This window comes from Microbacterium sp. 22303 (assembly GCF_052045265.1).
Lineage (GTDB): Bacteria > Actinomycetota > Actinomycetes > Actinomycetales > Microbacteriaceae > Microbacterium.
Map to the genome: position 1 here is coordinate 742,550 of NZ_JBQEOQ010000002.1, position 114,020 is coordinate 856,569.

General features: G+C 70.4%; 98 protein-coding genes (1 of these 98 cut by a window edge). 61 read left to right on the forward strand and 37 right to left on the reverse strand.

Features of this window, described 5'->3' with window-relative positions:
- Positions 1 to 65: 65 nt before the first annotated feature.
- On the reverse strand, positions 66 to 2,558 hold the full coding sequence (locus ACTJI8_RS09080; RefSeq protein ID WP_440733095.1) for a glycogen/starch/alpha-glucan phosphorylase: 2,493 nt from the start codon (positions 2,556 to 2,558) through the stop codon (positions 66 to 68).
- Positions 2,559 to 2,663: 105 nt separating this feature from the next.
- On the opposite strand from ACTJI8_RS09080, the gene ACTJI8_RS09085 reads away from it, so the two are divergent.
- Both ACTJI8_RS09085 and ACTJI8_RS09090 read left to right on the forward strand, forming a co-directional pair.
- Positions 2,664 to 3,518 (forward strand): MerR family transcriptional regulator, encoded by an 855-nt coding sequence (locus ACTJI8_RS09085; protein WP_440733096.1) that lies wholly within the window; start codon positions 2,664 to 2,666, stop codon positions 3,516 to 3,518.
- A gap of 240 nt (positions 3,519 to 3,758) precedes the next feature.
- Complete coding sequence (locus ACTJI8_RS09090) at positions 3,759 to 5,150, forward strand: FAD-dependent oxidoreductase (protein ID WP_440733097.1); 1,392 nt, start codon at positions 3,759 to 3,761, stop codon at positions 5,148 to 5,150.
- 2 nt (positions 5,151 to 5,152) lie between these two features.
- Here the strand turns inward: ACTJI8_RS09090 and ACTJI8_RS09095 are convergent, their stop codons facing one another.
- Positions 5,153 to 5,827, reverse strand: a complete 675-nt coding sequence (locus ACTJI8_RS09095; protein ID WP_440733213.1) for a Pr6Pr family membrane protein — start codon at positions 5,825 to 5,827, stop codon at positions 5,153 to 5,155.
- Between the two features lie 158 nt (positions 5,828 to 5,985).
- Between ACTJI8_RS09095 and ACTJI8_RS09100 the strand changes: the two genes are divergently transcribed.
- Both ACTJI8_RS09100 and ACTJI8_RS09105 read left to right on the forward strand, forming a co-directional pair.
- Complete coding sequence (locus tag ACTJI8_RS09100; RefSeq protein WP_440733098.1) at positions 5,986 to 6,417, forward strand: fluoride efflux transporter FluC; 432 nt, start codon at positions 5,986 to 5,988, stop codon at positions 6,415 to 6,417.
- Entirely contained in the window at positions 6,414 to 6,779 is a 366-nt protein-coding gene (locus tag ACTJI8_RS09105) for a fluoride efflux transporter FluC (protein ID WP_440733099.1), read from the forward strand. The genes ACTJI8_RS09100 and ACTJI8_RS09105 overlap by 4 nt, the downstream gene beginning before the upstream one ends.
- 177 nt (positions 6,780 to 6,956) lie before the next feature.
- On the opposite strand, the gene ddaH is transcribed toward ACTJI8_RS09105, so the two are convergent.
- Positions 6,957 to 7,718 (reverse strand): dimethylargininase, encoded by a 762-nt coding sequence (ddaH, locus tag ACTJI8_RS09110; RefSeq protein WP_440733100.1) that lies wholly within the window; start codon positions 7,716 to 7,718, stop codon positions 6,957 to 6,959.
- A gap of 43 nt (positions 7,719 to 7,761) precedes the next feature.
- Positions 7,762 to 9,330: a helix-turn-helix transcriptional regulator gene (locus ACTJI8_RS09115; protein ID WP_440733101.1), complete on the reverse strand. Its 1,569-nt coding sequence runs from the start codon at positions 9,328 to 9,330 to the stop codon at positions 7,762 to 7,764.
- Positions 9,331 to 9,592: 262 nt separating this feature from the next.
- On the opposite strand from ACTJI8_RS09115, the gene ACTJI8_RS09120 reads away from it, so the two are divergent.
- Positions 9,593 to 10,000 carry a hypothetical protein gene (locus ACTJI8_RS09120; protein WP_440733102.1) on the forward strand — a complete coding sequence of 136 codons (408 nt, stop codon included), beginning with the start codon at positions 9,593 to 9,595 and terminating at the stop codon, positions 9,998 to 10,000.
- A 118-nt stretch (positions 10,001 to 10,118) separates the two neighbouring features.
- A complete protein-coding gene (locus ACTJI8_RS09125) occupies positions 10,119 to 13,496 on the forward strand; it encodes an efflux RND transporter permease subunit (protein ID WP_440733103.1) in 3,378 nt (1,125 codons plus the stop codon).
- A gap of 22 nt (positions 13,497 to 13,518) precedes the next feature.
- Here ACTJI8_RS09125 and ACTJI8_RS09130 read toward each other — a convergent pair whose 3' ends face one another.
- The 5 genes from ACTJI8_RS09130 to ACTJI8_RS09150 form a co-directional block, all read right to left on the reverse strand.
- Positions 13,519 to 14,058 (reverse strand): YaeQ family protein, encoded by a 540-nt coding sequence (locus tag ACTJI8_RS09130; RefSeq protein ID WP_378804854.1) that lies wholly within the window; start codon positions 14,056 to 14,058, stop codon positions 13,519 to 13,521.
- 26 nt (positions 14,059 to 14,084) lie between these two features.
- Positions 14,085 to 15,185: a serine hydrolase domain-containing protein gene (locus ACTJI8_RS09135; RefSeq protein WP_440733104.1), complete on the reverse strand. Its 1,101-nt coding sequence runs from the start codon at positions 15,183 to 15,185 to the stop codon at positions 14,085 to 14,087.
- Between the two features lie 389 nt (positions 15,186 to 15,574).
- Positions 15,575 to 16,069 carry a MogA/MoaB family molybdenum cofactor biosynthesis protein gene (locus ACTJI8_RS09140; RefSeq protein WP_440733105.1) on the reverse strand — a complete coding sequence of 165 codons (495 nt, stop codon included), beginning with the start codon at positions 16,067 to 16,069 and terminating at the stop codon, positions 15,575 to 15,577.
- A complete protein-coding gene (moaC, locus tag ACTJI8_RS09145; protein ID WP_440733106.1) occupies positions 16,066 to 16,536 on the reverse strand; it encodes a cyclic pyranopterin monophosphate synthase MoaC in 471 nt (156 codons plus the stop codon). Before moaC ends, ACTJI8_RS09140 begins: the two co-directional genes overlap by 4 nt.
- Before the next feature lie 183 nt (positions 16,537 to 16,719).
- Positions 16,720 to 16,977, reverse strand: a complete 258-nt coding sequence (locus ACTJI8_RS09150; protein WP_440733107.1) for a MoaD/ThiS family protein — start codon at positions 16,975 to 16,977, stop codon at positions 16,720 to 16,722.
- Positions 16,978 to 17,068: 91 nt separating this feature from the next.
- On the opposite strand from ACTJI8_RS09150, the gene ACTJI8_RS09155 reads away from it, so the two are divergent.
- Positions 17,069 to 18,205, forward strand: a complete 1,137-nt coding sequence (locus ACTJI8_RS09155; RefSeq protein ID WP_440733108.1) for a ThiF family adenylyltransferase — start codon at positions 17,069 to 17,071, stop codon at positions 18,203 to 18,205.
- Complete coding sequence (locus tag ACTJI8_RS09160) at positions 18,202 to 18,612, forward strand: molybdenum cofactor biosynthesis protein MoaE (RefSeq protein WP_440733109.1); 411 nt, start codon at positions 18,202 to 18,204, stop codon at positions 18,610 to 18,612. Before ACTJI8_RS09155 ends, ACTJI8_RS09160 begins: the two co-directional genes overlap by 4 nt.
- 59 nt (positions 18,613 to 18,671) lie before the next feature.
- Here ACTJI8_RS09160 and moaA read toward each other — a convergent pair whose 3' ends face one another.
- From moaA to ACTJI8_RS09185, 5 genes are all read right to left on the reverse strand, one after another.
- Positions 18,672 to 19,772, reverse strand: coding sequence for a GTP 3',8-cyclase MoaA (gene moaA, locus ACTJI8_RS09165; protein ID WP_440733110.1), 1,101 nt, complete (start codon positions 19,770 to 19,772; stop codon positions 18,672 to 18,674).
- A gap of 168 nt (positions 19,773 to 19,940) precedes the next feature.
- On the reverse strand, positions 19,941 to 20,990 hold the full coding sequence (locus tag ACTJI8_RS09170) for a sulfate/molybdate ABC transporter ATP-binding protein (protein ID WP_440733111.1): 1,050 nt from the start codon (positions 20,988 to 20,990) through the stop codon (positions 19,941 to 19,943).
- A 35-nt stretch (positions 20,991 to 21,025) separates the two neighbouring features.
- Positions 21,026 to 21,892, reverse strand: a complete 867-nt coding sequence (locus ACTJI8_RS09175; RefSeq protein ID WP_440733112.1) for an ABC transporter permease — start codon at positions 21,890 to 21,892, stop codon at positions 21,026 to 21,028.
- A 41-nt stretch (positions 21,893 to 21,933) separates the two neighbouring features.
- Entirely contained in the window at positions 21,934 to 22,746 is an 813-nt protein-coding gene (gene modA / locus ACTJI8_RS09180; protein ID WP_440733113.1) for a molybdate ABC transporter substrate-binding protein, read from the reverse strand.
- Between the two features lie 6 nt (positions 22,747 to 22,752).
- Positions 22,753 to 23,151, reverse strand: coding sequence for a TOBE domain-containing protein (locus tag ACTJI8_RS09185; protein WP_440733114.1), 399 nt, complete (start codon positions 23,149 to 23,151; stop codon positions 22,753 to 22,755).
- Between the two features lie 243 nt (positions 23,152 to 23,394).
- Between ACTJI8_RS09185 and ACTJI8_RS09190 the strand changes: the two genes are divergently transcribed.
- Together ACTJI8_RS09190 and ACTJI8_RS09195 are read left to right on the forward strand one after the other, a co-directional pair.
- The gene (locus tag ACTJI8_RS09190) at positions 23,395 to 23,925 is read left to right on the forward strand and encodes a nucleoside deaminase (protein WP_440733115.1); all 531 of its coding nucleotides are present in this window, start codon (positions 23,395 to 23,397) and stop codon (positions 23,923 to 23,925) included.
- Positions 23,926 to 23,953: 28 nt separating this feature from the next.
- Positions 23,954 to 25,492: an NCS2 family permease gene (locus ACTJI8_RS09195; protein ID WP_440733116.1), complete on the forward strand. Its 1,539-nt coding sequence runs from the start codon at positions 23,954 to 23,956 to the stop codon at positions 25,490 to 25,492.
- Positions 25,493 to 25,584: 92 nt separating this feature from the next.
- Here ACTJI8_RS09195 and ACTJI8_RS09200 read toward each other — a convergent pair whose 3' ends face one another.
- The 5 genes from ACTJI8_RS09200 to ACTJI8_RS09220 form a co-directional block, all read right to left on the reverse strand.
- Positions 25,585 to 26,202, reverse strand: a complete 618-nt coding sequence (locus tag ACTJI8_RS09200; protein WP_440733117.1) for a nucleotidyltransferase family protein — start codon at positions 26,200 to 26,202, stop codon at positions 25,585 to 25,587.
- The gene (locus ACTJI8_RS09205; RefSeq protein ID WP_440733118.1) at positions 26,199 to 29,282 is read right to left on the reverse strand and encodes a molybdopterin-dependent oxidoreductase; all 3,084 of its coding nucleotides are present in this window, start codon (positions 29,280 to 29,282) and stop codon (positions 26,199 to 26,201) included. The genes ACTJI8_RS09200 and ACTJI8_RS09205 overlap by 4 nt, the downstream gene beginning before the upstream one ends.
- Entirely contained in the window at positions 29,279 to 30,265 is a 987-nt protein-coding gene (locus tag ACTJI8_RS09210; protein ID WP_440733119.1) for an FAD binding domain-containing protein, read from the reverse strand. Before ACTJI8_RS09210 ends, ACTJI8_RS09205 begins: the two co-directional genes overlap by 4 nt.
- Positions 30,256 to 31,569 (reverse strand): XdhC family protein, encoded by a 1,314-nt coding sequence (locus ACTJI8_RS09215; protein ID WP_440733120.1) that lies wholly within the window; start codon positions 31,567 to 31,569, stop codon positions 30,256 to 30,258. The genes ACTJI8_RS09210 and ACTJI8_RS09215 overlap by 10 nt, the downstream gene beginning before the upstream one ends.
- A gap of 339 nt (positions 31,570 to 31,908) precedes the next feature.
- Positions 31,909 to 32,673 carry a class I SAM-dependent methyltransferase gene (locus tag ACTJI8_RS09220; protein WP_440733121.1) on the reverse strand — a complete coding sequence of 255 codons (765 nt, stop codon included), beginning with the start codon at positions 32,671 to 32,673 and terminating at the stop codon, positions 31,909 to 31,911.
- Positions 32,674 to 32,834: 161 nt separating this feature from the next.
- On the opposite strand from ACTJI8_RS09220, the gene ACTJI8_RS09225 reads away from it, so the two are divergent.
- From ACTJI8_RS09225 to ACTJI8_RS09240, 4 genes are all read left to right on the forward strand, one after another.
- Complete coding sequence (locus tag ACTJI8_RS09225; protein WP_440733122.1) at positions 32,835 to 33,548, forward strand: response regulator transcription factor; 714 nt, start codon at positions 32,835 to 32,837, stop codon at positions 33,546 to 33,548.
- Positions 33,545 to 33,835 (forward strand): hypothetical protein, encoded by a 291-nt coding sequence (locus tag ACTJI8_RS09230; RefSeq protein ID WP_440733123.1) that lies wholly within the window; start codon positions 33,545 to 33,547, stop codon positions 33,833 to 33,835. Before ACTJI8_RS09225 ends, ACTJI8_RS09230 begins: the two co-directional genes overlap by 4 nt.
- 7 nt (positions 33,836 to 33,842) lie before the next feature.
- On the forward strand, positions 33,843 to 34,169 hold the full coding sequence (locus ACTJI8_RS09235) for a DUF7882 family protein (protein WP_440733124.1): 327 nt from the start codon (positions 33,843 to 33,845) through the stop codon (positions 34,167 to 34,169).
- Between the two features lie 113 nt (positions 34,170 to 34,282).
- The gene (locus ACTJI8_RS09240) at positions 34,283 to 34,786 is read left to right on the forward strand and encodes a tetratricopeptide repeat protein (protein ID WP_440733125.1); all 504 of its coding nucleotides are present in this window, start codon (positions 34,283 to 34,285) and stop codon (positions 34,784 to 34,786) included.
- Positions 34,787 to 34,818: 32 nt separating this feature from the next.
- On the opposite strand, the gene xdhC is transcribed toward ACTJI8_RS09240, so the two are convergent.
- From xdhC to ACTJI8_RS09265, 5 genes are all read right to left on the reverse strand, one after another.
- Positions 34,819 to 35,646, reverse strand: coding sequence for a xanthine dehydrogenase accessory protein XdhC (xdhC, locus tag ACTJI8_RS09245; protein WP_440733126.1), 828 nt, complete (start codon positions 35,644 to 35,646; stop codon positions 34,819 to 34,821).
- Positions 35,647 to 35,723: 77 nt separating this feature from the next.
- Complete coding sequence (gene xdhB, locus ACTJI8_RS09250) at positions 35,724 to 38,126, reverse strand: xanthine dehydrogenase molybdopterin binding subunit (protein ID WP_440733127.1); 2,403 nt, start codon at positions 38,124 to 38,126, stop codon at positions 35,724 to 35,726.
- Positions 38,123 to 39,631 (reverse strand): xanthine dehydrogenase small subunit, encoded by a 1,509-nt coding sequence (locus tag ACTJI8_RS09255; protein WP_440733128.1) that lies wholly within the window; start codon positions 39,629 to 39,631, stop codon positions 38,123 to 38,125. The genes xdhB and ACTJI8_RS09255 overlap by 4 nt, the downstream gene beginning before the upstream one ends.
- 280 nt (positions 39,632 to 39,911) lie before the next feature.
- Entirely contained in the window at positions 39,912 to 40,667 is a 756-nt protein-coding gene (locus ACTJI8_RS09260; RefSeq protein ID WP_440733129.1) for an IclR family transcriptional regulator, read from the reverse strand.
- 84 nt (positions 40,668 to 40,751) lie between these two features.
- Positions 40,752 to 41,654 (reverse strand): aldose 1-epimerase family protein, encoded by a 903-nt coding sequence (locus ACTJI8_RS09265; RefSeq protein ID WP_440733130.1) that lies wholly within the window; start codon positions 41,652 to 41,654, stop codon positions 40,752 to 40,754.
- A gap of 281 nt (positions 41,655 to 41,935) precedes the next feature.
- Between ACTJI8_RS09265 and ACTJI8_RS09270 the strand changes: the two genes are divergently transcribed.
- Entirely contained in the window at positions 41,936 to 44,167 is a 2,232-nt protein-coding gene (locus ACTJI8_RS09270) for a DEAD/DEAH box helicase (RefSeq protein ID WP_440733131.1), read from the forward strand.
- Positions 44,168 to 44,286: 119 nt separating this feature from the next.
- On the opposite strand, the gene ACTJI8_RS09275 is transcribed toward ACTJI8_RS09270, so the two are convergent.
- Positions 44,287 to 44,763 carry a GNAT family N-acetyltransferase gene (locus ACTJI8_RS09275; protein ID WP_440733132.1) on the reverse strand — a complete coding sequence of 159 codons (477 nt, stop codon included), beginning with the start codon at positions 44,761 to 44,763 and terminating at the stop codon, positions 44,287 to 44,289.
- Positions 44,764 to 45,004: 241 nt separating this feature from the next.
- Here ACTJI8_RS09275 and ACTJI8_RS09280 point away from each other — a divergent pair, with 241 nt between their 5' ends.
- Entirely contained in the window at positions 45,005 to 45,838 is an 834-nt protein-coding gene (locus ACTJI8_RS09280) for a phospholipase (RefSeq protein WP_440733133.1), read from the forward strand.
- A gap of 115 nt (positions 45,839 to 45,953) precedes the next feature.
- On the opposite strand, the gene ACTJI8_RS09285 is transcribed toward ACTJI8_RS09280, so the two are convergent.
- Positions 45,954 to 48,023, reverse strand: coding sequence for an intein-containing Rv2578c family radical SAM protein (locus ACTJI8_RS09285; protein WP_440733134.1), 2,070 nt, complete (start codon positions 48,021 to 48,023; stop codon positions 45,954 to 45,956).
- 97 nt (positions 48,024 to 48,120) lie between these two features.
- On the opposite strand from ACTJI8_RS09285, the gene ACTJI8_RS09290 reads away from it, so the two are divergent.
- The 7 genes from ACTJI8_RS09290 (at position 48,121) to ACTJI8_RS09320 (ending at position 53,556) form a co-directional block, all read left to right on the forward strand.
- Positions 48,121 to 49,080, forward strand: coding sequence for a M15 family metallopeptidase (locus tag ACTJI8_RS09290; protein ID WP_440733135.1), 960 nt, complete (start codon positions 48,121 to 48,123; stop codon positions 49,078 to 49,080).
- Positions 49,081 to 49,289: 209 nt separating this feature from the next.
- On the forward strand, positions 49,290 to 50,453 hold the full coding sequence (locus ACTJI8_RS09295; RefSeq protein WP_440733136.1) for an acyl-CoA dehydrogenase family protein: 1,164 nt from the start codon (positions 49,290 to 49,292) through the stop codon (positions 50,451 to 50,453).
- Positions 50,454 to 50,605: 152 nt separating this feature from the next.
- Entirely contained in the window at positions 50,606 to 51,055 is a 450-nt protein-coding gene (locus tag ACTJI8_RS09300; RefSeq protein WP_440733137.1) for a hypothetical protein, read from the forward strand.
- 195 nt (positions 51,056 to 51,250) lie between these two features.
- A complete protein-coding gene (locus tag ACTJI8_RS09305; protein WP_440733138.1) occupies positions 51,251 to 51,607 on the forward strand; it encodes a PadR family transcriptional regulator in 357 nt (118 codons plus the stop codon).
- Position 51,608: 1 nt separating this feature from the next.
- The gene (locus ACTJI8_RS09310) at positions 51,609 to 51,974 is read left to right on the forward strand and encodes a DUF1048 domain-containing protein (RefSeq protein ID WP_440733139.1); all 366 of its coding nucleotides are present in this window, start codon (positions 51,609 to 51,611) and stop codon (positions 51,972 to 51,974) included.
- A 2-nt stretch (positions 51,975 to 51,976) separates the two neighbouring features.
- Complete coding sequence (locus ACTJI8_RS09315) at positions 51,977 to 52,795, forward strand: ABC transporter ATP-binding protein (RefSeq protein ID WP_440733140.1); 819 nt, start codon at positions 51,977 to 51,979, stop codon at positions 52,793 to 52,795.
- Complete coding sequence (locus tag ACTJI8_RS09320) at positions 52,792 to 53,556, forward strand: ABC transporter permease (RefSeq protein WP_440733141.1); 765 nt, start codon at positions 52,792 to 52,794, stop codon at positions 53,554 to 53,556. Before ACTJI8_RS09315 ends, ACTJI8_RS09320 begins: the two co-directional genes overlap by 4 nt.
- Before the next feature lie 100 nt (positions 53,557 to 53,656).
- On the opposite strand, the gene ACTJI8_RS09325 is transcribed toward ACTJI8_RS09320, so the two are convergent.
- The 5 genes from ACTJI8_RS09325 to ACTJI8_RS09345 form a co-directional block, all read right to left on the reverse strand.
- Entirely contained in the window at positions 53,657 to 54,532 is an 876-nt protein-coding gene (locus ACTJI8_RS09325; protein WP_440733142.1) for a siderophore-interacting protein, read from the reverse strand.
- A gap of 85 nt (positions 54,533 to 54,617) precedes the next feature.
- The gene (locus ACTJI8_RS09330) at positions 54,618 to 57,260 is read right to left on the reverse strand and encodes an ATP-binding cassette domain-containing protein (RefSeq protein ID WP_440733143.1); all 2,643 of its coding nucleotides are present in this window, start codon (positions 57,258 to 57,260) and stop codon (positions 54,618 to 54,620) included.
- A gap of 132 nt (positions 57,261 to 57,392) precedes the next feature.
- Positions 57,393 to 57,935 (reverse strand): ECF transporter S component, encoded by a 543-nt coding sequence (locus tag ACTJI8_RS09335; protein WP_440733144.1) that lies wholly within the window; start codon positions 57,933 to 57,935, stop codon positions 57,393 to 57,395.
- Between the two features lie 51 nt (positions 57,936 to 57,986).
- Positions 57,987 to 58,928 (reverse strand): pirin family protein, encoded by a 942-nt coding sequence (locus ACTJI8_RS09340; RefSeq protein ID WP_440733145.1) that lies wholly within the window; start codon positions 58,926 to 58,928, stop codon positions 57,987 to 57,989.
- The gene (locus ACTJI8_RS09345; protein WP_440733146.1) at positions 58,925 to 59,233 is read right to left on the reverse strand and encodes a GNAT family N-acetyltransferase; all 309 of its coding nucleotides are present in this window, start codon (positions 59,231 to 59,233) and stop codon (positions 58,925 to 58,927) included. The genes ACTJI8_RS09340 and ACTJI8_RS09345 overlap by 4 nt, the downstream gene beginning before the upstream one ends.
- 274 nt (positions 59,234 to 59,507) lie before the next feature.
- Between ACTJI8_RS09345 and recQ the strand changes: the two genes are divergently transcribed.
- Together recQ and ACTJI8_RS09355 are read left to right on the forward strand one after the other, a co-directional pair.
- Positions 59,508 to 61,535: a DNA helicase RecQ gene (recQ, locus tag ACTJI8_RS09350; protein WP_440733147.1), complete on the forward strand. Its 2,028-nt coding sequence runs from the start codon at positions 59,508 to 59,510 to the stop codon at positions 61,533 to 61,535.
- 275 nt (positions 61,536 to 61,810) lie between these two features.
- Positions 61,811 to 64,498, forward strand: coding sequence for an aminotransferase class I/II-fold pyridoxal phosphate-dependent enzyme (locus tag ACTJI8_RS09355; protein ID WP_440733148.1), 2,688 nt, complete (start codon positions 61,811 to 61,813; stop codon positions 64,496 to 64,498).
- A 16-nt stretch (positions 64,499 to 64,514) separates the two neighbouring features.
- Here ACTJI8_RS09355 and ACTJI8_RS09360 read toward each other — a convergent pair whose 3' ends face one another.
- Entirely contained in the window at positions 64,515 to 65,957 is a 1,443-nt protein-coding gene (locus ACTJI8_RS09360; protein WP_440733149.1) for an MFS transporter, read from the reverse strand.
- 59 nt (positions 65,958 to 66,016) lie between these two features.
- Here ACTJI8_RS09360 and ACTJI8_RS09365 point away from each other — a divergent pair, with 59 nt between their 5' ends.
- Positions 66,017 to 66,526: a MarR family winged helix-turn-helix transcriptional regulator gene (locus tag ACTJI8_RS09365; RefSeq protein WP_440733150.1), complete on the forward strand. Its 510-nt coding sequence runs from the start codon at positions 66,017 to 66,019 to the stop codon at positions 66,524 to 66,526.
- Between the two features lie 149 nt (positions 66,527 to 66,675).
- Entirely contained in the window at positions 66,676 to 68,748 is a 2,073-nt protein-coding gene (locus ACTJI8_RS09370) for an acyl-CoA dehydrogenase family protein (protein WP_440733151.1), read from the forward strand.
- A gap of 68 nt (positions 68,749 to 68,816) precedes the next feature.
- Here the strand turns inward: ACTJI8_RS09370 and ACTJI8_RS09375 are convergent, their stop codons facing one another.
- Both ACTJI8_RS09375 and ACTJI8_RS09380 read right to left on the reverse strand, forming a co-directional pair.
- Positions 68,817 to 69,776: a nucleoside hydrolase gene (locus ACTJI8_RS09375; RefSeq protein ID WP_440733152.1), complete on the reverse strand. Its 960-nt coding sequence runs from the start codon at positions 69,774 to 69,776 to the stop codon at positions 68,817 to 68,819.
- Positions 69,777 to 69,818: 42 nt separating this feature from the next.
- The gene (locus tag ACTJI8_RS09380; protein ID WP_440733153.1) at positions 69,819 to 71,207 is read right to left on the reverse strand and encodes an MFS transporter; all 1,389 of its coding nucleotides are present in this window, start codon (positions 71,205 to 71,207) and stop codon (positions 69,819 to 69,821) included.
- Positions 71,208 to 71,362: 155 nt separating this feature from the next.
- On the opposite strand from ACTJI8_RS09380, the gene ACTJI8_RS09385 reads away from it, so the two are divergent.
- The 3 genes from ACTJI8_RS09385 to ACTJI8_RS09395 are packed head-to-tail and all read left to right on the forward strand — an operon-like array spanning position 71,363 to position 73,636.
- Positions 71,363 to 72,142, forward strand: coding sequence for a GntR family transcriptional regulator (locus ACTJI8_RS09385; RefSeq protein ID WP_440733154.1), 780 nt, complete (start codon positions 71,363 to 71,365; stop codon positions 72,140 to 72,142).
- Positions 72,143 to 72,191: 49 nt separating this feature from the next.
- Entirely contained in the window at positions 72,192 to 73,034 is an 843-nt protein-coding gene (locus ACTJI8_RS09390; RefSeq protein ID WP_440733155.1) for a PfkB family carbohydrate kinase, read from the forward strand.
- A gap of 35 nt (positions 73,035 to 73,069) precedes the next feature.
- Entirely contained in the window at positions 73,070 to 73,636 is a 567-nt protein-coding gene (locus tag ACTJI8_RS09395) for a DNA-3-methyladenine glycosylase I (RefSeq protein ID WP_440733156.1), read from the forward strand.
- 21 nt (positions 73,637 to 73,657) lie between these two features.
- On the opposite strand, the gene ACTJI8_RS09400 is transcribed toward ACTJI8_RS09395, so the two are convergent.
- Positions 73,658 to 74,191, reverse strand: a complete 534-nt coding sequence (locus ACTJI8_RS09400; protein ID WP_440733157.1) for a hypothetical protein — start codon at positions 74,189 to 74,191, stop codon at positions 73,658 to 73,660.
- A 184-nt stretch (positions 74,192 to 74,375) separates the two neighbouring features.
- Between ACTJI8_RS09400 and ACTJI8_RS09405 the strand changes: the two genes are divergently transcribed.
- The 29 genes from ACTJI8_RS09405 to ACTJI8_RS09545 all read left to right on the forward strand — a co-directional run bounded on the left by ACTJI8_RS09405 (position 74,376) and on the right by ACTJI8_RS09545 (position 110,757).
- Positions 74,376 to 80,459 carry an Ig-like domain-containing protein gene (locus ACTJI8_RS09405; protein WP_440733158.1) on the forward strand — a complete coding sequence of 2,028 codons (6,084 nt, stop codon included), beginning with the start codon at positions 74,376 to 74,378 and terminating at the stop codon, positions 80,457 to 80,459.
- Positions 80,460 to 80,520: 61 nt separating this feature from the next.
- Positions 80,521 to 81,492, forward strand: a complete 972-nt coding sequence (locus tag ACTJI8_RS09410) for an AAA family ATPase (RefSeq protein WP_440733159.1) — start codon at positions 80,521 to 80,523, stop codon at positions 81,490 to 81,492.
- 94 nt (positions 81,493 to 81,586) lie between these two features.
- Positions 81,587 to 82,855 carry a DUF58 domain-containing protein gene (locus tag ACTJI8_RS09415; protein ID WP_440733160.1) on the forward strand — a complete coding sequence of 423 codons (1,269 nt, stop codon included), beginning with the start codon at positions 81,587 to 81,589 and terminating at the stop codon, positions 82,853 to 82,855.
- The gene (locus ACTJI8_RS09420; protein WP_440733161.1) at positions 82,852 to 85,380 is read left to right on the forward strand and encodes a transglutaminase-like domain-containing protein; all 2,529 of its coding nucleotides are present in this window, start codon (positions 82,852 to 82,854) and stop codon (positions 85,378 to 85,380) included. The genes ACTJI8_RS09415 and ACTJI8_RS09420 overlap by 4 nt, the downstream gene beginning before the upstream one ends.
- A complete protein-coding gene (locus ACTJI8_RS09425) occupies positions 85,377 to 86,759 on the forward strand; it encodes an RDD family protein (protein WP_440733162.1) in 1,383 nt (460 codons plus the stop codon). The genes ACTJI8_RS09420 and ACTJI8_RS09425 overlap by 4 nt, the downstream gene beginning before the upstream one ends.
- Positions 86,756 to 87,595, forward strand: coding sequence for a PP2C family protein-serine/threonine phosphatase (locus ACTJI8_RS09430; RefSeq protein WP_440733163.1), 840 nt, complete (start codon positions 86,756 to 86,758; stop codon positions 87,593 to 87,595). The genes ACTJI8_RS09425 and ACTJI8_RS09430 overlap by 4 nt, the downstream gene beginning before the upstream one ends.
- Complete coding sequence (locus ACTJI8_RS09435) at positions 87,595 to 89,172, forward strand: FHA domain-containing protein (RefSeq protein WP_440733164.1); 1,578 nt, start codon at positions 87,595 to 87,597, stop codon at positions 89,170 to 89,172. The genes ACTJI8_RS09430 and ACTJI8_RS09435 overlap by 1 nt, the downstream gene beginning before the upstream one ends.
- Positions 89,169 to 90,896 (forward strand): serine/threonine-protein kinase, encoded by a 1,728-nt coding sequence (locus tag ACTJI8_RS09440; RefSeq protein ID WP_440733165.1) that lies wholly within the window; start codon positions 89,169 to 89,171, stop codon positions 90,894 to 90,896. Before ACTJI8_RS09435 ends, ACTJI8_RS09440 begins: the two co-directional genes overlap by 4 nt.
- Complete coding sequence (locus ACTJI8_RS09445; protein WP_440733166.1) at positions 90,896 to 91,642, forward strand: hypothetical protein; 747 nt, start codon at positions 90,896 to 90,898, stop codon at positions 91,640 to 91,642. Before ACTJI8_RS09440 ends, ACTJI8_RS09445 begins: the two co-directional genes overlap by 1 nt.
- 123 nt (positions 91,643 to 91,765) lie before the next feature.
- Complete coding sequence (locus ACTJI8_RS09450; protein WP_378804792.1) at positions 91,766 to 92,056, forward strand: WXG100 family type VII secretion target; 291 nt, start codon at positions 91,766 to 91,768, stop codon at positions 92,054 to 92,056.
- 122 nt (positions 92,057 to 92,178) lie between these two features.
- The gene (locus tag ACTJI8_RS09455; protein WP_440733167.1) at positions 92,179 to 92,523 is read left to right on the forward strand and encodes a hypothetical protein; all 345 of its coding nucleotides are present in this window, start codon (positions 92,179 to 92,181) and stop codon (positions 92,521 to 92,523) included.
- An 11-nt stretch (positions 92,524 to 92,534) separates the two neighbouring features.
- A complete protein-coding gene (locus ACTJI8_RS09460; RefSeq protein ID WP_440733168.1) occupies positions 92,535 to 93,836 on the forward strand; it encodes a putative T7SS-secreted protein in 1,302 nt (433 codons plus the stop codon).
- Positions 93,833 to 94,441, forward strand: a complete 609-nt coding sequence (locus tag ACTJI8_RS09465; RefSeq protein ID WP_440733169.1) for a hypothetical protein — start codon at positions 93,833 to 93,835, stop codon at positions 94,439 to 94,441. The genes ACTJI8_RS09460 and ACTJI8_RS09465 overlap by 4 nt, the downstream gene beginning before the upstream one ends.
- Positions 94,438 to 95,304 carry a hypothetical protein gene (locus ACTJI8_RS09470; RefSeq protein ID WP_440733170.1) on the forward strand — a complete coding sequence of 289 codons (867 nt, stop codon included), beginning with the start codon at positions 94,438 to 94,440 and terminating at the stop codon, positions 95,302 to 95,304. Before ACTJI8_RS09465 ends, ACTJI8_RS09470 begins: the two co-directional genes overlap by 4 nt.
- Positions 95,305 to 95,388: 84 nt before the next feature.
- A complete protein-coding gene (locus tag ACTJI8_RS09475; protein ID WP_440733171.1) occupies positions 95,389 to 96,063 on the forward strand; it encodes a hypothetical protein in 675 nt (224 codons plus the stop codon).
- Between the two features lie 119 nt (positions 96,064 to 96,182).
- Positions 96,183 to 96,473: a WXG100 family type VII secretion target gene (locus tag ACTJI8_RS09480; RefSeq protein WP_378804792.1), complete on the forward strand. Its 291-nt coding sequence runs from the start codon at positions 96,183 to 96,185 to the stop codon at positions 96,471 to 96,473.
- 89 nt (positions 96,474 to 96,562) lie between these two features.
- Entirely contained in the window at positions 96,563 to 98,059 is a 1,497-nt protein-coding gene (locus ACTJI8_RS09485; RefSeq protein WP_440733172.1) for an RDD family protein, read from the forward strand.
- A 64-nt stretch (positions 98,060 to 98,123) separates the two neighbouring features.
- The gene (locus ACTJI8_RS09490) at positions 98,124 to 102,635 is read left to right on the forward strand and encodes an FtsK/SpoIIIE domain-containing protein (protein ID WP_440733173.1); all 4,512 of its coding nucleotides are present in this window, start codon (positions 98,124 to 98,126) and stop codon (positions 102,633 to 102,635) included.
- Positions 102,632 to 103,720 (forward strand): hypothetical protein, encoded by a 1,089-nt coding sequence (locus ACTJI8_RS09495; protein WP_440733174.1) that lies wholly within the window; start codon positions 102,632 to 102,634, stop codon positions 103,718 to 103,720. Before ACTJI8_RS09490 ends, ACTJI8_RS09495 begins: the two co-directional genes overlap by 4 nt.
- A gap of 104 nt (positions 103,721 to 103,824) precedes the next feature.
- Positions 103,825 to 104,130 (forward strand): hypothetical protein, encoded by a 306-nt coding sequence (locus ACTJI8_RS09500; protein ID WP_440733175.1) that lies wholly within the window; start codon positions 103,825 to 103,827, stop codon positions 104,128 to 104,130.
- Positions 104,130 to 105,332, forward strand: coding sequence for a hypothetical protein (locus tag ACTJI8_RS09505; protein WP_440733176.1), 1,203 nt, complete (start codon positions 104,130 to 104,132; stop codon positions 105,330 to 105,332). Before ACTJI8_RS09500 ends, ACTJI8_RS09505 begins: the two co-directional genes overlap by 1 nt.
- Before the next feature lie 60 nt (positions 105,333 to 105,392).
- The gene (locus tag ACTJI8_RS09510; protein ID WP_440733177.1) at positions 105,393 to 106,010 is read left to right on the forward strand and encodes a hypothetical protein; all 618 of its coding nucleotides are present in this window, start codon (positions 105,393 to 105,395) and stop codon (positions 106,008 to 106,010) included.
- The gene (locus ACTJI8_RS09515; protein ID WP_440733178.1) at positions 106,010 to 106,651 is read left to right on the forward strand and encodes a hypothetical protein; all 642 of its coding nucleotides are present in this window, start codon (positions 106,010 to 106,012) and stop codon (positions 106,649 to 106,651) included. Before ACTJI8_RS09510 ends, ACTJI8_RS09515 begins: the two co-directional genes overlap by 1 nt.
- 102 nt (positions 106,652 to 106,753) lie before the next feature.
- Complete coding sequence (locus ACTJI8_RS09520) at positions 106,754 to 107,365, forward strand: hypothetical protein (protein ID WP_440733179.1); 612 nt, start codon at positions 106,754 to 106,756, stop codon at positions 107,363 to 107,365.
- Positions 107,366 to 107,577: 212 nt separating this feature from the next.
- Positions 107,578 to 107,766 carry a hypothetical protein gene (locus ACTJI8_RS09525; RefSeq protein WP_440733180.1) on the forward strand — a complete coding sequence of 63 codons (189 nt, stop codon included), beginning with the start codon at positions 107,578 to 107,580 and terminating at the stop codon, positions 107,764 to 107,766.
- The gene (locus ACTJI8_RS09530) at positions 107,763 to 108,044 is read left to right on the forward strand and encodes a hypothetical protein (RefSeq protein ID WP_440733181.1); all 282 of its coding nucleotides are present in this window, start codon (positions 107,763 to 107,765) and stop codon (positions 108,042 to 108,044) included. The genes ACTJI8_RS09525 and ACTJI8_RS09530 overlap by 4 nt, the downstream gene beginning before the upstream one ends.
- A 3-nt stretch (positions 108,045 to 108,047) precedes the next feature.
- A complete protein-coding gene (locus ACTJI8_RS09535; RefSeq protein ID WP_440733182.1) occupies positions 108,048 to 109,607 on the forward strand; it encodes an EI24 domain-containing protein in 1,560 nt (519 codons plus the stop codon).
- 62 nt (positions 109,608 to 109,669) lie between these two features.
- Complete coding sequence (locus ACTJI8_RS09540; RefSeq protein ID WP_440733183.1) at positions 109,670 to 110,104, forward strand: hypothetical protein; 435 nt, start codon at positions 109,670 to 109,672, stop codon at positions 110,102 to 110,104.
- Positions 110,101 to 110,757 carry a hypothetical protein gene (locus tag ACTJI8_RS09545; protein WP_440733184.1) on the forward strand — a complete coding sequence of 219 codons (657 nt, stop codon included), beginning with the start codon at positions 110,101 to 110,103 and terminating at the stop codon, positions 110,755 to 110,757. Before ACTJI8_RS09540 ends, ACTJI8_RS09545 begins: the two co-directional genes overlap by 4 nt.
- 12 nt (positions 110,758 to 110,769) lie before the next feature.
- Here the strand turns inward: ACTJI8_RS09545 and ACTJI8_RS09550 are convergent, their stop codons facing one another.
- Positions 110,770 to 111,255, reverse strand: a complete 486-nt coding sequence (locus ACTJI8_RS09550) for a recombinase family protein (protein ID WP_440733185.1) — start codon at positions 111,253 to 111,255, stop codon at positions 110,770 to 110,772.
- A gap of 133 nt (positions 111,256 to 111,388) precedes the next feature.
- Here ACTJI8_RS09550 and ACTJI8_RS09555 point away from each other — a divergent pair, with 133 nt between their 5' ends.
- The gene (locus ACTJI8_RS09555) at positions 111,389 to 112,429 is read left to right on the forward strand and encodes an NAD(P)-dependent alcohol dehydrogenase (protein ID WP_440733186.1); all 1,041 of its coding nucleotides are present in this window, start codon (positions 111,389 to 111,391) and stop codon (positions 112,427 to 112,429) included.
- Between the two features lie 26 nt (positions 112,430 to 112,455).
- Here the strand turns inward: ACTJI8_RS09555 and ACTJI8_RS09560 are convergent, their stop codons facing one another.
- Complete coding sequence (locus ACTJI8_RS09560) at positions 112,456 to 113,448, reverse strand: malate dehydrogenase (protein ID WP_440733187.1); 993 nt, start codon at positions 113,446 to 113,448, stop codon at positions 112,456 to 112,458.
- An 85-nt stretch (positions 113,449 to 113,533) separates the two neighbouring features.
- Here ACTJI8_RS09560 and ypfJ point away from each other — a divergent pair, with 85 nt between their 5' ends.
- Positions 113,534 to 114,020, forward strand: partial view of a KPN_02809 family neutral zinc metallopeptidase gene (gene ypfJ, locus ACTJI8_RS09565; RefSeq protein WP_440733188.1) — the 5' portion only. The gene runs 401 nt beyond the window's last position; the window shows 487 of its 888 coding nt (coding positions 1–487); it begins with the start codon at positions 113,534 to 113,536; its stop codon lies off the right edge, out of view.

Below are 114,020 nucleotides of genomic sequence, written 5' to 3' on the forward strand. Positions count from 1 at the left end.
CAAAAGTGTTTACATGCGGGAGGGGGGTGCCCCCTTTTCCCCGCTCCGAAACGAAGAAGCCGGCCTCAGCTCGTCGGCGGCGTGTGCCAGATGCGGTCGATGTAGTCGCGGATCGAGCGGTCGGAGGAGAAGAAGCCGCACCGGGCGACGTTGAGGATCGCGGAGCGGGTCCATGCGTCCTGGTCGGCATAGGCGGCGTCCACGCGCTCCTGCGCCGACATGTAGGCGGCGAAGTCGGCGAGCACCATGAACCGGTCCTCGTACAGCAGGTTCGACACGATCGGCTCGAAGACCGAGCGGTCACCACCGGAGAAGGCGCCGGACGCGATGAGATCGATGGCGCGGCGCAGGTCGGCGTCGGACTGGTAGAACTCGCTCGGCCGGTAGCCGCGCGCCGAGAGCGCCTCGACGTCGGGCTCGGTCATGCCGAACAGGAAGAAGTTCTCGTCGCCGACGAGCTCGCGGATCTCGACGTTCGCGCCGTCGTCGGTGCCGATCGTGAGCGCGCCGTTGAGCGCGAACTTCATATTGCCGGTGCCCGAGGCCTCCTTGCCCGCCAGCGAGATCTGCTCGCTGAGGTCGGCGGCGGGGATCACGCTCTCCGCGAGCGTGACGTTGTAGTTCGGCGGGAACAGCACCTGCAGGCGGCCTTCGAGCCTCGGATCCGTGTTGACGACGGATCCGACCGCGTTGATGAGGTGGATGATCCGCTTGGCCATCGCGTAGCCGGGGGCGGCCTTCGCGCCGAACAGCGCGGTGCGCGGAGTGAGTTCGGCGAGCGGGATCCGCCCTGAGATGACCCCCTCGTACGAGCTCACGATGTGCAGCACCTTCAGCAGCTGCCGCTTGTACTCGTGCAGGCGCTTGACCATCACGTCCACGAGGTGCCCCTCGCCGACCGTCATCCCGTCGCGGGCCAGCAGCACATCGTTCAGGCGCCGCTTGTTGGCTGCCTTCACGGCGGCGAACGCGGTGCGGAACCCGGGATCGTCGGCGAGGGGCTCGAGCTCGCGCAGCCGCTCCAGATCCGTGACCCAGCCGTCGCCGATCGCCTCGGTGATGAGCGAGGAGAGTCCGGGGTTCGCGAGCCGCAGGAAGCGGCGCGGCGTGACCCCGTTCGTGACGTTCGTGAACTTGTCCGGGAAGAACTCGGCGAAGGCGGGCAGCACCTTGTCGCGCAGCAGCTGCGAGTGCAGCTCGGCGACCCCGTTCACGCGCGCGCCGGCCGCGGTGGCCAGGTAGGCCATGCGCACGGAGCGCTCCGGGAACTCCGCGATGATCGACATGTTGCGGATCCGCATCTCGTCGTCGCCGAATCGGGCACGCACCGCGGCGAGGAACTCGTCGTTGACCCGGTAGATGATCTCGAGGTGCCGCGGCAGCAACCGGCCCAGCAGCTCTACGGACCAGACCTCGAGGGCCTCCGGCAGCAGGGTGTGACAGGTGTAGGCGAAGCACTTCTGAGCGATGGCCCAGGCGTCGTCCCAGGGCATGCCGCGTTCGTCGACCAGCACGCGCAGCAGTTCGGGGACCGCGATCACCGGGTGCGTGTCGTTCAACTGGAAGATCACGCGATCGGGCAGGTGTGCGAGGTCGAAGTCCACCGGCAGGCGATCCAGGAAGTCGGCGATGGATGCGGCGACGAAGAAGTACTGCTGCTGCAGGCGCAGCTCCTTGCCCTGCGGAGTGGAGTCCTCGGGATAGAGCACCTTCGAGATGTTCTCCGCGTAGGTCTGCGCCCGCACGGCCTGCTCGTAGTCGCCGGAGTTGAAGATGCGCAGATCGAACGCGTCGGTGGCGACCGCACTCCACAGCCGCAGGGTGTTCACGCGGCCGTTGCGGAAGCCCGGAACCATGTAGTTGTAGGGCACGGCGCGCACGGTCCAGGCCGGGATCCAGCGCGAACGGGGAGTGCCGTCGTCGTCGTGCGTCTCGGTGTGCCCGCCGAAGGCGATCGTCTGCGCCTGCTCGGGGTGCGGGAACTCCCATGGCGAGCCGAGCGCAAGCCAGGCGTCGGGCTGCTCGACCTGCTGGCCGTCCTCGAAGGTCTGCCGGAAGATCCCGTACTCGTAGCGGATCCCGTATCCGGTGCTCGGTACGCCGAGGGTGGCGAGCGAGTCGACGAAGCAGGCGGCGAGGCGCCCGAGTCCGCCGTTGCCGAGCCCTGGCTCGATCTCGTGCGCGCGCAGTTCGTCGATGTCGATCCCGCACGCGGCGAGGGCCGCGGTCGCGACCTCGGACAGGCCGGTCGCGATCAGGTCGTTGTCGAGCTGGCGGCCGAGCAGGTATTCGGCGGAGAGGTAGCACACGCTCTTCGCCTGGCTCTCCCGCTGCCGGCGCTGATCCTCGAGCCAGCGCGCCATCAGGTAGTCGCGCACCGTGCAGGCGAGGGCGAGATATCGGTCGTTCACGCTGGATGCGGAGAGCGTCACGCCGCCGTCGAAGTTCAGGTTGTGCAGGAACTCCTCGACGAACCCGTCGACGGTGAGCGGCGGGGCGATCACCGGGGCGAGTGCGAGCGGGTGCGTGGCGTTGAGCGGGTGCGCGTCGGGGGTCACGGGATGAACGTACCCTGACCGACCCCGGTGCCGAGAAGGATCCCGCTTGACATTGACGCGACGTCAACTTCTACGGTGGTCATATCGACGACGGAAGAAGGATCCATGGCGCATCGGGACTGGTCGATCCAGGAGATCGCGCGGCTGACCGGCACCACGAGCCGCACCCTGCGGCACTACGACGACATCGGCCTGCTGCCGCCGACGCGGGTCGCCTCGAACGGCTACCGGCACTACGACCAGGGGGCGCTCCTGCGTCTGCAGCGCATCCTGCTCCTGCGTGAGCTGGGGCTGGGGCTGCCGGCGATCGCTGAGGTCGTCGGGGAGGGCGCGTCGGTATCAGTCGGGGCCGGATCCGGCCGGTCGCCGAACGCCGCGATCGAGGTGGACGCCCTCGAGAAGCACCTCGCGCTGCTGCGCACGGAGCAGACCAGGCTGGCGCGGCAGATCGCGTCGGTCGAGAACACCATCACCACCCTCAGAGAAGGAGGAGCACTCATGCCTGACGACATGTTCGACGGCTTCGATCACACCCAGTACAAGGACGAGGTCGAGACCCGCTGGGGTAAGAAGGCCTACGCCGACAGCGACCGCTGGTGGCGCGGGCTGAGCGATGACGAGAAGGACGCGTGGAAGCAGCGCGTCGCCGACCTCGGCGCCGACTGGATCGCGCTCGCCGAAGCGGGAGCGGATCCGGCATCGCCCGAGGCGCAGGACGTGGCGCGCCGCCACGTCGACTGGCTCACCGGCATCCCCGGCACGCCCGCCTACGGGGCCGCCGGCGACCGCAAGGCGTACGTCATCGGCCTCGGTGAGATGTACGTGGCGGATCCGCGCTTCGGCGCGAACTACGCCACCGGTGCGGACCGGTCCGCCGCCGCCGCGCAGGGAGCCACCGGCACCGCCGGCGCGGAGTTCGTCCGCGACGCCCTGCGCGTCTACGCGGAGGCGAACCTGTAACCGGAACAGGATCCGGATCCGGAACCGACTCCGCGGTCGCGTCAAAGAAGGAAAACGCTGCTCGGAACCATGTCCGAGCAGCGTCTTCCTTCTCTGAGGAGGATGAGGCCTCGCCTGGAGATGGATTTCGGCGCTCCAGGGTCGTCCGGAGCGACGTCATCCATCTTTCGGCGTCAGCGCCTGGCCCTGGTCAGGGTCCCACGGCGGCCTCTCCGGCACCCGGGATAGGCTGGCACCACGATGGGCATCTCGCGGCGAACCCTGCTCGTCGGCGCCGGAGCCGGTGCCGTCGCGGTGGTGCTCGCGGCCTGCACGCCCGAGCCGCAGCCCACCAAGACCCCGACGACCGCCCCGCCCTCGCCGATGCCGAGCGTGCCGCCCGGCGCCGCACCGGAGCCGACGGCGTGGATGCGCAGCACCTGGTCGACGGACGCGTATTCCCGCGGCGCGATGAGTTACCTGCCGGCCGGGGCGACGCCGCAGCTGCGCAAGGATCTCGCCGAGCCGATCGGTGACCGCGTCTTCCTCGCCGGTGAGACGACGGATCCGGATCATCCCGGAACCGTCCCGGGCGCGATCGACTCGGGGCAGCGGGCCGCGGCGCTGCTCGTCGACGCGTCCACGAGCGGCGAGCGCGTCGCCGTCGTCGGTGCGGGCGCCGCCGGAGCCGCCGCTGCCCGTGCGCTCACCGATGCAGGGCGCACCGTGACCGTGCTCGAGGCGCGCGAGCGCACCGGGGGACGGATCCATTCGATCGCGGACAAGAAGTGGCCGATCCCGGTGCAGCTGGGGGCGTGGCTGTCGGCGGGCGAAGAGGCGGGCACCCTGGGCGGTGAGCTGGCCGCCCAGGGCATCCACCGGCTGACGTTCGGCACGCCCACGGGCTGGTCGAAGGACGGCGCAGCGCCCGCCCTCGACGGCGGACCGCTGCGGCACGCGATCGAGCAGGCGGCGAACGCGCCGGCGGACGCGTCGATCGACGCGGCGCTCCGGGCCGCCGGCGCCGACCCGGCGGATCCGGCGCTCGCCGCGGCTCTCGCCTGGCTGCAGGCGACCACAGGTGCCGACGCGGAGAAGGCGTCGAGCTGGTTCCCGCCGACGTTCGTCCCCGACGGGCTCGTGGGCGCTGATGGAGATGTCGCCGCGCTCGTGAACACGCCGCTCGACGGCATCAAGGTCACGCTCGCCTCACCGGTGACGCGCATCGCCTACGACGACTCGGGGGTGAGCCTGCGCCTGGCCACCGGCGAGTCGCTGTCCTTCGATCGCGTGGTCGTCACGGTCCCGCTCGGGGTGCTGCAGCACGGGGCGATCGAGTTCGCCCCGCCGCTGCCGTTCACGCATCGTGGTGCGATCGCGGCGCTCGCCTCGGGATACGTGGAGACGGTGTGGGTGCAGTTCGACGAGGCGTTCTGGAAGGTCGATGCGGACCTCTGGCACGTCGTCGGGGGCGACGGCCCGATCCGCACCTGGCTGAACCTCCAGCCGGTCACCGGCCGGCCCGTGCTCGTGGGTCTCGTCGGCGGGCCAGAGGCCGAGGCCTTCGCGAAGCTCGGAGACGGCGACGCGGAGTCCGCCGTGCGCGAGTCGCTGCGATTCTTCGTCTCGGCGACGCCGACGCCGACGCCCTGATCTCAGGCCGGATCCGGGTCGTCCCCGTCCGCTTTCGGAGTGCCGCGCAGATCCGTCCGCGCCGTGGTGCGCAGCCGGCTCAGGGCGACCAGGGCGCTCGCGACCAGGGCGAAGATCGCCAGAGCGATGACGCAGGTGACGATCATCTCGGGCAGCCCCGACACCTGACGCGGATCCAGGAAGTAGTACGGATACCAGCCGACCAGGCCGCCGCGCCAGATCGTGAACACGCCCCAGGCGACGGGGTAGAGGAGCACGTACGGCACGATCCGCCAGGAGGCCGCGCGCCTGCCGGGGCCGAAGACCCAGGCGACGACGGTCCACGCCGGAAGCACGAAATGCAGCACCACGTCGGACCACGGCACCCAGATCGGGATGCCGTGCAGGCCCGCCTGCCACACGATCAGGGCGAACGCGAGACCGGCCGTGATGGTCCAGCTGAGCACGACCGCACGTGCGGTGGTGAGCCAGGCAGGATCCTCCGGCGTGCGCAGCGCGATGATCCCTGCGATCAGGGCGAGGACGGCGAACGCGATGTTCGACTCGATCGTGAGGTACGCGAGGAAGTTCTGGCCGGCGATGGTCTGCGAGCCCAGGCCCCAGAACAGGCGGTCCACGAGGGCGACTACGCACACGGCCGCGGTGAGCAGACGCGACCAGCCGAAGGCGATCCTCATGGTCACGCGCGCATCGTCCTCCTCGGCCGGCTCGGCGGGGGCGGTCCCTCGGGCAGGGCCGCCGCCACCCGGCCGAGTCTACGGAACCGGCCTGGAAGCGGGGCGATCCGCGTGCCGTCGGACGAGCCCGCCGAGACGCCGGGTCTAGGCTGACGGGCGTGAACTCGCCCGTCCCCCTCCGCCTCGCGCTCGTCGTCGCGGGGGGCGTGGTCGGCACCGCCGCGCGCCTGGGACTCGGACTCGCCCTCCCCGTGCCGAGCGGTGACGGGCTGGCCGCCGTGCCGTGGGCCACGCTCATCGCGAACCTCGTCGGCGCCTTCCTCATCGGTGTGCTCGCCGCGCGGCTGCCCGGCTCGCATGCGGTGCGGGTGCTGCTGGGCACCGGTGTGCTCGGCGGGTTCACCACCTACAGCGCGTTCGCCGTCGGCACGGTGACGCTGTGGCATGCCCAGCCGTGGCTCGCTTCGGCGTACGCGATCGGCAGCGTCGCACTCGGCATCGGGGCCGCGGCCCTCGGTCTCGATCTCGGCCGGCCGGGCCGCTGGCGCGGGAGGCGCCCCCGCGCCTCGCACACGCAGGCGCGCGGATGACCCCGCTGGTCTTCCTGTACGCCGCGCTCGCCGGGGGTGTCGGAGCGGGTCTGCGCTACCTCGTCGATCTCGGCGTGGCTCGGCTCGTCGGCACGCGCTTCCCGTGGGGCGTGCTGGTGATCAACGTGACCGGATCCTTCGTGCTCGGTGTCGTCACCGGCGGGTTCCCCGGCGCAGCCTTCATCGTCGGCGCGGGCCTGCTCGGCGGCTACACCACGTTCAGCACGGCGATGCTCGACACGGTCGCGCTGTGGCGGGACGGATCCTCGCGCGCCGGCGCCTTCAACGCCGTCGGGATGCTGCTGCTCGGGATCCTCGCCGCCGTCGGCGGGCTCGCTCTCGGCGCGGCTCTCGCCGCCTGAGCTCCGGCCACCCGGATACGCGCTGCCACGATCAGCACACGATGCGACGATCAGCACACGGATCCACGTCACCACGCGTGCGAATCGTCACATGCTGTGCTGATCGTCGCACCGTGGCGGACGTAGTCGCAGTCGTGGATTCAGTCGCTGCCGCCGCCGCAGCCCGCAGCCGCGGTTTCAGTCGCGCACGCGCACCGACAGGCAGGTGACGCAGCCCTCGAGCTTCTCGAACTCGGAGACGGGGGTCTCGATCACCGTGAGGCCGCGGTCGCGGAACAGCTGCGCGCTCTGCGGGGCGTCGGCCGACATGAGCACCGTGTTCTCGTCGAGCACGACGACGGCGGTGCCATGCTCCTCCGGGACGGCCAGGAACTCGGGGTAGATCGACGGGTCGTCGACGAGCGGGGGATAGCCGATCACGGTGCCGTCGGGCAGAGCCGTGACGCCGCTCTTCAGGTGCAGCACCTTGGTGACCTCGACCGGCACGACGGTCCAGCCGCGCGGGGCGAGCAGCGTATCCATCTGCCGGATGCCCTCGGCGTTCGTGCGCAGGGTCTGCCCGACGTAGACCGTGCGGCCGACCTTGAGCACGTCTCCGCCGTCGAGGGTGCCGGGCGCCTCGACCTCGGCGTAGTCGATGCCCGCCTTCTCGAGGGCCGCGCGAGTCGTGTCGATCTCGCCGCGCCGCGAGTCCGCGCCGGGCCGGGTGAGCAGCGCGATGTCGCCGAACATGACCACGGTGTCCTCGACGAACACGCCGTCGGCGTGCGCGTCGTCCGGATCGATGTCGATCACGTCCCAACCGCGGGATCGGTACACCTCGACGTATGCCTCCCACTGGCGCTGTGCGAGCTCGGGATCCACGGGGACCCGCTCGATGTGCGTGAGCTCGCCTTCGGCGAGGCGGGGCGAGGGGCGGCGGACGAGAAGACGGGACATCGTCCCAGACTAGACGCGGCGGTTCACCCGGCGGGGCCCGGTTTCACGGCCGGAGCGGTGACGGCTGCGGCAGATGCCAGAGGTATCCGGACTCGGTGGCAAGGGCGACCGCTTCCGCGGCCGATGATGCCCCGAGTTTGCGGTACAGCGAACGCTGGTGGGTCTTGACCGTGTTGATCGAGCGGAAGAGGTCCCGTGCGATGTCCGGTCTGGTCATCCCGCGCGCCAGCCGCGTCAGCACTTCGAGCTCCGGCCGCGTGAGCGTCGGTTTCTCGAGCACGCCCGCCCGGTCGAAGGAGAAGCCCTCCGGCAGCAGCTCGGGGACGAGATCGGCGACCACCCCGAGGACACCCGGCGCCAGGGTGTCGAGCACCGAGATCTCGTAGGGGCTGCATCGACGCGCGCTGACCGGGAGCAGAGCGATCGTGGCGGACGCCCTTCCTGAGTCGCCGCTCAGATAGTGCGCGAGCGCCGAGACCAGGTATCGCTGCCGGTCGGCCTGCAGAAGCCCGGCCGTCGCGTCGGCCGCGGCCTCGAGGCTGTCCAGCGCGCGGCGAGGCGCGCCGGATCCGATGTCGATCAGCGCGCGCACCACGGTGGCTATCCAGTGATCCTCCTGGACGTCGCGGATCTCGGCCTGCGCCCGGGGGAGGTCGCCGTTCAGGAGCGAGTCCAGCGCGAGCATGAGGGGCAGCGTCGAGCCGATGAGCCCTGTGCCATCTCGTCCGAACCCGGCGTTCGCCATCGCCTCCATGCGAGAGCGCGCCGCATCGCGACGGCCCGTGATGGAGCCCCATGCGTGCAGGGCGATCACCGCGAACGGCCACAGCTCACCCAGATCCGAATACGTCAGGGTCAGCAGAGCGGAGAAGGCCTCGTCGAGATCCTCCGACGCGACCATGATCTCGACCAGCCGCTGATCGCCATCCAGCCGGCTCTCCACCCAGCTCGTGGTGCGCGGCACCTCTGCGGACTGCTGCAGATGGGATCGGGCGACACAGGTATTGCCGTAGTGCTGGTGGATGAGCGCTGCCCGCAGGTGCGCTCTGCGGGCGAAGAACTCCATATCGCCCGTCCGCGGTGCTGCGGCCAGCTCCTCGAACAGGGCCAGCGCGTCCCGCAGACGTCCGGCGAGGAGCGCCGACTCCGCGGTCTGCATCAGAACGAACGCCAGAGCGGGGTCGGTGGGGCCGATGCCGGTGCGGGAAGCTCCGGCGACGTTCTCGCGAAGGCTCGAGAGCAGCTCGAACGCACCGACAGGATCCCCGGCGACCCGTCGCCGTGCTGCCTCGAAGATCGACGCGCGGCGGTGATGATTCGCCGGCACCGGTCCGCGCCGACGCGGCATCCGGAAGGTCGCGTCGTCCGGCGCCAGGGCGCGCGAGAGAAGAGAGACCGTGGGGCTCAGGTGATGCGCCTCAGGAGAGAGCCGGTCCAGGAGCGTCCGGAGCTGGTAGGGCGGCAGCGAGTACCAGAGCTCGATCGGCCAGATCTCCACGAGCGCGGCGGCGTCCGCATCTCGGCTCGACAACACGGCATCGATGAACCGCTCCCCGATATCCACGCTCGTCCCCACGAATCCCCCGCGCCGGCACCCGGCCGGCAGGTGCATGCGCCTGCATGCTTCAACCATCTGCCACGCTACGGGTTCACATGCTCCGGCGCTCACCCGGGTGGGTGAGTGAGGGGGTGATTCTGCGCCGGATGACGCGACTGGCGCTCTCGCGGGGGTGAACGTGGTGAGTGCGGACGGCGCACCCGAGCGCCGTCCGCTCGCGCCTGGGGCTGCGCGTCCGCATGCCCGCGCGCAATCGCATCCATGCCCGCGCCGCACCTCCGTGCGCCCGCGGGCCACGTCATCAGGGGAGAGAACCATGTCCGAGCAGAACACCGAGGCCCGCAGTACGTTGAGCCGCCGCACCGTCATCAAGGGAGCAGCCTGGAGCATCCCCGTGATCGCGGCGGTCACGGCGGTGCCCCTCGCGGCCGCGTCGACGAACGGTGCCGCCGACGACGTGGTGACCTGCGGGAGCGCTGCGGCCGGCGACAACGGCAGCTACACGGTCGACGGCGAGCGCGTCATCGTCAGCTACGACAGCGCCCCTGACATCTACGAGCTCAACGCCCATTTCGTCGACGGCACCTCGGCCTCGTATGGCACCAACTACGCCACCGCTCCCGCGCAGGGCTCACGCCGGTGGAGTGTGGAGACCGGCAAGCGGGTGTCCTGGGTGCAGGTGCACTCCTTCAACACGCACTATCAGAACGGCGTCTGCCAGTAGCCCGCGGCCGGGATCCCGGCGCTGCAGGGTGCCGGGATCCTGTGACGGGAGCGAGACATCGGCGCTCTAGACTCTGGCCTGTACGCCGGATCCCGCCCCGGAGTACGAAGGGGGACCCGTGTCGAAGCTCGCCGTCCTGAGCCTGCGCAACCGCGCCCTGATCGCGCTCATCACGATCGTGGTCGCCGTGTTCGGCGGCCTCGCGCTCACGAACCTGAAGCAGGAGCTGATCCCGTCGATCGAGTTCCCGCAGCTCGCGATCGTCGCCAGCTACCCCGGCGCCTCGCCCGAGGTCGTCGAGCACGACGTGTCGACCCCGATCGAGACGGCGATCCAGGGCGTCCCTGGCCTCGATACCTCGACCGCCACGAGCACGACGAACTCCTCCGTGATCCAGGCGTCCTTCGCCTACGGGACCAACCTCGCGACGGCCGAGCAGAAGATCAACCAGGCGATCGGTCGGATCAAGTCCCAGCTGCCCGATGGCGTGGATCCGCAGGTCATCACGGCGTCGATCGACGACTTCCCCGTGATCCAGGTCGCGGTCACCGGCTTCTCCGACGCCGAGGCGGCGCAGCAGCGCCTCACGAACACGATCATCCCGAAGATCGAGCGGCTCAAGGGCGTGAACGCGGCGTCGCTCGTCGGCGGGCAGGGCAAGCGGCTCACGATCACCCCCGACACCACCGCCCTGCTCGGGGCGGGGCTGACCTCGAGCGCGATCAAGGACGCGCTGCAGCAGAACGGCACTCTGTTCCCGGGCGGGTCCATCACGGAGGACGAGAACACGCTCACCGTGCAGACCGGTGAGAAGCTCACCAGCGTCGAGCAGGTGCAGGCGATCCCCTTGGTCGGCGCGGCGACGCCCGGCGTCACCGTCGGATCCGTCGCGAAGGTCTCGATCGACGGGAATCCGGTCACCTCGCTCTCCCGGGTCGACGGCAAGACCGCCCTCACGATCGCGGTCACGAAGCTGCCCTCGGCCAACACGGTGGACGTGTCGAAGGCCGTCACCGCCCTCATCCCCGAGCTCAAGAAGGACCTGCCCGGGGCGACCTTCACGACCGTGTTCGATCAGGCGCCGTTCATCCAGCAGTCGATCGAGTCGCTCGCCCAGGAGGGTCTGCTCGGGCTCGTCTTCGCCGTGCTGGTGATCCTGATCTTCCTGCTCTCCGTGCGCTCGACGCTCGTCACAGCGATCTCGATCCCGACCAGCGTGCTCATCACGTTCATCGGCATACAGGCGTTCGGCTACTCGCTCAACATCCTCACACTCGGCGCGCTCACGATCGCGATCGGCCGCGTCGTCGACGACTCGATCGTCGTGATCGAGAACATCAAGCGGCACTATGTGCAGGGCGCCGACAAGAAGACCGCGATCCTGAGCGCGGTGCGCGAGGTGGCGACGGCGGTCACCGCCTCGACCATCACCACGGTCGCCGTGTTCCTTCCGATCGCGTTCGTCGGCGACATGACCGGCGAGCTGTTCCGGCCGTTCGCGCTCACCGTGACGATCGCGATGGCGGCGTCGCTGCTCGTCGCTCTCACCATCGTGCCGGTGCTGGCCTACTGGTTCCTGCGCCCGGGCAAGCCGCTGCTCGGCGCAGACGGCCATGCGATCGACCCCGAGCATGAGGACGCCCCGCCGACTCGCCTGCAGAAGACGTACCTGCCGATCCTGCGCTGGACGCTGAAGCACTCCTGGATCACCGTGCTGCTCGCCGTCGTCGTGCTCGTCGGCACCCTCGCCGCGGCTCCCCTCATGAAGGTCAACTTCCTCGGATCCAGCGGGCAGAACACCTTTCGCATGACGCAGTCGCTGGGCCAGGCGCCCAGCCTCGACGCCGAGGACAAGGCGGCGCAGAAGGTCGAGGAGGCGATCAAGGACATCCACGGCATCAAGACCGTGCAGGTCTCGATCGGTTCGAGCGGATCCGCCCTGCGGGATGCCTTCTCCGGCGGCGGATCCGGCATCACCTCCTCGATCACGACCGATCCGTCGGCGGACCAGGACACTGTGCAGGCCGATGTCCGCGCGGCTGTGAAGAAGCTCGACGGCGTCGGCGACATCACGATCGCCGCGTCGGAGGGTTTCGGATCCAGTGACATCCAGGTGAAGATCACCGCGCCGGACGAGAAGACTCTGACGAGTGCGGCCGACGCGCTCGTGAAGGAGCTCAAGGGCTCGGCGGGCGTGAACCAGGTCTCCAGCAACCTCTCCGCATCGCTGCCGTACATCTCCGTGCAGGTCGACCGCGCGGATGCCGCGAAGGCGGGACTCAGCGAGGTCGCGGTCGGCGGCATCGTCTCGCAGGCGATGCGTCCGCAGCAGATCGGATCCGTGGAGATCGACGGATCCTCGCTCACCGTCTACCTGCAGAGTGCGAACCCGCCGACCACGGTCGACGCGCTCAAGGCGCTGACCATCCCGAGCCGGACAGGGCTCCTCCGCCTGGACCAGATCGCGACGGTGCAGCAGAGCGAGAGCCCGGCGTCGGTCACGACTCAGCGCGGGCAGCGCACCGCGACCGTCTCGGTCACCCCGAAGGGCAACGACCTCGCGAGCGCCTCGGCATCCGTGTCGAAGGCGATCACCAACGCCAAGCTGCCCTCCGGAGCGGACGCGTCCCTCGGCGGCGTGGTCACGCAGCAGCAGAATGCGTTCGGTCAGCTCGGGCTCGCGATGCTCGCAGCGATCCTCATCGTCTACATCGTGATGGTCGCGACGTTCAAGTCGCTGCGTCAGCCGATCCTGCTGCTGAGCTCGGTGCCGTTCGCGGCGACCGGTGCGATCCTGCTGCAGATCGCCACCGGCGTGCCGCTCGGCGTCGCCTCCCTCATCGGCGTGCTCATGCTCATCGGCATCGTGGTGACCAACGCGATCGTGCTCGTGGACCTCGTGAACCAGTATCGCGAGAAGGGCATGAACGCGCACGACGCGACCATCGCGGGCGGATCCCGGCGTCTGCGCCCGATCCTGATGACCGCGCTCGCCACGATCTTCGCGCTCACCCCGATGGCGCTCGGGATCACTGGCCACGGCGGATTCATCTCGCAGCCGCTCGCGATCGTCGTGATCGGCGGCCTGGTGTCGTCGACCGTGCTGACCCTGCTGGTGCTGCCCACGCTGTACAACCTCGTCGAGGGGGCCAGGGAGCGCCGGGCGGCCAAGCGTGCGGCGAAGGCCGGCGGGTCGCAGGGTGGCACGGACACGTCGGATCCGGGCGCCCCCACGGTGCCGGAAGCGCCGTCGGGCGGCACGTCTGCGGCGGCAGCGGAGCGGGTGAGCGATCCGGCCACCGTCACGGACGAATCGTCAGGCAAGGGTTCCGCCGCGGCGTCTCACGTGGCAGGGTCCGCGGCTGCTCCGTCGGAGCCTCCGACCTCGACCTCGCAGCTGTCCGCCATCGCGGCGGCCTATGTGGAAGGCGCGGAGTCCCCCGCGCATCACCCCACCCGGCGCGAGCTGCGCGAGCACGGCCTGTCCGACGTCTGAGCCCGCGGCGCGGGGCAGGACCTCAGCCGAGCTCGTGCTCGTGGATCGCCGTCGTCAGGCTCGTGCCGTTGAGGTCGAGGTAGAGCGTGCGCTCGGTGACGGTCATGGTGACGCTGTTGCGGCGCTCCAGCAGCGGCACCGCTGACTCGATGAAGCCCGGATCGAAGCTGTAGACGCGGATGTGCTCGGCGCGGTGGATCCGCTTGCCCTCCCACGGCGCCATGACCTTGGCCGGATCCCGATGCGTGTACACGACGGTGCGCTCGGCCAGCCGGGATCCGTAATGCAGGCGCTCGGCATCGGGGGCGCCGACCTCGATCCAGCCGGTGGTGCGCCCGGTGAGGTCGCGCACGACCACGGCGGGCTCCTCCGTGCTGGAGAGCCCCTCGCTGAAGGCGATGCCCTCGGCGAACTCCAGCCCGTAGGCGAGCAACCGGGTCAGCATGTAGGCGTCGGTTTCGGACGGGTGCCGCGCGACGCGCAGCGAGTAGTCCTCGTAGACGCCGCGGTCGGTGTCCGCCAGCTGCACGTCGAACGTGTGGATCGTCGCCCCGATAGCCATAGACGTCCCACCTTACGCGGCCGGGCTCAGGGGGCTCCCTCGACGGCGCGTCCGAGGGCTGCGGCCACGGCGTAGAAGATCGAGTCCGCGGGGGTGATCCCGGCGGCCCCCACGGGATGATCGCCGTTGACCTCGACGACCACCGTCGTGTCCGTGCGGGTGTCGTAGTACAGCGCCGTGTTGTATCCGGGCACCTGTCCGTTGTGACCGAGCCAGCCCTGCACGCAGTTCAGCCCGATGCCGTATCCCGCCGGGGTGGGGAAGGAGGAAAGACGCGCGATCTGCGCATCCCGGGGGAGCAGGTCCTGTCCGGTGCCGAGGGCGCGGCCGTACACGAGCAGGTCGTCGACGGTGCTGACGATCTCGCCGGAGGCGCCCGCCTGGGACACGTTCCATGCGGTGGAGTCCCGTGTCGGCGCGTTTCCGCTGATGGCGTCGTCGACGATTCCGAGGCTGGTGTATCCGTGCGCGTGCGGCTCGGGCAGGACGGCGGAGGCCAGCGGGTACGAGGTGTGGGTCAGCCGGAGCGGATCGAGGATCCTCCGCAGAAGCTCCTCGGCGAGAGGGTGCCCGGTGATCTTCTCGATGACCTCCCCGAGCAGCACGGTGTTGGTGTTGGAGTAGTGGAACTCGGCGCCGGGTGCCGAGGTGCGCGGCATCGCGAACGCCGTCGCCAGCCGCTGATCGACTGTCCAGATGATGCTGTAGTCGGTCAGGTACAGCTTCATGAACTCGAGATCGTCGGTGTAGTTGGCGATGCCGCTGGTCATGTTCGCCAGCTCGAGGATCGTGATCTCGGATCCGTGCGGCACATTCGGCACGTAGTCGCTGATCGGATCGCTCAAAGACAGCTTCTTCTGCGAGACCAGCTGCATGATCACCGTGGTCGTGAACGTCTTCGTCACCGATCCGATGCGGTGGTAGACGTCGGGGGTCAGGGGTTCCTTCGTCGTCAGGTCCGAGACGCCGTAGGCGCTGACCCAGGTGCCCTGCGGGGAGCGCACCGCGACGACCGCGCCGGGCGCAGCCGTCGCGGCGAACGCCGCAGCGGCCGCGGCGTCGAGCGACGTGGACTGCGCCGACGGCAGCTTCCCGGTGGCCGCGGCGACTTGCGTACGGTCGATCACTGATCCGGGATCCGGGACGCACGCCGAGGGATCGACCGCAGGTGAAGACGGTGGACGGGTGGAGGGCGATGGCGTCGTCCCGTTCGCGGTGCACCCGGTCACGGTGAGCAGGGCGCCCACCAGCACCGCCAGGAGAGCTGCGCGCCCGTGATGGTGGAGTCGTGGTGGCCTGGCGTGCAGGTGCTGCGCGTCGATCATGGGAGAGACCGCCCCTCATCGCTGAGAGCGGTGCCCCGGCGCTGCCCTCTGAGCACACTGTAGGGGGTGCGCGCGGGCTGCGTCGATGGCGGAATGCCATGGTTCCCGGCGGATCGATCCACCGTGTCGTGCTCGGACCGGACGGGCCTCGCACGACTTCGGTGGCGCGGGGCGGGTCGTCCCGGCCCGTATCAGCGGTGGTCGCCGCGGCCGCTCAGCTGGGCCAGCAGGTGGTCCAGGATCGGATCCAGCACCGCGAGGCCGTCGCGCACGCCACCGCGCGAGCCGGGGAGGTTCATCACGACGGTGCGCCCCGCGACTCCGGCGACTCCGCGGGTGAGCAGGGCCATCGGGGTCGCAGCGAGGCCGCGGCGACGCAGCTCCTCCATGAGGCCGGGGATCTCCCGGTCGAGCAGCGCGGCGGTCGCCTCGGGCGTGCGGTCGTCGGGGGAGAGCCCGGTGCCGCCCGTCGTGAGCAGCAGATCGGGGGTATCGGCGAGCGCGGCCGCGAGTGCGTCCGCCACGGAGGCGTCGGCGACGACGACCGGATCGCCGACCGCGAACCCGCGTTCGGCCAGCCACGAGCGGATGATCGGCCCGGTCTCGTCGGCGTACACGCCCGCGGAGGCTCGCGTCGACACCACGAGCACGGTCGCGGATCGGGCGGAGGACGGTGTCGCGGTCACTCCGCGGTCCAGTCGCCGCTCTTGCCGCCGGACTTCGCGAGCACGCGGATGTCGCCGATCACGGCGTGCTTGTCGACGGCCTTGATCATGTCGTAGAGGGTGAGCGCTGCCACGCTCGCGGCCGTGAGCGCCTCCATCTCGACCCCGGTGACACCCTTCGTGACGGCCGTGGCGATGATGCGCACCCGGTCGCCCTCCGGCACGAGGTCGATCTCGACCCGGCTCAGCGGCAGCGGGTGGCAGAGCGGGATGAGCGTGGAGGTCTGCTTGGCGCCCATGATCCCGGCGATGCGCGCGGTGCCGAGCGCCTCGCCCTTGGGCAGAGTGCCGTCGGCGATCTTCGCGACCACGTCGGCGCGGGTCTGCAGCACGGCCTGTGCCCGCGCCTCACGGCGCGTGACCGCCTTGTCGGTCACGTCCACCATGTGCGCGGATCCGTCGGCCCGCAGGTGGGTCAGATCGCTCATGCTCGTCTCCTCCGGCTCTTGTCTTCCTGCCACGGCCCCAGATCACCGAGCTTGTCACGTTTCGCCGACGGATCCGCCGGAAATCTCGGCCAGACGGGGCATCGTCGGCGATTCGGGACCCGATCCGCGGGTCCAGAGGGGCAGGCGTCCCGGGGCGCGGGCGGTGGAACGGATTCGCCGGACTCAGCCGCCGGCGAACGGCGGCAGGATGTCGACGGTCTCGCCGAGAGGACGGGAATCGTCGCGGCTGACCTTGCCATCGACGAGGAACGAACCGGAGCGCAGCACCTTCGCCATCGGGTCGCCGTAGCGTCCGAGCAGCTCCGCACGCAGCGTGCCCACCGTCGACAGGGCGTCCGGACCGTCGACGATCAGCTGCTCCTGATCGCGCCCGGCGGCCTCGGCGGCCGCGGCGAAGTACCGCACGGTGATGGTGGCCATGTGCTCAATCTAACCCGTATCGCGGAAAACAGCATCCGCATCATGGAAAACAGAACGTCTCGCGAGGAGTTCCCCGCGTACACTCGATCCTATGATCGCGCTCGTCGAGCCGGGGCCGGAACTGCCGCCCGAACACATCGTCCGGTACAGCCGTCAGCTCATGCTGCCCGGCTTCGGCGAGACCGCGCAGCGGCGTCTGCGCGCGGCTCGGGTGCTCGTGATCGGCGCGGGCGGTCTCGGCAGCGCCCTCGTCCCCGCGCTCGCCGGCAGCGGGGTCGGCACGATCGGCGTCATCGACGACGACGTCGTGGAGCTGTCCAATCTGCATCGCCAGCTCAGCCACGGCATGGACGACATCGGCCGGTCCAAGGTCGGCTCGCTCGCCGACACCGTGCGCGACATCGACCCCGGCATCCTGGTGCGTCCGTATCGTGAACGCGCGACCGCCGAGACGCTGCCCGGGATCCTCGCCGAGTACGACCTCCTCATCGATGGCAGTGACAACTTCCCGACCCGCTACCTCGCGGACGACGCCGCGCGCCTCGCCGGCAAGCCGCTGGTGTGGGGATCCATCCTGCGATTCCAGGGACAGGTCGGCGTCTCTGTGCCCGAGGTCGGCTTCCGCGACCTGTTCCCCGTGCCGCCGGCCGCGGACGAGGTGCTGTCGTGCGAGCTCGGCGGAGTGCTCGCGAGCCTGTGCACCGCGATCGGATCGTTCATGGCGACCGAGGTCGTGAAGCTCATCACGGGCATCGGCGAGCCCCTGGTCGGCCGCGTGCTGTTCTACGACGCGCTCACCGCGCGCACCCGCGAGATCGGATTCGAGCGCGCCGAGGATGCTCCGGCCGTCACCGGGCTCATCGACTACGAGCTGTTCTGCGGCACCGGCCCGGCCGAGGACGCCTCGGCGCTGTCCGCCGCCGAGGTGCTGCGGCTGCAGCGTGAGGACGGAGTGCGGTTGCTCGACGTGCGGGAGCCGCACGAGACTCTGCTGCGGGGGATCCCCGGCGCCGGCGCACTGCCGCTCGGCGCGCTCGAGGACGGTGCCGCGATCCCCGCGAACCTCGAATCGGGCGACGGGCCGCTCGTCGTGTTCTGCGAGAAGGATCCGCGCTCACGTCGAGCAGTGCGGGTACTGCGCGAGCGCGGCGTCGAGGCGCGCTATCTCGTGGGCGGGATCGGGGCATTCGCCGCCGTGGGCGGAGCGACGGAAGGAGCGGACGCATGAGCGAGCGCGCGATCATCAGCGACGAGCCGCTGGACGAGGCGAGCATCAGGGCGGCAGTCGGCGATGCGGCGCACGGAGCCACGGTGATGTTCTGCGGCGTCGTGCGCGACCACGACGGCGGGCAGGCGGTGCGCTCCCTGGACTACCGCGCGCACCCCGACGCCGAGCGGTTCCTCGAGGAGATCGTGGAGCGCGTGACCGCGGAGACCGGACTGCTCGTCGCGGCCGCTCACCGGGTCGGCGACCTGAGGATCGGCGATGTCGCCCTTTTCGCCGCGGCGTCGGCGGGGCACCGCAAGGAGGCGTTCGAGGCGTGCGAGCACCTGGTCGAGGAGATCAAGCGCGGGGTGCCGATCTGGAAGCGCCAGCACTACGCCGACGGCGTCTCGGAGTGGGTCGGGCTCTGACGCAACGCGGTCGTTGAGCGAGCGAAGCGAGACGAAACGCGCAGATTCAGATCTCGAGCTCAGCCCCCGATGTAGCTCATCTCGATGCGATGGCGGTCGGCGCGCAGCTCGGGGGTGAGGCTCGATCGGATCTCGGAGTAGCGGTCGTCGCGCACGCCCCAGATCTGCGCGAGCGTCGCCGTGAGCTCGGCGTCGTCCGCGCCGCCGCGCAGCAGTGCGCGCAGGTCGTGGCCCTCCGTCGCGAACAGGCACGTGAACAGGCGCCCCTCGGTGGAGAGTCTGGCGCGGTTGCAGGTGCCGCAGAAGGCGTTGGTGACCGAGGAGATCACGCCGATCTCGCCGGATCCGTCGACGTAGCGCCAGCGCTTCGCGGTCTCACCGGTGGCGACCGGAGCGATGGGTTCGAGCGGGAATTGCGCATCGATCGTCGCCACGATCTCGGCCGAGGGGATGACCTCGTCCAGGCTCCAGCCGTTGGTGGCGCCGACGTCCATGTATTCGATGAAGCGCAGCACGTGACCTGTGCCGCGGAAGTGCTCGGCAAGGCTCAGGATCTCGCTGTCGTTGAGACCTCGCTTGACGACCGTGTTGAGCTTCACGGGCATGCCTGCGGCCTGCGCGGCGTCGATGCCCTGCAGCACGCGTGCGACCGGGAACTCCACATCGTTCATCCGCCGGAACAGCTGATCGTCGAGGGAATCGATCGATACGGTGACGCGGTCGACGCCCGCCGCCTTGAGGGCTTCCGCCTTGACGGCCAGGGCGGATCCGTTCGTCGTGAGCGCGATCTCGGGCTTGGCGCCGTCGAGGGTGCGCAGGGCCGCGAGCCGTGCGATCAGGTCTTCGATCCCGCGCCGCAGCAGCGGCTCCCCGCCGGTGAGGCGCAATTTGCGGACGCCGTTCGCAAGCGCGGCGCGGGCGATCCGCTCGATCTCCTCGAAACTGAGCAGTTCATGCCGTTCCAGGAATGCATAGTCGCGGCCGAACACCTCGCGCGGCATGCAATAGACGCAGCGGAAGTTGCACCGGTCTGTGACCGAGATCCGCAGGTCGCGCAAGGGACGATCGCGGAGGTCGAGGACGCCGGACGACGGCAGCCGCCGAGCACCGCTGCGCGCCGGAGCGGCATCGGTCTCGCGTGTTCGCGGCGCGGTCGGCATCGGTCTGTCCCCTTTCGATGGGCAACCGTAGCACCGCCGTGGCTGTGCAGGATCCGGAAAGCGATGACTGCTCGCTGGTCGCGAATTGCGGTTCTGGCGCGGGCGGAGTCGCAATCTGCGACCAGTGAGGTGGAACGTCGTCGCTCAACGCCCGCTGCGGCGCTGCGCTCAGGAACCCGCGCGGACCGAGACGTCGGACTCGTCGATGTGGAATGCGAGGCGCTGTCCGGGGTGCAGCCCGAGCGTCACAGCGTGCGTGGAGGGGCAGTCGACGGCGACATCGGGGTGCTCGGCGGTGTGCAGGCGGATCCCGCCGGGGATGGGGTCGAGCTGCGTGACCCGCCCGGTCCAGCGGTTCGGATCGGTGGCGGATCCGGCGTCGCCGAGCGCCTCGAGCGAATCCATGCGCACCGAGCCCGGCGCGAACACGACGCTGCCGGCCTCGCCGACGCCCAGGGCATCGCCGTGCCCGCGCAGCACCAGGCCGCCCGCGTGCACGAGGCCATCGTCCGCGCCGAGCGCCTCGAGGCGGTTCACACCGGCGAGCGCGGCCACGAACTCCGAACGCGGGTGTCCCAGCACCTCGGCGGTGCTGCCGCCCTGCACCACGGACCCGTCGTGCATCACGAGCGTGCGTGCGGCGAGGATCAGCGCGTCCATCGGATCATGCGTGACCAGCACGATGGGAAGCGCGGGGTTCTCGCCCTGCTGCGCGGCGACCAGCCGCCGCGCCTGCGCGGCCGACGGCGCGTCGAGGGCGGCGAACGGCTCGTCCAGCAGCAGGGCATCGGGCTCGGAGGCGAGCGCGCGCGCGATCGCGGCGCGCTGCTGCTGCCCGCCGGAGAGCTCTGCGGGGCGGCGCGCGGCGAGGCCGCCCAGTCCCACCTCCTCCAGTCGCTGCTCGGCGCGACGTCGGGCCTCGGCCCGCGGCACTCCCTGTGCGCGAGGCCCGAATGCGACGTTCTCGCGCACGGACAGATGCGGGAACAGCAGCGGGCGCTGTCCGAGCAGCGCGATGCGGCGCCGCGAGGGCGGCACGTGGATCCCGCGCGCCGCGCCGGGACCGGCGGGTGCATCGAGCACGCGGTCGCCGACGACGACGGATCCGGCGGCCGGGAGGAGGCCGGCGATTGCGTTCAGCAGCGTCGACTTGCCGGATCCGTTCGGGCCGATCACCGCGAGGATCTCGCCCGGCTGCGCCTCGAAGGCTGCGGACATCGCGAATCCGCCACGGCGAGTGCACAGATCGACCCTCATCGCACGGCCCCCGCCCGCCAGCCGCGCACCAGCACGAGCACCGCGAGGGCGACGAGGATCAGCAGCAGCGACAACGCGATCGCGGTGTCCTCCTCGACCCCGGCCCCGTTGAACGCCGTGTAGATCGCGAGCGGCATCGTGCGGGTGACCCCGGCGGCGTTGCCGGCGAACAGCGCGGTCGCGCCGAACTCGCCGAGCGCCCGCGCGAAGCACAAAACCGTGCCGGCGACGAGCCCGGGGGCCGCGAGCGGCAGGGTCACCCGGCGGAAGACCGTGAACCGGCTCGCCCCCAGCCCCGCCGCGACCCGCTCGTGCTCGGTGCCGATCGCACGCAGCGCGCCCTCGATCGAGATCACCAGGAAGGGCAGCGCCACGAACGTCTGCGCGATCACCACGGCCACGGTGGTGAACGGGATCCGGATTCCCGCGACGGCCAGCACGCCGCCGAGCAGGCCGTTGCGCCCGAGCAGGGCGAGCAGCGCGATGCCTCCGACGAGCGGGGGCAGCACGAGCGGCAGCGTGGTCAGCGTGCGCAGCACCGAGGCCAGCCATCCGGGGCTGCGGGCCATTGCGACCGCGAGCGGTACCCCGAGGATCGCGCAGATCACGGTCGCGATCGCGGCCGTGGCCAGGGAGAGCCCGAGCGCCTGCAGCGCGGCGGGTGAGGCGATCGCCGCCGGGACCGTCGCCCAGTCCAGGCGCACCAACAGCGCGATGAACGGCAGCATCAGCAGCAGCACCGCGATGATCGCCGGGATCAGCAGCCAGGTGGGCAGGTGCTCTCCGCGCCGGCGCGGGGCAGGCGCGGGGGGCACAGGCGCGGCATCCGGGGTCGGGGCGTCGCCGCGCGCGGCCGCCGTCATCGACGACAGGGCCGCGCGCGGTTCCCTCCGGCCCCCCGTTCTCATGCGCCGCCGAACCCCAGATCCTTGAGGATCTTCTGCCCCTTGTCCGACAGCACGAAGGCCTGGAACGCTGCCGCGGCATCCGCGTTCTTCGAGCCCTTCAGCACCGTGATCGGGTAGGTGTTGGTCGCCTTGTCGGCGCCGGCGATCGCGATGCCGGTCACTGCGGAGCCCGCGGCCCTGACATCGGTCGTGTAGACCAGGCCGGCGTCGGCCTCGCCGGCCTTGACCTTGGCCAGCACCGCGGTCACGTTCTGCTCCTCGCTGGCGGGCGTCACGGTCACGCCCGCCGTGTCGAGGAGCGTCTTCGCGGCGTTGCCGCAGGGCACCGCGGGCGCGCACAGCACGAGCTTGAGACCGGGGTCCGCGAGCGAGGCGAGATCCTTCACCTTCAGGGGGTTGCCGGGGGCGACGGCGATCTGCAGCACGTTCGTGGTGAACGCCGGTGCGTCACCGGCGAGACCGGCCTGGGTGACCTTGTCCATGTTCTTCTGATCGGCCGAGGCGAACACGTCGACCGGCGCGCCCTCGATGATCTGCGTCGCGAGCGTCGAGGATCCGTCGTAGGTGATCGGGTTGACGTGCACCTTCGGGTTGTCGGCTTCGAAGGCGGTGGTGATCTGGTCGAACGCCTTGCTGAGCGAGGCCGCGGCGAACACGGTCAGCTCGCCGCTCGCGGTGGAGGCGGCCGCGGTGCTGGTCGGCGTCGGCGTCGCGGCGGGCGAGGAGCCCGAGCATGCGGTCAGGGCGAGCGCCGTGGCGACGGCCGTGGCGACGACCGCGGACAGGCGGAACGGCAAGGAGCGGGTCATTCGGGATCAGGCCCTTTCGGCTTCGATGATCATCATGGTGGCCTTGGTGACGGCGACGGCCTTGCTGCCGACCTCGAGCCCGAGCTCGGTCGCGGCCTCGGCGCTCATGAGCGACACGATGCGGTGCGGACCGCTCTGCAGTTCGATCTGCGCCATGAGCCCCTCCACGCGCACGGCGGTGACGAGGCCCACGAAGCGGTTGCGCGCGCTGCGCAGCACGTTGTCGCCGGGATCCGGCTCGCCGGCCAGCGCCTGTGCTCGTTCGGCGAGCTCCGCACCCGGCACGATCTGGTGTCCGGAATCGTCCTTGGAGACGGTGAGGATCCCCTCGGCCGCCCAGCGGCGGATGGTGTCGTCGCTGACGTCGAGAAGGCGCGCTGCCTCACTGATCCGAAAATGCGTCATGGAAGGGATGATAGTGCCGCGAATGCGGAAGCGAAACCATGTTTACCGCGATACGGAATGTGAGTTCCAAAAAACCATGGACGCGGCGGAGGATCGCTGTTATCGTCATTCCAGCCCGAGGCCGCAACAGCCGTCTCGGGCGGGATGACAACCTAGCGGTTCGACGTACTTATCTCGAGGAAGGGCCCGACGACGGGCTCGACCGGAAGCCGTATCACTGCGACGACAGCAAGGAAGCTCTCCATGAACAGCACCCCTGTGCCTTCTCACGGCACTGTGCCTCCGTCCGCTGCGCCGGCGACGCCCGCCGAGTATCTCGCTCAGGCCGTCGCCCTTGCCACGGACAACGTCCGCAACGCCGGAGGTCCGTTCGGCGCCCTCATCGTCTCTGCCGACGGCAGGGTGTTCGAGGGCGTCAACCGGGTCACCGCGAACCTCGATCCTTCGGCGCACGCCGAAGTGACCGCGATCCGCAACGCGTGTCAGCAGCTCGGCACGTTCGACCTCGCAGGCTGCACCCTCTACACGAGCTGCGAGCCGTGCCCGATGTGCCTGGCCACGTCGCTCTGGGCGCGCGTGGACCGCGTGTACTTCGCGGCGAACCGCGACGACGCCGCCGATGCCGGCTTCGACGACGCGGTGTTCTACCGCTATTTCGAGGGCGGGCCCGAGGACAAGGCCCTCATGCCCGTCTCCGACATCGCTCTGCCGGCTGAGGAGCGCGTCGCGCCCTTCACCGAGTGGAGCCGCACCACCACCCGTATCGAGTACTGACCCGACCCGAAGGAATCAGGAGCAGACAATGACGTCATCCACTCCCACCCCCGAGACCGAGGGCATGCCCACCGTCTCCGGCGGTGACGTGTTCTCCCGCACGACACAGGACCTGCCGCCGCTGAAGACCGGCGCCAGCACCACGGTGGACGCCGAACCGAAGAACGCGTTCGACAGGTTCTTCGAGATCACCCGCCGCGGTTCGACCATCGGCCGTGAGATCCGCGGCGGCATCGTGACCTTCGTCACGATGGCCTACATCGTGATCCTGAACCCGCTGATCCTCGGCGGCACCAAGGATGTCGCGGACCACGCGCTCAACGCCGCGCAGATCGGCGCCGCGACCGGCCTCACCGCCGGCGTGATGACGATCCTGTTCGGCGTGATCGCCCGCCTGCCGTTCGCGCTCGCCGCGGGCCTGGGCATCAACTCCTTCCTCGCCGTGTCGGTCGTCGGCCAGGTCACCTGGCAGGAGGCCATGGGCCTGGTCGTGATCAACGGCGTGCTGATCGTGCTGTTCGGAGCCACCGGCATCCGGACGGCGATCTTCAAGGCCGTGCCCCAGGCGCTCAAGGCCGCGATCACGGTCGGCATCGGCCTGTTCATCGCCTTCATCGGCTTCGTCGACTCGGGCTTCGTGAACCGCACGCCCGCCGGCCCGCCGGTGCAGCTGGGCGTGGGCGGATCCATCACCTCCGTCCCGACACTCATCTTCCTGCTCGGCGTGGTCGTCATCGCGATCCTCGTGGCGCGCAAGGTACCCGGCGGCATCCTGATCGGCATCGTCGCGACCACGATCGTCGCGCTCATCGCACAGGCGGTGCTGCAGCTCGGCCCCTCGTTCAAGGATCCGAACGGCTGGCACATGACGATCCCGCAGCTGCCGAGCTCGTGGGTGACCGTCCCGGACTTCGGCCTCGTCGGCCAGTTCGACATGTTCGGCGCCTTCGGCCGGATCGGAGCGCTGTCCGCGACGATGCTGGTGTTCACCCTCGTGTTCTCGAACTTCTTCGATGCCATGGGCACCATGACCGGTCTCGCGAAGAATGCCGGCCTGGCGTACAAGGACGGCACGTTCCCGCGGCTGCGCTCGGCGTTCATCGTGGAGGGCTTCGGCGCCGTGGCGGGCGGTGCGACCTCGACGTCGTCGAACACGGTCTACGTCGACAGCGCCTCCGGCATCGGCGAGGGCGCCCGCACGGGCCTGGCATCACTGGTGGTCGGCGTGCTGTTCCTGCTGTCCATGTTCCTCACGCCGCTCACGCTGGTGGTGCCGATCGAGGTCGGATCCGCAGCGCTGGTCGTCGTCGGCGCGATGATGATGGCCCAGATCCGCGAGATCTCGTTCAAGAAGTTCGCCGTCGCGCTGCCGGCATTCCTCACGATCGTCACGATGCCGCTGACCTACTCGATCGCGAACGGCATCGGCGTCGGCTTCATCTCCTGGGCACTCGTGAACGCGCTGTCCGGACGGGCGCGCAAGGTGCACTGGCTGATGTGGGTGGTCGCCGCCGGCTTCGCGCTCTACTTCGTGCGCGGCCCGGTGGAGCAGCTGCTCGGACACTGAGCCCGACGATCCGAAGCCCCCGATCCGCGCTGCGGGTCGGGGGCTTCGGCGTTCACGCGTGCGTATTCCGGGGGCGTTGAGTGAGCCCGGAGTCAGCGAGGGGCGCGCAGCTCGGGCCAGCCGGCGAGGTCGGCGGGCTCGTCGATGTCGTCGCCGCGGCCGAGGTCGCTGCACTCGACGTCGTCGACGAGGTGCCGATTGTGTGCGATCCACGTGCGGGCCGCGGCATCGCCCTCCGCGAGGGCCGCGGCCGCGCAGAGGTCGCCGGTGTCGAACACCACGGGGTTCGCGGGGACGCCGTGCCACAGCGCGCGGGTCGCCCGCCCCGGCACGTGCGAGTCGAACAGCCGGCGGATCACGGGCGCGTCGACGCCGGGCTGATCCACGAGCAGCACGATCACGGCCTGCGGTGCGGGATCGGCCACGACGAGCGGCAGTACGGCGGCGCGCAGAGAGGCGGACATGCCCAGATGCGCGTCGTGCACCCTGACCACGTGCGCCGCGGGGCAGCGGCCGCGCAGCCAGCTGCGTGCCTCGCGGCCGGCCGGACCGACCGCGACCGTGACGCTGCAGCCGGCCTCGGCTGCGGCGCGCGCGGCGCGAGTGACCAGCACCTCGCCGTTCCACGGCAGCAGCGCCTTGGGGCCGCGTCCGAGGCGGGTGCCGTAGCCCGCGGCGAGCACGATGGCGTGCCTGAGCGGGGTCGTCATCGGTTCGTTCCCGAGATCTCGGTCGTTGAGCGAGCGAAGCGAGACGAGACGTCGCGCCCTCTCCGGGACCGCGTGTCGTCTCGGTCGCCTTCGGCCGGTTCCTGAGCTTGTCGAAGGGCGCTCAACGACCCCGGGAAGGGGAGCGACGCGTCGCGCTCCAGGATCGCGGCGTGGATCCGGTCGCGCGTGAAGGGCGTCACGGTCATCCGGATTCCGGTCGCGTCACGGATCGCCGCGGCCAGCGCCGGCGCGATGGGGTTGAACGGCGACTCGCTCATCGACTTGGCCCCGAGCGGGCCGAGCACGTCCGAAGTCTGCGCGAAGTGCACCTCTGAGCGCGGGATGTCCGCGAACGTCGGCACGTGGTACTGGCGCAGGATGTCCGACACGACGGTGCCACCGTCGTCCACGCGCACGATCTCATGCAGCGCGGCGCCGATGCCCTGTGCGATGCCGCCTTCGACCTGGCCCCGGCACTGCTCCGGGTTCACGACCACGCCGGCATCGGCGGCGTGGATCGATCGCAGGATCCGCAGCTCTCCGGTCGCCTCGTCGATCGCGACGCGGAACCCCTGCACGTTGAACGCGACCGAGCGCGGCGTACCGCCCCAGTACCCATTCTCCTCGAGCGCCCCGCCGTGAAGCTCCGCGTCGGCGGCGATGTCGGCGAGGGCGACCGACTGCTCGCCGCGGATCACGCGTCCTCCGGTCAGCACGCACTCGTCGACGGGGGCGTCGAGCAGCGACGCTGCCCGGGCGAGGATGCGCCCGGCCAGCGCGGTGGCGGCGGCGTGCGTGGCCCGGCCCGCGACGACGGTCCCGGTGGATCCGAAGGCGCCGGTGTCGTGCGGCACCAGATCCGAGTCGGACTGGCGCAGCCGCACGGCGCGCGTCGTCGTCTGCAGCACGGTCGCGGCGATCTGCTGGTGCACCGTGGAGGTGCCGTTGCCGAACTCCGCCGTGCCGACGTCCAGCCCGAACGCCCCGTCGGCCTCGAGCCGGATCACGGTGTGCGAATGGTGCCCGCGCGGGGGGACCGTGGCGATCATCGCGACGGCGGATCCCTCCCCGAGACGCCATCCCGGCACGAGTCCGGCGCGGTCCGTCTCCCGATCCCGCGCCAGGCCGTCGCGCACGATCTGCACGCATTCGTCCAGGCCGTAACTGCCGATGATGAGATCGGGCTCCTCGTGCGCGGCGATCATCGCGTCGTCCTGCCCGATCAGGTTCGCGGTGCGGAACGCGAGCGGATCCATACCCAGCCGCCGCGCGATCTCGTCGACGGTCGACTCGATCGCGAAGATCATCTGGCTCAGGCCGTAGCCGCGGAAGGCGCCGGAGGGGACGGTGTTCGTGTAGACGACATCGGCGTCGATCTTCTTCGCGGCCGCACGGTACACGGCGATGGACTCGCCCACTCCGTGGAACATCACGCCGGGGCCGTGGTTGCCGTAGGCGCCGGTGTTGGAGCGCACGTCCACGCCGATGCCGGTGATCCGGCCGTCCGCGGTCGCCCCCATGCGCACCCGGATGCGGAACGGATGCCGCACGCTCGTCGCCGTGAGCACCTCCTTGCGGGAGAACTCGACGCGCACCGGGCGTCCGGTCGCCATCGTCGCCAGCAGGGCCAGATCCTCGGTGAAGATCTCCTGCTTGCCGCCGAAGCCGCCGCCGACGCGGGCGGAGTAGACGCGCAGCTGCTCCTTGTCGATGCCGAAGATGCGGGCGAGCGTGCGCCGGGCGAGGAACGGCACCTGGGTGCTGCTGCGCACCACGAAACGGCCGTCCGGATCCTGCCAGGCGATGGATCCGTGCGTCTCGAGCGCCGTGTGCGAGACGCGGTGGGTGTGGAAGGTGCGGTCCTCGACGACGTGGCTCGCGGCGAGCTCTGCCGTGAGGTCGCCGGTCTCGGTGTGCAGCTCCATGACGACGTTGTCGTCGGGGCGGGCGACGCCCTCGGGGCCGTCGATCTCGTGACCGGCAGCCCGGTCGCGCCGGCCTCCCGGCGAGGCCGGGCCGTGCAGCGCCACGGTGCCTGGACGGTCGGCGCGCTCGGGATCCGTGTTCGCGGGCAGGACCTCGTACTCGACGTCAACCAGGCGCGCGGCGCGATCGGCGGCGCGCTGCGACTCGGCCACGACCAGGGCCACGCGCTGCCCGACGAAGCGCACGTACTCGTCGAAAACGCGGGTGTCGTAGGGGTCGTCGGCCTCGATCTCGTGCTGCGCCGTGGAGAACACCGTCGTCGGAGCGTCGTCGCGGCTGAGCACGCGCACCACACCGTCGGCGGCGAGGGCCCGCGTCGCATCGACCCGGACCACGCGCGCATGCGGATGCGGGCTGCGCACGACAGCGGCGTAGAGCAGCGGGCCGGGGAGCTCGGCGGGGTCGATGTCCATCGTGTAGCGGACGGTCCCCGTCACGACCCCTGTCGCGGCGGGCGCTCCGGTCGCACGGCCGACGCCGCCGGCGCTGTCGTCGATGTTCACGGCGCCGTGCACGGCGTCCTCGATCGCGCGGTATCCGGTGCAGCGGCAGATGTTGCCCTTGAGCGTACGGCCGAGGTCCTCCTCGGCGCCGGCCGGCATCGAGGCGACCGTGCACACCATCCCGGCCGTGCAGAACCCGCACTGGAATCCGGCGGCACGGCGGAACCGCTCCTGCACCGGGTGCGGATCCTCGGGTGTGCCGAGGCCCTGGACCGTGACGATGTCGCGGCCGACGGCACGATGCGCGGGGTACACGCAGCTGTGCACCGCCTCGCCGTCGACGATCACCGTGCACGCGCCGCAGTCGCCGCCGTCGCAGCCCTTCTTCACGCCGTACGAGCCCTGGTCGCGCAGCCAGGTGCGCAGGCACTGTCCCGGTTCGGGATCGACGGCGACGGCACGGCCGTCGAGGGTCGCGGTCGCGGTCGCGGCCATGGTCGCGCGGCCGGATCCCGGAGCGCCGGATCCGCAGATCGCCCCTCGTGAGACCCCACTTTCTGCATGAGACTCCCCGTCCGGCGTGAAGTCTCGTGCAGAATCCGCAGTCTCGCGCAGCGGGGGCCGGACGGTCCCGATGTTCTCGGCGGTCATCGTGCACTCCTCTCGATGCGCAGGTCGCCCGTGACCCGCCCGATCGCGTCGTCGACGCCGGTCGCGAGGCCCGGCAGCAGTTCCGCGAGGATCTCGTCGCCGAGGCGGTGCGTCATCCGCCGTCGCCAGGCGGGCTCGCCGTGGATGTCGTCGTACCAGCCGCGGGTGCGGTCGACCGCGGCGTCGATCGCGGTGCGCCAGGCCGCGCCGTCCGCACGTACCGCGAATCCGTCGCCCGCGGCCACGGCATCCGGATCCGCCGTCACGTCGAGCACGATGGGGTGGAACGTCGACGCGGTCACCGTGAGCCGCAGCGTCGAGGTCGAGGTGCGGCGTCCGATCAGCAGGGCGGCGGAGCGCCCGCGCTCGGTGAGCGAGATGCGGCGGAACGCGGACTCCTGCGCGAGCGCACGAACGGGCACGCGGAAGCTGCGGATCAGCTCGCCGTCGGCCAGGCGGGTGCGGGCGGGACCGACGACGAGGTCGGCCACGGGCGTGCGCCGCTCGGATCCGTCCGGGCACAGGATCACGGCGGTCGCGTCCCAGCTGCTCAGCAGTGAGATCATCGGCCCGGCCGGCAGCGCGGTGGCCACGTTGCCGCCGACCGTGGAGACATTCCAGATCTTCCACGACGCGACGAAGGAATCGCAGGCCGGCGGGATCAGATCCAGCCCGGGCAGGCTCCGGCGCGGCATTCCGCCGGGGAAGGGGTCGTCGGCGAGGGCGCGCAGATCCGCGATGCGGCACGTCGCCGCGATCTCCAGGATCCCGTGCTCCAGTGAACCCAGGCGGTCGCCGGTGTCGTGCCAGGTCAGCGGCGCCCAGCCGGCTCCCGTGATGTCGAGCAGCCGCGTGGGCGCGCCGCGGGTGATGTCGGTGCCGTACGAGAAGATCACGGTGCCGCCCGCAAGCCAGGAGTCGCCCGGGCGCCACTGTCCGGGGTCGGCGCACATCAGCACCTCGTCGACGCTCGTCACATCCATGTCAGGGCCTCCTTCGGCGTCGCGGTGCGTCGCGGGGTGACCGCGCAGCTGCGGCCGATGGGCGCTGCCGCGCGGCCGACTTCTGCGGCGACGACCCTCGCGAGCGGCTCCGCTCCTCGCCGTGCGCCGTCGTGCACGTCGCCGGTGGTGTCGCGGAGTCGGGCGGGCAGCGCTCGGCTCCCGACCTCGGCACGGGCGCTCGCCGGCGCGGATCCGGCTCGCGCGGCCGATTCCACGAGGATCAGCTCGGCGAGGATCGACACCGCGACCTCTGCCGGGGTGCGCGCGCCCAGGTCCAGGCCGATCGGCGAGTGCAGCCGGTCGAGGTGCGCGGCGGTGAGCCCGCCCGCACGCAGCTCCTGCACGCGCTTGTCGTGCGTGACGCGGGATCCCATCGCACCGACGTAGGCGACGCTGTGGCGCAGTGCGGCATCGAGCACGGGAAGGTCGAAGCGAGGGTCGTGGGTGAGGACGACGATCGCGGTGCGCGCGTCGATGCGGCCCGCGGAGAGTTCCGCCGTGAAGTGCTCGGCCGGGTGCATCAGCACGACCTCGTGCGCGCCGGGGTGGCGGTCGCGGGTGGCGAACACCGGCCGGGCGTCGCACACGGTGACGTGCCTGCCCAGTGCGGCGGCGGCCTGCGCGAGCGCTGCGGAGAAGTCGTTCGCGCCGTAGATGAGGAGCCGCGCGGGCGTCACGGTCGACTCCACGAGCAGGCGCCGCGCGACCGAGCACTCCGGCACCGCGCGGTCGGTGACGTCCACCACGTGCGTGCCACCGGTCCGCAGCGCCGCACGGATCCGGTCTGCCGCATCTACCGCGACGTGAGCGACCACGTCGGGAAGGTCTTCCCCGTCGAACGCCGCGCAGAGCGCGTCCGGGCCGAGCGTGATGCCGAGGCCCTCCGCGGTGAGGAGGGTGCCGGACGTGGTGTCGTGCAGCGGCAGCTCGCGGACCAGGTGCGTGCGGAACCGCGGGTCGACCGCGCCCAGCGTGCGCAGCGGCTGCACGAGCACGCGCACGTCGCCGCCGCACATCAGGCCGATCGACATGCCGTCATCGTCGGCGTAGCCGAAGGAGTGCAGCTCGGTCGCGCCGGACTCCAGGCACGTGAGCGCAGCATCGACGACGGCACCCTCGACGCAGCCGCCCGAGATGGACCCGATCGTGCGGCCGTCGTCGCGCACCGCCATCGACGTGCCGGCAGGGCGCGGGACGGATCCGGACACCTCGACGATCGTCGCGATCGCCCAGCGGTCCGGCTCGGTGAAGCACTCGCCGTATTCGTGAATGCGATCCAGCATGGGGCACCTCCCTCATCCAGGTGCCGGCCATCGGCTCCTGATCAGGCGGTGCATCGGGATGGTGCGGGAGGGGCCTGCACGGGGAGGAACTCCGGGTCACGATCCACGACGTCGCCGCCTGGGATGCCCGGTAGATGGTTCACTGTCGTAACCCGCCTAGGCCTGCGATGATTCTACGTCCCCGAGGCCCATCGTGCAAGACAAAAGTCCGCAATGCGGATTCAAGTTTCCGCTGTACGAACTTCGGCGATACCTGGGGTCGGCGCGCCCGCCCGCTCGCACGGTGCAGCGGTGTCGAACCTCGACCTCTGCGAACTGTGCGCCCGCGGTGCGGCGCGGTCAGATCCGCCGACCGCTGATGCTCATGGCACAGCCGAAGAAGTGCCGGCGCACCTCGATGCGCAGGCCGGCCTCCGCACGGAACGCCTCGACGGCACGGGAACCGTCGCCGAAGCCGGCGAGATAGCGGTGCAGCATCCGGTACTCCGTCGGGTTCGAGAGCAGCAGGATCCCTGCAAGCGGCACGATGCAGCGCAGGTACGTCCGGTAGAGCATCCGCAGCGGTCCGCAGTCGGGCTCGGTGACATCGATGAAGGCGAAGGATCCGCCCGGCTGCAGCACTCGCGCGACCTCGGACGCCAGGCGCTCCAGCTGTGCGGCATCGAACGTCTTCAGACCGTACGCGCTGACCACGACATCGACGGAGGCGTCCTTCGTCGACCCCGCCAGGGCGTCCTCCTGCCGCAGCCGCACACGCCCCCCGAAGCGGCCGCGACTGCGCGCCTCCGCCTGCGCCATCATCTGCGCCGAGAAGTCGACCGCGGTGATCTCCGCCTGCGGGAGCCGGCGCTCGATCTCGGCCCAGGTCTCGCCCCGTCCGCTCATCAGGTCGAGTACGCGACGGGGGGATCCGCTGGCGTGCACCAGGCCGAGCAGCTGTCGTCGCCACAGCGTCGAGAATCCCAGGGACAGGGCGATGTTCATCCGGTCGTAGGAGGCGGCCATGCGGTCGAACAGCCGACGCACGTCCTCGGGATCGAAGAGCGGATCGGCGGGCGCGGGGCTGGTCGTCGCGCTCGTGGTGCTCTCCAGGATCTCGGTCATGGGTTGACGATACAACAGGAACTGAACATGTTCAATAATGACGAGGGTCGATTACACCCCTAGGGGTGAAGACAGCCGCCCGACCGATGAATAGCGTTGAGAGCGTTCAAGGCAGCGACTGGATCGTCTGACCGATCCCTCACGAGGAAGCGAGAGTGGAGATGAATCCTCTCCCGGTCGGAGATTCGAAGGCGTTGCGGGTCGCTCTGGTGAACGACTACGAAGTCGTCGTCCGCGGACTCGCCGCGATGCTGCACGCCTATCAGGACGTCGTCCAGGTCGTCGAGCTGGATCTGAACAAACCGGTCGCGGAAGTCGTCGACGTCGCCCTGTACGACACCTTCGCGTCGACGCAGGGTGACCGCGCCGATGTCCACGACCTCGCGGCGAATCCGCGAGTCGGGCGAGTCGTGGTGTACTCGTGGAACCTCGATGACGTGTTGATCAATGCCGCGATCACCAACGGTGCCGGCGGCTACGTGTCCAAGGGCGTCCCCGCGAGCCAGCTGGTCACCGCCCTGCAGCAGATCTGCGCCGGGGGCCCGCAGGTCTGGGTGGGCACGCAGGGGAGGCCCGCGATCACGGTGGGCGACTGGCCCGGCCGCGAGGAAGGGCTCACCGCCCGGGAATCCGAAGTCCTGGCGCTCATCACCCAGGGCCTGTCGAACGCGAAGATCGCCGACCGCACCCACCTGTCGATCAACTCGGTCAAGACATACATCCGATCCGCGTATCGGCGTATCGGTGCGACGTCCCGCACGGAAGCGGTCCTCTGGGGTGTGGAGCACGGCTTCCGGCCCGACCGGATGCGAGTCCGCCACCCGGAGGTCCCGTCATCGGACGACGGTGCCGAAGACGACGGGAGCGTCGCATGATGACGGCCGAGCTGCTCGAGCTGCACCAGATCACCGGGACGGAGTGGGTCATCCTCGACCGCCGCTACCCGGCTGATGACCCGCGGGCGACGGTCGCGAGCATCCTGCGGGCGGCCGACGGCGAGTGCGAGGTCACCTGGCTGGTCGACGTCGCGCTGCCCACCAGGTACGTCTGCCCGGCGAACGTCGTCGAAGACCTTCGCCGTGCGGTCACGCGCAGCGCGAAGCCGATCCCGATCCCTCATTTCGCGCCGGTCGGGATGCACCCTGCGCGGCGCTCGGGATAGGCGCCACGTGGGAACCATCTACTACGGCGGGTCGGCATCCCCGATCCACATCGAGGACCGCGCCCTTGCGCATCTCAAGATCGTGATCGCGACCAAGCTGCGCCGGGGCGAGAGCTTCACCGTGTCCTGGCCGCACTCGGAGGATCAGCCACCGGGGCGCAGCACGATCTGGTTGAACCCGGCTGTCGAGCTGAGGTTCGTCTTCGAGGAGCCCGAAGCACCCGAGCTGAGCCGGGACTATCTCGCGCAGCTGGCGAACTCCGCGAACTCATCGGGCGGCATACAGCTCACCGCCGAGGATGTCGGTCTCTGCGTGTGCTCGTCGCACCCGTGACGAAAGGAAGGGCGCCTGTCGATGATCTGCCGGTCGGATCCGGTGGCGCACGTGCCGGCGGGGAGACCGAGGGGAAGGCATCCGAGACGGCTAGCGTGGACGGAGGAGGACCCATGATCACCGACACCGTTCTGCGAACCCGACTCGACGAGATCTTCGCCGCCCGGGATCGCGGCCACATGGAGCCGACCATCGCGGCGTTCCTCGAGATCCTCGAGGAACATCCCGATGACCCTGCCGTGCTCTACGAGGTCGGCGGCGCCTATGACACCGACGGCCAGGAGGAGGTTGCGCTCGGCTACTACCGCCGGGCGATGGGGGCTGGTCTGGAGGGACGCTGGCTGCGGCAGTGCTATCTGCAATACGGCAGCACGCTGCGCAATCTCGGCCGCCTCGATGAGAGCCTGGCGGCGTTCGACGAGGGCATCGCGCTTTTCCCCGAATCGGAGTCGCTCGGCATCTTCCGCGCACTCACCCTGCACGCGATGGGCCGGCCCAGTGCCGCACTCGGCGCCGTGCTCACCGTGGTCGCCGACCGTTTCCCGACCGCGGAGGTGCAGCGCTACGAGGCGGCGCTCCGCGGCAACGCGGGCTACCTCGCGTCGCTCGACGACTGACCTCGTCGACCGCGGTGCTGGGCCGCGCGCTCTCAGTCCGTCGCGGCCGCCGCGTCGATGAGCTGCAGGATCCGGGCCGCGACGCTCACCGCGATCACCGCGGGCTGCTTGCCGGCGACCTCGGGGATCCCGATCGGGGTGGTCACCCGCGCGACATCCTCATCGGTCTGGCCCAGCTCGTGCAGCTTCTTCCTGAACCGCGCCCACTTCGAGGCGGATCCGATGAGGCCGACGGCCCCGAGGCCCGGGGTGCGCAGCGCCTGATCGACGATCGCCAGGTCCTCGACATGGTCGTGCGTCATGACCAGGACGTGCGCGCCGGGCGTGAGGTCCGCCAGTGCGGCCTCAGGGACGGGGGCGTGCACGACGCGCACCCGCGCCACGGCGTCGCCCAGCGGACCCCGCTCTCGGGGGATCCCGATCCGCTCCTCGGCCAGCATCTCGGCGCGCGAGTCGACGAGCATGAGCTCCAGCTCGTGCCGGGCGAGGATGCGTGCGAGCTCGAGGCCGACGTGGCCGAGGCCGAACACGGCGACGGTCGGGGTGACCCGGATCGGCTCCAGCAGCATGGTGACCTCTCCTCCGCAGCATTGCACCCCGTACTCCGTCACGGCCTTGTCGCTCAGCGTGAGCGCGAGCAGCTCGGGCTCCGCGGATCCGTCGGCGAGCATGCGTCGCGCCTGGTCGATCGCGGTCTGCTCGAGGTTGCCGCCCCCGACCGTGCCGTGCACGGCATCGGGGGAGACCACCATCTTCGCGCCGCCGTTGCGCGGGGCGTGGCCGCGGACGGTCGCCAAGGTCACGATCACAGCGGGGATCCGCCGCGACCGCAGATCCTGCAGCGCGTCCAGCCAGTCCATGGTGTTCCTTCTCTTCGAGTCGTCCCCCTGAGCACGAGCCATGAGTCGTTCTCAGGGGGACGACTCGGAAGTGGGGGTCAGTCGCCGGCGGCGGCGACCAGGGGGCGCTCCGCAGCGGGCGTGGGGGCGGGCGCGGCGCCAGCCTCGGCGGACGCCGCCTCCTGTGCGGCGCGGACGGCCCAGAACACGGCCTCCGGCGTCGCGGGGGAGCCCAGGTCGACCGAGTGCCCGGCCGGACCGAAGGCCGCCACGGCGTCGCGGATCGCCTCGCGCGCGCTGAAAGCGAGCATGAACGGGGGCTCGCCCACGGCCTTGGACCCGTAGACGGCGCCCTCCTCGCGCGCGTTCTCGAACAGCCGCACGTGGAACTCCTCCGGCATCTCGGAGAAGCTCGGCAGCTTGTACGTCGACGCCGACTGGGTCTGCAGCCGGCCGCGGTGCGGGCCGTCGCTCTCATCCCAGCGCAGCTCCTCGAGCGTCAGCCAGCCCACGCCCTGCACGTAGGCGCCCTCGATCTGGCCGATGTCGAGCATCGGCGAGAGCGAGTCGCCCACGTCGTGCACGATGTCGACGCGGCGCACCCGGTAGGCGCCGGTGAACTCGTCCACCTCGACCTCGGTCGCCGCCGCACCGTACGCGAAGTACTTGAACGGGGACCCCTGCATGATCTCCGGATTCCAGTGCAGGCCCTCGGTGCGGTAGTAACCGGCCGCGAAGAGCTGCACGCGCTGGAAGTACGCCGCCTTGACGACCTCGCCCCAGGACACGCGATTCACCGGCGCGCCGAGCGCGGTCACGAAGCCGCCGCCGAAGCGCACGTCGCGCTCGTCGACGCCGAGCATGCGTCCGGCGACCTTCGCGAGCCGGTCGCGGATCTGCTCGCACGCGTTCTTCACCGCGCCGCCGTTCAGGTCGGCGCCCGAGGACGCGGCGGTGGCCGACGTGTTCGGCACCTTGTCGGTGCGGGTCGGGGCAAGACGCACCTGCTTCAGATCGACGCCGAGCGCGGTCGCGGCGACCTGCAGCATCTTCGTGTGCAGGCCCTGGCCCATCTCGGTGCCGCCGTGGTTGATCAGGACCGAGCCGTCCTTGTAGATGTGCACGAGGGCGCCGGCCTGGTTGAACGCCGCGAAGTTGAACGAGATGCCGAACTTGATCGGCGTGATCGACAGGGCGCGCTTGACGTGCGGGCTGGTCTCGTTGAACCGAGCGATCTGCTCGCGGCGGGCGGTCACGTCCGCCTCGTCCGAGAGCTGGCCCCAGATCGTCTCGAGGCGGTCCGCGTCCTTCACGAGCTGGCCGTAGGGCGTGGTCTGCCCGGGCTTGTAGAAGTTCTTGCGGCGCAGCTCGAGGGGATCGATGCCGAGGACCGGGGCGACCCTTCCCAGGATGTCCTCGATGAGGAAGACGCCCTGGGGGCCGCCGAACCCGCGGTATGCGGTGTTCGAGGTCTTGTTGGTCTTCACGATCTGCCCGTAGGCGTGCACGTTGGGGATCCAGTACGAGTTGTCCAGGTGGCAGAGGGCTCGGCCGAGCACGGGCTCGGACAGGTCGATCGACCAGCCGCCGTCGCAGGTGAGGGTCGTGTCGAGCGCCTGCAGCAGGCCGTTCTCGTCGAAGCCCACCTTCCACGCGATGTGGAACGGGTGCCGCTTGCCGGTCATGGTGATGTCCTGCGTGCGGTTCAGGCGCAGTCGCACCGGGCGGCCGGTGAGCTTGGCGCCGAGGGCCGCGATCGCCGCGAATCCGTGCGGCTGCATCTCCTTGCCGCCGAACCCGCCTCCCATGCGCAGGCACTGCACCGTGATCTCGTTCGCGGGGATCCCGAGCACGTGCGAGACCAGGTCCTGGGTCTCCGTGGGGTGCTGGGTGGAGCACTGGATGAAGTACTGCCCCTCGGAGTCGCGGATCGCGAACGACGCGTGCGTCTCGAGGTAGAAGTGCTCCTGGCCGTCGAACTCCGTGACGCCCTCGAAGACGTGGGCGGATGCGGCGAGGCCCGCGGCGGCGTCGCCGCGCTGCACCGTGCGCGGGGTGCCCTGGAACGACTGCGCCTCGAGCGCGTCCTGGACCGTGATGAGGGACGGCAGCGGTTCGTACTCCACGGTCACCCGTTCGGCGCCGAGGCGCGCGGCCTCCTGCGTCTCGCCGAGCACCCACACCAGGGCGTGGCCGTAGAACATGGCCTCGCTCGGGAACAGCGGCTCGTCGTTGCGGATGCCGGCGTCGTTGAGGCCCGGCACGTCGTCGGCGGTGAGCACCCGCACCACGCCGGGCACGTCGTACGCGCCGGACACGTCGATCGTGACCTTGGCGTGCGCGTTCGTGGACTGCACAGGCCAGGCCGTCAGCACGCCGTGCGTCTGCTCCGCGATGTCGTCGGTGTACATCGCCGCACCCGTGACGTGCAGGGCGGCGCTCTCGTGCGCGGCCCGCAGGCCGACGACGGGGTTCTCCGGGCGGTCGGCGAGAGTGCTCATGCCGACACCTCCTTCGACTCGATGACGGTCGCGCTGTAGAGCTTGAGCAGCGCGGTGTTGAGCATGAGCGAGCGGTACTCGCTGCTGGCGCGGTGGTCGGACATCGGGGTGCCCTCGCCGCGCAGGATCTCGGCGGCCGCCTTCACCGTGGCGATGTTCCAGGGCTTGCCGATCAGCGCGTCCTCCGTGGCGCGGGCACGTAGCGGGGTGGCGGCGACGCCGCCCAGGCCGATGGTCGCAGCAGTCACGAGCCCGCCGTCGATGTCGAGCGCGAACGCGACCGCGACGCTGGAGATGTCATCGAAGCGACGCTTGGCGATCTTGTGGAACGCGGTCGTGCTGGCCAGCGGCAGCGGGATCCGGACGGCCTTGATGAGCTCATCGGGGCGCTTGACGGTCTGCCGGTAGCCGGTGAAGTAGTCGGCCAGGTCGACTTCGCGCTCTCCGCCGACCGACGCGAGCACGACGCTCGCACGCAGGGCGAGCAGGGCCGGCGGGGTGTCGCCGATCGGGGATCCGGTGCCGAGATTGCCGCCGATGGTGCCGCGGTTGCGGATGAGTCGCGAGGCGAACTGCGGGAACAGCTGTGCGAGCAGCGGGATCCGGCCGTCGAGGCGCTTCTCCACCTCGGAGAGCGGAAGGGCTGCGCCGATCTCGACGTAGCCTTCGGCGCCGGCGGCGACCCCGTCGGCGATGGTCAGGGTGCGCAGCTCCGGCAGTTGCTCGATCGCGACGACGAGCGGGGCGCGGCGGCCGCGGATGTTGACCTCGACGCCGTAGTCGGTGGAACCGGCGACGAGCAGCGCGTCCTTTTCGTCGTGCAGGATCTGCAGAGCCTCGGGGAGCGTCGCAGGGCGGACGAAGCGGGATCCGTCGACCTCGGCGTCAGTCGCGACCGGCTCCGGGGCGGGCTGCGCGAGTCGCTGCTGCAGCGGGTCGTCCGCGTCGGGAGTGCCGAGCGTGTAGGCCGCGTCGCGGATCGGACGGTAGCCGGTGCAGCGGCACAGGTTGCCGCTGAGCGCGTGCAGGTCGAAGCCGTTCGGGCCGTGCTCGGGATCGTGGACCGGGCAGGCTTCCTCGTCGGCGGTCGCTGAGTCGGTCGAAGCGTCCGCCACGGGGGTGCGATCGGCCCGGTAGTACTCGCCCGCCATGCTGCAGGCGAAGCCCGGGGTGCAGTAGCCGCACTGGGATCCGCCGGCCTCGGCCAGCTTCGCCTGCACGGGATGCAGGTCGTCGGGCGATCCGAGACCTTCGGCCGTGATGAACTCCTGGCCGTCGAGCGCGTAGACGGGCACCAGGCAGGCGTTGACCGGAGTCCAGGCGGTGCCGCCGTCGACGGTGGGGGTGGCCAGCAGCATCGCGCAGGCGCCGCACTCGCCCTCCGCACAGCCCTCCTTGCTGCCGGAGAGACCGTTGTCGCGCAGCCAGTCCAGAGCGGTGGCGTGCGCGGGCGTTCCGGCGAGCGGACGCTGCTTGCCGTTGACGGTGACGGCGATATCGGTCATGCGAATCTCCTCGAATCCGGCGACAGTGTGCGATGCGGCTCAGGCCGTGCCGACTCTCTGTGAGACGGAGCCTAGGCCTGGAGACTGCCCTGTGGGGGCATTCTCCTGTTCAGGAGCGCAACGCTGTGTGGTCAGGCGTCGTCGCCTTGGCCTTACCGCCAGTAGATTCGCGCTGTTTCCGATATACGGAAACCGTGTTCCGAAAACATCGACAGCCTAAGACGACGGATCGGCATCCGTCAAGGCGCGGCGCGCCGAAGCGCGACGACCCCGTTGGCGCTCAGATCGCGTTCGTCACGGCCGAGATGTCGGCCACGACCTCGCGCAGCACCGGGATCGCCTGCTCGGCGAAGTCCTCGCCGACGCGCGACATCGGACCAGAGATCGAGACCGCGGTGAGCACCGGCATGTTCGGCACCGCCATCGCGAAGCAGCGCACGCCGACCTCGTGCTCGCCATCATCGACCGCGTAGCCGCGCTCGCGGCTCAGCGCGAGGTCCGCGAGCAGTGCGTCGATCGTCTCGAGCGAGCGCGGCGTGGAATGCGGCATGCCCGCGCGGGCGATGATCTCGCGCACCTGGTCGTCGTCGAGCTGCGCGAGGATCGCCTTGCCGACGCTCGTGGAGTGCAGCGGCGCACGGCCGCCCACCTCGGTGAACATGCGCATCGCATGCGGGGACGGAGCCTGCGAGACGTAGACAACACTGTCGCCGTCGATCGTGGCCAGGTTCGCGGTCTCGCCGAGGCGCGCGACGAGCGACTTGAGCTGCGGCATAGCCATCAGGCCGAACTGGCGGTTCGCGACCTCGCCCAGGCGCACGAGCTTGGGTCCCAGGGCGTAGCGGCGGTTGGCGAGCTGGCGCGCGTAGCCCTCCGCGACCAGGGTGCGCAGGAGGCGGTGGATCGTGGGCAGCGGCAACTCGGCGGCGGTCGACAGCTGGCTGATCGTGGCATCGCCACCGGCATCGGCGATGAGCTCGAGCAGATCGAAGACGCGCGAGACCGACTTGACGCCGGTGGAACTCTCAGCGGCCATGCGGATCCTCTCCTTCGAGATCCGGGCGCGATTATCCGCATGCCGGAAAGATGATTCCCGAGCAGAGTATCCCACGCGATGCGCTCAGGCGGTGAGGGTCACACCCCACTGCACCCTCCAGGTCTCACCGGGCGCGAGACGGCGCAGACCGCGGCCCGAGTTGAACGCCTCGGCGGGGGCGGACATCGGCTCGAGGGCGACCACGAGCTCCTGTCCCGGATAGCTCGTGCTCGTGTACGCCTGCAGGTAGTCCAGCCCCGGGCCCTGCCAGAGCGTGACCACGCGACCGTCGGGGGCGGTCAACGTGCTGCGCACGCGCCCATCCTCTTCACGATGGAGCGTGGCGAAGCCGGTGTCGAGCTGCACGTCGGCGAGGCGCCGGGGCGCGCGCAGGTCGGTGCCGTCGGACACGGGAGATTCGCCGATCGGCAGCAGCCGGTCGTCGGTCTCGAAGAACGTCTCGGCGGGGATGCGCAGGAGGAGCTGCTTCGGATCCGCTCCCGAGACGGTGAGAAAGGGGTGCGTTCCTAGTGCGACCGGGGCCGGAGCCTCGGAGCGGTTCACGATCGTGTGCTCGGCGGTGACGCCGTCGGGGCCGAGCGTGTAGCGCACACTCGTCTCCAGCAGGTAGGGATAGCCGATCTGCGGCACCACGTTCGCGCGCAGCAGCACGCTCGCGTCGCTCTGCTCGGCGATCTCGTAGGCCGTGTAGCGCAGCAGCCCGTGGATCGCGTTGTTCAGCTTCGGCTCGGTGATCGCGAGCGCCCGGGTCTCGTCGCCGTCGATCCAGATGCCGTCGCGGATCCGGTTCGGCCACGGGACCAGGACGACACCGGAGCACGACGGCGCCGGACGGTCGTCGGGGTAGGGCGGGACGACCGTGGTCTCGCCGACCACGAGGTGTCGGAGGGACGCGCCGACCTGCGAGATCTGCGCGCGGACGCCGTCTGCCTCGAGGTGGACCTGGACGCCGGTCGGAGTGGTCATGCCGCCATCGTAGAGCGGCGGGGGCGCCGGGCGGGTTCCCAGGTGACTCCGGTAGAGTGGAAGCGTCGGCTTCGGGCAACCGCAGCCCCACGGGATCCCCGTCGGGCGCGGATGTGTGCGAACGTGTGAGCCCAGGGGCCGATGGTGAGTTCGGCGGACATCGCCGAACGCTTCATCCATCACATGAATGGCCCCCGGCCGACGACTGCCCGGGTATCCCCGCGCCCTACGAGGGCGGCGGGGTGCTGTTCTCGTGCGAGAACCAGACAAAGGACATACCCGTGCCCAAGAACCACAAGCCCAAGGGTGGACGCCCCTCGGCGAACTTCGAGCCGCGTTACGCGAAGAAGACCTCCTTCCACGATCGCCACAACCAGGGGCGCCCCGCCCGCGACGGCGAGTCCGGCCGAGGCGGATTCGACCGCGACGCCCGTCCGGCCCGCGCCGACCGGCGCGTGGACTCGCGTCCCGGAAGCCGTTCCCCGAGCCACCGCGGCTACCGCCCCGAGACCGCGGCGGGCGAGCGTGCGCCGAAGCAGCGTTGGTCTGCGCAGGAGCGTGCCGGTCGCGACGAGTCGCGCTCGATCCGCAACCGCGCCGAATCGGGACGCATCGACGCACCGCACCGCCGGGATGACCGCCCCCGCTTCGACCGGGACGACCGTTCCCGTCGCGATGACCGCCCGCGGTACGACGATCGCGCCGGCCGGACCGAGCGTCCGCGTTTCGACCGCGATGAGCGTCCGCAGCGGGATGACCGTCCGCGTTTCGACCGGAATGACCGTCCCCGGTACGACGACCGCGCCGGGCGGACCGAGCGTCCGCGTTTCGACCGGAGCGATCGTCCGCAGCGTGATGACCGTCCGCGGTTCGACCGGAGCGATCGTCCGCAGCGTGATGACCGTCCGCGTTTCGACCGGAGCGATCGTCCGCAGCGTGATGACCGTCCGCGTTTCGACCGAAGCGACCGTCCGCAGCGGGACGACCGTCCGCGTTTCGACCGAAGCGATCGTCCGCAGCGGGACGACCGCCCACGCTATGACCGCGACGACCGCGCGGGTCGCCCGTCGTTCGACCGCCCGCGGTTCGACCGTGATGACCGCGCCCGCCGGGATGACCGGGCCGAGCGCCCGCGCTTCGACCGCACCGAGCGCCCGAGCCGCGACGATCGTCCGCGTCGGGACGACCGCCCTCGCCGTACCGACGGACCGAGCCGCAGCGACTGGAACCGCACCGCGGATCGCAGTCCGAAGCACGAGCAGGTCGAGGATGTCGTGCACGAGCGCCTCGAGGCGCAGACCGTGAAGGCCGAAGAGGTCGCGGACGTGACCTTCGGCGATCTCGGACTCGGATCGAACATCGTCGAGGTGCTGACGAACATGGGCGCGGCGACGCCGTTCCCGATCCAGGCGGCCTCGATTCCCGCCGTGCTCGAGGGGCGCGACGTGCTCGCCCGCGGGCGCACCGGATCCGGCAAGACCATCGCATTCGGCGCTCCTCTCGTGGAGAGCATCCTGAAGGCGCAGAAGGGCAAGAAGCGCGAGTTCGGTCGTGCGCCGCAGGCGATCATCCTCGCTCCGACGCGTGAGCTCGCGCTGCAGATCGACCGCACCGTGCAGCCGATCGCGCGCAGCGTCGGCCTGTTCACCACGCAGATCTACGGCGGCGTGCCCCAGGCGCGCCAGGTCGGCGCGCTGAAGAAGGGCGTCGACATCGTGATCGGCACGCCCGGCCGCATCGAGGACCTGATCAACCAGGGCAAGCTCGATCTCTCCGACGTGCGGATCGCCGTGCTCGACGAGGCCGACCACATGTGCGAGCTCGGGTTCGTCGAGCCGGTGCAGCGGATCCTCCGCGCGACGGGGGAGGGCAGCCAGAAGCTGCTGTTCTCGGCCACGCTGGACCGCGAGGTCGCCGCGCTCGTGGACGAGTTCCTCGTGGACCCGGCCGTGTTCGAGGTGGCCGGTGAGACCCAGGACTCCGGCACGATCGAGCACCGCGTGCTCGTGATCGAGCACCGGGACAAGGCGGAGATCCTCGCCTCGCTGGTCGACCGCGACGGACGCACGCTCGTCTTCTCTCGCACTCGCGCCTTCGCCGAGCAGCTCGCCGAGCAGTTCGAGGACGCCGGGATCCCCGCGGTCTCGCTGCACGGCGACCTGAACCAGGCCAAGCGCACGCGCAACCTGCAGAAGCTCACCTCCGGCCGGGTGAACGTGCTCGTCGCGACCGACGTCGCCGCGCGCGGCATCCACGTCGACGACATCGACCTGGTCGTGCAGGCCGATGCGCCCGACGAGTACAAGACGTACCTGCACCGCTCCGGCCGCACCGGCCGTGCCGGCAACGCGGGTCGCGTCGTCACGCTGATCACCCGTCCGCGTGGCCGCAGGATGACGGAGCTGCTGAACCGCGCCGAGATCGACGCCCCCTTCGAGGAGGCCCGCCTCGGCGACGACGTCATCGAGGAGATCGCCGGTCGCATGCCGTCGGCGGCAGACCTCACGTCCTGAGCGCCGCGCGGCCGCGCGCCGCGCCATCACATGCAAGGGCCGGGAGCACCGGGTCCGGATGATTCCGGAGCCGCACTCCCGGCCCTTCCGTGCACCCGGGGGCCCAGCCGGGGAACGTGTCAGAGCACGAGCGCCCAGTCGTTGCTGAGCAGCTCCTCGCCACGGAACGGGAACCGCCGGGTCGCGCGCAGCGTGAACCCCGCACGGCGGCAGAGCGCGTTCGAGGGCTCATTGTCGACGGCGGGGTAGGCATGGATCTCGTCGTGCCGTCCGTCCGCGCGGACGACGGCGAGGAGTTCCTGGAGGGCTAGCCCGGCCAGCCCGCGCCCTTGGTGCTGGGGGAGCACTCCCCAGCCGGTCTCCCAGACGACCTCACCGCCCTCGAGGGTCTCCCAGTAGCCGATCGTTCCCACGGATTCGGATCCGTCGACGATCATGAGCATGCGCCCGGGCAGGTCGTCCTTCAGGTAACGGAGATGCCGCTGCTCCAGTTCCTCCCCGCTCTCGGTCGCGACGAGGTGCGCCGTCATCGCGGGCGTGTTGAAGGCGTCGAGCAACGGCCGGTCCTCGGGCTGCCAGGGGCGAAGCGTGACCATCCCGCGACGCTACTCGCAACCTCCGACACCACGGATCGAGCGGCCCGAGGGGCGGCTCGTCGGAGGAGATCGGCGACGAAATCGAAACCTGAGAATTCGGACAAAATATTTTGCAGGATCCCGGGATCCTCGGTGGGCTCCCAGGGACAGTGATGCAGGATCGTTACCTTGTACGCCCGACCCGAGGCGTTGACGTCGCTACCCGAGCGGCGCTGAAGACTTCAAGGATCGTTACTTCGTCATGTCAAGAAACCCGTTCTTCCGCTCTGCCCGCAGTAAGACCGTCGCCATCGTGAGCGCGACGGCCGTGCTCGGCGCCCTCGTCGTCGGCGGTGCCGTGCTCGTCGCCCCGACCGTCGCCGCCGCCTCTCCGGCCCTGGCACAGGTCGACGACGTGACCGCCTACAACCAGCAGGCGCAGGTGCGCGCGGCTCTCGACACCGCCAAGACCGCGATGACCGACGCCGCATCCGTGAACGCCGATGTGAAGGCCTCGGGCCTCGATCTCGGCCAGGCGCGCAAGCTCGTCGACGCGACCGGCCTGACTTCGGCGCACGAGGTGCTGTCGGACGCGGCATCGCACAAGGGCTCTGTGCACACCGCGCTCGCCGTGGCCGTCGCCGACTACTCCGAGAAGGTCGAGTCGCAGGTCGCCGAGGTCCGCACCAACCTGAACAACGCCGTCGCGCAGAAGCAGGCGGCGGATGCCGCGGCTGCTGCGGCCGCCGCTGCCGCTCAGGCTGCGGCCGAGGCGCAGGCTGCGGCGAACACTCCGGACGGTGCCCGTGCCGCCGCGCAGCAGATCATGGCCAGTGACTACGGCTGGGGCGATGACCAGTTCCAGTGCCTGAACTCGCTGTGGAACAAGGAGTCCGGCTGGAACTACCAGGCCTACAACCCGTCCGGCGCGACCGGCATCCCTCAGGCGCTGCCCGGGGGCAAGATGGCCAGCGCCGGCGATGACTGGGAGACCAACGCCACCACGCAGATCAAGTGGGGCCTCGGCTACATCTCCAGCGTCTACGGCACCCCGTGCTCGGCCTGGGGTCACTCGCAGGCCACGAATTGGTACTGAGCCCGGTTCCACCTGCCGGTTCGGCACGGCTCTGAGTTCGCCACGGCTCTGAGTTCGGCACGGCTCTGAGTTCGCCACGGCTCTGAGCCGTCGCCGCTCTGAGCCGGCGCCATGGTCAGAACAGGGTCGATGACGGCTCCGGGGTGCGCACCGCGCGCTCCGGAGCCGTTCTGCTGCCCCGCGACGGGCGATCGTCGGAGTGCAGCGCCTCCAGCCCATGCATTCGGATCAGGGGCTTGACTCGCCGTGCGAGCCACCGGCGATAGTCCTTCGGCGCCTCGGCCGCGGATCCGGGATACAGCACGCGGTAGGACGACAGCAGATCGGGCCGGTGCTGCGACAGCCACTGCAGGAACCAGGGCTTCACGCCCTGCCTCAGGTGCAGTGCCCCGTAGATGACGTGGTCGGCGCCGGACTCCTTGATGCGTCGCAGAGCGTCGTCGATCGCGTTCACAGAGTCGGTGAGGTGCGGCAGGATCGGCATCAGGAACACCCCGACCCTGAATCCGGCATCGCTGAGCGCACGCACCGTGTCGAGCCGCGCCTGCGTGGACGGTGCCCCGTGCTCGATCGCCTCGCGCAACGTCTCATCGAACATCGCGATCGACAGCTGCACGTCGACAGGCACCCGGGCGGCGGCCTCGACGAGCACCGGGATGTCGCGGCGGATCAGGGTGCCCTTGGTGAGCACCGAGAACGGTGTCCCGGAATCGGCCAGTGCGCGGATGATCCCCGGCATCAGCCGATAACGCCCCTCCGCGCGCTGGTATGGATCCGTGTTCGTACCGAGCGCGACCGTCTCGTGCTTCCAGGATCCGCGGCGCAGTTCCTTCTCGAGCGTCTCCACGACGTTCACCTTGACCACGATCTGCGAGTCGAAATCGCGCCCCGCGTCCAGGTCGAGGTAGGTGTGCGTGCCCCGGGCGAAGCAGTTGTGGCTGATCACGCCGTTGGCGATGAAGTCGCCGGTGCCCGTCGTGATGTCGAGCAGGTCCTGCTCCCTGTCCAACGGCTCGATCGACACCACGCGGAGGTCCGCGACGGTCTTGACGGCGGTGCCTTCGATGTCGAGCTTTCGACTGATTGCAGGCTGCGTGACGGCGAAGAACCGCTGACGCATCGGAAGTCCCCCGACGACGCGGGCCGAACGAACTTCATTGGGGCGCGGAGGCTCGATGACGTGGGGGATCTGCCAGGCGGTCATCGCGGTCGAGAGCAGATCAAGGAACTCGGGATCCTTGTTCGCGATGCGAAGCACTCCTCGGGAGCAGCTTCCCTCGGCATCGAAGGCACCGGACAGAAAGCCTGCGCACCACTCGTGGTCAGACGGCCACGATCCCGTCGCGATGCTCTCGATGCGATCGACCGAGTGAGCGACACCAGTGTGGATCGCGTTCATCGCACGCCTGGTCGGTGTCTCCGCGGCGAATGCGCGCTCACGGACCTCGACGCCTTCCTTGTCGAGGAAGAGACGCGAGCGTTCCAACGCTTCCGCGTCGGCCAATGCGAGCCGGAACATGTTCATCTTCCGGACCCGCTTACCGTCGTCATATGCGCGCCGGAAGACCATCCCATCGCCGCGGATCATCCCCGAGAGATACCCGAGACGGAACGACTCCCCGTCGCGGTTCGGTGCATCGACAACACCTGTGCCGAACCCCATCAGGCGATTGTTCGTGGTGAGGTGCGGGCGCTGACCCTGCTCGGCATTCGTGACATGCTTCCACCCACGGTCCGTGAGGAACCGATGATCGCCGCTGGCGATGAGTTCGGTGCCATCGGCCAGAGTGATCCGGTATGCCTGCTTGCGCGTCGCCCACTTCGCCTGGATTCGTGTGCGGACGTATCGCCGATAGGCGCCGTGGATCTCGGTTCCGTAGATCTCATCTCCCACGTCGAGATCGCGCAGCGGCCTCTGCCGCCCGTCGCCGCAGAGGATCAACGTGTCGGGAGAGACGCAGTAGACGCACGCATGACTGCATCCCCGGTACGGGTTGACGGTCCAGTCGAACGGCATCTTCGAGGGGCCGGGTACATGGTTCAGCGCCGACTTCGCGAGAACTTCGTGGAACGTCATGCCCGCGAACTCCGGCGTCGTCACGGTGCGGAGGAACCCCGTGCGGTTCTCCATGCCGGGCAGCGCCTGCGCGTCCGTCTCGTCGACCCTTTGCCCTTGCCACCTCATAGCAGTATTCGAACATAACAACGATAAAGAGTCAAGAAGAGATCGTCAAAAACTTCGAATGTCGCGGATGTCCAGGTCCGCCGGTGAGAATGGACCCGTGGCAGACCCGCGGCACCCGACTCGCGCGCGCCGCATGGATCCGCGCGTGACGTTCCGGCTGTTCGTCATCCTCGGGCTGGCGGTCGCGCTGATCGGTGCGCTCTGGGCGCTTGCGGACGGCTCGGCCAAGGCCGGCCCTGGTGGGCACGCCGCGGCGGATCCGAAGCCGGCCGGGATCACGATGCCCGAGGCTGCCACGAGTCTCCCGTCCGTGCAGCTGCACGCGACGCCGGCGGCGAACCCCTGCGCGCAAGCTGGCGTGCAGCAGGCGCTGGCGTCCGGCGGCGACGACGCCGTGGTGACGGCATTCGGCGGCGGCGCGGCGTTCCGGGACGCGGTCGCCGCAGGCAACGCCCCGTGCATCGACCTGGCCGACCCGAGCCGGGACTGGGTCGTGGTGAACAAGACCCGGCCGCTCAACCCGGTGACCTACGCGCCGACTTCCCTCGGTGATCCTGCGCTCTCCGTCGACGGAGCGGGATCGCTGCGCTCCGACACGGCGCACGCCCTGGACCAGCTCTCCGCCGCGGCGGATGCGGCAGGCGTCGGCTCGATCGCGCTCGCCAGCGGCTATCGCTCGTACGACACCCAGGTGCAGACGTACTCGGGGCAGATCGCTCAATTCGGCCAGGCGCACGGCGATGCCCTCTCCGCCCGCCCCGGCCACAGCGAGCATCAGACCGGCCTCGCCGCCGATGTGGTCTCGTGCGCGGGTGGCTGCGGCGACATCGACTCCTTCGGCAGCACGTCGGCCGGCGCGTGGGTCGCCGCGAACGGCTGGCAGTACGGCTTCATCGTCCGCTACGTCGCCGGCCAGACACCGGTGACCGGATACGATCCCGAGCCCTGGCACCTCCGCTACATCGGCGTACCCCTCGCGACGGCGTATCACGACGGGGGCTACGTCACGCTCGAGCAGTTCTTCGGGCTCGCCGCAGCTCCCGCGTACCTGGGCTGATCGGCATCGTCGGTCTGCGTTGCCGCGCCTGTTCGCGCGTCGGCGAAGGCGGGCCTCCAGCGCCCCTCGGCGCCGCTGGAGCGATCGCACAAATCGTGACACCGAGTCTCACCATCAGTGGGATGCATTCCCACAATCTGCGCCGAGATCCGCGATTTTCCGCATAGGATCGCGAGAGCGAAGACGCACACACGATCTGGAGGAGCGCGATGGAACGCGACATCTACGACGAGGACCACGAGGCATTCCGCGACCTGGTCAAGGACTTCATCAAGCGCCACGTCACGAACGAGGCCATCGAGCGCTGGGAGGCGGCCGGCGAGATCGACCGCGCGACCATGCTCGCGGCGGGCGAGGCGGGACTGATCGGGCTCTCCGTGCCCGAGGAGTTCGGCGGCGCCGGGATGCTGCAGGACTACCGCTTCCGCACCATCGTGATGGAAGAGGTCATCGCGGCCGGTGCGGGATCGCTCGCCGGCGCGTTCGGGATCCAGGACGATCTGGCCGTTCCCTACCTCGTGCACATGGGCACACCGGAGCAGAAGGCGAAGTGGCTGCCGCGCATGGCGACCGGCGAGGTGCTCGGCGCGCTCGCGATGACCGATCCGGGTGCCGGCTCCGACCTGCGCGGCATCAAGACCAATGCGAAGAAGGTCGACGGCGGCTACATCCTCAACGGCGCCAAGACGTTCATCTCGTCGGGGACCACGGCGGACATCGTCGTGACCTTCGTCAAGACCGGTGAGGGCAACCGCCCCGACGCCTTCAGCCTGCTGATCGTCGAGAAGGGCATGGAGGGCTTCGACCAGGGCAAGAAGCTCAGCAAGATGGGCTTCCACGGCTGGGACACGGCGGAGCTGAGCTTCACCGACGTGTTCATCCCCGAGGAGAACCTCATCAGCGGCAAGGAGGGGCAGGGCTTCATCCAGTTGATGATGAACCTTCCCCTCGAGCGCCTCTCGATCGGCGTGGCGGCGGCGGCCGCGGCCGAGGCGGCGACGAAGTGGACCATCGCCTACACGAAGGACCGCGAGGCGTTCGGCGAGCGCATCGCCGACTTCCAGAACACCCGCTTCCGGCTCGCCGACATGGTCACCACGACCGAGGTGATGTGGGCCTACGTCGACCGCGCACTGCTCGCCTACAAGGACAGCAAGCTGTCGGCCGAGGACGCCGCGAAGGTCAAGTTCTGGACGACCGAGCGCGAGTGGGAGGTGCTCGACACGGGTGTTCAGCTGCACGGCGGCTACGGCTACATCATGGAGTACCCGATCGCGAAGGCCTTCACCGACGCCCGCGTGCACCGCATCTACGGCGGCACGAACGAGATCATGCGCGATCTCGTCGGACGTCAGATCGCTGGCAAGCGCTGATCGCCTGACGCGTGAAAGGAACGCCCTCGGATCTCCGGATCCGGGGGTGTTCTTTCGGTGATCGTCCTGCACAGGCGGGGCGCGCGCGGAGTTCCGCACCGGTTGCGCGAACAGGCCCGCAGGCGCAGTGCCGTCTCGCCAGGCTGGGCGGCATGAATCCTGAATCACTGCGCGAGCAGGTGCTCGAAAGCGACGACGACCTTCGCGATGCGCTGGAGCTGCTGCTCCAGCAGGCGAACCAGCGGCAGATGTGGCTGCTCTTCATCGACGGGAGAGGCCGGCTCGGCGAGCCCATGATGCCCATGGCCGACTACCCGAGCGATCCGCTCGAGACCGTGGTCGTGGAAGACCTCGGCGAGATCGGCCAGGCGCAGCTGCTCGCGCATCGGATGGGCCTGCTCCGGGAGCTCACCGGCAACGCCGCGGTCGTGCTGGTGTGGGAGCGGCCGGGCGGCGACGTCGTGGGTGGCGAGGAGGATGACGTCCGGATCTGGGCGCGGGCGATGCGACGTCAGGCGGCGGCGCTCGGGCTTCCGCTGCGGGCGCAGTTCTTCTTGCATGATCGCGGCGTGCGCCAGCTGCATGCCGATGACTGGGTCTGAGCGCGAGTCTCGACGGTCGGTATCGACGCCCCCGGATCCTCGGATCCGAGGGCGTTCTCCGTTTCTCGACCGGTGTCCTTCAGTCGTCGAAGGCTGGTTGAAAAAGATTGGTATTCAGTGTTGCTATGTACCGGTACTCAGTGTTACTGTCTACCGGTAGTCAACATCACTGAGTAGAAGAAGGAGGCGATCGCGATGGCGAGTCAGATGACCGAGATGCTCAAGGGCACTCTCGAGGGGATCGTCCTGGCGATCCTGGCCGAGCGATCGGCTTATGGATACGAGATCACCACGCGGCTGCGGGACGGAGGCTTCTCCGACATCGCGGAGGGCACGGTCTACGCGCTGCTGGTGCGGATCGAGCAGAGGGGCCTCGTGGATGTCGAGAAGGTCCCGTCCGAAAAGGGTCCGCCGCGCAAGGTGTACTCGCTCAACACGCAGGGGCGGGATCAGCTCGCCGAGTTCTGGAGGACCTGGAGCTTCCTCGCAGAGCACATCGAACAGCTCCGCCACACCGACAGCAGCACGACCGACACGAATGAAGGAGCCTGACATGGCCGCCAAGTGGATCGAAGCCCTCACCGGGTCCCTCGAACAGAAGAAGCAGTACCGCCAGTACAAGGCCCGCATCGAGGCCCTTCCCGAGCCCTACGGCACGGTCGCCAAGGCCACGGACCGCTACCTGATGATCGCCGGCGGCATCACCGACGGCGACGTCATGGTGACGATGCTCAGCGACCTCGCCGACCTCTGGGAGCGCGCGGCGGCCGACGGCACGCCGGTGCGCGACATCGTGGGCGACGACCCGGCCGAGTTCGCCGAGACGTTCGCCCGCGCTTACAACGGCAAGGTGTGGCTCGACAAGGAGCGCACCCGCCTCAACAAGGCGGTCGACGACGCCGCCCGGAAGGAGAAGTGACCATGACCACCCTCACCGCCCCCGCGATCCGCGTGCAGGGCGTCACCAAGGCGTTCAAGGACCTGCAGGTCCTGCGCGGCGTCGACTTCGAGGTCGAGCGCGGCAGCATCTTCGCCCTGCTCGGCTCGAACGGCGCCGGCAAGACCACGCTGGTGCGGATCCTGTCGACGCTGCTGAAGGCCGATGGCGGATCCGCGACCGTGCACGGCGTCGACGTCGCCTCGGCACCGAACGACGTGCGCGACGCGATCAGCCTCACCGGCCAGTTCGCCGCGGTCGATGAGATCCTCACCGGCCGCGAGAACCTCGTGCTCGTCGCGAAGCTGCGGCACCTGAAGGATCCGGGATCCGTGGCCGACGATCTGCTCGCCAGGTTCTCGCTCACCGACGCCGGCGGACGCCGTGCGGGCACCTACTCCGGCGGCATGCGGCGCCGGCTCGACATCGCGATGAGCCTGATCGGCAATCCGCCGGTGATCTTCCTCGACGAGCCGACCACGGGCCTCGACCCGCAGGCGCGGATCGAGGTCTGGGACACCGTCAAGGAGCTCGCGAAGGGCGGCACCACCGTGCTGCTCACCACGCAGTACCTCGACGAGGCGGAGCAGCTGGCCGACCGGATCGCGATCCTGCACGAGGGCACCATCATCCAGAACGGCACGCTCGCCGAGCTCAAGCGCCTCCTGCCGCAGGCGAAGGTCGAGTACGTCGAGAAGCAGCCCACTCTCGAGGAGGTCTTCCTCGCCCTGGTCGGCCCGTCCGCGGGCCCGGCCCCTGAGCCCGTCGAAGGGCCTGACACCAAGAAGGAGGCAGTGAAATGACCAGCCACGTCCTCAGCGACACCGGCACGCTCACCGGCCGTTCGCTCAAGCACATCCTGCGCAGCCCCGACACGATCATCACCACCGCAGTGACCCCGATCGCGCTCATGCTGCTGTTCGTCTACGTGCTCGGCGGGGCGATCCACACCGGATCCGACCAGTCGTACATCGACTACATGCTGCCGGGCATCCTGCTCATCACGATCGCCTCCGGCATCGCGTACACCTCGTACCGGCTGTTCCTCGACCTGCAGGGCGGCATCTTCGAGCGCTTCCAGTCCATGCCGATCGCCCGATCGAGCGTGCTCTGGGCGCACGTGCTCACCTCGCTCGTCGCGAACATCGTGTCCGTGGCGATCGTGGTCGGCGTCGCGTTCGCGATGGGCTTCCGCACCCGGGCCTCGGTCGGGGCATGGCTGGCCGTGGTCGGGATCCTCATCCTGTTCACCCTGTCGCTGACCTGGCTCGCCGTGATCGCGGGTCTGAGCGCCAAGACCGTGGACGGCGCGAGCGCCTTCAGCTACCCGCTCATCTTCCTGCCGTTCATCAGCTCGGCGTTCGTGCCCACCTCATCGATGCCGGGTCCGGTGGCCTGGTTCGCCGAGTACCAGCCGGTGACGTCGATCGTGAACACCATCCGCGCGCTTTTCAACGAGCAGCCGGTGGGATCCAGCATCTGGATCGCCCTCGCCTGGATGGTCGGGATCCTCGTGGTCGCCTACGGCTTCGCGATCGCCATCTACAAGAAGAAGATCAGCTGAGCGGGCTCGATGCCTGAGTCCGCTGCCGGTCCGAACCGGATCGAACCGCCTTCGGCGCCCCATGCGCGACGTCGGCGGTTCGAGGCGGTTCGGGAGGGAATCAGCCCAGCGGTTCCGCTGCCGTCTCGCGCGCCGCGCGGGAGGCGGGCGAGGACGAGCCGATCCGCCAGTAGCCGCAGAAGCTGACCTGCCCCTTGTCGACGCCGCGCTCGCCGACCAGAAGCTTGCGCGCACCGGAAGCCAGTGCCTGCTCTCCCGCGGCATAGGCGTGGAACGGCGTCTCGGGGAGAGCCAGATCGCGCAGTGCCGCCAGAGCGAGCACGCCGGGCCGGTCGGAGGGGGCGCGCACGAACCACTGCACGTCGATGCCGTCGGGGTATGGGAAGTCCAGCGCGTCCTCCGCCGACGGCGCCTCGAGCAGCACGGATCCGGTCGCATGCGCGGGCAGCGACGCGCAGATCGCGGCGATCGCGGGCAGAGCAGTCTCATCGCCGACGAGCACCACCCGGTCCGTGCCGCGCTCGGGATTGAAGGTGAGCCCCTCATCGATCACGAGCACGTGCTCGCCCGGACGGCAGGTCTCGGCCCACCGTGAGGCCGGGCCCGCGGTGCCGTCGGCGGCGGAGCCGTGCAGCACGAAGTCCACGTCGAGCTCTGCCCCGGCCTCGGCCGCGGCAGGGCGGAACGCACGCACGCTGTAGTTGCGCATGACCGGGCGCTCGCCGTCGGGGATCCGGAGGAACTTCAGGTACCCCAGGGTGTGGTTGGCCTTGGCCGGCACTCGGCTCAGCGCCGCCTCGCCGCCCACAGGCAGGAAGAGCCGGAACCACTGGTCGAAGCCCATCGGCGTGAACCGTTCGATCTCGCCGCCGCCGAGGGTGACGCGGATCCAGTGCGGGGCGAGCCGCTCGGTCCGCAGCACGGTGAGGGGGACGAGCCCGGCCGAGGCCGGCTTGACCATCTTGCTGTATGCCATCGGAAACCTTTCATCTGTGTTTCGAAGTGCGCAAATGGCTCCGAAATCGCCGTGTATGGAGCCATTTGCGCGCTTCGAAACCGGATCACGTCAGGACCAGGAGAACCGCGGAGGCGGCGAGCATCAGGATCAGGAAGAGGAGGTCGCGCGCGCGGAACGGCACCTCGTGCCGCTCGGTGCGGGTGGGATGCGCGCCGAAGGCGCGCGAGTCCATGGCCAGCGCCACCCGCTCGGCATGCCGGATCGCGCTCGCCAGCAGCGGCACGATGTAGCCCCAGCCACGTGCGATCCGGGCGAACGGCCCGCGCCCGCCGTGCGTGCCGCGCACCCGGTGCGCCGCACGGATCACGCTGAGTTCGTAGCCGAAGCGCGGCACGAACCGGTACGCCGCGAGTGCCGTGTAGCCGATCCGGTACGGGATCCGCAGCTGCTGCACGCCCGCACGCACCACGTCCGGCCCGGTCGTGGTGAGGCCGGAGATGAGCGAGAGTGCGAGGATCGCCGCCAGCCGCAGTCCCGTCGCGAACCCGGCCTCGAGCGCGCCGGCGTGCAGCTGCCACGCGCCGATCTGCAGCACGGCGGGGGTCGCGGCGACCTGTGCCGGATCCGTCCACAGCGCCATGGACAGCCCCAGCACGAGGATCCCCGCGGGGATCGCGAGCAGCAGCACCGCCCAGATGCGCGCGGTCAGTCGCGCGCCCGTCAACAGCACCATGTAGGCGAGCACCAGGAATGCGAGCGGCGTCGCGAGGTCCCGCACGAACAGCAGCAGCGCCATCGCGGGCAGCACCGCTCCGAGTTTGGCGAGCGGATTCAGGCCGTGCAGCCAGGCGCGCGCCGGTGCCGACGGCTGCTCGGCGTACGGATCCGTCGCGGCCGAAAGGGAAGGTCGATCCGGCAGGGTCGCCGGGGTTGATGCCGCCGCCGGGGCCGGTGGGGCCTGGGCCGTCTCTGCGCGGGGTGCTCCGGCGACGGCCGCGTCCTCGTCGGTGAGCAGCCGGCGCAGCGCCGGCGGGACCGCCGCGTATGCCGTCGGAAGCGGCATCAGGCCATCGCGCACGAGCGCCGGGGTGGGGCCGGCGGCAACGACCGTGCCGCCCTCGACGAGCACCGTGTGGGTCGTATGTCGCACCACCAGGTCGAGGTCGTGCGTCACGAGCACGATCGTCGTGCCGTCGGCGCGGAGCTCTCGGAACAGAGCGAGCAGCTCGTCGGTGCGGCGCAGATCCTGACCGAACGTCGGCTCGTCGAGCACGAGGATGCGGGGGCGCGTGATGAGCGCGGTGCCCACCGAGAGCCGGCGCTTCTCGCCGCCCGAGAGCAGGTACGGGTGCGTGTCGGCCTTGTCCGCGAGGCCGAACCGATCGAGCATCGCCCCGACGCGCTCGGCGATCTCCTCGGGCGGGGTGCGACGCACCCGAAGACCATGCGCCAGTTCGTCGAACACCGTGTGCGTGATGAACTGGTGCTCCGGATTCTGGAACACGAAGCCGATGTGTGCGGCCAGGGTGCGCGGTGACGCGGTCGCCGGGTCGAGGCCCAGGAGCCGGACACGCCCACGCGGGGGTGGCACCACCCCGGCCAGCGCCTGCACGAGCGTCGACTTGCCCGCGCCGTTCGGCCCGATCACGGCCGTGATCGACGCGGGCGCGATGTCGAGGTCGATACCGCGCAGGATCGGCGTTCGCCCGCGGGCGACGTCCAGGCCGCGCACGGCGATGACCGGCTCCGGCGTATCGACCGGATGAGACTCCGCCGATCCGGTCGTGAGAACGCCGGAGCCGGGTCGTGCTGCCGGAATCGACGGGGTCTCGGACATCGGCGCGTCCGCCCCCAGAGTCCGCAGCGCCGCCGCGAGCTCCGTGGCCGTGAGCGGAAGGGGGGCGATCGGATCCGTCCCGAGCGACCGCAGCCGGTCGTTCAGCCGCCGCGCGGCGAGGGCGGCCGTGGGAAGGCGCACGCCGAGCGCCACCAGCTCGTCGGCGTGGTCGCGCAGAATCGACGCGGCGGGGCCGTCGAAGGCGACCCTTCCGTCGTCGTCGAGCACGATGGCGCGCGTCGCGAAGCCGGCCTCGACCGTGCTCCGCGGGCTCAGGAACCACTCCGCGTCGAGGTCGTGCTCGACGAGGACGATCGCGCGCGTCGGCCCGGCGAGGCTCGCAAGCGCCGCATGCACCTCGGCGGTGCCGGACGGGTCGAGGTTCGCCGTGGGCTCGTCCAGGATGAGCACCGGGGCGGACGTCGCGAGTGCGGCGGCGATCGCCAGACGCTGCTTCCCTCCGCCGGACAGACGGTCGGGATTCTCGTCGCGGCGCTCCCACAGGCCCATGCGGCGGAGGGCGTGCTCGGTGCGTTCCAGCACCTCGTCCACGGGCAGGCACAGATTCTCGAGCGCGAACGCCGTTTCGTCCAGGACGGATCCGGTGACGATCTGCGCATCCGGATCCTGGAACACGGTGCTGACATCCCGGCTCAGCTCTGCGACGGGCGTGGTGGCGGTCTCATGGCCGCGGACCGCGACGGTGCCGGTGATCTCGGCGTCGAGCGAGTGCGGGATCAGCCCGCCGAGCGCGAGCGCGAGCGTGGACTTGCCGGATCCGGACGGGCCCAGGAGGAGTACGACCTCGCCGGCGTTCACATCGAACGAGACGTCGCGGACCGCGGGATCGCCCGCGCCGCGATGCGTGACCGTGAGATCGCGCACGCGCAGAAGCGGGGCGGAGGGCATGGGGTTCCGTTCGGGAAGGGCTGCTTAGGCAAGCCTAACCTAGTGGGGCTGGAACCCTCGGGGTGCAGGGCGTCGGCCAGCGACGTCGGCGAAAGGTCGACGCCGTGCGGGGGCGCTCGCGAGGGGGCGCGCTCAGTGCGGGGCGACGCCGGCGCGACGCAGCGAGATGCCGATGCGCAGGCCGATCGCGGTCCAGGCGATCGGGCCGAGCACCGCCAGCGGGAGGTAGATGATCCGCGCCCAGAGCGGCAGCTTCTCCAGGTCGACGGCGAAGAACACCACCACCGCGATGATCACGCCGATGATCGCCGCCGAGACGAAGAACCGCCACGCGCCCCAGGCGCGATAGCGCGTGAGGGCGGCGACGCCCTCCTGGATGAGGCCGAACAGCAGCGCGGTGCCGAGGAAGCGCGGGAACCAGATGGGGTTGAACGCGCTCGCGACGAGAGCCGCGAGCACGTGCGTGAGCAGCGCGACCAGTGGGCGGCGCAGCACCTCCTGCGCGATGATCCCCGGCAGCACATGCGAGCCCAGCACCAGGCCGTAGGCGAACGGCGCGCCGGCGATCACGGGGATCGTCACCCAGCCGGCGGCGGCGCCGAGCAGGCCCGTGGCGACCCCGATGGCGGCGCAGACGAGCAGGATCCGCGTGGGCAGCGGGGAGCGGGCGGGCACCCGTCCAGCGTACCGGCGCTCCCGGGCGGATCGGTCGGGAGCGATCCCCGGTCAGATCCTCCGGCGCCGTGGCATGAGGTGCACGGGCGGGATCGGCGGAGCAGGCACCCGCTCGTCGCCGTGACCGGCGACGTGACCGAACCGGTCGGATCCGGCTTCCCAGTCCTCGCGCGCCTGCGCGATCTCCTCGTGGCTGCGGGCGGCGAAGTTCCACCACATCACGAGGTCCTGTTCGAAGGGCTCGCCGCCGAGGAGGAAGAGCAGCGCCCCGCTCTCGCTCGACACGGTGACGTCCTCGCGGGAGTCGCCGAGGAACAGCACGTCGTCCGTGGAGAGCGCGGTCTCGGCCAGGTCGGATCCGGAGACACGGGCGTCGCCCTCGACGAGCAGCAGACCGTGCTCCCAGGCCGGATCGAACGGCAGCACGACGGATGTGCCGCGCTCGAGGCGGATCTCCGCGCCCACGATCGGCGTATAGGCCGTCGCGGGGGAGTCGACGCCTGCATAGGAGCCCATCACCACGGTGACGTCGGCGTCGGATCCGGTCTCGGCGGGAAGCGTCAGACCCGGCAGCGACAGGTGCTGTTCGAAGCCGGGCGCACCGGTGGCGGCGCCGTCGGGCAGCACCACCCAGAGCTGCAGCGCGTCGAGCGGGCCGGCCTCCTCGCCCACCGAGTACTCCGAATGCGCGATGCCGTGCCCGGCCGTCATGAGATTGAGCTGCCCGCGGCGCAGCACGACATCGCTGTCGATCGTGTCGCGGTGCCGGATCTCGCCGACGAGCGGCCAGGTCACGGTCTGCAGGCCGATGTGCGGATGCGGTTCCACACGCATGCGCACCTCAGCAGGGCCGAACCGGTCGAGGAAGCACCAGGCGCCGATCGTCGGTACATCTTTGCTGGGCAGCACACGCAGCACGTTCATCGCACGCACGCCACCGAGCGGAACCTCGCGCGCCTCGAGCACCGCTGCGCGCGGCCCGTGCAGGCTCATGCGGATCCGTCCGGGGCCGTCGGGAATCGCACCTTCGCGCCAGGGACCTCGTGCGTGCGGAGGTACTTGTTGATGTAGGGGCAGTACGGCACGATCGTGTCGCCCGTGGCCACCGCGTCGGCCAGCGCGCCCGCGGCGAGCTGCGCGGCGAGGCCCTGGCCCTGGAACGCCGGATCCACCTCCGTGTGGATGAACAGGATCATCCCGGGGCGGCGCTGGAACTCGGCGAACCCCGCGAGTGCGCCGTCGCTGGTGATCTCGTAGCGCGACTCGGCCTCGTTCAAGCTCACGGCGATCTCGGGCATCGTGCTCCTTCGTGCGGTGTCGTGCGTCCAACATATGCCCGGACGGAGACACCCGGGGCGGGCGGAGTCGTCGTCCAGCGCCACCGGCTCGCAATTTCGAAGGATAAATGCATCTCGACAGGAAGAATCGCGGATCCGGATCCTGCGGAATTGCATTCATCCTTTCGAGTTGAGGGCAGGGCGGGCTGGAACCCGGGGGCGGGCGCAGTTGGGGGCCGGGCGAGACCTGTGGACAGCGGCCTCCGGTGTCGGCCCCGCTCGTTACGCTGGATGCATGCCCCAGAACGATCCGCGCGACCCCTATGCGGATCTGCCGTGGTCCGATGCGCCGCTGGACGACCCGTACGCCGACGTGCCGTACGCGGACGAGCCCTGGGAAGCGGCACCCCCGCCCGAGGAGGGCGAGTGGGCGGGTACCCCGGGGGCCGTTCCGCAGGGGAGCTTCCCCGTTCCGGCGGCGACGGGCGCTCCGGCACCGAGCAAGTACCCGACGCCCCTGGCCGCGCTCACCGCGGTCTACGGCTACGACGCGTTCCGCGGAGACCAGGCCGCGATCATCGACCAGGTCGTGGGCGGCGGCGACGCCGTGGTGCTCATGCCCACCGGCGGCGGCAAGAGCCTCTGCTACCAGATCCCCGCGCTCGTGCGTGAGGGCACGGGGCTCGTGGTCAGTCCGCTCATCGCGCTCATGCACGATCAGGTCGACGCTCTGCGCGCCAACGGCGTGCGCGCCGCGTACCTGAACTCGACGCAGACGGCGGCGGATCGGGCAGAGGTCGAGCGCGCGTATCTGGCAGGCGACCTCGACCTCGTCTACGTCGCGCCCGAGCGACTCTCGAACGCGCAGACCCTGGGGCTCCTGCAGCGCGGATCCCTCAGCGTCATCGCGATCGACGAGGCGCATTGCGTGTCGCAGTGGGGGCACGACTTCCGGCCGGACTACCTCGCCCTCGGCGGCCTCGCCGAGCGCTTCCCGGGCGTTCCCCGCATCGCGCTCACGGCCACCGCCACCCGCGAGACGCACCGCGAGATCACCGAGCGGCTGCACCTGCCGCAGGCGAAGCACTTCGTCGCGAGCTTCGACCGACCCAACATCCAGTACCGGATCGAGCCCAAGGTCGACGTCCGCAAGCAGCTGGTCTCGTTCATCCGCACGCAGCCCGAGGGATCCGCCGGCATCGTCTACGCGCTCAGCCGCTCCTCGGTCGAGCAGACGGCCGAGTACCTCAGCGCGCAGGGCCTGGACGCGATCCCGTACCACGCAGGTCTCGACGCCGGCACACGCGCGGCGCACCAGTCCCGGTTCCTCCGCGAGGACGGCGTGATCGTCGTCGCCACGATCGCGTTCGGCATGGGCATCGACAAGCCCGACGTGCGCTTCGTCGCGCACGTCGACCTGCCCAAGTCCGTCGAGGGCTACTACCAGGAGACCGGTCGCGCCGGCCGCGACGGCGAGCCCTCGGTCGCGTGGATGGCCTACGGCCTCGGCGACGTGGTGCAGCAGCGCCGCTTCATCCAGCAGGGCGAGGGCGACCGCGCGATCAAGCAGCGGCAGAACCAGCACCTCGACGCGATGCTCGCGCTGTGCGAGACCGTCGACTGCCGGCGGCAGAACCTGCTCGGCTACTTCGGGCAGGACTCCGGGCCGTGCGGCAACTGCGACACCTGCCTCACCCCACCCGACAGCTGGGACGGGCTCGTCCCCGCGCAGAAGCTGCTCTCCACGATCGTGCGGCTGCAGCGCGAGCGCCGCCAGTCGTTCGGCGCCGGGCATCTCATCGATATCCTCCGGGGCGCCTCCACGGAGAAGGTCCGCAAGTTCCGGCACGACGAGCTCGCCACCTACGGGATCGGATCCGATCTCGCCGATGCGCAGTGGCGCTCCGTCGTGCGGCAGCTTCTCGCGCAGGGCCTCATGCAGGCGCAGGGTGAGTACGGCACGCTCGCGGTCAACGAGGCGAGCGGCGGGGTACTGGCCGGGACGACGCCGGTGAAGCTGCGCCACGACGTGGTCACCCGTGCCGGGTCCTCCGGGGGCGGGCGCTCCGCGAAGAGGAGCGCCGCGGAGGCGCTCGCCGAGGGCGACCGCGACTTGTTCGAGGCGCTGCGCGCATGGCGGGCGCAGACCGCTCGCGAGCAGGGCGTGCCCGCGTACGTCGTGTTCGGCGACGCCACGCTGCGCGCGCTCGCCGAGCACCGCCCCGCGAAGGCCGCGGATCTGGTCGGCATCAGCGGTATCGGCGAGAAGAAGCGCGAAGCATACGGCGAGGCCGTGCTCGAGGTCATCGCGGCCGAGGGCTGATCCTCACCGCCGGCCGCCGCTGCACCGACCATCTCGGATCCCAGACGAGCGGCTCGACACGGGGCGATCGGATCCGCTTGCGGAGTGGCACGATGGGAGTCCGGCAGGGCCCGCACCACGGATCCTGCCCGCACCACACGTCGCGGTCGTCGCCGATCGCGACGGCTCGCCGCATCCCGGCGGGACCCCAGCAGCCGGTTCGAAGACGACCTCAGCGATCCGGGCCGCCGTTGCCCGCGCCGCCCTCGGCGCTCCCGCCGGAAGGGAATCCGCCGATGACCAGCACGATCGACACCGCGCACGCACCAGGCATGCCGGCGAGCACCTGGCGGCTGCGCAGCGACGCCTGGGAGTTCCTGCGCTTCGCGGTCAAGCGCCTCGCGGTCGAATCCGACGCCCGTGACGCCGTCGCCAACCGCGACGAGATCCGGCGCTCGCTGCGGGCGCTCGAGACGATCGAGCTGTACTGGGCCGGTTTCGGGCAGCGCTACGTGCGACACATCCGGGAGCTGATCGAGCAGGGCGACGCGGCCACCGCCCTGGAGCGCATCGGGCGGGTGGTGCATCGCCTGCGCGGCACGTCCGTGCCGGGCGGGACCGATCCGGTGCTCGACGAGGCCGATCTCGCCGAGCAGCAGGACGATGCCGATCCGCGCACGCGGTTCGAGGTGCTGCTCATCGACGAGACCACCCCGGCGGATCGTGACGCGATCCTGTCCGAGGGGCGACGACTGCGCACCGATGCGGACGACTTCATCTACGACTTCGTGATCGTGCCGTCGGCGGACGACGCGATCGCGGCGCTGCTCACGAACCCGAACATCCTCGCCTGCATCGTGCGGCCGGGGTTCAGCGATCGCAGCCACCAGGTGCTCAGCGGTGACCTTCAGGAGACGATCGCGCTCGCGCACGAGCAGGCGGCGATCGCGCCCGCCGCGGCGCGCAGCTCGATCCCCTCGGTGCAGCGGGTGCTGCGTCTCGCCGACACGCTGCACGCCCTGCGGCCGGAGGTCGATCTGTACCTGGTCGCCGGCGCGCACATCGAGGACCTGGCGGGAGCTCTCACGCATCGGTTCCGCCGGGTGTTCCGGCGCGAGGATCAGCTCGAGCTGCATCTGTCGCTGCTGCGCCGGGTCTCGCACCTCTACGACGCGCCGTTCTTCGCGGCGATCCAGAACCACGCCCGCCGCCCGGTCGGGGTGTTCCACGCCCTGCCGGTGGGACGAGGCGGATCCGTCGTCACCTCGAAGTGGATCCGTGATCTCGCCGACTTCTACGGCATGAATCTCCTGCTCGCCGAGACCTCGGCGACATCCGGAGGATTGGACTCGCTGCTCGCACCGACCGGGGCGATCAAGAAGGCGCAGGATCTGGCGGCGCGGGCGTTCGGGGCGCAGCGCACCTTCCTCGTCACCAACGGCACGTCCACGGCGAACAAGATCGTGCACCAGGCCCTGGTGGAGCCGGACGACGTGGTGCTCGTCGACCGCAACTGCCACAAGTCGCACCACCATGCGCTCATGCTGACCGGCGGACGCACCGCATATCTCGAGGCGTATCCCCTCGACGACTTCGCGTTCTACGGTGCGGTGCCGCTGGAGCGGATCAAGCGACTGCTCCTCGACTACCGTGCCGCGGGCCGGCTGCACGAGGTGCACATGATCACGCTGACGAACTGCACGTTCGACGGCATCGTGTACGACCCGGCTCGCGTGATGTCGGAGTGCCTCGCGATCAAGCCCGACCTGGTCTTCCTCTGGGACGAGGCGTGGTTCGCGTTCGCGGCGTTCCACCCGGTGACCCGGCAGCGCACGGCGATGGCCTCGGCCAAGCGCCTCGAAGAGCGGCTGCGCTCGACCGCGCACGCGGCGGCGTACCGTGCGCAGCGTGCGCGGCTGTCCGACGCGGAGACCGGCGAACCGCAGGACGACGAGGCGTGGATGCGGGAGGAGCTGATCCCCTCGCCCGACGCGCGGATCAGGGTCTATGCGACGCAGTCGACGCACAAGACGCTGACCTCGCTGCGCCAGGGATCCATGATCCACGTCTACGACCAGGACTGGGCGCTCGAAGCGGAGTACGCCTTCCACGAGGCGTTCATGACGCACACCTCGACCTCGCCGAACTACCAGATCCTCGCCTCGCTCGACCTCGGCCGACGCCAGGTCGAGCTCGAAGGCTTCGAGCTCGTGCAGCGCCAGCTCGACCTCGCGACCAGCCTCGCCCAGTCCGTCGCTCGGCACCCGCTGCTGCGTCGCACCTTCCGCGTGCTCACGATGCGCGATCTGATCCCGCCGGAGCACCGTCGCACCACCCGGCCGATGCCGCTGCGCGACGGTCTCGCCGCGATGTGGCGGGCCTGGCGCGATGACGAGTTCGTGATCGACCCCAGCCGGGTCACGATCGAGATCACGCGCACGGGCGTCGACGGCGACACCTTCAAGCACACGCACCTCATGGATCAGTACGGGATCCAGGTCAACAAGACGAGCCGCAACACGGTGCTGTTCATGACGAACATCGGCACCTCCCGCAGCGCGATCGCCTACCTTATCGAAGTTCTGGTGAAGCTCGCCGAGCGGTTCGAGCGAGATCGTGCGACGCAAGGCCTTCCCGAAGTTCGCGCCGAGGACGATCCGATGCCGCCGCTGCCGGACTTCAGCGCGTTCGCGCCGGCCTATGCGCACCCCTCGGGCCTGCCGGACGGCGATCTGCGCGGCGCGTTCTACGACGGGCAGCGGCGCGGTCTGATCGAGTACGCGACGCCCGACGATCTGCGCGAACGGGTCGCGCGAGGGGAGCAGCCGGTCTCGGCGGGCTTCGTGACGCCGTACCCTCCCGGCTTCCCCGTGCTCGTGCCGGGCCAGATCGTCACCGCGGAGGTGCTCGAGTTCATGGCCGCGCTCGACACGCGGGAGATCCACGGCTTTGACGCGGCTCGTGGCTACCGGCTGATCCGCTGAGGCGTCGCTGATCCGCTTACCCGACGAGCTCCGCCTCCGCGGCGCCGTGCACGTCCTCCCTGCCCGTGCGCGGGAACGCGAAGCTCACCGCGAAGAACACCGTGAGCATGATCGCCGGCACGATGAGCGTGTGCTGAAATGCTTGCGACGGGGATCCCGACCCCAGGCCGTCGTAGAAGAGCGACACGAAGATCGCGACGCCGACCGCGCTCGCGATCGCCTGCACGGCGCTCAGCACGCCGGAGGCGGATCCGATCTCGTCGTCCTCGACCGCGGCGAGGATGGTGCTGAACAGGGCGGCGATGATCGCGCCGCCGCCCGCGCCGAACAGCACGATGCCGGGGACGATGCCCCAGATGCTGAAGGTGCCGCCCTGCTGCAGTTCGAACCAGAGCAGCGCGGTCCCGGCGAGCTGGGACACCGCCCCCAGCTGCAGCACGGAGCGGCCGATCTTCTCCGCCAGCCACGCACCGCTGATCGCGCCGCCGATCGCGGATCCGATCGCGAGCGGGAGGTTGCCGAGCCCGGCCTCACCCGCGGTGAACCCGTTGCCGTTCTGCAGGAAGAGAGTCAGCACGAGCTGCGTGCCGGTGAGGCTGCTGAAGAACAGTGCGATGCCGACGAGCCCCAGGCTGTATGCGCGCCGGGTGAACATCGTCGCGGTGACCAGCGGCACTCCGCCCTGGTGCAGCAGGCGCTGCTGCTGCCAGCCGAACAGGACGAATCCGACGCCGCCGACGCCGACGCAGAACCAGGCCCACACCGGCCAGTTCTGCTCCGGGCCGAAGGTCAGCGCGAGCACCAGCAGGCCGGAGGAGCCGATGATGATGGCGGCGCCGACCGGGTCGATCGTGACCTCCCGGTCTCCGGAACGCCGCGGCAGGATTCGCCACGCCACGATCAGCGCGACCACGCCGATCGGCACGTTGACGAGGAAGACCGAACGCCAGCCGCTGCCGAAGAGGTCTGCCTCGATCAGCCCGCCGCCGATGATCGGCCCCAGGATGCCGCCGAGGCCGAGTGCCGGCCCGAAGACGCCGAATGCGGTGGCCAGTTCGGCGCCGGACAGGTTCTCGCGGAGCAGTCCGAGCCCCTGGGGGAGCAGGAGCGCGCCTGCCGCACCCTGGATCAGGCGGAACGCGATGAGGATCTCGGGGCTCGGGGCCAGCGCACACAGCAGCGATGCGAGGGTGAACGCGGCGAGCCCCAGCAGGAACATCCGGCGCCGTCCGTACCGGTCGCCGAGCCGTCCGCCGAGGACCAGGCCCGCGCCGAGGGCGAGCGCGTAGCCTCCGATCACCCATTGCAGGGCGAGCGGGGTCACGCCCAGGGAGGACTCGAGTGATGGACCGGCGACGTTGACGATCGTCGCATCGAGCATGTCCATGATCTCGGCGGTGAGCATCACGCCGAGGATCGCCCAGCGCCAGCGGTAGGGGGCGGCGGTCGCTTCGGGCATGTCATCTCAATTCTTGATTATCAATCAGATTAGCAATAATGAGTATTAGCATGCAGGATATGGATGTCAAACCGGATCCGATCGATACCGCGCCGCCGCTCGTCTACGACCCGGCGCGCCGGCACGAGGCCGGATCTGCGGCGGAGCAGGACATCAGGGCGCGTGTGCAGCAGCTCACCATGCGGCAGCAGCGCTTCGAGCGGGCCATCGCGAAGCGCCTCGAGCTGGACGCAGTCGGCCTCGAAGCCCTGGATCACCTCATCTCCGGCGGCCCGACGACCCCGACCGAACTCGCGCATCGTGTGGAGGTCTCGACGGCGGCCATGACCCTCGTGCTCAACCGCCTGGAGGATCGCGGGCACGTGCGCCGCGAACGCCATCCCTCCGACGGACGCAAGCTCATCGTGACGGCATCGGACGAGGCCGCCACCGCCGCGCGACAGCTGGTCGCGCCGTTGATCGTCGCGGTCGAGGGCGTGATCGCGGCGATGAGCGATGGCGAGCGTGCCGTGGTGTCGCGGTTCCTCGACGAGCTCGTCGACGCCTACGACCGCTCCACGCCGGACTGAGGCGTCCCGACCCGGTGTCCTGTGGGGAGGCGACAATCGGGCCGTTCCCCGTCGCCCGGGTCGCTTAGCAGAAGTCCACAGCCGCCTTCGCCCCACGTTGTGTCAGACCTACCATGAAGACATCCCCGAAACCTCACGAGAGGATCCTCATGGTCGACGCCGCCCTTCGGACGAACGCCGCGAACAGCGCTGACAACAGCTCGGACGACACCGCGACGCGCATCGACGTCGACGCGGTCGGCGACCTGCTGCTGGGCACCTGGGCGGACACCCGCCGCGAGGCGCGCGAGATGATCAAGGACCCCGCGTTCTGGCGCGATGACTCGCTCGGCAAGGACGAGCACCGCGAGCGCGTGCTGAGCCAGATGCACCTCCTGGTGCAGAACAAGGCCGTGCACCGCGCCTTCCCGAAGCGCCTCGGCGGCGAAGAGAACAACGGCGGCAACATCGCCGGGTTCGAGGAGCTGGTGTCCGCAGACCCCAGCCTGCAGATCAAGTCGGGCGTGCAGTGGGGTCTGTTCGGATCCGCGGTGCTGCAGCTCGGCACCGCCGAGCACCACGACGCGTGGCTCCCGGGCATCATGAGCCTCGAGATCCCTGGCGCCTTCGCGATGACCGAGATCGGGCACGGATCCGACGTCGCCTCGATCGGCACGACGGCGACGTACGACCCCGCAACCGAGGAGTTCGTCATCAACACGCCGTTCCGCGCGGCGACCAAGGAATACCTCGGCAACGCGGCGCTGCACGGTGTGGCGGCGACCGTGTTCGCACAGCTCATCACGAACGGCGTGAACCATGGCGTGCACTGCTTCTACGTGCCGCTGCGCGGCGAGGACGGGGTGGATCTGCCCGGCATCGGCCGCGAGGACGACGGCCTCAAGGGTGGTCTGAACGGCATCGACAACGGCCGGCTCAGCTTCGACCACGTGCGGATCCCGCGCACCAACCTGCTGAACCGCTACGGCGACGTCGCGGTCGATGGCACCTACTCCAGCGCCATCGACAGCCCCGGCCGCCGTTTCTTCACGATGCTCGGCACGCTGGTGCAGGGCCGCGTCTCGCTCGATGGCGCCGCCTCGTGGGCTTCGGCGCTCGGGCTGGACATCGCGATCACCTACGCCACCCAGCGCCGCCAGTTCAACGGCGCCGACGGCTCGGAGACCACGCTGCTCGACTACGGCAAGCACCAGCGCCGCCTGCTGCCGCGCCTCGCGACCACCTACGCGCAGCTGTTCGCGCACGACGAGTTCCTGCAGAAGTTCGACGGGGTCTTCTCCGGGCGCACCGACACCCCGCAGGACCGCGAGGACCTGGAGACCCTGGCCGCGGCGCTCAAGCCGCTGTCGACCTGGCACGCCCTGGACACCCTGCAGGAATGCCGCGAGGCGTGCGGCGGTGCGGGCTTCATGTTCGAGAACCGCTTCGTGGGGCTGCGCGCCGACCTCGACATCTACGTCACCTTCGAGGGCGACAACAACATCCTGCTTCAGCTCGTCGGCAAGCGTCTGCTCACCGACTTCGCCCGGCAGTTCAAGGGCGCCGACGCCAAGACGCTCGCGAAGTACGCCGTCGGCCAGACCGCGGGCCGGGTGTTCCACGGCGCGGGGCTCCGCCAGTTCGGGCAGGCCGTCGCGGATCTCGGATCCACGGCCCGCTCGGTCGAGAACGGCCTGCGCGCCGAGCAGCAGCACGAGCTGCTCACCGACCGCGTGCAGCAGATGGTCGCCGACATCGCCGGGCGTCTGCGTGCGGCCGGCAAGGACAAGGTGCTCGGCGAGAAGCTGTTCAACGAGAACCAGGCCGAGCTCATCGAGGCGGCAAGGGCTCACGGCGAGCTGCTGCAGTGGGAGGCGTTCACCGACGCCCTCGGCCGCATCGAGGACGAGGACAGCAGGACCGTGCTCACCTGGCTGCGCGACCTGTTCGGCCTGCAGCTCGTCGAGAAGCACCTCGCCTGGTACCTCATCAACGGCCGCCTCTCAGCACAGCGTGCCGCATCGGTCTCCCGCTACATCGACCGGCTCTGCGCACGCCTGCGTCCGCACGCGCTCGACCTGGTGAACGCGTTCGGCTACGAGCCCGAGCACCTGCGCGCCCCCCTCGCCTCCGGCGCGGAGCAGATCCGCCAGGACGAGGCCCGCGCGTACTACGCCGAGCTCAAGGCCTCGGGCGAGGCGCCCGTCGACGAGAAGGCGCTGAAGAAGGCCCGCCAGCTGTAAGCCCGGCGCACGCAGAAGAGGTCCGGATCCCGGGTGGGAACCGGACCTCTTCGCATGACTTCTTCGCGTCAGGCCCCGGCGACGCGCTGCGCCAGGTGGTCCGCGAGCGGAGCGTCGGTGCCGAGCACCACGCGCACGGTCGCGCCGTCGTGGTCGCGGACGCCCTGGCGCTGGCCGCGCAGGTCGAACACGGTCTGACCGCGGCCTGGGCCGTCGGTCGTGTCGACCACGGCGGGAACCGCGGGCGCGACCGTGGGGAGCACGTGGCCGACCGCGATCGCCGCAGCAAGCGGGTCATGCAGGGCGCTGCACCGGCGGCCGTAGGTCGCGCGGTAGAACTCCATGTAGAAGTCGAGCATCGCGGCGACGGCGCGCGCGACGGGGGATCCGGATGCGGCGAGCTGCTCGCGGTGCGACTCCTCGAACACGTTCTCCATGGTCACGTCCAGCGGCACGACCACGACCGGCCAGCCCGCAGCGAACACCGCGTCGGCGGCCTCGGGATCGTTGCCGATGTTCGCCTCGGCGACCGCGGTGATGTTGCCCGGTACGAGCGCCGCCCCGCCCATGAGCGTGACCCGGGCAACACGGGAGGGAAGGGTCGGATCCTGCTCGAGCGCGGCGGCGAGGTTCGTCAGCGGGCCGACCGCGAGCACCTCCAGGGATCCGGCGTGCTCGTGCGAGAGCCGGATGAGCAGGTCGGCAGCGGTGCCGTCCTCGACTGCGCGGGCGGGTTCGGGCAGCGACACGCCGCCGACGCCGTCGTCGCCGTGTACGTGCGGCGCCCCGCCGTCGTACTCGTGGGTGAGGAAGTCGTGCCGCCCCACAGCCACCGGAACGTCGTCGCGCTCGGCGAGGGCGAGCAGGCCCAGGGTGTTGCGCGCAGCCTGTGCCGAGGACGTGTTGCCGCTGACCGTGCCGATGCCACGGAGCGCGATCTCGGGCGACGCCAGCAGATACGCCAGGGCGAGCGAGTCGTCGATGCCGGTGTCGCAGTCGAAGTACAGCGGGGCAGGGGTGTCGGTCATCGGATCCTCCTCGGGATGCGGATGCGGGGCGGGTGGAGAGGGTCAGTCGGTCTTGGCGATCAGGAACAGGCTCGCGACGAGGGCGAGCACGCTGATCCCCACCGAGATCCACAGTGCCAGGACGACGTTGCCGGACACGACGAACGGCGCGACGATCGCGATGCCGAGGCTCGCTCCGAAGCCGAACGCGGCGCCGTTCATGCTCGGCAGGATCGCCGGAGCCTCGCTCGGCGACTGCAGCACTCCGAGGCCGTTCGCGGTGGTGAGCACGACCCCGTTGTAGGCGACTCCGAGCACCGTGAACATGGCGAACACCGTCCACGGGCTGAACGGGAACAGCGCGACCACGACGAGCGCCGCGATCGAGAGCACCAGGCCGATCCGCAGCATCGGGATCCACCCGAAGCGGCCCGCGAGCCAACCCGAGAGCGGGGCGGCGGCGAGGCCGATCAGCGCTGGTGGGGTGAGGTACAGCAGGGCGGAGGTCGATGCGTTCAGGCCGTAGCCGACGGTCTGGTTCTGGCTGAGGATCACGATCGTGAAGTTGATCACGGCGAACACGCTCGACAGGGTCAGCACGGTGACGGCGAGCACCGGCCACACCTCGCGCGAGCGCAGGTGCTGCACGGCGACGAGCGGGGTAAGGCGGCGCTTCTCGATGGCGACAAAGGCGAGCAGCGCCACGACGGTGCCGGCGAGGAAGAGCAGCGTGAGCGGGGCGAGCCAGCCCTGGCGGGATCCGGTCGAGACGAAGTAGGTGAGGCAGATCAGGCCGAGCGAGAGCGCGCCGGCGCCCCACCAGTCCATGCGCCCCGTCGAAGACGGCTCGCCATCGCGCGGCACGGCGAGGGCGACGCACGCGATCGCGACCACGGCGACCACCAGGATCACGACGAACAGCGAACGGAATCCGAAGGCGTCGGCGAGGAGGCCTCCGATCCAGCCGTCCACTCCGCCCACGCCGCCGTTGATCGCGGTGAGGATCCCGAGCACGGTCGGGAAGACGGCGGCCGGGAGGGTCTCGGCGAGGATCACGTAGGAGATCTGGAACGCGGCGCTGGAGGCTCCCTGCAGCACCCGGCCCAGCAGCAGCACCGGCAGGTTCGGCGAGACAAGGCAGAGCACCGTGCCGAGCACGATGAGCGCGAGCACGATCAGCAGTGCGCGCTTGCGGCCGATGAAGTCGCTCCAGCGCGCCAGCACGATCCCGCCGACGGCGCCGGCGAGGAAGAACAGCGAGGACACCTGCGAGACGGCGTCCATCGGCGCACCCAGTTGCTTCGCGATGTCGGGCAGGGCGGGGCTGATCATGCTCGAGTTCAGCTGGAACGCGACGACCGTGAGGATCAGGGTCGCCACGAGCAGGACGGATCGGCCGCCGCGGATCGGCTCCGGACGGTCGAGCGCCGCAGGCGCGGGAGAGAGCTGCACAGTGACTCCTTCGTCAAGGAAGGGAGCATCGCTCCCTTGGGTTATATGATGTTATACCTCTCAGGTAGAACATCTGCAAGCGTGACAGGTTCATGCTTGAATGAACGGCGAGCACGGCCCGATCGCGGCCGGAGACGCGCGGTGGAGGAGATCCGATGACGGACGTCGAACAGTTCCTGGCCCGGCCGCTGACCGCCCCGGTGGGCCAGCCGCTGCGCGTCGCCGTGTACTCGCGCTTGGCCGACGGCATCAGGTCCGGCGTCTTCTCCCTGGGGTCGGCGCTGCCACGGGAGACCGAGCTCTGCGTATCACTGGGGGTGTCGCGCACGGTCGTCCGCGAGGCCCTCATGCTGCTCGAGGAGGACGGCCTCATCACCACCCGGCGCGGAATCGGCCGCTTCGTCGCGGAGGACCTGCCCAGGGTCGGCCTGGAAGAGCTGCGACCCCTCGAGGCAGCGCTCGCCGAGGGCGGCGAGGACATCAGCGTCCGCCAGCTCGAGTTCGTCGTGCAGCCCACCACCGACTACGTGTCGGGGCACCTTGGTCTCGACGACGCGGCGAATACCTGGTTCCGCGAGAGCGTGATCGAGCGAGGCGGCGAGCCGATCGCGATCCTGCAGGAGCACCTGCCCGCGGGCCGCTATCTCACCGACGCGAGTCCGCAGATCGCGGCCGTCGTCGAAGAGGCGGCGGCGGATCCGTCGAGCCTCATGACCGCCCTCGCCGCGCGCGGTGCCGTCTTCGGATCCGGCGTATGCGGGATCACCGTGAACGTGGTGGGCCGCTCGCGCGGCGCGCTGCTGGGGCTCAAGCCCGGCGATCCCGTGCTCATCCTCACGCAGACCGCCTCGACCGGCGGCGTCCCCGTCTACCTCGCCAAGTGCATCGTGTCAGGCAGGGCCGGCATGCTGTCGGTCGTGCAGACCGCGCAGTGACCGGGCGCCCCCTCCTCGCGATCCTCGCCCTTCCGGAACTGGAGTCCTCATGACCGCGCCTCTCGCGCTCGCCGTCGTCGGCAGCATCAACGTCGATCTCACGGCCCGTACGGCCCGCCTCCCGGAGCCGGGCGAGACCATCGGCGGAGGGCGGCTGTCCCGCGAGGCCGGAGGGAAGGGGGCCAATCAGGCCGCTGCGGCCGCGCGCCTCGGCGCCGCGGTGCGGATGGTCGGCGCGGTCGGCCCCGATGCCGACGGCGCCTGGATGATCGACGAGCTGGCCGCGGCCGGCGTCGACACGAACGCTGTGCGCCGCGGGGAGGAGTCCACCGGAGTGGCGCTCATCGTCGTGGACGCGGCGGGCGAGAACCAGATCGCCGTGTGCGAGGGCGCCAACGGCGAGGTGAGCCTGGACGGTGTCGTCTTCGGATCCGACGAGGCGGTGCTCGCGCAGCTGGAGATCTCGATGGACGTGATCGTCGCGCTCTCCGCGGCCGCACGCGGGTACCTCGCCGTCAATGCGGCTCCGGCGCTCGAACTCCCCGCCGCCGTGATCGGGCGTGCCGACCTCATCATCGTGAACGAGACCGAGTACGCGCTGCTGCCCGCGCTGCGCACCGCCCGCCGAGTCGCCGTGACCTATGGCGGCGAGGGCGCGAAGCTGTTCGAGCGCGGTGAGCTCGTGGCCGCGGCGCCCGCGGTGAAGACCACGGTCGTGAACAGTGTCGGCGCCGGCGATGCGTTCTGCGCCGCCCTCACGATCGGGCTCGCCTCCGGCGTCGACCCGCAGCGCGCCCTGTCGGCGGCCTGCGCGGTGGGTGCGGCGGCCGTCGCGGATCCGCGGTCGCAGCCGCTGCTCTCGCACCTCGCGGAGTACCTGCCTGCGGAGTGAGTCCGAGTGTCGGCGCCCGCGCCTACCCTGGATCCATGACGACGCCCCTCGCCGATGACCGTCCACGCTGCGCATGGGCGGGGGACGACCCCGAGTACCGCCGCTACCACGACGAGGAATGGGGCCGGCCGCTGCACGGCGACCGCGCGCTGTTCGAGAAGATGTCGCTGGAGGGGTTCCAGGCGGGGCTGAGCTGGATCACGATCCTGCGCAAGCGCCCGCGGTTCCGTGAGGTGTTCGCGGGCTTCGATCCCGCCGTGGTCGCCGATTTCGGTGAGGATGACATCGCCCGGCTCATGGCCGACGCCGGCATCATCCGTAATCGCGCGAAGATCGAGGCGACGATCGGCAACGCTGCCCTCGTGCGGGAGATGGCCGACGGCGAACTCGACGCGCTGATGTGGTCGTTCGCCCCGTCCGCCGCCCGCGCGCGCCCTCGGCTCATGTCCGAGATCCCCGCCGTGACCCCCGAGTCGGAGGCGATGAGCAAGACCCTCCGCAAGCGCGGGTTCCGCTTCGTCGGCCCCACCACGATGTACGCGCTCATGCAGTCGGCCGGCATGGTCGACGACCACCTCGAGGGGTGCTGGCGCGCGGCGTGAGAGCCGCTGCCGCGGCGCGGGTCAGGAAGCGGGATCCGCTGCAGCGTCCGGCTTGCGGTACGCCTGGCGCATGTGGTCGCTGGTGAGGAAGTCGGCGACGCCGATCATGATGAGACTGAACACGATCTGCTCGGTCACCATCCAGGCCGGATACAGTCCGGGGATCGCCGCCATCACGAGCGTGATGACCGGGAAGATCTGGGCGAACAGCCGCAGCCGCTGATACGCCCAGCGCCATCCCAGTGCCGCGCGCCAGGCGAAGTAGAAGAGTGTGACGGTCATCGCGAGCACGATGAGCGCGCGCATCCACACGGCGAACGGCACCGCGCCGATCGAGCCCGCCTGCGCGGCGATCACGACGGCGACGATGACCGCGGCGATGCCGATGAGCAGCTCCACGGCGAGCAGCCAGAACACCCACCGGAACGCGCGGACCGTGCGGTGATGGTTGCGGTCCGATTCGACGATCTTCTCGTGCGCGTTTCGGCCGCCGGCCAAGCGGTCCACGCGCAGCAGCAGCGGCTCCACGCGGCGCAGCACAGGGTCGAGGAACATGCCTCGAGCGTACGGTCCCGGCCTATGCGGACAGCCGGATCCAGGCCTGTCGGCGGGGAAATCGATCGAAGGATGGATGGGGATTCCTCCCCATCGCGCCTCCCAGGATCCCGACATACACTCTTACAGTCCCCTGACAGTTACGCATGGGACAGCTGTGCTTGACGTTCGGGGGGAAACCGTGGTGAAGTCGTTCGCGTGGTTGCGGATGCGACCGAAGACCCTCGCGTCCGCCGCCGGAGTGACCGCCGCGGCGGTCGCCGTCGCCGGCATGGCGTTCGCCTACGAGGGCAATCCCACCGCCGAGGTCGATCTGCACGACGGCGGCGTCTGGCTCACCAAGACCTCCAGTCTGCTGGTCGGCCACTTCAACAACGAGTCCCGCGTGCTCGACGGCGGCCTGCGCACCGGCAGTGAGAACTACGACGTGCTGCAGTCCGGCGGCACCGTGCTCGTCGACGACCGCTCCGCCTCCACTCTGACCAGCATCGACCCGGCGCGCGTCGTGCTCAGCGACGCCGTGCTCATCCCCGGTGGAGCGAAGTCGGTGCTCGGCGGCACCACCGTCGCGATCCTCGACCCCAAAGAGGGCAAGCTCTGGGTGCGCGCAGCCTCGTCCCTGAGCGGGTTCAAGGCCGCAGGCACGAAGCCCTCCGCCACTCTCGGCGCCGGCGCCGACGTCACCGTGGGCAAGGACGGCACGGTCTACGCCGTCTCCGCCAAGGACCGCAGCATCGTCACCGTGCACGTCGACCGGCAGGGCGACGCGCAGCCGCCGTCCACGGAGAAGATCGACCTCGCAGACAAGGCGAAGCCCACGATCACCGTCGTCGGCAGCACCCCCGTCGTGCTCGACGCCGACGCCAAGACCGTGTTCGCGGGCGGGCACCGCACCGAGCTCAGCGGCTCCGAGGTGAAGAACCTCGATGCCGCCGTGCTGCAGCAGCCGTCGGCCGAGAACGGCTCCGCGGTGCTCGCGACCGCCGACGCCCTGATCTCCGTGCCGCTGGACGGATCCGCGCCCTCGGTGCAGGATGCCGGCGGCACCGGGGCTCCCGCGGCGCCCGTCTTCCTGAACGGCTGCACCTACGGTGCCTGGGGCGGATCCGCGAAGTTCGTCCGCGACTGCATCGGATCCGGCAATGATCTGACCTCCTCGATCGAGGGCGCAGAGAGCAGCACCACCCTCGTGTTCCGCGTCAACCGCGACGTCGTCGTGCTGAACGACACCGCGAGCGGTGCGGCCTGGATGGCCACCGACAACCTGCAGCGCGTGGACAACTGGCAGGACATCGTGCCGCCGGAGGGCGACACCGAGAAGCAGGACGAGACCAGCGACGACCAGGTCGAGACGACGCTGCCCAAGCGCACGCCCGAGAACACGGTGCCGATCGCGCACGACGACGACTTCGGCGTGCGCCCCGGCCGCACCACGCTGCTGCCCGTGCTCGACAACGACACGGACGCCGACGGTGACGTGCTGGTCGCCTCGCTCGCGCAGGAGCAGCCGTCGCTCGGCGATGTGCAGCCCATCAACAACGGCGGGGCCCTGCAGATCGCGGTGCCCGACAGTGCGACGGGATCCGCGTCGTTCCAGTACCAGGCCGACGACGGCCGCGGCGGCAAGGCCACGGCGAACGTCGCGGTCAGCGTGCACGACTGGAGCGTGAACGCCGCCCCCAAGCAGAAGCGCACGCCCGGCCTGCTCGTCGAGGCGGGCGGTGCGGTCACCTACAACGCGCTGCCCGACTGGATCGACCCCGATGGCGATGACGTGTACCTGAAGGAAGTCGAAGCCGCCCCGGGCGACGAGGTGGACTACACGCCGGACGGCCAACTCACCTACCGGGCCGTCGCCAGCCTGCCGGGCCGCAAGGAGATCCGGATCCAGGTCGCCGACGCGATGGGAGAGCTCACCAGCGGCGTCATCCGCCTCGACATCCGGCCGGCCGGCACCACGGCGCCGAAGACCAACGCCGACCACTACCAGACCCGTGCCGGCGAGCAGGTCACGGTGTCGCCGCTGCTGAACGACTCCAGCTCCGGCAAGGAGCAGCTGCGCCTCACCCGGGTCGACGAGACGCCGGGCGCCGTGATCACGCCGAACTTCGGCGAGGGCACCTTCACGTTCCAGGCGGAGCTGCCCGGCACGTACTACATGCAGTACCTCGTGAGCGCCGGCCCGAACGCGGTGCCGGGCCTCGTCCGCGTCGATGTGCTGGACAAGACCGCCGAGGCGGCGCCGCCGATCGCGGTGCGCGACGTCGCCCTGCTGCCGAGCGGCGGCGACGTGCTCGTGGGCGTGCTGAACAACGACGAGGACCCCGCCGGCGGCATCCTCGTCGTGCAGTCGGTCACCGTTCCCCCGCACAGCGGCGTGGCGGTGTCGGTGCTGAACCACGAGACGCTGCGGATCACGGATCAGGGCAACCTCGACCAGGAGGTGCGGATCAAGTACCGCATCTCGAACGGATCCAAGTCCGCCGACGGCGACGTGATCGTGATCCCGATCCCGGCACCCGCCAAGCTGGATCCGCCGACCGCGAACGACGACACGGCCGTCGTGCGCGCCGGTGACGTCGTGACGATCCCCGTGCTGGACAACGACAAGCACGCGCCCGGCACGACCCTGCACGTGGCGCCGAAGCTGATCGAGCCGCTGGTCGATCCGAAATTCGGCGAGGCGTTCGTGTCGCAGGACACCGTGCGCTTCCGCGCCGGTGACACCCCGCGCACCGTCTACGCGACCTACGAGGCGGTGGACTCGAACGGACAGAAGGCTGCCGGGTACATCACGATCCAGGTCCTGCCCGTGGACGAGAAGACCAACACCGCGCCCCGCCCGCACGACCTCACCGTGCGCGCACTGAGCGGCACCAGCGTGCGCATCGCCGTGCCGCTGGACGGCCTGGACTCCGAGGGCGACTCGGTCGAGCTCGTGGGTCTCGACTCCGCGCCGAAGCAGGGCAAGGTCATCGAGGTCGGTGCGAACTTCCTCACCTACCAGGCCTTCGACAAGGCCAGCGGCATCGACAGCTTCACGTACAAGGTGCGCGACCGGCTCGGCAAGGAGGCGACCGCGACGGTCCGCGTCGGCATCGCTCCCGGGGCGAACATCAACCAGGCCCCGTACGCCGTGAAGGACTCGATCGTCATGCGGCCCGGTCGCACGGTCGCCGTGGCCGTGCTGACGAACGACTCGGATCCCGACGGCGACACGATCGGCCTGGTCAAGAACGGCATCGAGACCGCCGCGGGCGTCGATGGGCTGAAGGCCACCGTCTCCGGTGACCGCGTGCTCATCACTGCGCCGAACCGGGCGCTGCAGACTTCGGTGCAGTACACCGTGGCCGACTCGAAGGGTGCGACGGCCACCGCGCCGGTGCAGATCACGGTCGCCGAGGACGTGCCGCTCGTGGCGCCGATCGCGCGCGACGATCGCATCCAGGCCTCCGACGTGAAGGGCGAGAGCCTGCAGGTCGAGGTGCCGGTGCTGGACAACGACGAGGATCCGGACGGCACGGTCGACGCCCTGAAGCTCGGCGTCTCCGACGCCACCGCGAAGGTGCTCCCGAACCGCAAGATCCAGGTCACCGTCACGGACAAGCGCCAGCTGGTGCAGTACTCGATCACCGATCAGGACGATCAGACCGCCTCGGCGTTCATCTTCGTGCCTGCGCTCTCCGAGCTCGCGCCGGCCCTCCGCTCGACCAAGCCGGTCGAGGTGAAGAGCGGCGAGACCATCGACATCCCGCTCTCGAAGTACGTCGCCGTCGCCGGCGGCGGAGAGGTGCGGATCACCGAGGCAGGCAAGGTCAGTGCCGTCAACAGCAACGGCTCCCCGCTGCTGAAGGACGAGCACACCCTCGTGTACACCTCGAAGCAGGGCTACTTCGGTGACGACGCACTGACCTTCGAGGTGACCGACGGCACCGGCCCCGACGACCCCAAGGGACGCAAGAGCACGCTGAGCCTGCCGATCAAGGTGCTGCCGCCGGACAACCAGCCGCCCGCGTTCACCAACGCGCAGGTGTCGGTCGCACCGGGTGAGGAGGCGCAGAAGGTCGACCTCGCTGCGCTGACGAAGGATCCGGATCCGGGCGACGCGAAGAAGATCAGCTACAAGATCACGAAGCAGCCGGAGAACGGCATCAAGGCGAACCTGGACGGTTCGACCCTGAAGGTCGAGGCCGACTCGTCCACTGCCAAGGGCAGCGGTTCGACGGTGCAGCTGAGCATCACCGACGGCAAGTCGGAACCGGTCACCGGCACGGTCTCCGTGACGGTCGCCGCGTCCACCCGCCCGCTGCCGGTCGCGAACGAGGACACGGTGCCGCAGGCCGATCAGGGCAAGTCGGTCACGATCCCCGTGCTGGAGAACGACGTCAACCCGTTCCCGGACAAGCCGCTGAAGATCCGCTCCGTGAGCGTGCAGACCGGTGACGCGAACGCCTCCGTGCAGGGCGACAAGATCGTGGTCACGCCCGACGCCAAGTTCGTCGGGCAGGTCGTGGCGACCTACCGGGTGCAGGACGCGACGAAGGATCCGGACCGCGAGGTCGACGGCCGCATCATCGTCACGGTGCAGGGTGTTCCCGACGCACCGGGCGCTCCGCAGGTGACCAGCGTGCAGGACCGCACCGTGGTGCTGAACTGGAGCCCGCCGTCGAACAACGGCGCCGAGATCACGGGTTACACCGTGCGTGCGTCGAGCGGCGGCAGCTACACCAAGCAGTGCGCGTCGACGACGTGCACGCTGGACGGGCTGACGAACAACGTCGAGTACACGTTCGCGGTGACCGCCACGAATCGTGTGGGCGAGGGCAAGCCGTCGCCGACGTCGGCCGTGGCGCGTCCGGACGCCCGTCCGGACACCCCGAACCCGCCGACGCTGAAGTTCGGCGACAAGTCGCTGGACGTGTCGTGGACCACGCCGACGACCCCGGGATCCCCGGTGTCCTCGTACAACCTGGAGATCTCGCCCGCTCCGCCCAGCGGCGTGGCGACGAAGACCGGCGTCACCGGCAACTCGCTGAAGTGGGACGGCCTGGAGAACGGCGCGAACTACCAGGTGCGCGTGCAGGCCGTGAACCGGGCCCCCGAACCGTCGAGCTGGTCGGGCTGGTCGGCGTCGGAGATCCCGGCGGGTCCGCCGACGGCGCCCGGCACACCGCAGGCGCAGAGCGCGCCGTCGGTGGGCAGCCAGTCGCAGATGACCGTGACCTGGACCGCCGCCGGCCCCAACGGCGACGCGATCTCGAGCTACGACCTGCAGGTGCTCCGCGGGGGATCGCTCGTGAACACCGTCAAGGTCGCCGGCACTCTGAACTCCCAGACCGTGACCGTGGACAACTCGTCCTCGGACTACACCTTCCAGGTGCGCGGCAACAACAAGGCCGGCGCGGGCGCCTGGTCTGGTGCGTCGAGCCCACGGCGCGCGTTCGGAACCCCAGGCCCTGTCACGATCACCTCCGCCAAGGAGGGTGACAACAACATCGCGGTGAGCTACCCACCGGCCGACGGCAACGGTGCGAGCGGGTCCGAGGTCCACTACGAGTACTCGACGGGTGGCGGGTGGAGCCGCAACTGGGACGGCACGAACATCCCGGCGGCGAACAACGGCACATATACGGTGTCGGTGCGCGCGTACTCCGTGGTCGGCGGTCAGGAGTCCCAGCCGGGCGCTGCGGGCTCGAAGGGCGGGCTGCAGCCCTATGGCCCGGTGGGAAATCCGGGCGCCCGGGCCGTCAACAACGGCCAGAGCGTGACACTGAGCTGGTCCGCCCCGGCGCGGAACGGACGCGACGTCTCTATCAAGATCAGCGTCGACGGCGGCGGCTGGCAATCCGCGGCGGACAATGGCTCGACGACTGTCGGCAACGGCTATGACCAGACGCACTCGATCAAGGTGCAGGCCTTCGACACAGCCGGGCAGTCCTCGAACATCGCCCAGGACTCCGCCAAGACCGACAGTCCGCCGCCGCCGCGCGTCTGGGTCACCCAGGGTGCCGCCGCCGGCAGCAACTGCGTGAACGGCTGCCGCCTGATGGTCGTGAACTGGCAGAACCTGAAGATCGGCAGTTACAACGTGACCTGCCACTCCAGCGTGGACGGCCAGATCGGCGGCAACCACACCGTCAACTTCGACGGCTCGGGCAGCCAGCAGCTCTCCTGCTGGAAGGGCCGCGACGGCGTGGACGTCTGGGTCGACATCGTGGGCTGGGGCGACGGCGTGGACACCGAGAAGAGCTTCTGGCCGAAACCTTAGCCGGGCGCCGTCCCGGCCACGCAGCACTGCAGACGAACACAGATCAGAGGAACGACAAGAGATGACGATGACCCCCGAACAGGCCGCCTGGTTCCAGGGCACCTTCAGCCGTCTGGCCGACAACGTCGACCGCGCGGTGCAGGGCAAGCGCGACGTGGTGAGCCTGGTGCTCGCCTCGATGCTGGCCGAGGGCCACGTGCTCCTGGAGGACGCCCCCGGCACCGGCAAGACGAGCCTCGCGAAGGCGCTCGCGGCGACGGTGCAGGGCACGAGCACCCGGATCCAGTTCACGCCCGACCTGTTGCCGTCCGACGTGACCGGCGTGACCATCTACGACCAGAACTCGCACACGTTCGAGTTCCATCGCGGTCCGGTGTTCGCCTCGATCGTGCTCGCGGACGAGATCAACCGCGCCTCGCCGAAGACGCAGTCGGCGCTGCTCGAGGTCATGGAGGAGTCCCGCGTCACCGTCGACGGCGTCCCGCACGAGGCGGGCCGCCCGTTCCTGGTGATCGCCACGCAGAACCCGATCGAGCAGGCGGGCACCTACAAGCTGCCCGAGGCGCAGCTGGACCGCTTCCTCATCAAGACCTCGATCGGCTACCCCGACCTCGAGGTCACCGCGTCGATCCTCGCGGGCGCCGCCGACCGCAACCCGTCCGCCAAGCTCGCCCCGGTCATCACCACGAGCGCCGTCGCAGACATGGCCGACCTCGCCGCCGCGGTGCATGTGGAGCCGGCCGTGCTGCGCTACATCGCGGAGCTCGTCGAGGCGACCCGCGACGACACCGCGATCCGCCTCGGCGTCTCGGTGCGCGGGGCCCTGGCCATGGTCCGCATCGCGAAGGTGTGGGCGGCCGCCCACGGACGGCACTATGTGCTGCCCGACGATGTGAAGGCGCTCGCGCGCCCGGTGTGGCTGCACCGCCTTCTGCTCGACCCCGAAGCGGAGTTCGCCGGCACCACCGCCGAGACCGTGATCGCCCGCGTGGTGGAGAAGGTCGCCGCTCCCCAGGCGCGCGCCGCCGCCTGAGCGGAACACCGGTCCCTGAACTCGTCGCAGGGACGCACCGAGAGAACAGGTCCCTTCGACAGGCTCAGGGATCGCCCGAGGACAGAGAGCACTCATGACCACGACCGCCCAGGCGCGCGGCACCGACCGCCCGGCCGGCTCCGACCGCGAGGCCGGCTGGCGCGACATCGCCGCACTGGTGCTCGCGCGCATCGGCACACGGCTGCGTCTGATCGCGTCCGCCGTGCGCCCCCTGGCCTGGGTGCTCGGGGCGATCGCGCTGGGGTGCCTCGTGATCGCCCTGCCGCTGGGCTGGATCGAGGTCGTCGTGATCGCGCTCGTGATCGTCGTGGTGCTCGCCCTGTGCGCGGTGTTCCTGATCGGGCGCACCGCCTACGACGTCTCCCTCGACCTCGCCCGCACCCGGGTCGTCGTCGGGGAGCGCGCCGTGGGTGCGCTCACCCTGACCAACCGTGGCTCCCGGGCGATCCTGCCCTCCCGCGTGGTGCTGCCGGTCGGCGCCGGGCGCGGTGAGTTCGGCATCAAGCGGCTGGCTCCGGGGGAGGAGGCGGAGGAGCTCTTCGCGATCCCCACCCACCGCCGCGGCGTCGTCTCGGTCGGCCCCGTCAGCGTCGTGCGCGGCGACCCGCTCGGGCTGTTCGAGCGGGCGCACCGCCGCGACGACCCCATCGACCTGTTCGTGCATCCGCGCACGATCGTCTTCGACGGGCAGTCGCTCGGATTCCTGCGCGACCTCGAGGGGCTTCCGGCCTCGGATCTGTCCCGCGACGACGTCTCCTTCCACGCGCTGAACGAGTACCAGCCCGGCGACGATCTGCGCCGCGTGCACTGGCGCTCCTCCGCCCGCACCGGCGTGCTCATGGTGCGCCAGTACGAGGAGACGCGCCGCTCGCACTTCGTGATCGGGCTGAGCCGCAACGCTGCCGAGTTCGCGGAGCCGGACGAGTTCGAGCTGGCGATCTCGCTGGCCGGATCCGTCGGCCTGCGCGCGATCCGCGACTCGCAGCGCGTCGACCTGCGCGTGCAGGGCCGGGCGCTCCCCTCCAGCACGGGCAAGCAGCTGCTCGACTCCCTCGCCGGCGTCGAGGAGGGGCGCGCCAAGGACGGCGGGCTGGCCGCACTGGCCGGCACGGTCGCCGCGCACATGCCGCTCTCCAGCGTCGTCGTGCTCGTCGGCGGAAGCCGCACCTCCCCGGAGGAGCTGCGCGCCGCGTGCGCCCGCCTGCCGTTCGGCTCTCGCGTGCTGGCCATCGTCGCCGATCTCGGCGAGGCGCCCTCGCTGCGCCGCATCGGCGAGGCCGACGTCATCACCGTCGGGGCGCTCGAGCAGCTGCCCCTCGCCCTCGGGAAGGTGCTCGCATGACCGCGCCCGCAGAGACCCGCTCCGGCCGCCGGGCGAAGACCCCGAAGGCGCCCCGGACCCCGAAGACGTCCCCGGCTCCGAGAGCCCCGCGCGCGCGGCTCTCCCCGCGCCGCGTGCTGATCGACCTCGTGGCGGTCGCCCTGCTCATCGGCGTCGGCATCGTGGGCTGGTGGCCGTCCTTCGCGGGCGGTTCCTACCTGCCCGCCGCGATCGGCGGTCTGGTGCTGGGCCTGGGCGTCGCGCTGCTGTGCGCCTGGCGCGGGTGGGGCATCCTGCCCACCGCCGGGCTCACGCTGCTCGTCTATTTCGTCTTCGGGGGCGCGCTCGCCCTCCCGCAGACGACGCTGCTCGGCGTCGTGCCCACGGGGGAGACCCTGGGCGCGCTGTCGGCCGGCGCCGTCACGAGCTGGAAGGCGATGCTCACCACGGTCGCTCCGGTCGCGGTCGGCGACGGCTACGCCCTGGTGCCGTTCCTGTCCGCTCTCGTGGCGAGCGTGGTCGCCGCCGCGCTCGCGCTGCGGCTGCGTCGCGTCGCGTGGGCGCTCATCCCCGCCGCGGTGCATCTCATGCTCGTGATCGCGATGGGCGTGCCGGATCCGGCGGCCCCCATCGCGCAGGGCGTCGTGTTCGCCCTCGTCGCGGTGGCGTGGCTCGCACTGCGCGGCCTCGGCGAGGCCGCCGACGCGGCCGTGTCGGTCGCGGCCGACGGATCCCATTCCTCCGCGCTGCGCCGCCGCCGCATCCTGGCCGGCACCGCCGTGCTCGTCGTGGCGGGCCTGGCAGGCACCGGCGTCGCCGCCGCGACCACCCTCGCCGAACCCCGGCACGTGTTCCGCGACGTGGTGCTGCCGCCGTTCGACGTGCACCAGTACGCGAGTCCGCTGCAGTCGTACCGCGGGTACGTGAAGGACCACCGCAAGGACACCCTGTTCACCGTGAAGGGCCTGCCGGAGGGCGCCAGGATCCGGGTCGGCACGATGGACGCGTACAACGGCGTCGTCTACGACGTGTCGGACAAGGGCATCGGCTCGTCCGGCGCGTTCAGCCCGATCCGCGACAACATGTCGGCCGACGCGACCGGCTCGCCCGCGACGCTGGACATCAGACTGGACCAGTACACCGGCGTCTGGGTGCCCGATGCCGGCGAGGTGAGCACCATCACGTTCGCCGGATCCGACGCCGACGCGCTGCGGCGCGGCACCTTCTACAACGAGTCCACCGGCACGGCCGTCGCCACCACGAAGCTGAAGAAGGGCGACGCGTACACCGTCGACACGACGATCCCGAAGACCTGGACCGACAAGCAGCTCGAGGGCCTCGACTTCGGTGCGGTCGCCATGCCGAAGCAGGCCGAGGCGCCCGAGAAGCTCGCCTCGCTCGCCTCGGACACCGTGGCCGACGCGAAGACCCCGATCGCCCAGGTGCGGGCGCTGGTGAAGAAGTTCTCCGAGGAGGGCTTCTTCAGCCATGGCCTGGACGGCGAGGCGCTGAGCCGCGCCGGCCACACCGAGGAGCGCATCTCCACGCTGATCGGCGGAGAGCAGATGATCGGCGACGACGAGCAGTACGCTGTCGCGATGGCGCTCGCGGCGCGCTCGCTGGGTATTCCGGTGCGCGTCGTGATGGGCTTCTACCCGGACAAGGGCCAGAAGGGCACGTTCTCCGCCAACGGTGACAACCTGCACGCCTGGGTCGAGGTCAACTTCGAGAAGGCCGGCTGGGTGGCCTTCGACCCGACCCCGCCGAAGGACAAGGTCCCGCAGGACCAGATCACGAAGCCGAAGGTCGTGCCCAAGCCGCAGGTGCTGCAGCCGCCGCCCCCGCCGCAGGAGCCGGTGGACCTGCCGCCGAGCGTGCCGGACCAGCGCGGCAACCAGGACGGCCCGGACAACCTGTGGAGCATCCTCGGCACGATCCTGGCGATCGGCGGCAGCCTGCTGCTGGTGCTCGCCATCCTCGCCGCGCCCTTCATCGTGATCGGCGCGTGGAAGGCCGCCCGCCGGCGCAAGCGCCGTGCGGCCGCGCTCGCCGCCGACCGCATCAGCGGCGGCTGGGACGAGCTCACCGACCGCGCGGTGGACTACGGCGCCCGCATCCCCGCCGGCGGCACCAGGGCCGAGGAGGCGCAGACCGTGGCCACCGCGCTCACCGTGCCCGCCGTCACCGCGCTCGCCGATCATGCCGACGCGCAGGTGTTCGGTCCGACCGAGCCGACCACGGAGGACGTCGACGCGTTCTGGCGCGAGGTCGACGGCATCGTGGCGGGCCTGAGCAGCCAGGCGAGCTGGCGCCGGCGCATGCTCGCACGCCTCAGCCTGCGCTCGCTGCTCGGCGACACGCGTCTGTCCGCCGGCGTGCAAGGCCTGCGCGACGCCGCGGCCGAGCGCATCCGGCGCCCCGGGAGCGGCTCTGGCGCCGTGGGCGGCGGAACTGGCACGATCGAGAGCACTGCAGCAAAGAGCACGGCAGCGAAGACGGGCGGAACCCGAACCGCCCGCCCCGGATCCGAGAGCGAGACCCCATGACGAACGCCCCGAGCGGGTCAGGTGCGGCCAACGCGCCTGTCGCACCGATCCCGCGGCGCGCGATCGCCTATGTCATCGACGCCGCGATCGCCGGGGTCCTCTGGATCGTCGGCGTGGTGGTGTCCTACGTCATCGCCGGATCCGGCGCGGACGGCCTGTCCGCGATGCTCGCCGCGCTGGCGACCGGCCTGGGCATCACGGCATTCGTGCTGCTCGCCTGGTTCCTCGTCTACAGCTTCCTGCAGGGATCGGGCGGATCCGTCGGCATGCGGATCATGAAGCTGCGGCTCGTGCGCGACGGCAGCGAGGCGCCCCTGGGCTTCGGTCGCGCGCTGCTGCGCAACGTCGTGTTCGGGCTGAGCACTGCGATCGTGGTCGGCTACTTCACGCCGCTGTTCGATGGATCCGGCCGGTTCCAGGGCTGGCACGACCGCGCCGCCGGTGCGCTCATGCGCGATGTGCGCGGCGCGACGGCCCCGGTGTCCGTGGCAAGCGCTCCCGGCGCGGTTCCGGCTGCGCCGCTCGTCCCGGTCGCCCCGTCCGGGCAGCCCGGTGCCGCCCACGCACCGGCCGCCCCCGCGTCCTTCGCCCCGCCGCAGCCCGACGCCCTGTTCCCAGTGCGGGAACCCGGCGCACTGTTCCCGCCGTCGGTGGAGCCGGTCGGCCCGCAGGACGGGCACACCGGATTCACTCTGCCGCCCGCACCGAATGCCGCACCGACGCCCGCCGCCGGACCGGCTGCCGCGGGAGCCGCTGCCGTCGCCCCTGCCGGGGTGGCCGAGGTCGACCCGCACGACGCCACCGTGCTGTCGCCCGCCGCGCAGGCTGCGGCGGCCGCCGCGCACGAAGGCGCCATGATCACCGTGGTGCCGGGGGTCAGCCCGTCCGTGCCCGCACCCACGGCCGCCCCCGTCTCCGGGCCCGAGACGGTGGCTCCCGCGCGGCCTCCAGTGCCGGCGGCTCCGCCCGCCTCGGTTGAGGCCGCGATGGCGCTTCCCCCGGTGGCGCAGCCCGCCGACGACGAGGACCTCGAGGAGACCCGGATCTCGATCCCCGGGCATCGGCTGCAGTTCGTCTGGGACGACGGCGCCCGCGCCACGGTCTCCGGGCGCACGCTGTTCGGACGCAATCCCGCCCCGGAGGCCGGCGCGATCGTCGTGGTCGTGCGGGACGAGACGCTCTCGCTGTCCAAGACGCACTTCGAGGCGGCGGCCGAAGCGGCCGGCGGCTGGGTCATGGACCGGCATTCCACCAACGGCATGACGATCGTGCGCGACGGCGTGCGGATCGCCTGCCCGCCCGGCGAGCGGGTGCGCATCCGCCTCGGCGACGCCATCGAGATCGGCGACCGGATCGTGACCGTCGGAGGCTACGCGTGATCGCGCCCATCGTCGCCCGCGCGGGCGCATCCACGCACACGGGGCTGCGCCGTGCCCTCAACGAGGACGCGCTCTTCGCACAGGCGCCGCTGTTCCTCGTCGCCGACGGCATGGGCGGGCACCAGGCCGGCGACGTAGCCAGCGGCACCGTGATCGAGGGCTTCGCCGCCCTGCAGGGTCGCCCGGCGCTCACGATCGACGACGTCAGCTTCACACTCGCCCGCGTGCGCGCGGCGGTCGACGCCATCGCCGGTGTTCCCCTCTCGAACGGGGGGATCTCGAAGGCGGGCACCACGCTCAGCGGCGTGACGATCGCGGCCGTCGACGGCGTCGGATACTGGCTCGCGATGAACATCGGCGACTCGCGCACGTACCGGCTCTCCGGCGGCGTGCTGGAGCAGATCTCCGTCGACCACTCGGTGGTGCAGGAACTCATCGACTCCGGCGAACTGCTCGCGACGGACGCCCCGAGGGATCGCCGACGCAACATCATCACTCGCGCCATCGGGGCCGGCAGCACGGGGGAGGCCGATTACTGGATGATCCCCGCTCGCGTCGGCGACCGGATCCTGGTCTGCTCGGACGGTCTGAGCAGCGAGGTGGGGGACGACGAGATCCGCACTCTGCTCACGGTGCACGAGGACCCGCAGTCCGCCGCCGATCGCCTGGTCGAGCGTGCGCTCGAGCACGGCGGGCGCGACAACGTGACCGCGGTCGTCGTGGATGCGATCCACGTCAGCACCCGTCCGGGGAGCGACGGCACGACCGGGATCGACGACGAGGACATCGACTCCGACACGCGACCGCGTGCCGAGGCCATGGGAGGGATGCGCTGATGAACACCGTCTACCGCGCAGGGTCATGGTTCGCTCTGATCGGCCCGGAGGCCGTGGTGGCGCTGCCGCCGGACTCCGGGGTCGCTCTCGTGGAGCGCCTGTGGGAGCAGATCGCCGCCCCCGAGGTCGCCTTCTCCGACGTGGTCGACGCGCTCACCGCGGCCGGAGGGGGATCCTTCTCCGCCATCCCGCCGTTCGCCGCCGTCGTGCGGGAGGGCGAGAACGCGCGCATCGCCGTGCGCGGACGCGTCATCGCCCGGGTGCTCACGGCCGAGGACGAGCGCGAGATCACCGGCGCCGAGGTCACCACGTGGAGCGAGCGGTTCGTGCCCGCGATGACCGGGATCGAATTCCGTGTCGAGGACGGCGGTGCGGATCCGGCTCTGCCGATCGTCGCCGGCGTGGTCCGGGCTGCGAGCATCGCGGTCGGCGCCGCCGCCGAGCCCGCTCCGGTCGCCGAGGTGCGCGAAGAGGCCCCCGTCGCGCTCTCGAGCGTCGCCCCCGAGGAGGACGCGGTCGGCGAGGTCGCCGAAGAGGCCTACCTTGAGGATTCGGTTCCCGAGGCTTCCGAAATGGCCGGCCCGGAGGTTCCTGCCGCGGTGCCTGGCGCCTCCGAAGAACTCCCCGAGGACGATGCGCTCCCGGACGTGCTCGGCGAAGAGCTGGAGCCGGAGCCAGAGCCGGAACCGTTGGCGGAGTCGGAGTCAGAAACGGAATCCGGGCCCGAAGCTGGTCCCGAGGCCCCCCTGCCGGTCCCCGATGCTCAGGAAGCGACCTCTGCGGACGAGGTCGTTTCGACCAGCTCAGCGATCGGGATCACGACGCAGGACCCCGCGCCGTCGTCGGCAGATCTCGACGATGTCGACGACACCGTGCTGGGCACGCCCGCGGCGCTCGAGACGATGCTGCCCCCGGCGGACACCATCGCCGCACCCCTCGGCGGACACACGCTCGACTTCTCGCCGGTTCCGGTCGCGGCGCAGATCGCGCAGGCGGTCGCCGACGACGACGGCGACCACGACGGCGCCACGATCTCTCTCGCCCAGGCCCGCGCGATGCGCGGCGACCTCGCGGCCGGCCTTCCGGCGCCCGCAGAACCCGCGACGCCCGCGGGGGGCCTCCCGGAGCCGGTCTCGGCCGTGCCGATGTCGGCCGCGCCGGTCTCGTCGGTGCCGGTCTCCTCGGTGCCCGGCATCACCGAGGACCCGGGCGCCGCGCGGACGGCCGACCCCGTGACGGGTCCGCGGATCCGGCTGTCCTCCGGGCAGGTCGTCGCTCTCGATCGCACCGTGGTGATCGGCCGCCGCCCGCGCGCGACCCGTTCCAGCGGCGCGACGCTGCCGCACCTCGTCGCCGTGGACAGCCCGCAGCAGGACATCTCGCGCAGCCATCTCGAGATCCGGCCGGAGGCGGACGCGGTCGTCGTGCTCGACCTGCACACTACGAACGGATCCACCCTGCTGCGTCCCGGGACGGATCCGGTGCGGCTGCACCCCGGCGAGCAGACGATCGTCGTCACCGCAGACGTGATCGATCTCGGCGACGGCATCACGGTCGCCTTCGAGGAGTTGCCGTGAGTCGTCCGCCGTCCCCGCCGCCGCAGCTGGACGGGTTCGAGTACGTCGAACCGCTCGGCACCGGCGGCTTCGCCGACGTCTTCCTCTACGAGCAGCAGCAGCCGCGCCGCCGTGTCGCGGTCAAGGTGCTGCTCGCCGACCGGCTGGCGTCGGGTGCGGCGCAGGAGTTCGCCGACGAGGCGAACGTGATGGCGATGCTCTCCACGCACCCGGCCATCGTCACGATCTACCAGACCGGCGTGGCCTCCGACGGCCGGCCGTACCTGGTCATGGAGTACTGCCCCCGGCCCAACCTGCAGCAGCGCGCCCGCAAGGAGCCGTTCAGCGTCGCCGAGGCGCTGCGCGTCGGCGTGCAGGTCGCGGGTGCGGTGGAGACGGCGCATCGCGCCGGCGTGCTGCACCGCGACATCAAGCCGGCGAACATCCTGGTCACGGCCTACAACCGGCCCGCGCTGACCGACTTCGGCATCGCGTCGACCACGGGCGCGGCGAGCGAGGCCGCGGGCATGTCGATCCCGTGGTCGCCGCCGGAGTCGTTCGGCGACCCGCCGCGGGGCGGGGTGCGCTCCGACGTGTACGCGCTCGCCGCGACGCTGTACACGCTGCTCACCGGCCGCAGCCCGTTCGAGAAGCCGGGCCAGCGCAACAGCGGCGCCGACCTCATCGCGCGCATCGAATCCGAGCCGCTGCCGCCGCTCGGCCGTGCGGATGTGCCGGAGAGCCTCGGCCGCCTGCTCGAGCGCGGCATGGCGAAGAACCCCGACGACCGCTTCGGCAGCGCGGTGGCGTTCGCGCGCGCACTGCAGAAGATCCAGATCGAGCTGAGCCATTCCGTCACGCCGATCGACATCGTCGACGACCACCAGCCCGAGCCCGACCACGACGATGACGACGACGGCCTGACCCGGGTGCGCGAGGTCGTCAGCATCGACCCCAGCCACACCGCCACCCGGCCCTCGGCGACGACGAGTCCCGTGCTGCCGCCCGCAGGCGTGCCGGCCCCGGGCCCGCGCTTCGACGCCGTCCCGGCGGCGGATCCGTCCGTCACCGATCAGACCGTGATCCGGGCGCCGCAGGACGCTCCCGCGGCGACGGCTCCCGCCCCGATCGCGCCCCCGGCCTCCGTGCCCGCTCCGGAACAGGGCGACGACGCCCCGACCATGCTGCGTGCTCCGCGCACGGTCAGCCCGCTCGCCGGCGCCCCCGTCGTGCAGGATGCCGGCCCCGAGCTCGTGGCCGGGATCCCCGCGGCTCCCGCTCACAGAGCGACCGGCGCCCCGGCCACCGAGGTCCCCGATGCGCCGAGATCCCGCAAGGGCCTGCTCTGGGGTCTTGTCGCCGTCGTGGCCGCGATCGTCCTCATCGGCGGATCCGTCATGACGGTGAACATGCTCAACGCGAATCCGCCCACGCCGAAGCCGAGTCAGTCCACCGACGTGAACCCCGTGGACCCGCTCGGAGACATGGCAGCGGCGCCGAAGGATGTGGCCGGCACACCGGACGGCGGTGGCGGCGTGCGCTTCACCTGGAGCAACCCGAAGCCGCAGACCGGCGACTCCTACCTCGTGACGGTGATCACGCTCGCCGGCGACGGCGACACCACGAAGGTCGAGAAGCCGGAGATCACCGTCCCGGCGCAGGCCGGCGGCCAGACCTGCGTCGACGTCGTACTGCGCAGGGAGAACGGCTCCGGATCATCGCCGGTGCGGGGGTGCACGAAGTGATGTCTCAAGATCCCGAGGTCACGCAGGATCCGTCCCGCGCGCGTATGACGGTCGAGTTCGCGGGCGAGTACTTCCCGCTCCAGCAGGGCGGTCGCTTCGTCGTGGGACGCGAGGGCGACCTGTCCATCGACGACAACCTGTTCCTGCACCGGCACTTCCTGGAGATCGCCGAATCCGGCGGCCTCTGGTGGCTGGCCAACATCGGTGCGCGGCTGCAGGCGACCGTGACGGATGCGACCGGCGGCGTGCAGGCCTGGCTCGCGCCGGGCGCGCGCCTGCCCCTGGTGTTCGCGACCACGAGCGTCGTGTTCTCGGCGGGGCCGACGACCTACGAGTTCACGATCCACTCCTCTGAGCCGACCTTCCGCGAGACCCGGCGCGAGCGCGAGGTCGACGGCGATTCCACGATCGGCGAGGTTCCGCTCACGCTCAGCCAGAAGCAGCTGCTGCTCGCACTCGCCGAGCCGCTGCTGCGCCGCGACGGCACCGGCATGAGCGCCATCCCATCCAGCGCCGACGCCGCCGCGCGCCTGGGCTGGACGGTGACGCGGTTCAACCGCAAGCTCGACAACGTCTGCGACAAGTTCGACCGCATCGGTGTGCCCGGCATGCGGGGCGGTGCGGGCGGATCCGCCACGAACCGGCGCGCGCGCCTCGTCGAGCACGTGATCGCCTCGCGCCTGGTCGCCAAGGCCGACCTCGCGCTGCTCGACGTCGCCGAGGCGGATCCGACCGACGCGGAGTGATCCGGCCCGGATCCGGCGCCTCGCGGGCATGGGGAGTCCTCCCCATCGACGGGGTTGTGGTGGGGTTGTTAGGTTCTTCTTGTCGGGCCGGTGGGGTCCGGTCCAATCGATTACCGGAGGTGGATGATGGCCGATTTCGGTGCGTCTTATGCGGAGATGGAGCAGGTGGCTTCGTCGCTGTCGCAGGCTCGTGATGACATTCAGGGTCAGCTGGACACTCTGAAGGGGCAGGTGGACAACCTGCTGGGTGAGGACTTCAAGACGCAGCATGCGTCGGGCAAGTTCGGTGAGGGTTATGGGGAGCTGACCACGGGTTTGAAGCAGGCTGTGGATGGCATCAATGACATGTCGGAGTCGCTTCTGGGCATGATGCGCGCGATCCAGGATCTGGACACGCAGCTCGCCGGCGGCTGACACCGGCCGTCCATCACGTGGAGAGGGGCGCTGTGCAGGATCCGTCCCGCACGGCGCCCCCTTTCGTGGTGGATCCGCACGACTTGCAGGCGCCCGTAGGGCGATGACACGGAGGGCATGACATGGCGGGGGACGGAGTTCTCTACCCGATCGATGATCTGAAGACGACCAGCGCGCAGCTGATCGCGATCGTCGACGAATTCGAGGCGGCGTCGAAACGACGGGACGACCTCGAGCACGCGGTGGGCCGGCCGGACGGCGACGATCGCCTGAAGAATCGCGTGCACGACTTCGAGGGCAATTGGGACGACAGCCGCGACAAGCTGCTGTCCAAGCTCAAGGAGATCTCCGACCGGGTCAAGGGCACCGTCGACGAGGTCACCAAGACCGACACCGACATGGCCAGCTCGATGCAGCAGTCCGGCCAGGGCACGGGCGGCGGCCACGGTCGCGCCGCGACGAACTGAGGGGGAGCGGGATGAAGACGCACAAGGGGCACGAGGTCGCCGTCATCGAGGGCGACGCCTCCGCGATCAGCGATCGCGGCACGACCATCACGACACTCGCGACGCAGATGACCACCGCCGCGCAGACCCTGCAGGACATCAAGAGCGGCAAGCTCGTCGGCAAGGGCTACGCGATGGACAAGATCAAGGACGTCGTCGGTGATGTCCATGGCGATCTCGACGAGGCCGGCCGTCGCTACAAGCCCGCGGGCAAGACCCTCACCGACTACGCCGGCGTGCTCGCCACGGTCCAGTCCCAGATGAAGACCATCGTCAGCGACTGCGAGACGAGTGAGAAGGCGCTGGCGACGGCTCAGACCGACGCGGATCAGGCGAACCACGCGCTCGCCCTGCATGCGACGGCCGTTGCCGACCATCCGCCGACCCCGGATCAGGAGGCGTCGTCCAAGAAGACGGGGGACACCCTCTCCGGTGCCGCGACCTCGGCGCAGTCGACGCTCGCCACGGCGGGCAAGGAGCACGATCACAACCTGCACCGCTTCGACACCGCCTACGACACGTGGAGCGACGCCTACGACGACGCCGTGAACGGGCTCGGCGACGCCAACAAGATCGGCAAGGACAGCCGCTGGGAGAACATCGCCGGCGTGCTCGCGGTGATCTCGGAGTGGGTGTCCTGGATCGGCCTCGCGATCGCCGTGCTGGGCCTCATCATCGGCGGACCGTTCTTCGCGATCGCCGCGCTGGTCGTCGGCGTCATCGCCCTCGCTCTCACCGTCGCGCTCATGTTCGACGGCCGGAAGGGCTGGGGCGATCTCGCCTGGGCGATCGTCGGGGTGCTCCCGATAGGCAAGCTCGGTCAGGGGTTCGGCAAGTTCTTCAAGGCGATCCCCAAGCAGCTCACCGGCCCGCTCGGCCAGATCCGCAACATCCGCGGGATCTCGGCCGTCGCGAAGAACGGCTGGAAGGCCGGATCGAAGGTGAACTTCGCCGCGTTCGTCACCAAGGTCTCAAAGACAAGGATGACGGGGCCGTTCTCGCTGGCAGGGCTCGGGCAGCGCTTCCTCGGCGGGGCGAACCGCTCGTTCACGGTCGCGTTCCAGGACGCGGCGCAGGCGGGCACGGGATATGGGAAGCAGCTCGTCAAGCAGCTTCCCACCGCGTTGCAGGACCTTGCGAAGGGCTCGGCGCCATCGACATGGGAGAAGGCCTGGAACGTCTACAAGTGGGCGGACAAGGGTGTGGCGATGTCGAACGGGAAACCGTCGGGCGGGCTGTCGCCGGCGAAGATCCTGAACGGCCTGGTGGGATGAGCCCATCGATCACGCGCACCCCGGGCTCGGCCACCTGGGATCTCGCGTACGACTCGGCCTGGTTCCTCCCGCTTCCGACGTCGGACCAGCTCAGCGCCGATCCGGCCGCGGAGGACGCGTGGGTCGACGGGGTGCTCGCGCACTATGCCGACCGTGCTCCGGTGACAGACAGGGACCGTGAAGCCCTCGCGCTCACCGCGCGAGGGCTGCTGGCCATGGTCGATGATGCGGCGACGCAGCTGTGGTTCGTGCCGCCCGGCGCCTACAGCGATGTACTGATCGGGATCACCGTCGGCGACGTCGAAGGGCTGGATCCCGATCGACTTCTGGCGGAGATCGGCTCGCTGCCCGATGCCACGGCATCCGACATGATCGGGGTCGACACCGACAATCTCGGAACCGGCGTGCTCGTGCGTCGCACGTCTGCAGCGGTGGTCGATGACGTGGCGGTGCCGATCGCGAACTGGACCGTCGTCCTCCGCAAGGGCGAGTGGGTCACTATCGTCGAAGCCATGGGATCCACTCTCGAGACCTTCGCCGCGCTCGAGCAGCATCTGCCGCGCCTGCTGGCCGGCATCTCGCTGCCCGACGGCATCGCCCCATGAGCATCGCGCCCTGGTTCGAGGCCGCGGCCGAGTTCGAGCGGGACCTCCTGGCGCGCAACGCGTCGCTCGCGGAGCTGCATCGTCAGGCGCAGGTCTCGGGGGCGTCGCGCATGAAGGAAGCCGCCGCGCTGCGTGCCCCGTCGCCCTGGCAGGGCACCGTGTCGTCGTCGGGGATGCGGCAGGCGCTCCTGGAGGCGGAGGTCTTCGCGCTCCTGCAGGAGTACGCGACCCGTGCCGCCGCATCGATCGATTCCGCCGACGCGGCACGCTGGTCTGCTCTGGTGGGCGAGGGGCTGACCCGGTCCGGTCGCGGACTGCTCGTCGACGAGGTGCACAGCAGCTCCGCCGGTGCCCTCCTGCTCCGTGAGGCGTGGGGTTTCAGGCCCGCCGTGCCGAACCGCCCGCTCATCGACTGCGCCTGCGGCTACGCCGAGAGCGGCGTCATCGGCAAGGGGCTGTGCATCGAATGCAGCGAGCTCGTGGCGCGCAGATGGAGCGCCGAGGAGCTGCGTCAGCTGGCGATGGTGCCGGAGTACCGTGCCAGGGTCGAGGAGATCCTGGCTGACGCGGAGGCGCGCCAGAACAAGCAGATCGGCGCGCGCAGCGAGACGCCGCTGGACGATGTGCGTGGAAAGCGCGCACGGGCCGGCCGGCGTCTGCGGTGGTTGCGCCGGTCGATGCGGAGTGCCCTCGCGGCGAGCGGGGGACTCCCGTCCGCGCGCTGGCAGCAGCTAGGGGCGCTCACGGCGCGATCGATGCAGACGTCGCTCCGCTTCGAAGCGGCTCGCGCAGGCAAGCGCGGGCTCGGCGCCGCCGGGCTGGCGGCGCTCGCGATGAAGAGCGATCGTGACATCATCGGCTGACTCCGCGCCGGCGCAGCTCATCCGCCCCGCCCCGTGCGGCGGGCACCGGCCCCGTATCACCGATCGACGGCAAAGGACGACGACATGGGAACGATGAACGATCTCGGGATCGAGCTGAGGTTCGGCATCCCCGCCTTCCGGTTCGTACTGCCGCCCGGCTGGGTGCAGCACGTGCCGACGAACGTCGCGCAGGAGGACGACGTCAAGCGGGCCAGCGCGATTTTCCGGCAGGCGAACCGCCCGGATCTGGATGCGGAGTTCCGCACCCTGATGGCGCAGACCAGCCAGGCGATGGCGCGCACCAAGGTGTTCGCGATCTACCGCCAGGAACAGGTCGAGATGGACGAGCTGCTGCCGATGTCGATCACGGCATCCGCGCTCAGCGCCGCGGATGGCGAGAACCTCGACGGCTGGGTGTCGGAGGCGTTCCGCACCAAGGGCGCGCAGTTCCTGGACGAGGACGCGAAGCACATCGTGCGATGGCGGTCCGAGCCGCAGCGCCCGGCCGACGCGCGCCGGATCGAGGGGGTGAGCGGGCGCACCCTCACCTACGTGATCCCCGCTCCCGGCACGCAGCGCCGCAAGGCCCTCGTCTTCACCACCACGATCGTGATCCCGGACGGCGACGTCGTGCCGGGCGAGGTCGTCGACTCCCTGGAGCTGCTCAGCGACGCGATGATCTCGACGTTCACCTGGGAGCGCGAGCTCGAGGAGCCCGTGCTGCCGGCCGCCTCAGGGGGCGACGACTCCGTCGACTGATCCTGCCGAGGCCGATCCGGCGGCATGGGGAGTCCTCCCCATCGACGGGGTTGTGGTGGGGTTGTTAGGTTCTTCTTGTCGGGCCGGTGGGGTCCGGTCCAATCGATTACCGGAGGTGGATGATGGCCGATTTCGGTGCGTCTTATGCGGAGATGGAGCAGGTGGCTTCGTCGCTGTCGCAGGCTCGTGATGACATTCAGGGTCAGCTGGACACTCTGAAGGGGCAGGTGGACAACCTGCTGGGTGAGGACTTCAAGACGCAGCATGCGTCGGGCAAGTTCGGTGAGGGTTATGGGGAGCTGACCACGGGTTTGAAGCAGGCTGTGGATGGCATCAATGACATGTCGGAGTCGCTTCTGGGCATGATGCGCGCGATCCAGGATCTGGACACGCAGCTCGCCGGCGGCTGACACCGCGAACACGATCGAAGGGCCGGTGCGCGACACCGGCCCTTTGCTTCGTTCGGATCCGGCATATCGGATTGATAACGTGGGGGGATATGAGCCTGTCGAACGACATCTGGGAGATTCCGGCCCAGATCACCGACATCGAGGGTCTGGATGCGCAGGGGCGCCCTGATCCGGCGTATGCGCAGGCGATCGGCCTCGTCCCGGCCCGCACCGGGATGCGGGTGCTGTCGACCCTTCTGGAGCTGGTCGTGGCGCTCGTCATCGCCGTTCCGGGAACGATGGCCGGCACGAACCTGGTGCTGCTGAGCGCGGCGGATCCGGCCGGTCTCCTGGCCCGCAAGGACCTGATCTGGATCCTGCTCCCGCTGATCGTGTCGTACGCGCTCATGCTGATCTACACGCTCGTTCAGCTCATCCTGCACGGCCTCAAGGGCGTGACGCTCGGCAAGGCCGTGGCCGGGATCCGCACCGTCAACGTGCGCACGCTGGAGAAGCCGGGTTTCTGGCGCGGCGCCGTGGTGCGCTATCTGATCCTCGCCGCATCGTTCCTGGTGCCGCTGATCGGCCCCCTGCTCGTGATCGCGCTGTCGCCGCTGTTCGACGCGGAGCGGCGCGGGCGAGGCTGGCCCGACCGGGTCGCGGCCACCTGGCTCGTGGATGTCCGCCGGGGCCTGAACCCGTACGACGGCAAACGCATGCGCATCGCCCGCAAGCAGATCACCACCCAGGTGCATGAGGCCGCCCCGGCGCTGCCGTCGTTGGCCACGCCCACAGACCGCGACGCCCCCGCGGTGTACGTGCCGACCGGGCGCTTCTCCGGCGGTGTGGTCGGCGCGCATCGCGCCGCGGCTCCGACGCCCTCGCCGTCCGGCGCACCCGCGCCGTCCGCTGTCCCCGGTGCGCCCGTCGTGGGCGTGCCGTCGCTGGCCACGCCCGCGACCGCGCAGGTCGGCCCCGCCGGCTCCGCGCCCGCCGTCCCGGCGCCCGCTCCCGCCGACTCCGGCGCTCCCGCTTCGGCCGTAGCACCGTCCGTGCCGGCGCCGGCCGCGTCCGCGCCGGCGAGCACCTCGGCCGGCGGGTTCGCCCCACCCCCGGCTTCCGGCGAGGCCGCCTGGCAGCCCCCCACGATCGCGCCGGTGGCGGCCGCCGCGGCTCCGGCAGCACCTGCGGCGCCCGCCGTGCCGGCTGCATCCGCGGCACCCGCCATGTCCGACGCCCCGCGCGCAGTGCTCGTGATCGACAACGGCGAGCGGGTCGAGGTGCGCGCCGCGACGCTCATCGGGCGTGCTCCCGCTGCCAGTCCCTCGGCGGGGGCAGGGGCGGACGCCTCGACAGGCTCGGCGACGGGCGAGGGCGAAGTCCAGCTCGTGCGCGTGCCCGACGAGACGCGCTCGGTCTCCAAGACCCATGTGGCGATCCTGCTCTCGCGTCGTGGTGTGGTCGCGGTCGATCGCGGCTCCACCAACGGCAGCTCGATCGTGCGCGACGGCGCGGAGCATCCGCTGACCCCGGGACACCCCGCCGAGCTGCGCGCCGGTGACGTGCTGCGCTTCGGCGACCGCAGCCTGCGCGTGGAGCAGGCATGACCCCCGGCGCCTGCGCGGCCGCCGCAGACACGACAGCGCGCGAGCGCCGCCCGGAGGATCACCGATGAAGGTCAAGCTCACCCTGCGCCGTCCCGGTGCGCCGCTCACCGACATCGTCGTCACCGCCGACTCCACCGCCACGGTCGCCGACGTCGCGCACCACATCGCCACGACGGATCCGCTGCGCTCGATCCGCGTCGCGCACGGCGAGACGCTCACGCTCTCGGTCGCACCCCCCACGAGCGAGCGCCTGGTGACGCTCAACCCCGACCTCGCGATCGGCGACGCCCCGGTCGGATCCGGCTTCCTCGCCGAGATCGTGAACCTCGGCGCCGACCGGATCGCGACCGGCACCGCCGGCGCCCGTCCCGCCGCGCACCTGCGGGTGCTGTCCGGACCGGCCGCAGGCCAGGAGTTCTCCCTGCCGATCGGTCATTTCGTGATCGGTCGCGAGGCCTCCGCCGACGTGCACCTCGCCGATCCCCTCGTCTCCAAGAAGCACGCCCGCATCGAGGTCGCCGGGACGTTCGTCGAGCTCGTCGACCTGAACTCCGCGAACGGCATCCTGGTCGACGGAGGCCTGGTGCAGCGCCTGAGGGTGATCCCCGGTCAGCCGTTCACCCTCGGCGACAGCGAGATCGTGGTGCGCCTCGTGGGCGACTTCGACGGCAGCGCCGCGGATCAGGATCCGGTTCTCGAGCGCGGCGGTGCGCTGCTGTTCAACCGCAGCCCGCGCGTCGAGGAGCGCTTCGCCGGCGAGGACGTCGACGAACCGCGCTACCCGCGGGACCAGGTGCAGCGGCTGTTCCCGTGGCCCATGCTGGTCGCGCCGATCCTGCTCGCGGTGACCATGTGGGCGTTCACCGGACGCAGCCTCTCGCTGCTCATGGCGGCGGCGAGCCCGATGATGATGTTCGGCAACTTCATCTCGCAGAAGACCAACCTCGGCCAGCGCCTGCGCAAGGAGGCCGAGATCTTCGAGGACCAGTTCGAGCGCCTCGAGGAGAAGCTCTACCACGCCCGTCCGCGCGAGCACGCGGTGCGCAACAACGAGGTCCCCGCGGTCGCGGTCGTCTTCGACGAGGCCATGAAGCTCGGACCCCTGCTGTGGACCCGCCGTCCGGAGCACTGGAACTTCCTCGCCGTGCGCCTGGGCACCTGCTCCGACCTGTCCCGGACGACGATCAGTCGCACCGAGGCGGCCGAGGCGCTGCCCGAGTTCGTGGAGCGCGTCGACAGGCTCGAGGAGCGCTACCGCATCATCGAGGACGTGCCGATCCTGGAGTCGCTGCAGAGCGTGGGATCCATCGGCGTCGCCGGCCCCACCTCGGTCGCGGGCGACGCGCTGCGGGGTCTCGCCGTGCAGCTGTTCGGCATGCACTCCCCGAACGAGCTCGTCGCCGTCGCGCTCACCGAGCCCGGATGGGCGAACGAGCTGGACTGGCTGACCTGGCTGCCGCACACCTCGAGCGAGCGCAACCCGTTCAAGGAGATGGCGCTGGCCGACTCCGCGTCCACCGGCACGGCGTTGTTGAACGGCCTCGAGGAGATCGTGATGCGCCGGTCCACCGCGACCGCGGCGTTGCGTCCGCCGTACGGCGACGACTGGGACCCCACCCGCTACGGCACCGACGTCAAGCGCGCGGCCGAGGAGTCGACATTCGCGGGGCAGGCCGCAGTGGTCGTCATCGTCACGAACGACGCTCCCGTCGACCGCGCCCGGCTCACCCAGATCCTCGAGCGCGGCGCCGATGTCGGCGTGTACGCGCTGTTCGTCGCCCCCGTCGTCGAGGCTCTTCCGGCCGCCTGCCGCAGCTTCATCGATGTGTCGGCCGGACTCGAGCACGCCAGAGTCGGTACGGTCCGCAGCGGCGTGAGCTACCCCGACGTGATGGTCGAAGGTGTCTCGCACGCCTACATGACCATGTTCGCGAAGCGCCTCGCCCCGGTCGTCGACGCCTCCACCGTCGTGGAGGACTCCTCCGACATCCCGAACTCCGTCATGTTCCTCTCGCTGGTCGGATCCGAGACGGCGTCGGATCCGACCGCGGTGATCGACCGCTGGCGGCAGAACAACACGATCCTCGACCGCTCGGGCGCGCCGCAGTCGCGCCTGAAGAAGGCGGGCAACCTGCGCGCCATCATCGGCCAGGCGCAGACCGATGCGATGACCCTCGACCTGCGCACCCAGGGCCCGCACGCCCTCGTCGGCGGCACCACGGGCGCGGGCAAGAGCGAGTTCCTGCAGGCGTGGGTGCTCGGCATGGCGGCCGCGCACAGCCCCGACCGGGTGACGTTCCTGTTCGTCGACTACAAGGGCGGATCCGCATTCGCCGACTGCGTCGACCTTCCGCACACCGTGGGGCTGGTCACCGACCTCAGCCCGCACCTCGTCCGGCGTGCGCTCACGAGCCTCCGCGCCGAGCTGCACCACCGCGAGCACCTGTTCAACCGCAAGAAGGCGAAGGATCTGCTCGAGCTCGAGAAGCGCCGCGACCCGGACACCCCGCCGGCGCTCGTTCTCGTGATCGACGAGTTCGCCGCACTTGCGGGCGAGGTGCCGGAGTTCGTCGACGGTGTGGTCGACATCGCCCAGCGCGGTCGCTCGCTCGGCATCCACCTGATCATGGCGACTCAGCGCCCCGCCGGCGTCATCAAGGACAACCTGCGCGCCAACACCAACCTGCGCGTGGCGCTGCGCATGGCCGACGAGTCCGACTCGAAGGACGTCGTGGACGACGCCGTCGCCGCGTCATTCCCGCCGTCGATCCCGGGCCGCGGCATCGCGAAGACCGGTCCGGGACGCCTCGTGCCGTTCCAGTCCGCCTACGCCGGCGGCTGGTCCACCGACGAGGTGCAGGTGGCCGACGTGCGGGTGGCCGAGCTGCGGTTCGGATCCACCCAGCTCTGGGAGCCGGACCAGGAGCCCGAGTCGGACAGCCATGACGAGGACCTCGGGCCCAACGACCAGAAGCGCATCGTGGCGACGCTCGTGGCGGCGGCGCAGCAGGCCGGGATCCCCGCACCGCGCCGGCCGTGGCTCGACGACCTCGAGCACGCGGTCGACATCCGCGACCTGCCGACCCTCGGCGATGGGCAGATCCTGCTCGGCAAGACCGACGTGCCCTCCCGCCAGCTGCAGGAGCCGACGTACTTCGTGCCCGACCGGGACGGCTCGCTGCTCGTGTACGGCACGAGCGGTGCGGGCAAGTCGACCGTGCTGCGCACCCTCGCGATCGCGGCAGGATCGGACGCGGCCACGAACGTCGAGGTGTACGCCCTGGACTTCGGATCCGGCGCGCTCAAGAGCCTGGAGATCCTGCCGCAGGTCGGATCCGTGATCTCCGGCGACGACGCGGAGCGCGTGCAGCGCATCCTGCGTTCGCTCGCCCGGGTGCTCGACGACCGCGGCAAGCGGTTCAGCGCCGCGAACGCCGCGAGCCTCACGGAGTACCGCGAGCTCACCGGCATCGACGAACCGCGCATCCTGTTCCTGCTCGACGGGTTCCCGCAGTTCCGCAGCGAGTGGGAGTCGACCACGGCGCGGATGCCGTTCTACCAGACGTTCATGCGCATCCTCGGCGAGGGCCGCCCGCTCGGCGTGCACGTGATCGCGACCGCCGACCGCTCCGGTTCGGTGCCCACCGCGGTCAGCGCGAACGTCTCGCGCAAGGTCGTGCTGCGCCTGAGCGACGAGTCGGGCTACGCCATGCTGAACGCCCCGAAGGATGTGCTCGACGAGCGCTCCGCCCCGGGCCGGGCGATCGTGGACGGTCTCGAGACGCAGATCGCGACCCTCGGCGGCACCCCGAACGTGGCCGAGCAGACCAAACTGCTGGAGGCGATGGCGGCAGCCCTGCGCGCGGCAGGGGCGCGCGAGGTCGCCGAGATCGGCTCGCTGCCGACCCGGCTCGCGGTCTCGGCATTGCCGGATCGCATCGGCGAGTTCCCGGTGCTGGGTGTCGCGGAGGACACGCTGTCGGCACGCGAGTTCGACCCCATCGGCACATTCCTCGTGGCGGGCCCCCCGCTGTCGGGCAAGACCACGGCGCTCAAGGGCATCATCACCGCGATGCGCCGCTTCGACCCGGAGGTCAAGCTGTTCCACTTCGGCGGACGCCGGTCGCAGCTCAAGGACTACGCCGACTGGACCCGCAGCGCCACCACGCCGGAGGCCGCCAAGGAGCTCGCCGCGGAGCTGGCCGAGCTCGCCGGCGACGAGTCGATGCCGGTGCGCCTGCTCGTCGTCGTCGAGGACGTGCCGCAGTTCGCGGACACCCCGGCCGAGCGCGACATGAAGGCGCTGTTCCAGGCGATCAACCGCAGCGACCACCTGCTGATCGGCGATCTCGACGTGACCCAGGCCACGAGCGGATTCGGCTACATCGGCGACTTCAAGGCGGGTCGCAAGGGAATCGTGCTCAAGCCCGACGCCTTCGACGGCGACGCCGTGTTCAAGGTGCCGTTCCCGAAGGTCAAGCGCACCGACTTCCCCGAGGGCCGCGGCATCTTCGTGCAGGCGGGCCGCCAGGTCATCGTGCAGCTGCCGCTGGTGGAGGAGGAGACGCTCGCATGAGCGACATGAAGACGTTCGATGTGTCGGCGCTGACGGATCCGATCCCATCCGGGGCGGTGAAGGCCGAGGCGAGCGAGCGGCTGCGCGGGGAATCCGGTGCGAGCGCCGAGACGCGCATGACGGTCGGCGCGGTCGTGCGCAGCGTGGTGCTTCTGATCGGCGCCGCGGTGCTGGCGGGATTGTTCGTGCGACTCGTGCAGCTGCTCTTCGGCGCCTACGAGTTCACGCCTTCGACCGTCGTGATCGCGCTGCTCATGGTCGTTCCCCTCGTCGTGATGAGGGTGCGCGGCCTTTCGCAGTCGCGCCGCGACCTCGATCGGGGATGGTATCGGCTGCGACGTTTCGCCGAGGCGAACGGGCTCACCCACACCATCCGCGTCTCCGACCCGACGCACCCCGCCGCCGTGTTCACGGCCGGGACCGACCGGGTCTCCAGTGACGTGGTGCGCGGATCCGTCCCCTCCGCCCTCGGCGGCCGTGCCTTCGAGGTGGGCAACCACGGATTCGACACCTGGGCGGCGCGCGCCCGCCTTCCGCACGAGCTCGACTACGTGATGCTGCCGCTGCGCGCGCCGTCACCGGCGTTCACCATCATCGACCTGTCGCACGTGCGGGCTCGTCCGCCGTGGGAGCCCGCGGCAGGACAGCAGCCCGTCGCACTCGGCGACGGGTTCGACGAACGTTTCGAGACACGGTGTCCGCCGGAAGCGCAGGACGCGGTGCGTGCCGTGCTGACACCGCCCGTGCGTGCGGCGCTGACGCGGCTCGTCGCCGGGGCGGAGGTCGGCGTGGATCTCGAGGTCGTCGAAGGATCCTTGTACGTCGTCGTGCGCCGGAGCCTGCCGATCACCGATCCGACGTACTGGGAGTGGGTGGAGGATCTCGCACGGCTCGTCGACGAGCAGCTGGATCAGCGCTCCGACGCCGCCGCGTCCCTGCGCGTGGGCGAGGAGGATCCGCAGCGGGCCGCACGTCGCGCCCGGCTGCTCGGCCGCGTGCGCGGCGGGCGTCAGGTGGCGGTCGGCTGCCTCTTACCGTTGCTGTTCGGCGCCGTCGCGGCAGCGGTCAGCGTGATGTGGCGGTGACAGCAGCGCAGCGGTGACCGGCCCGCGGCATGGGGAGTGCTCCCCATCGCGAGGGGCCGCGCCGCCGGGATAGGTTCGAACGGTAGCAAGGGATCGGAGGGCCCATGGGCGACGGAGTGAAGGTCAAGTACAGCGAGCTGGAGCCGCTGCAGAAGGCGCTGACCGACATCATCACGGAGTTCGACGAGGCGGGATCCCGCCGCAACGCGCTCCAGGACGCGGTCGGCGAGCCGTACGGCGAGCGCAAGCTGCACGACGCGGCCCGTGACTTCGAGGGGCGCTGGGACGACCGCCGCAAGGCGCTCAAGGACAACTGCAAGACCGTGCAGGAGCACCTCGACGCCGTCATCAAGGGCTTCAAGGACTGGGACAAGCAGGCCGCCGACAAGTTCGACAAGAAGGGGTCCTGATGACGTACTACGAGGCGATGCCCGCGTTCTCGCCCGCGCACCACCGTCTCGGCCACATCGACGGCGACGTCGGTGCGATCCGCCAGCGCGGCACCGATCTCACCACTCTCGCGACCGAGATGACCACGTCGTCGAAGCTGCTGCAGAGCCTCGTCGAGGACGGTTCCGACATGAAGGGCGAGGCGATCGACAAGCTCGCCTCGAGCGCGAAGGACGTCTACGCCGAGCTGGGCAGGGCCGCCGAGCTGTACCACGCGGTGGCGCCGTACATCTCCGGCTATGCGACGGATCTGGAGACCGCCAAGAACGCGATCGACCCGATCCTCGGGGATCTGGTCGAGCTGTGGCAGACCTACCTGCACAAGCAGGGGGACGCGATGGATGCGCACGCCGCGCAGCCGAAGTATCCGACCGGGGACGACGCGAACGATGAGACTCTGCGCCAGCAGGCGGAGGACAAGCAGCACGATGCGGCGACTGCGGCGGCCGGGCTCGCGACCTCCGCGCGTCAGGCCTGGACGGATCGGGCGAAGGACTTCGACAAGGAGTGGGACACCTGGCACGGCGCGTTCATGCACGCCGCGAACGGGATCCACGACGACATGTCGGGCAAGATCAAGGACTCCTGGGATGACGACATGCGGGGCTTCCTGCAGTGGGCGTCCGACTTCCTCGCCGTCGCCGGCATGGTGCTCGCCGTGCTCGCGATCGTCGTGGGCGGTCCGATCATCGCCGCCCTCGCCGCGGTGGTCGCGATCGCGACCCTCGTGGTGGCCGTCGCCCGCCTGGCGCGCGGTGAGGGAAGCGTGCTCGATGTCGTGTTCGGCGTGATCGGCGTCATACCCGTGCTCGGACCCGCAGCCAAGTTCCTTCGCGGGCCGGCGGCCGCGCTGCACGAAGCGGAGTTCGGCGCCGATCTCCTCCGGCTCACCGGGCGCGGGGCGACGAGCGTGCGCGGATGGGCATCGGGACTCAACGGCCTCGAGGGACTGACCGCCACAGAGCGCGTCGGCGACTTCTGCGCGAAGCTCTTCACGGGCAAGGGGGCGTCCGAACTCCTCGAGATCGAGGGCGGGCTGAAGACGCTCGACATGGTCGGCAACGTCTTCGCATCGCATTTCGCGATCGCGGGGGGCATCAAGGACAGCGCCGGTGGGGCCTGGGGAGGCGCGTTCGCTCCGGGCCAGAACCCGTTCGGATGACCGCAGCACACGCCGTGGGTACGACGCGGCGCACGCCCGTGTGCGCGAGAGGATGATCCGATGAACAGTCTGCGCGCCGAGCTGGTCGGCGAGACCGGAACCGTGATCCCGCCCTATCGCATGCTCATCCCCGCGGGTTGGGAGGCGCACGATCTGAGCGCGGCCACCGAAGGCGACCTGCTCGGACGCGCCGATGCACGGCTGCGGTCCGTGGGCAACACAGCACTCGGGCCGTTGCTGCGTGATCAGGTGCGCGATGTGTTCACGCAGCTGCGCGCACGCGGCGGCTTCGCCTACGCCTTCCCGGGGGAGGCCTCGCCGACCTGGGCGATCGGGGCGGCCAGCCTCGTCGGCACCAAGCGCACGGCGACGCCCGAGCTCACCCTCGACCAGATCGTGCAGTACGCGATCGTTCACCACGCTGCCGAGCCGATCGGCGACGACCACCGCATCGTCCGCTGGACCGAGCGCAAGCGGGTGACCGTCGACGGTGAGGACGCGACGACGCTGCTCATCACCTACCTCATCCCGATCCCCGGATCACGCCGCACCGAAGCCGTGCAGTGGACGGTGACCGTGGCGCACGATGCCGACATGCCGGACGACCACCCGAGCCTCATCGCCTGGCGAACCCTGTTCGACGTGCACGTGGCGAGTTTCGCCTGGCTGGAGCAGTGATGCAGATCACGATCGCCTACGACGAGGACCGCAGCATCCCGGTCCCGGTGCTGCCCGTCGCGGAACGCGCCACCTGGGCCGAGCAGACGGCTGCCGCGTTCGCAGCCCGCGTCGGCGGCGGCGATCAGCTTCGGCAGGGCGTCGCGAGCGCGCTCGACCGGCTCACGGCGCTCGCCGACGACGACTCGCGCCTGCTTCTGCTGATCGGAGCGGACGGTGCCATGCTCGCCCCGCTGCTGCTGTTCGTCGTACCGCACGAGCTGGATGAACGCGAGCAAGCCGACTTCCTCTGGCAGCCCTCCGCCCTCCTGCCGCCCACGCCGACCGTCATCACCACGACGCACCTCGGCACCGGCTTCTCCTCGGGCCTCGCCCAGCGCGAAGACGGCGCGGACTTCTCGACCCGGCGCTGGTTGTTCTTCGGATCCGGCATGACGGTGGCCGCGCTGCTCGGCCCGGTCGCGCCTCTCGGACTCGGCCTCGTGGAGGCCATCGCCGACGCCCTGCTGGCGGAGTCCTGGGTGGAGGGCTTCGTGCCCCGCGAGGACGTCGCCAAGGCTCAGCGTCTCGATGCGCTCGCCTCACCGGCTCAGGAGGGGTGGCGGCTCGGCGCAGCGTCCGGCGGTGCGACAGCTGGCTGACATGCGCCGCGCGCGCCGGCAGAAGCGGCGGGATCCGAGGCGTCGTGAAGGATCGGCGGCGGTCGAAGGCATCGATCGCCCACTCATCCCGGCGCTCGCGTCATGAAGCCGGTCGTCCGTCTTCTCGGCGAGGATGCGGAGGTGCGCGCCGTCGGGCGTGAAGCCGTGCAGACGCTGCAAGGCACCGACGGTGCATCCGACCTGTTCGCTGCGGTGGGCGACCTGCACCGGCGCCGGCGGCAGCAGGTCGCTGCACGGGCGGCCTCAGCTTCCCGCGCCCGAGCCGTGGCGACCGCGGAGCGCACTCCGCAGACGTCCGCTCGCGTCTGGCGCTGGATCTGGGCGGCGCTCGTCGCCGCGGGCCTCATCGCCGCCCTCGTGCTCGTCGTCGAGTTCGGCCCCGCCGATCGCAAGAACGCGTTCAGCGACCCGCAACTGAGCGCCACGATCGCTCTCATCGCGGGTGCCGCGGCGGCGGCGCTCCTGCTCGTCGTCGCGCTCCGCGAGCTGCGCCGCATCGCCGAACGGCTGGCCGCCACGAAGGCGTCGGCCGCGATGCAGCAGGACTGGCAGCGACGGCTCGATCGGCTCGCCGAGAAGGGCGCGCCGTCTGCCACGATCGCCCAGGCCAGGACCATGACGCCGTCCGCCTGGCTCGCCTGGCTCGGCTACGACGGCGAGATCGAGATCCGTTCGGTGCTGCCGCGGAGCTGACCGCGCCCGATGGGGAGTTGTCCCCATCGACGGGGTCGTCGAGGGGTTGTTAGGTTCGTCCTGTCGGGCCGGAGGGGCCCTGTCGAAACGACGACCGGGGGTGGATGATGGCCGATCTCGGTGCGTCTTCTGACACCTGCCGCGAGATGCTTCCACGGACCGGCCGGCTTCGGCCGGTCCCCTGCGCTACTCCGTGATGAAGGAGTCACACGATGTCGGAAGAGGCGCTGAAGGCCGCACGAGATGGACTGCACGTGCGCGTGCCAGCCTCGTTGGCGGACGCCGCGGCTCTGCGCGCCGAGGTGAGGGCGGCCGATGCCGCTCTCGGCGCCTGGCTGCGCTCGGTCGGGGCCGGGCGTGCGGCGCGAGCAGACCTGCGGGACGAGGCGGCCGCACGATGACCGACGTCAGGATGGATCTCGCGCGGCTGGAGTCGACCGCGCACACGGCCAAGGGGCTCGCGACGACCTTCGATAGGGCTGAGGAGTTCGCGGACGATCTCGGCGGCCTCACCGGGCACGACGGCCTCGCCGACAAGATCGAGGATTTCGGCGGCAAGTGGGACATCGCGCGCGAGGACCTGCGCGACAACCTGCGCTCGCAGGCCGACTTCATGCAGGCGATCGTCGACACGTTCCGCGACCTGGACACGAAGATGGCACAGGACGGGGAGAAGTAGAGCATGAGCGTGCTTCCCGGCCATCCGGCCGAGCTGACGTCCCGCGCCGCAAGTCTCGTGGCGTCGGCCGAGGTGATCCTCGGCGTCATCCACGAGCTGCGCGGCATCGTCGAAGACGACGAGGGGAAGGCCGTCAAGGCCCTCTACGCGCAGAATGAGCAGATCTCCTCGGATCTGGAGAGGATCCATCCCCGCTACAAGGGGACAGCGGAAGCGATCACCGAGTACGCCGTCGCGCTCACCGCGGCGCACGAGGATGCGCACCGCGCGCAGGACGACCTCGACGAGGCGCTGGTCGCGCAGGGACGCGCCGACCGCACGCTGGAGGACCTCAACGACCGGGTGAAGGCTGCTGACGAGCCTTCGCCTTCTCTCACCGATCAGGTCCCCGGCGCACGGCGCGCTGCGAACGACGCCGGTGCTGCCGTCGGATCCGCCCGTGCGCGGATCGATGCCGCCCGCGAAGCGATGAACCGCGCCGCCGAGACGGCGATCCGCAGGATCGATGCGGCGATCGACTCCACGAATGAGGGGTTCTGGGACAAGGTCGGCGACTTCTTTTCCGACATCGGAGACTTCCTGGCGGGCATCGCCGACTGGATCGGTGACTTCCTCCAGGACGTCGTCAACCTGCTTCAGAAGATCGCGGACACGATCGTGGCGATCCTGGGAGCGCTCCTCGTGCTCCTCCTCATCGTGGCGATCGGGGCGCTGTTCGGAACGATCGGCCTCATCATCGGAGCGGTGATCGCCGTCGCGCTCGCGGCGTTCCTCATCTGGAGCGTGCTGTCCGACGTGCTGAAGGACACCCCGAAGGTGAGTGAGACCGACCCGTACGCCCACCCGGAGGACAGGCCGAAGGACCCGACTCTGGCGACGGTGCTGGACGGAACGGGCGAGGTCGACGAACTCGGCAAGGAGACCGACACGGTCGTGAAGATCACCAAGGTGCTCGGCCCCGACGGCTGGTACTACACCGTCACCCTGCCGAGCACCCAGGAGTGGCTGTCGCGGTTCGGCGACCAGGGGGCGGTGAACGACCTGGACAGCAACCTGGCACTGATGCTGACGCCTGCGCTGCAGACGCAGTACGAGCGGGCGGTGCTGGAGGCGATGGATCAGGCGGGGATCAGCCCCGACGACCCGGTCATGCTCGTCGGGTTCAGCCAGGGCGGGATCATGGCGGGCCATCTCGCGGCGTACAACTCCGACTTCAACTGGCAGGCGGTGGTGGTCTCGGGAGCCCCTATCGACCACATGCCCATCCCGGACTCGGTGGACGTCGTCTCGGTGCAGCACAACGGCGACCCCGTGCCGCGCCTGGATGCCATCGCCGGCGACTTCGACAGCATCCCGCACGGATCGAACTGGACGACGATCCGTGTCGATCCGCCGGAGCCGAACCCGGTTCTGGGCGTCGACGCGGGCGCCCACAACGCCGACGACTATTCGACCACCTACGAGCAGCATCTCGCCGAGGTGCAGGCGGCCCACCCCGATCTCGCGAACTTCTTCGCTGAGAATGGGTACGTGGACACCTCCTACTACCACTGGAGCGAATGATGATGAGGGGACAGGGCGCCGGGAGGCGCGGTCTGGTCGCCGTCCTGCTGGCAGGATCACTGATGGGCGGTGCGCTGGTGGGTTGCAGCGTCGTGCCGCAGAGCCCCGAGCATTCAGAGGAGACGACGGTGGACTACGGAGGCGTGGCGGACGCGGTGACCAGGGCGGTGCCGAGAGTCGTGGAGGTGCGCGACTCCTCTCGATCCCGCAACGGCTTCGGATACCGGTTCAGTGCGGGACTCGTCACGGACTCCGCCGAACCCCTCACCCCGGCGGAGCTGGATGCGGTCGTCGAGGCGATCTGGCAGCGGCTGCCCTGGGAGCCGAACACGATCAAGCTGACCGCGGGAGCGGATACCGACGCGGGCCACGAGGTCGTCGATCTGCGGGCCGCCGCGGACGCCCTGGATCCGCTGAGGGTGCGAGACGCAGGCCAGGCCGGCGTCTCCCTGACCGGAATGGCTTCCCGCTATGGAGCCTGGACGGCGCCCGAGTGAATGACCGCCGCCTGCGTTTCCGTCTCCCCGGGCGCTGGTACTCCGTCGATCTGTCCCGCACGGACGCCACCACGGCATCCATCCGCCGGATCGCGAAGGACGCCGTCGGCGCGGCCGATGATCGCGCCCCGGAGCGGCGACGCGTGCGGAGTCAGCTGGGCGACGCCGTCGCCGCGGGCGCGGAGGGCGACGTGCGCGCCATCATGTTCTCCACCGAGATCGCGCCGGGCGCGCCGCTGCCGGTGACCCTGCTCGTCTTCGAGCCGGCCGACCTGCGGATGAGTCCCGCGATCGGCACCGCACCGCGGGCGGTGCTGGCGGTGATGGCGGAGGCCTTGAAGCAGCTCGATCCCGTGGCGCACGCCTCGATGGTCGAGGTGCGCGGTCCGGGAGGTCCTGCGTTGCGCACGCACCGCGTCGAAGAGGTCGTGGGCGGTGAGGAGGACGGCATCTCCCGCCTCGTCGCCGACTACTGGGTTCCGGTTCCCGGGACCAAGCAGATGCTGATGGTGCGGTTCTCCACGCCTCTGGGTGACCTGGAGAACATGATGTGCGCGCTGTTCGACGAGTTCATCGCGGTGTCGTACTTCAGTGACGAGCGACCGGATTCGCTCCGCGAGCAGCTCGTCGGCGGGAGCGCGCGGGGACGCTGACGCGCGCTGCGCTCAGCGGCCGGCGTCGGCCAGGTGGCGGGCGTCGTGGCTGAGCACCTTCACCATCACGCCGTGCCGGCGCAGGGCCGCGACGGTGCGCGCCTCTTCGTCGATGTCGCGGCCGAGGGCGTGGATGTTCGCCACGACCAGCACATCGCCCGGTCGGAGGGTGTCGATGAGTCGGCCGATGCGATCCGTCCAGCTCTCCAGGATGTCCGGGGCGGGGTGGCGGAACCCCTCGATCGGCACGCCGAAGCGGGTGAGGTCGTCGCGCTGCTGCACCACGGAGGGCATGCCGTCGCGGGCGACGACGAGGCCGACCAGACGGGACCCGTCGGGCTTGGCCGACCACCAGTCGCGGTTCTGCTGCAGCTCGGTGAAGCACTTAGGGCACTCCGCGGCCGCGTGCGGAAGGTGCAGCGGGCTGGTGAGGGCCGCATCGAGCGGCGCACCCGTGGTGCCATCCGCATCGCCGCGCGCGTGCGTGGTCGATTCCATGTGATCCGCCTCTCCGTGTCTATTGTGCCTTCTCCCACGGACATCGGCGTCCGCAGGCGAAGGCGGATCGAGCTGCGCCATCACCGAGCGGGGTACGCTCGCACTGTCCCACCCCGGAGCACTGAGGAGCGCCATGCCCATCGTCGCCGCCTACGCCGCACCGAGCGAGGGTGCGCCCCTCGTCTCGACCACGATCGAGCGCCGTGAGCCCGGTCCGCTCGACGTGGTGATCGACATCGCATACGCGGGCATCTGCCACTCCGACATCCACACGGTGCAGGGGGACTGGGGGCCGCAGCATTACCCGCTGGCCCCGGGCCACGAGATCGCCGGAACGGTCGCCGCCGTGGGATCCGACGTCACGCGTTTCGCCGTGGGCGACCGCGTGGGGGTCGGCTGCCTGGTGAACTCCTGCGGCGAGTGCGCCGCGTGCCTGCGCGGCGAGGAGCAGTACTGCACCGGCGGCGCCGTCGGCACCTATGGTGCGACGGACCGCGACGGCACCATCACCCAGGGCGGCTACTCCCGGCAGGTCGTCGTCACCGAGGCGTTCGTGCTGCGGATCCCGGATGCGATCCCGCTCGACCGTGCGGCGCCGCTGCTCTGCGCGGGCATCACGACGTACTCTCCGCTGCGGCACTGGAAGGTCGGCCCTGGCGCCCGCGTCGCCGTCGTGGGCCTGGGCGGGCTCGGACACATGGCGGTCCAGATCGCGCACGCCCTGGGCGCCGAGGTCACGGTGCTCTCGCAGTCGCTGCGCAAGAAGGACGAGGGGATCCGGCTCGGCGCCGACCGCTACCTCGCGACGTCGGATCCGGAGACGTTCTCCGGGAACCGCCTCGCCTTCGATCTGATCCTGAACACGGTGAGCGCCCCGCTGCCCCTCGACGACTACCTGCGTCTGCTCGACACCAACGGCACGCTCGTCTGCGTCGGCGCGCCGCCGGAGCCGATGTCGGTCTCGATCAACCAGCTGCTCGGGCGCCGCCGCTCGCTCGCCGGGTCCGCGATCGGCGGCATCGCCGAGACCCAGGAGATGCTCGACTTCTGCGCCGAGCACGGCCTCGCCGCGGAGATCGAGCTCATCGACGCCGCCGGCATCAACGACGCCTATGCGCGCGTGCTCGCCAGCGACGTGAAGTTCCGCTTCGTGATCGACGTCGCGACGATCTGACGCTCGCCGGCTGGATCAACCCGAGGCTAGATCAACCCCAGCGCGCGCACTGCGTCGCGCTCCTCGACGAGCTCGGCGACCGAGCGATCGATGCGCTCGCGGGCCCACGCATCGGGGTCCAGGCCATCGACGATCCGCCATTCGCCGTCGACGGCGCGCACCGGGAACGAACTGATCAGGCCCTCCGGCACGCCGTACTCGCCGTGCGAGACGACGGCGGCGCTGGTGCGCCGCTCGCCGGCGCCGAGCGCCCAGTCGCGCACGTGGTCGATGGTCGCGTTCGCCGCGGAGGCGACCGAGGAGGATCCGCGCACCTGGATGATCTCGGCGCCGCGCTTCGCGACCCGCGGGATGAACGTGCTCTCGAGCCACGCGCGCACATCGCCGGTCTGCTCGGCGAGCGCCTCCCACACGGGGCGCCCCGCGACCGTGGCGTGCGCGACATCGGGGAACTGCGTGGCGGAGTGGTTGCCCCAGATCGCGACGCCGGCGATGTCGGCGACGGGGGCGTCCAGAGCCGCCGCGAGCTGACCCCGCGCGCGGTTCTCGTCGAGCCGGGTGAGAGCGCTGAAGCGCTCCGCGGGCACGCCGTCGGCGGTGGCCGCTGCGATGAGTGCATTCGTGTTCGCGGGGTTTCCGACGACCGTGACCCGCACGCCTGAGGCGGCATGGGCGGCGATCGCGGAGCCCTGCGGTCCGAAGATCGAGCCGTTGGCGGCGAGCAGGTCGCCGCGCTCCATACCGGGGCCGCGCGGGCGCGCGCCGACGAGCAGCGCGTGGTCGGCGCCGTCGAAGCCCACCGCGGGATCGTCGGTCACCTCGACGTGCTCGAGCAGCCCGAACGCGCCGTCCTGCAGCTCGAGCGCGGCGCCCTCGGCGGCCGCGATCCCGGCCGGGATCTCGAGCAGCCGCAGCCGCACCTTCTCGTCGGGGCCGAGCATGTCGCCGGCCGCGATCCGGAACAGCAGCGCGTAGCCGATCTGCCCGCCGGCTCCGGTCAGAGTCACCGTGGTGGTCACTTTCAGCCCCTTTCGGTCGCGGACGCGACGCACAGTGCGAGCCTATGCCTCGCCGTCAGGGCACGGACCGTGGAAAACTGTGCTCATGACCTTCAACCCGGATGCCGATGTCTCAGACAACAAGGTGCAGCGGCGCAGTGGCGGTCGCACGGCGGCGATCGCCGGCGGCGGCGTCGTCGGCCTCGGTGCGGTCGTCGTGCTGCTGATCAGCGCCTTCACCGGCGTCGACCTCTCCGGCCTCCTCGGCGGCGGGACGGACACGTCGCAGAGCCAGCAGCAGGGCGGATCCACGGACGGATCGGTGCAGAGCTGCAACACCGGCACCGACGCGAACAACAGCGTGGACTGCCGTGTGGCCGCCGTCTCCCTGGTGCTGAACGAGTACTGGGCGAAGCATGTGAAGGGCTATGTCGACCCGGGCCAGGTCAACGTCGACGGCGCGACCTCGACGCCGTGCGGCACGGCATCGAACGACGTAGGCCCGTTCTACTGTCCCTCGGACCAGACCGTCTACATCGATCCCACGTTCTTCCAGCTGCTCAAGCAGCAGTTCGGCGCCGAGGCGGGCGACC

What these genes read in the sequence shown, in the direction of transcription:
- ACTJI8_RS09085 (WP_440733096.1), top strand. Translation starts at nt 2,664, where the DNA reads ATGGCGCATCGGGACTGGTCGATCCAGGAGATCGCGCGGCTGACCGGC.
- ACTJI8_RS09090 (WP_440733097.1), top strand. Translation starts at nt 3,759, where the DNA reads ATGGGCATCTCGCGGCGAACCCTGCTCGTCGGCGCCGGAGCCGGTGCC.
- ACTJI8_RS09095 (WP_440733213.1), bottom strand. Translation starts at nt 5,827, where the DNA reads ATGAGGATCGCCTTCGGCTGGTCGCGTCTGCTCACCGCGGCCGTGTGC.
- ACTJI8_RS09105 (WP_440733099.1), top strand. Translation starts at nt 6,414, where the DNA reads ATGACCCCGCTGGTCTTCCTGTACGCCGCGCTCGCCGGGGGTGTCGGA.
- ddaH (WP_440733100.1), bottom strand. Translation starts at nt 7,718, where the DNA reads ATGTCCCGTCTTCTCGTCCGCCGCCCCTCGCCCCGCCTCGCCGAAGGC.
- ACTJI8_RS09115 (WP_440733101.1), bottom strand. Translation starts at nt 9,330, where the DNA reads ATGCACCTGCCGGCCGGGTGCCGGCGCGGGGGATTCGTGGGGACGAGC.
- ACTJI8_RS09120 (WP_440733102.1), top strand. Translation starts at nt 9,593, where the DNA reads ATGTCCGAGCAGAACACCGAGGCCCGCAGTACGTTGAGCCGCCGCACC.
- ACTJI8_RS09130 (WP_378804854.1), bottom strand. Translation starts at nt 14,058, where the DNA reads ATGGCTATCGGGGCGACGATCCACACGTTCGACGTGCAGCTGGCGGAC.
- moaC (WP_440733106.1), bottom strand. Translation starts at nt 16,536, where the DNA reads ATGAGCGATCTGACCCACCTGCGGGCCGACGGATCCGCGCACATGGTG.
- ACTJI8_RS09150 (WP_440733107.1), bottom strand. Translation starts at nt 16,977, where the DNA reads ATGGCCACCATCACCGTGCGGTACTTCGCCGCGGCCGCCGAGGCCGCC.
- ACTJI8_RS09155 (WP_440733108.1), top strand. Translation starts at nt 17,069, where the DNA reads ATGATCGCGCTCGTCGAGCCGGGGCCGGAACTGCCGCCCGAACACATC.
- ACTJI8_RS09160 (WP_440733109.1), top strand. Translation starts at nt 18,202, where the DNA reads ATGAGCGAGCGCGCGATCATCAGCGACGAGCCGCTGGACGAGGCGAGC.
- moaA (WP_440733110.1), bottom strand. Translation starts at nt 19,772, where the DNA reads ATGCCGACCGCGCCGCGAACACGCGAGACCGATGCCGCTCCGGCGCGC.
- ACTJI8_RS09170 (WP_440733111.1), bottom strand. Translation starts at nt 20,990, where the DNA reads ATGTCCGCAGCCTTCGAGGCGCAGCCGGGCGAGATCCTCGCGGTGATC.
- ACTJI8_RS09175 (WP_440733112.1), bottom strand. Translation starts at nt 21,892, where the DNA reads ATGACGGCGGCCGCGCGCGGCGACGCCCCGACCCCGGATGCCGCGCCT.
- modA (WP_440733113.1), bottom strand. Translation starts at nt 22,746, where the DNA reads ATGACCCGCTCCTTGCCGTTCCGCCTGTCCGCGGTCGTCGCCACGGCC.
- ACTJI8_RS09185 (WP_440733114.1), bottom strand. Translation starts at nt 23,151, where the DNA reads ATGACGCATTTTCGGATCAGTGAGGCAGCGCGCCTTCTCGACGTCAGC.
- ACTJI8_RS09190 (WP_440733115.1), top strand. Translation starts at nt 23,395, where the DNA reads ATGAACAGCACCCCTGTGCCTTCTCACGGCACTGTGCCTCCGTCCGCT.
- ACTJI8_RS09195 (WP_440733116.1), top strand. Translation starts at nt 23,954, where the DNA reads ATGACGTCATCCACTCCCACCCCCGAGACCGAGGGCATGCCCACCGTC.
- ACTJI8_RS09200 (WP_440733117.1), bottom strand. Translation starts at nt 26,202, where the DNA reads ATGACGACCCCGCTCAGGCACGCCATCGTGCTCGCCGCGGGCTACGGC.
- ACTJI8_RS09205 (WP_440733118.1), bottom strand. Translation starts at nt 29,282, where the DNA reads ATGACCGCCGAGAACATCGGGACCGTCCGGCCCCCGCTGCGCGAGACT.
- ACTJI8_RS09210 (WP_440733119.1), bottom strand. Translation starts at nt 30,265, where the DNA reads ATGGATGTGACGAGCGTCGACGAGGTGCTGATGTGCGCCGACCCCGGA.
- ACTJI8_RS09215 (WP_440733120.1), bottom strand. Translation starts at nt 31,569, where the DNA reads ATGCTGGATCGCATTCACGAATACGGCGAGTGCTTCACCGAGCCGGAC.
- ACTJI8_RS09220 (WP_440733121.1), bottom strand. Translation starts at nt 32,673, where the DNA reads ATGACCGAGATCCTGGAGAGCACCACGAGCGCGACGACCAGCCCCGCG.
- ACTJI8_RS09225 (WP_440733122.1), top strand. Translation starts at nt 32,835, where the DNA reads ATGAATCCTCTCCCGGTCGGAGATTCGAAGGCGTTGCGGGTCGCTCTG.
- ACTJI8_RS09230 (WP_440733123.1), top strand. Translation starts at nt 33,545, where the DNA reads ATGATGACGGCCGAGCTGCTCGAGCTGCACCAGATCACCGGGACGGAG.
- ACTJI8_RS09240 (WP_440733125.1), top strand. Translation starts at nt 34,283, where the DNA reads ATGATCACCGACACCGTTCTGCGAACCCGACTCGACGAGATCTTCGCC.
- xdhC (WP_440733126.1), bottom strand. Translation starts at nt 35,646, where the DNA reads ATGGACTGGCTGGACGCGCTGCAGGATCTGCGGTCGCGGCGGATCCCC.
- xdhB (WP_440733127.1), bottom strand. Translation starts at nt 38,126, where the DNA reads ATGAGCACTCTCGCCGACCGCCCGGAGAACCCCGTCGTCGGCCTGCGG.
- ACTJI8_RS09255 (WP_440733128.1), bottom strand. Translation starts at nt 39,631, where the DNA reads ATGACCGATATCGCCGTCACCGTCAACGGCAAGCAGCGTCCGCTCGCC.
- ACTJI8_RS09260 (WP_440733129.1), bottom strand. Translation starts at nt 40,667, where the DNA reads ATGGCCGCTGAGAGTTCCACCGGCGTCAAGTCGGTCTCGCGCGTCTTC.
- ACTJI8_RS09265 (WP_440733130.1), bottom strand. Translation starts at nt 41,654, where the DNA reads ATGACCACTCCGACCGGCGTCCAGGTCCACCTCGAGGCAGACGGCGTC.
- ACTJI8_RS09275 (WP_440733132.1), bottom strand. Translation starts at nt 44,763, where the DNA reads ATGGTCACGCTTCGCCCCTGGCAGCCCGAGGACCGGCCGTTGCTCGAC.
- ACTJI8_RS09280 (WP_440733133.1), top strand. Translation starts at nt 45,005, where the DNA reads ATGTCAAGAAACCCGTTCTTCCGCTCTGCCCGCAGTAAGACCGTCGCC.
- ACTJI8_RS09285 (WP_440733134.1), bottom strand. Translation starts at nt 48,023, where the DNA reads ATGAGGTGGCAAGGGCAAAGGGTCGACGAGACGGACGCGCAGGCGCTG.
- ACTJI8_RS09295 (WP_440733136.1), top strand. Translation starts at nt 49,290, where the DNA reads ATGGAACGCGACATCTACGACGAGGACCACGAGGCATTCCGCGACCTG.
- ACTJI8_RS09300 (WP_440733137.1), top strand. Translation starts at nt 50,606, where the DNA reads ATGAATCCTGAATCACTGCGCGAGCAGGTGCTCGAAAGCGACGACGAC.
- ACTJI8_RS09305 (WP_440733138.1), top strand. Translation starts at nt 51,251, where the DNA reads ATGGCGAGTCAGATGACCGAGATGCTCAAGGGCACTCTCGAGGGGATC.
- ACTJI8_RS09310 (WP_440733139.1), top strand. Translation starts at nt 51,609, where the DNA reads ATGGCCGCCAAGTGGATCGAAGCCCTCACCGGGTCCCTCGAACAGAAG.
- ACTJI8_RS09315 (WP_440733140.1), top strand. Translation starts at nt 51,977, where the DNA reads ATGACCACCCTCACCGCCCCCGCGATCCGCGTGCAGGGCGTCACCAAG.
- ACTJI8_RS09320 (WP_440733141.1), top strand. Translation starts at nt 52,792, where the DNA reads ATGACCAGCCACGTCCTCAGCGACACCGGCACGCTCACCGGCCGTTCG.
- ACTJI8_RS09325 (WP_440733142.1), bottom strand. Translation starts at nt 54,532, where the DNA reads ATGGCATACAGCAAGATGGTCAAGCCGGCCTCGGCCGGGCTCGTCCCC.
- ACTJI8_RS09330 (WP_440733143.1), bottom strand. Translation starts at nt 57,260, where the DNA reads ATGCCCTCCGCCCCGCTTCTGCGCGTGCGCGATCTCACGGTCACGCAT.
- ACTJI8_RS09340 (WP_440733145.1), bottom strand. Translation starts at nt 58,928, where the DNA reads ATGAGCCTGCACGGGCCGCGCGCAGCGGTGCTCGAGGCGCGCGAGGTT.
- ACTJI8_RS09345 (WP_440733146.1), bottom strand. Translation starts at nt 59,233, where the DNA reads ATGCCCGAGATCGCCGTGAGCTTGAACGAGGCCGAGTCGCGCTACGAG.
- recQ (WP_440733147.1), top strand. Translation starts at nt 59,508, where the DNA reads ATGCCCCAGAACGATCCGCGCGACCCCTATGCGGATCTGCCGTGGTCC.
- ACTJI8_RS09355 (WP_440733148.1), top strand. Translation starts at nt 61,811, where the DNA reads ATGACCAGCACGATCGACACCGCGCACGCACCAGGCATGCCGGCGAGC.
- ACTJI8_RS09360 (WP_440733149.1), bottom strand. Translation starts at nt 65,957, where the DNA reads ATGCCCGAAGCGACCGCCGCCCCCTACCGCTGGCGCTGGGCGATCCTC.
- ACTJI8_RS09365 (WP_440733150.1), top strand. Translation starts at nt 66,017, where the DNA reads ATGGATGTCAAACCGGATCCGATCGATACCGCGCCGCCGCTCGTCTAC.
- ACTJI8_RS09370 (WP_440733151.1), top strand. Translation starts at nt 66,676, where the DNA reads ATGGTCGACGCCGCCCTTCGGACGAACGCCGCGAACAGCGCTGACAAC.
- ACTJI8_RS09375 (WP_440733152.1), bottom strand. Translation starts at nt 69,776, where the DNA reads ATGACCGACACCCCTGCCCCGCTGTACTTCGACTGCGACACCGGCATC.
- ACTJI8_RS09385 (WP_440733154.1), top strand. Translation starts at nt 71,363, where the DNA reads ATGACGGACGTCGAACAGTTCCTGGCCCGGCCGCTGACCGCCCCGGTG.
- ACTJI8_RS09390 (WP_440733155.1), top strand. Translation starts at nt 72,192, where the DNA reads ATGACCGCGCCTCTCGCGCTCGCCGTCGTCGGCAGCATCAACGTCGAT.
- ACTJI8_RS09395 (WP_440733156.1), top strand. Translation starts at nt 73,070, where the DNA reads ATGACGACGCCCCTCGCCGATGACCGTCCACGCTGCGCATGGGCGGGG.
- ACTJI8_RS09400 (WP_440733157.1), bottom strand. Translation starts at nt 74,191, where the DNA reads ATGTTCCTCGACCCTGTGCTGCGCCGCGTGGAGCCGCTGCTGCTGCGC.
- ACTJI8_RS09410 (WP_440733159.1), top strand. Translation starts at nt 80,521, where the DNA reads ATGACGATGACCCCCGAACAGGCCGCCTGGTTCCAGGGCACCTTCAGC.
- ACTJI8_RS09415 (WP_440733160.1), top strand. Translation starts at nt 81,587, where the DNA reads ATGACCACGACCGCCCAGGCGCGCGGCACCGACCGCCCGGCCGGCTCC.
- ACTJI8_RS09420 (WP_440733161.1), top strand. Translation starts at nt 82,852, where the DNA reads ATGACCGCGCCCGCAGAGACCCGCTCCGGCCGCCGGGCGAAGACCCCG.
- ACTJI8_RS09425 (WP_440733162.1), top strand. Translation starts at nt 85,377, where the DNA reads ATGACGAACGCCCCGAGCGGGTCAGGTGCGGCCAACGCGCCTGTCGCA.
- ACTJI8_RS09435 (WP_440733164.1), top strand. Translation starts at nt 87,595, where the DNA reads ATGAACACCGTCTACCGCGCAGGGTCATGGTTCGCTCTGATCGGCCCG.
- ACTJI8_RS09445 (WP_440733166.1), top strand. Translation starts at nt 90,896, where the DNA reads ATGTCTCAAGATCCCGAGGTCACGCAGGATCCGTCCCGCGCGCGTATG.
- ACTJI8_RS09450 (WP_378804792.1), top strand. Translation starts at nt 91,766, where the DNA reads ATGATGGCCGATTTCGGTGCGTCTTATGCGGAGATGGAGCAGGTGGCT.
- ACTJI8_RS09455 (WP_440733167.1), top strand. Translation starts at nt 92,179, where the DNA reads ATGGCGGGGGACGGAGTTCTCTACCCGATCGATGATCTGAAGACGACC.
- ACTJI8_RS09460 (WP_440733168.1), top strand. Translation starts at nt 92,535, where the DNA reads ATGAAGACGCACAAGGGGCACGAGGTCGCCGTCATCGAGGGCGACGCC.
- ACTJI8_RS09465 (WP_440733169.1), top strand. Translation starts at nt 93,833, where the DNA reads ATGAGCCCATCGATCACGCGCACCCCGGGCTCGGCCACCTGGGATCTC.
- ACTJI8_RS09470 (WP_440733170.1), top strand. Translation starts at nt 94,438, where the DNA reads ATGAGCATCGCGCCCTGGTTCGAGGCCGCGGCCGAGTTCGAGCGGGAC.
- ACTJI8_RS09475 (WP_440733171.1), top strand. Translation starts at nt 95,389, where the DNA reads ATGGGAACGATGAACGATCTCGGGATCGAGCTGAGGTTCGGCATCCCC.
- ACTJI8_RS09480 (WP_378804792.1), top strand. Translation starts at nt 96,183, where the DNA reads ATGATGGCCGATTTCGGTGCGTCTTATGCGGAGATGGAGCAGGTGGCT.
- ACTJI8_RS09485 (WP_440733172.1), top strand. Translation starts at nt 96,563, where the DNA reads ATGAGCCTGTCGAACGACATCTGGGAGATTCCGGCCCAGATCACCGAC.
- ACTJI8_RS09490 (WP_440733173.1), top strand. Translation starts at nt 98,124, where the DNA reads ATGAAGGTCAAGCTCACCCTGCGCCGTCCCGGTGCGCCGCTCACCGAC.
- ACTJI8_RS09495 (WP_440733174.1), top strand. Translation starts at nt 102,632, where the DNA reads ATGAGCGACATGAAGACGTTCGATGTGTCGGCGCTGACGGATCCGATC.
- ACTJI8_RS09500 (WP_440733175.1), top strand. Translation starts at nt 103,825, where the DNA reads ATGGGCGACGGAGTGAAGGTCAAGTACAGCGAGCTGGAGCCGCTGCAG.
- ACTJI8_RS09505 (WP_440733176.1), top strand. Translation starts at nt 104,130, where the DNA reads ATGACGTACTACGAGGCGATGCCCGCGTTCTCGCCCGCGCACCACCGT.
- ACTJI8_RS09510 (WP_440733177.1), top strand. Translation starts at nt 105,393, where the DNA reads ATGAACAGTCTGCGCGCCGAGCTGGTCGGCGAGACCGGAACCGTGATC.
- ACTJI8_RS09515 (WP_440733178.1), top strand. Translation starts at nt 106,010, where the DNA reads ATGCAGATCACGATCGCCTACGACGAGGACCGCAGCATCCCGGTCCCG.
- ACTJI8_RS09520 (WP_440733179.1), top strand. Translation starts at nt 106,754, where the DNA reads ATGAAGCCGGTCGTCCGTCTTCTCGGCGAGGATGCGGAGGTGCGCGCC.
- ACTJI8_RS09525 (WP_440733180.1), top strand. Translation starts at nt 107,578, where the DNA reads ATGTCGGAAGAGGCGCTGAAGGCCGCACGAGATGGACTGCACGTGCGC.
- ACTJI8_RS09530 (WP_440733181.1), top strand. Translation starts at nt 107,763, where the DNA reads ATGACCGACGTCAGGATGGATCTCGCGCGGCTGGAGTCGACCGCGCAC.
- ACTJI8_RS09535 (WP_440733182.1), top strand. Translation starts at nt 108,048, where the DNA reads ATGAGCGTGCTTCCCGGCCATCCGGCCGAGCTGACGTCCCGCGCCGCA.
- ACTJI8_RS09540 (WP_440733183.1), top strand. Translation starts at nt 109,670, where the DNA reads ATGGGCGGTGCGCTGGTGGGTTGCAGCGTCGTGCCGCAGAGCCCCGAG.
- ACTJI8_RS09550 (WP_440733185.1), bottom strand. Translation starts at nt 111,255, where the DNA reads ATGGAATCGACCACGCACGCGCGCGGCGATGCGGATGGCACCACGGGT.
- ACTJI8_RS09555 (WP_440733186.1), top strand. Translation starts at nt 111,389, where the DNA reads ATGCCCATCGTCGCCGCCTACGCCGCACCGAGCGAGGGTGCGCCCCTC.